General features: G+C 44.4%; 59 protein-coding genes, 2 tRNA genes and 1 riboswitch (2 of these 62 only partly in view). Of the genes, 12 read left to right on the top strand and 49 right to left on the bottom strand.

Going from position 1 to position 115,343, the window contains the following annotated elements:
- From HXT39_RS01215 to HXT39_RS01175, 9 genes are all read right to left on the bottom strand, one after another.
- Positions 1-590, bottom strand: partial view of a peptide deformylase gene (locus tag HXT39_RS01215; protein ID WP_004127356.1) — the 5' portion only. The gene continues 64 nt to the left of window position 1, outside the view; the window shows 590 of its 654 coding nt (coding positions 1-590); its start codon is at positions 588-590; its stop codon lies beyond the left edge, outside the window.
- Between the two features lie 177 nt (positions 591-767).
- A complete protein-coding gene (gene glmM / locus HXT39_RS01210; RefSeq protein ID WP_103013820.1) occupies positions 768-2,180 on the bottom strand; it encodes a phosphoglucosamine mutase in 1,413 nt (470 codons plus the stop codon).
- 460 nt (positions 2,181-2,640) lie between these two features.
- Entirely contained in the window at positions 2,641-5,256 is a 2,616-nt protein-coding gene (gene pepN / locus HXT39_RS01205; RefSeq protein ID WP_102703228.1) for an aminopeptidase N, read from the bottom strand.
- 96 nt (positions 5,257-5,352) lie between these two features.
- Entirely contained in the window at positions 5,353-7,380 is a 2,028-nt protein-coding gene (locus HXT39_RS01200; protein WP_102703229.1) for a ribonuclease J, read from the bottom strand.
- A gap of 154 nt (positions 7,381-7,534) precedes the next feature.
- Complete coding sequence (locus tag HXT39_RS01195) at positions 7,535-8,929, bottom strand: MFS transporter (protein ID WP_102703230.1); 1,395 nt, start codon at positions 8,927-8,929, stop codon at positions 7,535-7,537.
- Positions 8,930-8,990: 61 nt separating this feature from the next.
- Complete coding sequence (locus tag HXT39_RS01190) at positions 8,991-9,677, bottom strand: GNAT family N-acetyltransferase (RefSeq protein ID WP_102703231.1); 687 nt, start codon at positions 9,675-9,677, stop codon at positions 8,991-8,993.
- A gap of 181 nt (positions 9,678-9,858) precedes the next feature.
- Positions 9,859-14,064, bottom strand: coding sequence for an ATP-dependent DNA helicase (locus HXT39_RS01185; RefSeq protein ID WP_103013819.1), 4,206 nt, complete (start codon positions 14,062-14,064; stop codon positions 9,859-9,861).
- A 2-nt stretch (positions 14,065-14,066) separates the two neighbouring features.
- The gene (locus HXT39_RS01180) at positions 14,067-18,674 is read right to left on the bottom strand and encodes a PD-(D/E)XK nuclease family protein (RefSeq protein WP_103013818.1); all 4,608 of its coding nucleotides are present in this window, start codon (positions 18,672-18,674) and stop codon (positions 14,067-14,069) included.
- A 43-nt stretch (positions 18,675-18,717) separates the two neighbouring features.
- Positions 18,718-19,515, bottom strand: coding sequence for a hypothetical protein (locus tag HXT39_RS01175; RefSeq protein WP_102703235.1), 798 nt, complete (start codon positions 19,513-19,515; stop codon positions 18,718-18,720).
- Between the two features lie 296 nt (positions 19,516-19,811).
- Positions 19,812-19,921, top strand: a riboswitch (TPP riboswitch).
- Between HXT39_RS01175 and thiM the strand changes: the two genes are divergently transcribed.
- Positions 19,911-21,488 (top strand): hydroxyethylthiazole kinase, encoded by a 1,578-nt coding sequence (gene thiM, locus HXT39_RS01170; RefSeq protein ID WP_103013817.1) that lies wholly within the window; start codon positions 19,911-19,913, stop codon positions 21,486-21,488. Its footprint overlaps the riboswitch before it by 11 nt.
- Before the next feature lie 94 nt (positions 21,489-21,582).
- On the opposite strand, the gene thiD is transcribed toward thiM, so the two are convergent.
- From thiD to HXT39_RS01150, 4 genes are all read right to left on the bottom strand, one after another.
- Positions 21,583-22,536, bottom strand: a complete 954-nt coding sequence (thiD, locus tag HXT39_RS01165; RefSeq protein WP_103013816.1) for a bifunctional hydroxymethylpyrimidine kinase/phosphomethylpyrimidine kinase — start codon at positions 22,534-22,536, stop codon at positions 21,583-21,585.
- Between the two features lie 486 nt (positions 22,537-23,022).
- Entirely contained in the window at positions 23,023-32,709 is a 9,687-nt protein-coding gene (locus HXT39_RS01160) for a hypothetical protein (RefSeq protein WP_103013815.1), read from the bottom strand.
- A 111-nt stretch (positions 32,710-32,820) separates the two neighbouring features.
- Entirely contained in the window at positions 32,821-33,981 is a 1,161-nt protein-coding gene (locus HXT39_RS01155) for a class C sortase (RefSeq protein WP_082915501.1), read from the bottom strand.
- Between the two features lie 700 nt (positions 33,982-34,681).
- On the bottom strand, positions 34,682-36,409 hold the full coding sequence (locus HXT39_RS01150) for a SpaH/EbpB family LPXTG-anchored major pilin (RefSeq protein ID WP_233186338.1): 1,728 nt from the start codon (positions 36,407-36,409) through the stop codon (positions 34,682-34,684).
- Between the two features lie 396 nt (positions 36,410-36,805).
- Here HXT39_RS01150 and HXT39_RS01145 point away from each other — a divergent pair, with 396 nt between their 5' ends.
- Complete coding sequence (locus HXT39_RS01145) at positions 36,806-36,949, top strand: hypothetical protein (RefSeq protein ID WP_158245251.1); 144 nt, start codon at positions 36,806-36,808, stop codon at positions 36,947-36,949.
- Between the two features lie 231 nt (positions 36,950-37,180).
- On the opposite strand, the gene HXT39_RS01140 is transcribed toward HXT39_RS01145, so the two are convergent.
- From HXT39_RS01140 to rpoB, 5 genes are all read right to left on the bottom strand, one after another.
- Positions 37,181-37,534, bottom strand: a complete 354-nt coding sequence (locus tag HXT39_RS01140) for a helix-turn-helix domain-containing protein (protein ID WP_199172872.1) — start codon at positions 37,532-37,534, stop codon at positions 37,181-37,183.
- A 158-nt stretch (positions 37,535-37,692) separates the two neighbouring features.
- Positions 37,693-38,049, bottom strand: coding sequence for a type II toxin-antitoxin system RelE/ParE family toxin (locus tag HXT39_RS01135; RefSeq protein WP_004109288.1), 357 nt, complete (start codon positions 38,047-38,049; stop codon positions 37,693-37,695).
- 232 nt (positions 38,050-38,281) lie between these two features.
- Positions 38,282-39,364: an ORF6N domain-containing protein gene (locus tag HXT39_RS01130; RefSeq protein ID WP_103013813.1), complete on the bottom strand. Its 1,083-nt coding sequence runs from the start codon at positions 39,362-39,364 to the stop codon at positions 38,282-38,284.
- 668 nt (positions 39,365-40,032) lie between these two features.
- A complete protein-coding gene (locus HXT39_RS01125) occupies positions 40,033-44,052 on the bottom strand; it encodes a DNA-directed RNA polymerase subunit beta' (RefSeq protein ID WP_103013812.1) in 4,020 nt (1,339 codons plus the stop codon).
- Positions 44,053-44,122: 70 nt separating this feature from the next.
- On the bottom strand, positions 44,123-47,671 hold the full coding sequence (rpoB, locus tag HXT39_RS01120; protein ID WP_199172876.1) for a DNA-directed RNA polymerase subunit beta: 3,549 nt from the start codon (positions 47,669-47,671) through the stop codon (positions 44,123-44,125).
- An 871-nt stretch (positions 47,672-48,542) separates the two neighbouring features.
- Here rpoB and HXT39_RS01115 point away from each other — a divergent pair.
- The 3 genes from HXT39_RS01115 (at position 48,543) to HXT39_RS01105 (ending at position 51,197) form a co-directional block, all read left to right on the top strand.
- A complete protein-coding gene (locus HXT39_RS01115) occupies positions 48,543-49,244 on the top strand; it encodes a tRNA (cytidine(34)-2'-O)-methyltransferase (protein WP_004109264.1) in 702 nt (233 codons plus the stop codon).
- A 33-nt stretch (positions 49,245-49,277) separates the two neighbouring features.
- The gene (locus HXT39_RS01110) at positions 49,278-50,273 is read left to right on the top strand and encodes an A/G-specific adenine glycosylase (protein ID WP_103013911.1); all 996 of its coding nucleotides are present in this window, start codon (positions 49,278-49,280) and stop codon (positions 50,271-50,273) included.
- 114 nt (positions 50,274-50,387) lie between these two features.
- Complete coding sequence (locus HXT39_RS01105) at positions 50,388-51,197, top strand: hypothetical protein (RefSeq protein ID WP_219705480.1); 810 nt, start codon at positions 50,388-50,390, stop codon at positions 51,195-51,197.
- Positions 51,198-51,456: 259 nt separating this feature from the next.
- On the opposite strand, the gene HXT39_RS01100 is transcribed toward HXT39_RS01105, so the two are convergent.
- The 4 genes from HXT39_RS01100 to HXT39_RS01085 form a co-directional block, all read right to left on the bottom strand.
- Entirely contained in the window at positions 51,457-52,821 is a 1,365-nt protein-coding gene (locus tag HXT39_RS01100; protein ID WP_103013910.1) for a PFL family protein, read from the bottom strand.
- Positions 52,822-52,859: 38 nt separating this feature from the next.
- The gene (locus HXT39_RS01095; protein ID WP_102155642.1) at positions 52,860-53,198 is read right to left on the bottom strand and encodes an ACT domain-containing protein; all 339 of its coding nucleotides are present in this window, start codon (positions 53,196-53,198) and stop codon (positions 52,860-52,862) included.
- Between the two features lie 131 nt (positions 53,199-53,329).
- Positions 53,330-54,343, bottom strand: a complete 1,014-nt coding sequence (locus HXT39_RS01090) for a ribose-phosphate diphosphokinase (protein ID WP_012914450.1) — start codon at positions 54,341-54,343, stop codon at positions 53,330-53,332.
- Positions 54,344-54,460: 117 nt separating this feature from the next.
- Positions 54,461-55,537, bottom strand: a complete 1,077-nt coding sequence (locus HXT39_RS01085) for a DMT family transporter (protein ID WP_012914451.1) — start codon at positions 55,535-55,537, stop codon at positions 54,461-54,463.
- A gap of 248 nt (positions 55,538-55,785) precedes the next feature.
- On the opposite strand from HXT39_RS01085, the gene rfbB reads away from it, so the two are divergent.
- Positions 55,786-56,877: a dTDP-glucose 4,6-dehydratase gene (gene rfbB, locus HXT39_RS01080; RefSeq protein ID WP_102155639.1), complete on the top strand. Its 1,092-nt coding sequence runs from the start codon at positions 55,786-55,788 to the stop codon at positions 56,875-56,877.
- A 133-nt stretch (positions 56,878-57,010) separates the two neighbouring features.
- Here the strand turns inward: rfbB and HXT39_RS01075 are convergent.
- From HXT39_RS01075 to HXT39_RS01025, 11 genes are all read right to left on the bottom strand, one after another.
- Positions 57,011-57,095, bottom strand: a tRNA-Ser gene (locus tag HXT39_RS01075).
- Between the two features lie 278 nt (positions 57,096-57,373).
- Entirely contained in the window at positions 57,374-58,603 is a 1,230-nt protein-coding gene (glf, locus tag HXT39_RS01070) for a UDP-galactopyranose mutase (protein ID WP_103013909.1), read from the bottom strand.
- A gap of 98 nt (positions 58,604-58,701) precedes the next feature.
- A complete protein-coding gene (locus tag HXT39_RS01065) occupies positions 58,702-59,670 on the bottom strand; it encodes a glycosyltransferase family 2 protein (protein ID WP_064621478.1) in 969 nt (322 codons plus the stop codon).
- A complete protein-coding gene (locus HXT39_RS01060; protein ID WP_102155637.1) occupies positions 59,670-61,409 on the bottom strand; it encodes a glycosyltransferase in 1,740 nt (579 codons plus the stop codon). The genes HXT39_RS01065 and HXT39_RS01060 overlap by 1 nt, the downstream gene beginning before the upstream one ends.
- Before the next feature lie 57 nt (positions 61,410-61,466).
- Positions 61,467-62,723, bottom strand: coding sequence for an ABC transporter ATP-binding protein (locus HXT39_RS01055; protein ID WP_102155635.1), 1,257 nt, complete (start codon positions 62,721-62,723; stop codon positions 61,467-61,469).
- Positions 62,723-63,568: an ABC transporter permease gene (locus tag HXT39_RS01050; protein ID WP_004109231.1), complete on the bottom strand. Its 846-nt coding sequence runs from the start codon at positions 63,566-63,568 to the stop codon at positions 62,723-62,725. The genes HXT39_RS01055 and HXT39_RS01050 overlap by 1 nt, the downstream gene beginning before the upstream one ends.
- A gap of 23 nt (positions 63,569-63,591) precedes the next feature.
- Positions 63,592-64,842: an acyltransferase family protein gene (locus HXT39_RS01045; protein ID WP_103013908.1), complete on the bottom strand. Its 1,251-nt coding sequence runs from the start codon at positions 64,840-64,842 to the stop codon at positions 63,592-63,594.
- 82 nt (positions 64,843-64,924) lie between these two features.
- A complete protein-coding gene (locus HXT39_RS01040; RefSeq protein WP_103013907.1) occupies positions 64,925-67,228 on the bottom strand; it encodes a hypothetical protein in 2,304 nt (767 codons plus the stop codon).
- A gap of 84 nt (positions 67,229-67,312) precedes the next feature.
- Positions 67,313-68,467 carry a LicD family protein gene (locus HXT39_RS01035; RefSeq protein ID WP_033888482.1) on the bottom strand — a complete coding sequence of 385 codons (1,155 nt, stop codon included), beginning with the start codon at positions 68,465-68,467 and terminating at the stop codon, positions 67,313-67,315.
- Positions 68,468-68,567: 100 nt separating this feature from the next.
- Entirely contained in the window at positions 68,568-69,506 is a 939-nt protein-coding gene (locus HXT39_RS01030; RefSeq protein ID WP_103013906.1) for a DMT family transporter, read from the bottom strand.
- Between the two features lie 3 nt (positions 69,507-69,509).
- On the bottom strand, positions 69,510-71,369 hold the full coding sequence (locus HXT39_RS01025) for a phosphotransferase (protein ID WP_103013905.1): 1,860 nt from the start codon (positions 71,367-71,369) through the stop codon (positions 69,510-69,512).
- A gap of 405 nt (positions 71,370-71,774) precedes the next feature.
- Between HXT39_RS01025 and HXT39_RS01020 the strand changes: the two genes are divergently transcribed.
- Together HXT39_RS01020 and HXT39_RS01015 are read left to right on the top strand one after the other, a co-directional pair.
- Positions 71,775-72,707, top strand: a complete 933-nt coding sequence (locus HXT39_RS01020) for a glycosyltransferase family 2 protein (protein WP_103013904.1) — start codon at positions 71,775-71,777, stop codon at positions 72,705-72,707.
- A gap of 93 nt (positions 72,708-72,800) precedes the next feature.
- Complete coding sequence (locus HXT39_RS01015) at positions 72,801-74,897, top strand: hypothetical protein (protein WP_233186356.1); 2,097 nt, start codon at positions 72,801-72,803, stop codon at positions 74,895-74,897.
- Here the strand turns inward: HXT39_RS01015 and HXT39_RS01010 are convergent.
- The 3 genes from HXT39_RS01010 to HXT39_RS01000 all read right to left on the bottom strand — a co-directional run bounded on the left by HXT39_RS01010 (position 74,883) and on the right by HXT39_RS01000 (position 77,548).
- The gene (locus tag HXT39_RS01010; RefSeq protein WP_369827467.1) at positions 74,883-76,733 is read right to left on the bottom strand and encodes a GH25 family lysozyme; all 1,851 of its coding nucleotides are present in this window, start codon (positions 76,731-76,733) and stop codon (positions 74,883-74,885) included. The two genes, HXT39_RS01015 and HXT39_RS01010, sit on opposite strands and share 15 nt — an antisense overlap.
- A 138-nt stretch (positions 76,734-76,871) precedes the next feature.
- A tRNA-Gly gene (locus tag HXT39_RS01005) sits at positions 76,872-76,945 on the bottom strand.
- 120 nt (positions 76,946-77,065) lie between these two features.
- Positions 77,066-77,548: a holo-ACP synthase gene (locus tag HXT39_RS01000; RefSeq protein ID WP_004109204.1), complete on the bottom strand. Its 483-nt coding sequence runs from the start codon at positions 77,546-77,548 to the stop codon at positions 77,066-77,068.
- Positions 77,549-78,118: 570 nt separating this feature from the next.
- On the opposite strand from HXT39_RS01000, the gene HXT39_RS00995 reads away from it, so the two are divergent.
- Positions 78,119-87,280 (top strand): Rib/alpha-like domain-containing protein, encoded by a 9,162-nt coding sequence (locus HXT39_RS00995; RefSeq protein ID WP_103013901.1) that lies wholly within the window; start codon positions 78,119-78,121, stop codon positions 87,278-87,280.
- A 533-nt stretch (positions 87,281-87,813) separates the two neighbouring features.
- On the opposite strand, the gene HXT39_RS00990 is transcribed toward HXT39_RS00995, so the two are convergent.
- The 3 genes from HXT39_RS00990 to HXT39_RS00980 form a co-directional block, all read right to left on the bottom strand.
- Positions 87,814-97,392: a type I polyketide synthase gene (locus tag HXT39_RS00990; RefSeq protein WP_103013900.1), complete on the bottom strand. Its 9,579-nt coding sequence runs from the start codon at positions 97,390-97,392 to the stop codon at positions 87,814-87,816.
- Between the two features lie 127 nt (positions 97,393-97,519).
- Positions 97,520-99,166, bottom strand: a complete 1,647-nt coding sequence (locus tag HXT39_RS00985; protein WP_102703251.1) for an acyl-CoA carboxylase subunit beta — start codon at positions 99,164-99,166, stop codon at positions 97,520-97,522.
- Positions 99,163-101,076: a biotin carboxylase N-terminal domain-containing protein gene (locus HXT39_RS00980; protein ID WP_004109191.1), complete on the bottom strand. Its 1,914-nt coding sequence runs from the start codon at positions 101,074-101,076 to the stop codon at positions 99,163-99,165. The genes HXT39_RS00985 and HXT39_RS00980 overlap by 4 nt, the downstream gene beginning before the upstream one ends.
- A gap of 205 nt (positions 101,077-101,281) precedes the next feature.
- Here HXT39_RS00980 and HXT39_RS00975 point away from each other — a divergent pair, with 205 nt between their 5' ends.
- Complete coding sequence (locus HXT39_RS00975) at positions 101,282-101,932, top strand: biotin transporter BioY (protein ID WP_004109189.1); 651 nt, start codon at positions 101,282-101,284, stop codon at positions 101,930-101,932.
- A gap of 132 nt (positions 101,933-102,064) precedes the next feature.
- Here HXT39_RS00975 and HXT39_RS00970 read toward each other — a convergent pair whose 3' ends face one another.
- A complete protein-coding gene (locus HXT39_RS00970) occupies positions 102,065-102,955 on the bottom strand; it encodes a biotin--[acetyl-CoA-carboxylase] ligase (protein ID WP_103013899.1) in 891 nt (296 codons plus the stop codon).
- 102 nt (positions 102,956-103,057) lie between these two features.
- Between HXT39_RS00970 and HXT39_RS00965 the strand changes: the two genes are divergently transcribed.
- On the top strand, positions 103,058-105,088 hold the full coding sequence (locus tag HXT39_RS00965; RefSeq protein ID WP_102703253.1) for a DUF6020 family protein: 2,031 nt from the start codon (positions 103,058-103,060) through the stop codon (positions 105,086-105,088).
- A 15-nt stretch (positions 105,089-105,103) separates the two neighbouring features.
- The gene (locus HXT39_RS00960; protein ID WP_004109186.1) at positions 105,104-106,465 is read left to right on the top strand and encodes a PucR family transcriptional regulator; all 1,362 of its coding nucleotides are present in this window, start codon (positions 105,104-105,106) and stop codon (positions 106,463-106,465) included.
- Positions 106,466-106,947: 482 nt separating this feature from the next.
- Here the strand turns inward: HXT39_RS00960 and HXT39_RS00955 are convergent, their stop codons facing one another.
- The 9 genes from HXT39_RS00955 to HXT39_RS00915 all read right to left on the bottom strand — a co-directional run.
- Positions 106,948-107,514 carry a peptidase gene (locus HXT39_RS00955; RefSeq protein ID WP_102703254.1) on the bottom strand — a complete coding sequence of 189 codons (567 nt, stop codon included), beginning with the start codon at positions 107,512-107,514 and terminating at the stop codon, positions 106,948-106,950.
- A gap of 600 nt (positions 107,515-108,114) precedes the next feature.
- Positions 108,115-108,810, bottom strand: a complete 696-nt coding sequence (gene rplA, locus HXT39_RS00950; RefSeq protein ID WP_004106273.1) for a 50S ribosomal protein L1 — start codon at positions 108,808-108,810, stop codon at positions 108,115-108,117.
- Between the two features lie 14 nt (positions 108,811-108,824).
- Complete coding sequence (gene rplK / locus HXT39_RS00945; RefSeq protein ID WP_004118588.1) at positions 108,825-109,256, bottom strand: 50S ribosomal protein L11; 432 nt, start codon at positions 109,254-109,256, stop codon at positions 108,825-108,827.
- A 415-nt stretch (positions 109,257-109,671) separates the two neighbouring features.
- On the bottom strand, positions 109,672-109,800 hold the full coding sequence (locus tag HXT39_RS00940; RefSeq protein WP_004109178.1) for a hypothetical protein: 129 nt from the start codon (positions 109,798-109,800) through the stop codon (positions 109,672-109,674).
- A 182-nt stretch (positions 109,801-109,982) separates the two neighbouring features.
- Positions 109,983-110,444 carry a Panacea domain-containing protein gene (locus HXT39_RS00935; RefSeq protein WP_102703255.1) on the bottom strand — a complete coding sequence of 154 codons (462 nt, stop codon included), beginning with the start codon at positions 110,442-110,444 and terminating at the stop codon, positions 109,983-109,985.
- A gap of 94 nt (positions 110,445-110,538) precedes the next feature.
- Positions 110,539-111,558: an ORF6N domain-containing protein gene (locus HXT39_RS00930; protein ID WP_012914476.1), complete on the bottom strand. Its 1,020-nt coding sequence runs from the start codon at positions 111,556-111,558 to the stop codon at positions 110,539-110,541.
- 346 nt (positions 111,559-111,904) lie between these two features.
- Entirely contained in the window at positions 111,905-113,272 is a 1,368-nt protein-coding gene (locus tag HXT39_RS00925) for an ATP-binding protein (protein WP_033888488.1), read from the bottom strand.
- Between the two features lie 186 nt (positions 113,273-113,458).
- Positions 113,459-114,478 (bottom strand): class C sortase, encoded by a 1,020-nt coding sequence (locus HXT39_RS00920; RefSeq protein WP_102703256.1) that lies wholly within the window; start codon positions 114,476-114,478, stop codon positions 113,459-113,461.
- Between the two features lie 152 nt (positions 114,479-114,630).
- On the bottom strand, positions 114,631-115,343 hold the 3' portion of the coding sequence (locus HXT39_RS00915; protein ID WP_103013898.1) for a SpaH/EbpB family LPXTG-anchored major pilin. The gene runs 1,129 nt beyond the window's last position; the window shows 713 of its 1,842 coding nt (coding positions 1,130-1,842); its start codon lies off the right edge, out of view; its stop codon occupies positions 114,631-114,633.

Below are 115,343 nucleotides of genomic sequence, written 5' to 3'. Positions count from 1 at the left end.
TCAAGATTTTCGTCGGTAGAAAGCGAACGCATTTCCGCACGATCAATATAAAGTTCGCCGCGAAGATGATCAGTTTCGTGCTGGAAAATACGCGCAGGCCAACCGTGCAAACGCTCGGAATGTTGTTTGCCGTCCTCATCTTGCCAAGTTGCCTGAACGTCAAGCCAACGCTGACGAACAGCCTGGTAGCCGGAAACACTTAAGCAGCCTTCGTAAAAACTGCGAGTTTGCGTACCAATAGGCTCATAATGCGGGTTAATAATCGCTCTAAACGGAAGCTCTGCAATGTCTCGAGGATCGTCTTCATCGTCACGAACATGATCTTCAATAACGGCAATCGCAAGACCTAAACCAATCTGTGGAGCAGCCAAACCTACGCCTGGAGCCTCCAGCATTGTGCTGTGCATAAGAGAAATAAGTTTTGTGAGTGTAGCACGTGTAAGCTGGCCATCATATGCCACAGTGCGCTGGCGAAGAACAGGCTCACCTGCTTGCACAATCGGCAAAATGCCGTCTTCTGTAGCGGAATCAAGCAAGCGCTCAACAGCGCGACTGAGCTTAGTATCAACACTTGCGTGATGCGTAAACATAGGACTCCTTTTCACCGTTTTAAGTAACGCGCACAGTAACGCGAAAACATACAAAATCTACATGCTGCGAGCAGAATTTGAAAGCCGCACTAAAGATATAAGTGTATCAAAATTATTTGCGCACTGCTAGAGCCGACTGAAATGTAAGCAAATAGCAGGCGCAAAAAATAAGTAAGCTTATAGCTTCAGATTATCGACCACAACTTGAGCAAGACGAGCGCAAACCTCATCTGCCTGAGTTTGAGTTGCAGCCTCGCACATAACGCGCACAAGCGGCTCTGTGCCACTAGGACGCAAAAGCACGCGACCTGTATCTCCAAGAAGCTTCGATTCTTTCTCAACAGCTGCAAGCACAGCTGCGTTAGTTTTCGAAGCCATTTTATCTACATTTGGCACATTTACAAGAGCTTGCGGAAGCTGCGGGAAGTCTGCAGCCATTTGCGAAAGTTTCTTGCCTGAACGAACAACTTCACGGCACAAAGTCAAAGCAGTAAGCGTACCGTCACCGGTTGTTGCAAATTCGCGATTAATAACGTGACCAGACTGCTCGCCGCCGAGTGAATAATCGTGCTTAAGCATTTCTTCCAAAACGTAGCGATCGCCGACGTTTGTTTGAACGGTTGCAATACCCATATCTTTAAGAGCAAGCTTTAAGCCGAGATTGCTCATTACGGTTACAACAAGCGTATCCTGATTAAGCTTACCTTCAGCCTGCTTTGCGCGCGCAAGAATGCCCATAATCTGATCGCCATTAACCATATTGCCGTTCTCGTCAACAGCTAAGCAGCGGTCGGCGTCACCATCGAAGGCAACACCCAAATCAGCCTTTGAAGCTTTAACCATAGCTTGTAACTGCTCAGGATGAGTCGAGCCTGCGTGATCATTAATATTGTAACCGTCAGGAGATGCGTTAATAACCACAACTTCTGCACCAGCGCGACGAAGAGCTTCAGGAGCAACAACAGAAGTAGCACCATTCGCGCAATCTGCTACAACACGCAAGCCTGCAAGAGGCTTTGGACGCGTAGTAGAACCATTGCTTAAAGGCACAACAGCAGAAACCAAGTGATCAATATAAAGATTTGTTGCGGTAGTAGTGTCGTGGCTGACTCGACCAACACCAGCTCCTGTTGGACGCTCCCAATCTTGACCAAGAACAGCCTCAATCTCATCTTCCTTGCTATCTGGAAGCTTAAAACCACCACGCGCAAAGAATTTAATGCCGTTATCTGGCATAGGATTATGCGAGGCGGAAATAACAGCACCCATTTCAACGTTTAGCACGGATGTTAAGAATGCAACTCCAGGAGTTGGGATAATTCCGGCATCGATAACATCAAAACCACCGGCGCTCATGCCTGCAGCGAGCGCAGAAGCTAGAAAATCGCCAGAAACGCGCGTATCTCTGCCAATAAGCGCGCGGCGACGAGCGTGAGAGGAAGGCTCGCTTTCATTAGAACTAGATGCAACCGGCGCGTGCTTATCCCCTAAAACGCGCACTGCAGCATCACCCAAATCTAACGCAAGTTGCGCTGTTAAATCTCGGTTCGCCAATCCACGCACACCGTCAGTACCAAACATTCTTGGCATAATAAAGCCTCTTTCACAAAAATCACTTCATCCTACGCGCAAGCAAACAACATCGCATACTAGCGCGTCACACACTGTTTGCCATCTTACTCGTAACATTACATAACGCGCTAGCGCAAAGAAGCTTTGCAGTAATGCTCTGCTGAAGTTGATTGCTTATTACTTAGGAGAACACTAACATTCGTGCTAATGCATACACCACACAAGAAACTCCTACAACACACCAACACACAGCTTTGTTTAGTGACTTTAGTTGCAGGAATACCAGTGTGGTAGAGATTTGAGATTTTTCGCACTGAGCGCGGACGCTCGCGCGGGTAACGCGCTTGCTACGAAACTCGCGTTGGAAGTCCACTGGACTTCCAACTTAAGCGAGTTTCCGCTCCGAGTTGCTTTCGCGCGCACAATGCTGCGCGAAAGCAGGTCGTCGCGCAAAACTCGCGCCACATTAATTAAGGCACTAGCGCAAGGAAGCGTTGTAATGCTGTACCTTAAGCGTGCGGCGAGAAGAATCGAGACCTCCGAGCACCATGCGACGCAAAGCCTGATCCGCATCAGCATGAGCCTCAAGCCACTTTTCACCGTGCTTAACCAGCTCCTCAACCGGCGCATACACAGGATACAAGCCTTCGATCAGAGCTTCAGCCATGTGGAAGGTGCGGTTCTTCCAAATCCACTCAACTTCAGCAAAGTAGCGCTCAACATAAGGCTTAACCAAATCGCCTTTAGCAGTGCTTGCAAAGCCAGCAACCACAGCGCCCATTTGCATATTCGTCAAATCGAGATTACGCAAAGCCTGTTCAAAAGCCCAATCCTTAGCTTCTGCAGTTGAGCGAGCTGCACGAGCTTGGTAAGCGTATTCGCGATTCTCAGTCGTGTCGCGCTTTTGAAGTTCCGCATCAATTCCAGCTTCGTCCAAAGCGTTCACACCTGCGAGCGCAATAAGAACGCTCCAGCGTAAGTCGTTGTCGATTTCCAAACCTTCTAAGCGCACGGAACCGTCGAGCAATCCGTTAGCTACGCGCACAAACTCAGCATCTCCAACTTCGCCATATCCAAGATAAGCCTTAACAAGTTGGAATTGCTCGTCGGAACCTGCAGAAGCTGCCAAAGCCAACTGCCACAATTCGTGAGCAACATGCTTTGCGACTTCTGCTTGACGCTCTGGAACCACGTAGTGGCTTGCAGTTACTTTCACTTGACCAAGAGCATAGCGGAAAGTAGTTGATTCACGCTCGGTTGCCAAAGCTTTAAGGCTGAGTTCCACGAAGCGTTCTGCTGGGAATTCTGCGTCGCGAGTCATATCCCACAATGCGAGCCAAATAAGCGAGCGAGTCAAAGAATCCTTGAAACGATACAAGTTTTCTGCAGCAAACTCAAGCGACTTTTCGTCAAAACGTAGCTTTGTGTAAGTCAAGTCGTCGTCGTTTACAAGGATAAGTGCTGGCATTTTTTCGCCGCACGCTTCAACAACTTCCGTCACTTCGCCGTCAACGTCAAGTTCGATTCGCTTTGTGCGCTTAATTTCGCCAGTTGCTTCGTCTACATTGTAGAATCCGACAGCCAAACGGTGTGCGCGCAGAACAGGATGCTCAACTGGTGCGCTCTGACGCAAACGCAAGGAAGCAATAGTGCCGTCACCTGCTTCTTCTACTTCGGTAGAAATCGTGTTAATTCCAGCTTTTTCAAGCCACTGAGCACTCCAAGCTTTCAAATCGCGGCCGCTTGTAAGCTCTAACTCGTGCAACAAATCAGCCAAAGTTGCGTTGCTGTATGCATGCTTACTCAAATAGTTGTGGATTCCTTCAAAGAACTTTTCGCGACCAACGTACGCTACGAGCTGCTTCAAAACGGAAGCGCCCTTTGCGTAAGTGATGCCGTCGAAGTTGACTGAAGTGTCATTCAAATCGTTGATTGGAGCCACGATTGGGTGCGTTGTTGGGAGCTGATCTTGATTAAGCGCCCAGCTTTTTTCGCCGGAATTGAAAGTGCTCCAAGCGTCGTGCCATTCAGTTGCTTCAGCGGTGGCAAGAGTAGAAGTGAATTCTGCGAAGGATTCGTTAAGCCACAAATCATTCCACCACTTCATGGTCACGTAGTCGCCGAACCACATGTGCGCAAGCTCATGTAAAACTGTTACAACGCGGCGCTCAGCATAAGCGTCCGTAACTTTGGATTCAAACACGTATTGGTCGCGAATCGTAACCATACCAATGTTTTCCATAGCTCCAGCGTTATATTCTGGCACATAAATCTGATCGTACTTTGCGTACGGATACGGCACTCCCCAAGTCTTAGCGTAGAAAGCAAAACCTTTCTTCGTAATATCGAACAAGTAGTCAACGTCTTTTGCAAAAGCGTCTTTAAGTGCCTGACGGCAGTACATTGCCATTGGAACTACGCGACCGTCTTCATTGTTGTAAGTTGTGTGCCACTGCGCGTAAGGGCCTGCGCAGATAGCAGTTAAGTAGGAGCTCATCTTTGGAGTTGACTCGAATACCCAACGCTTCATGCCTTCTACAGCGCCATTTTCCAAAGTGCCTGCTTCAGTTTCGCGGCCTTCCAACGCGGTTTCGCTTTTAACTGGCATATTGGAAGTCACAATCCAACTTTCTGGAGCGTCCACCGTAAAGTCAAAAACAGCCTTTAAATCCGGCTGATCAAACACAGCATAAACGCGGCGAGCATCCGGCACTTCGAACTGAGTATACAAATAAACGTTTCCGTCGGAAGGATCCACGCTTCTGTGCAAACCTTCGCCCGTGTTGGAATACTGGCAGTTTGCTACAACTTCTACGGTATTATGCTCAAGCAAATTTGCAAGCTCAATTCGACTGTCTGCAAAAACTTTAGAAACGTCAAGAGCGGTACCGTTTAACACCACAGATTCTACGCTGTTTGCAATTAAATCGAGGAAGCTTGCGCTACCAGCTTTAGCATCGAACTCAATCTTCGTGCGCGAAGTAAAATCGCGTCCGCCTTTTCCTAAATCGAGCGCAACATCGTAGTGAATTGGCATTTGGATAGCGTCGAAACGCTCTTGAGCTTCTACGCGAGTCAGATTTGCTCCTGGCATATTTTGTACCTTCCTTATATTTTTCTTATTTTTGATTATATTTACGATTATTTTTAGCTATTTACAAATAATTGCGAATATTTTCTTTATTTTTGATTATTCTTGATTATTTTTTGCAATATCCGCAACTACCGGCACGAGCATAGGCTTCCTGCGCAAAGCGCGAGCAACCCAACTACCCAAAGTTCGTCGCATAATCTGCTGCAACTTATGAGTATCGTGCTCACCGCGCATCATCGCATCCTGCAACTGTTCAACAATTTGATGACGAACCTTCTCAAAATCAGCCTCGTCTTCAGCAACAGCATTCAAGAAAATCTTTGGACCAGAAACAACGTCAGCGTGCTCTGTATCAACTACAACAAAGCTCGATACGAAACCTTCCGTGCCCAAAATTCTGCGCTTTTCAAGCTCTTCATCTGTAAGCTCACCAACAGAATCACCATCAACATACACGTAACCGCATGGTACAGAACCAACAACTGCAGCATTGCCATGATACAAATCCACAACATCGCCGTCTTCAGCAAGCACAACGTTATTTGGTTCAACGCCAGTTTTTACTGCAATCAATCCGTTTGCAACCAAGTGACGATGCTCACCATGAATTGGCATGGCGCACTTTGGCTTCACAATGTTGTACAAGTACAGCAACTCGCCTTCATTGCAATGACCAGACACGTGAATTGCAGCGTTATCTTTGTTGATTACACGCGCACCCAACTGCACAAGCTTGTTAATAACCTTATAAACTTCGTGCTCATTTCCTGGAATAAGCGAACTTGCAAGAATAACAGTGTCGAACTCATTAACAGTAATATCTCGGTGATTGCCATCTGCAATACGCCCGAGTGCAGCCATAGGCTCGCCTTGTGAACCAGTGCACATGTATACGAGCTTGTCGTCTTGAACATCCTTGGCCTGCTTTAAGTCCACAACCGTGTTTTCAGGAATATGCAAGTAGCCTAAATCCGCAGCAATTGACATATTGCGAACCATCGAACGGCCAACGAACACAACTTTTCTGCCAAACTTGTGAGCTGCGTCAACCACTTGCTGCACGCGATGCACGTGGCTTGAGAAACTAGCAACAATAATCTTGCGCGTAGCTTCAGCAAAAGCGCGATCCAAAGCCGGACCAATCGAAGTTTCAGGCTTTACAAATCCTGGAACTTCAGCATTAGTGGAATCAGCCATAAGCAAATCTATGCCCTGCTCACCTAAGCGACCAAACTCAACTAAATCAGTAATACGATGGTCAAGAGGAAGCTGATCGAGCTTAATATCGCCAGTATCAATCAAAGTTCCAGCAGGCGTTTTAACACAAACAGCAAGCGCGTCCGGAATCGAGTGCGTCACCGTAATAAACTCAAGATTAAACGGACCTACTTTCATCTTATCGCGGCCTTCAACGCGAGTAAGTTTCGGCTCAATATGATGCTCCTGGCACTTTGCTTCAACAAAAGCCAAAGTAAGCTTAGAACCAATTAACGGAATGTCAGGACGCATTTTAAGAAGGTAAGGCACACCACCGATATGATCTTCGTGACCGTGCGTTAAAACCAATGCCTCAACTTTGTCTAAACGATCCTGAATGTAGTGAAAATCTGGGAGAATCAAATCAACGCCTGGCTGCTCTTCTTCTGGGAATAGCACACCGCAATCGATAAGCAAAATATGACCGTTATATTCAATTACGTTCATATTGCGGCCGATTTCACCCAAACCGCCAAGCGGTACGATTCGCATTGATCCTTTACGATACTTTGGCGGCGCAATAAGAGCACCTTCTCTTTGATCGTTAACTACAGGAGGAAGAACATTTCCTGTTCTACGAGTTGATGACTTTGCATTTTCTGTTTTAGTTTCTTTGTTGAATTTAGCTTTTTTAGTTGATTTAGTTTTAGCAGTTTTTACATCTTTAGTAGATACTGATTTAGTTGAAGTATCAGCAGACATTTTTTTATTCACTTTTTTCACCGACTGTCGAATTTGCTTAGACGACGCAGAAGATTCTTGGTTATTAAGAGAACGCATATTATCAGCGTCAGATTGCAACGCATCGCGTACTACTTCAGCAAGAATTTCCTCAGTACGTTCATCATATTCTATTTTCATATTCATCTCACTACATCTTGCGATATTGCGCACTTCTTTCTAGTGTACCGTTAGGACTCAACTCAGCTTTTGTCACTGAAGCGGCAGAAACTTTACGCAGCTGTAAAATTTCGGTCGGATTAAAGCGAGAAAACGGCAGAAACTTTACACACGTGCGCAGTTAATGTCGCTTTTTAAGCACCATTACAATAAACCAGCCAAGCGTGGCGATAGGTATAGCTGCCATTGTTGAGATCCATGGAACCATCATTCCGGCATGCGAATTCCACGAGTCGATTGCAGCTCCAGCAGCCATCGAGCCTAAAGAACAGCCAACAGCAGACGCAGTTGGTAGCCATGAAAGACCTTCCGTAAGCGATTCTTCAGGAACAGTTGCTTTCACAATAAGATTTCCAGTAGCAAAAATTGGCGAAACGCATAAGCCAGAAAGCACTTCAAAAACGCTCATAAACATAAGTCTGTCAATATTAAGACTCATAAGCATAAATCCGACAGTTAGAACAGTCAAAAATACAATCAGATGTGACCAATCAGAACCACGGAATTTATGCGATCCAAAAATAATCGCTCCCACAAGCGAACCACATGCAAACAATGCCAACTGCATACCAATGAAATGATCAAGCCCCTGAGCTTTCATTGCAGCTGTTACAGACACGTCAAATGCACTAAAACTCATATTAAATACAACAAACATGAGCACAAGCGGGATAATGCCGCGGTAAAGCAGCACGTTTTTACCGCGCTTTTTTGAGCGATGATTATGCAATTGCTTAAGACTAAATTTGTCTACAAATGAGCGTTTCGCTTCTTGCTTTTGAGATGCCACATAATCTTTGGAAATTTCATCTTCTTTTTGAGAAGCGATTAATACATCAACATCTTCAGCTGCAGCAGTTGGAACTTCCACTACTTTGAGCACAGCAGGTTGAGTATTTTTTAGAGAAAAGAACCAAGCTCCGCCCAATCCACTTGCAAATACTGGCACGAATAATTGCGAAACAGGGTGCACAGAAGTTGCTAACCACGCGGCTAAAATAGGTCCTAATATAAACACAATTTCATCGATACCAGATTCCAACGCATAAGCAACGTTTAATAAAGAATCGTCATCTTCTGCACGCAATGTATAAGCCCAACGAGTACGCACCAACGCGCCAAAAGCAAACTGAGTTACACCCATCACAATTGCTAACACAAAAAGCAAAACAAGAGGAACCTTAAATAAAGCTGCAAATGCAAAAGAAATCATAGCGATTACTTGTGCACTTAGCGCAATAACTCCAACTTTACGCTGACCAAAACGGTCAAAAAGCTTAGCATACACAGGAGTTACCGCAGCTTGTGCAAGCACATACGACGCAGACATTGCTCCAGCAATAGTCCAGTTGTTATACAAATGGTTTAATGCAAGAACAATCCCCAACGCAATCATAGACATTGGCAAACGCGCAATCGCGCCTGCTACACAAAACGCTTTAGCTCCATTAAATGAAAATAATCTAGAATATTGAGAAAATACCGATGCTTTCTTAGTTGCCGTTTGGGACGACATATATTTCTTTGCTCCTTTTTGTCAAGCAAGTCACGCAACGTTATACATTTGCATATTTTTATTAACGCGTTTTAGAACGAGCATTTGCTTGCTTTGAACGAACTCTCGGCTCACCTGAGTAAATATACAAGTCATCCACCAAAGATTTCACGTTCTTAGCTTCATAAGGATGATCCGAGCGCATAAAAGAAGCATCTCTTCTAAGCCCGTGATAATCATAAAAGCTTACGTCACACGCTGAATCAGTATGCAAATAGTAACGATTTACTCCGTTATTTCTTAGCATATGCATTGTTCGCTTCCACAAGCCTCCACCAACACCATGCCCACGAGCATCTGGAGAAACAAGGAAAAGCTCCAATTCCGCTTGAGTTAAATTATTGATATGAGATTTCGCTTCAAGTTTAGTTTCCAACGCGCGCATGCCGTACGCTTCTTCTAAAGCGAGAGCATAGTTTTTGTCACAATTTTCTTTCATTGTGGCTTCTTGCTCGCGAAGCATTCTCCCTACTTCTGGAAATAAAACAGGTGCGTCAAAAACTCGCGCCAAAAGCAGACCCATAAACTTACCATCTATTTCAGCAATAGTACCATGCGTTGAAGGTTCTAAGTAATGCAACACACATCTTCGAGAAAGACTTAACGAAGCATCTTTCCCAACTTTTTGCGCAATACCCCAAGTACGTTCATATTCTTTAACCATTGCATCAATATCACTGAGTTTTACAGAACGAAATTCAACAGTCATGATTCTTCCTTACTTCATACTCAAATCGATGTTGTGCGTATGCCCGCCCACACACACTGCACGAGGAATCTGCACGTTTTCGAAGTGATGCACGATGCGTTTCAATCGCGGCGCAAAATACGTTACAGCAAACAAAAATTGCAGCAAATAAATTGCGACAAAATGATTGCAATAGCAACATTTATGCGTCATCATCATCGAGGGAGATTAACGTGTCAGAGTGTAACTCGGCAAGGATCTCATCTTTCGTTTTTTGCTCGGCATGAATTTCCCGTTCACATTCATCCGATATGTTCACATAATAAAGGGTGGCATCGATAGCATCAAGCGGAACCTTAGTCATAAGAGACAAAAGCAGACGATACCAGTCAAGCTGGCCAAGTTTAAGCGCAATATCTTGTGGTTTGGTTGGTTTTCTTCCGGTTTTCCAATCGACTATCGTGTACAATTTGCTTGGATCTTCTGGATTTAAACCACCTGCAAATATTGCGTCGATTTTGCCATTAATAATTTGATCGCCTAATTCTGGAACATGAGCTACAATCGGCTGCTCTGCTGCTATAGGACGGCGATGCGCCCATTTTGATGTTATTAAACGCTGCTTCCATATCAACAATTTGCGCTCCGAAGATTTTGCATTTTGCGAAATATTCTCGCAAGTTTCAGCAACGTTCTCAACAGCATTCTCATCAACGTTTTCATCAACGTCATACTGAATAGGATTTTTATTCACGCAACAAGCTTTTACAAACTGTTCAGCCCAAGCATGAAAACGCGTTCCCAAATCAGAAGCAGGCGAAGAAACGCTAGGAATAGGGCGAATAATTGCCATCCATTCCTTCCGCAAACGCTTAGCATCCGCATCATTAAAATCTTCATTCGCGCGCGAATAATCATTACGAAACATAGCGCGCCTTTGCACAGCAGTCACATTGACATTTTCAACATTAGAAAGCTGCTCTGCTCTGTTTTTTAACTCTTGAATGTTGTGATACCAATCAATTTTCGGCATTAAATCTGCATCTTGTAGCAAAGCTTGAGCTTTGTAAAGCAAAGAATTATCTTTTGAAATACCAGAAATTTGATTACTCATTTTTGAATTTACAACGTCTTGTGCAGATTTTTGCAATACACTACGTATAGCTTCACTAGATGCACTCGGCCAAGATAATTGTTTCTCATTATCTTCAGTTGGAATAGTGCTTTCCTCGCTAAATAATTGCGCAAGTTGCGAAGCTGACTCCCCTACAACATAACCTACTTGATTTGAAGAATCTGAAACCTTAGCTGTGACCTGAACCGGAGATTCTTCAGATCCGCGCATTGAATCATACATTTCCTGCCAAAAAACAGAAGGTTTTTTAACTCTAGAAGTTGAAATATTTGAAGATTCATCTACAGAAGAAGCTGCACTATTGGCAAAATTTTCTTTATTCTCAACAACGCTCATAGCATTAGACTGGCTGCAAGTGAGCAATGCTGCGAATTTAGCACGCGTCAAAGCAACATACATAAGGTGACGCTCGTCAATATGCAAAGCGCGCCCACGCTCTTCGACTTGTGAAAGAGGCAATGTGCCAGTTTTCATCACAGCGTCATACACTTTGCTAGCTTCTGAAGGAATCGCTTCTACTGGAGCCTGCTCATGCTCATGGAATTTTTCTGCCAAATCAAACATTTCTCTAGCTCTTGATCCATAAACTTCTGCGTCGATATCGTCTACAGTTAACATATTTTTCAAAGATTTTTGAGGTTCCATGCTAGTTTCAAGATCAACATCGTGAGGGAATCTTGGCAATATGTTTGCATCCACTCTCATAGAAACAGGCACTTTTGAAGCAACTTCGAGCGTTGCGTATGCCCTTTCCCTGTACACGCCACTTTGTTGCGTTGCTATTACGCGCAAATTATCGCCTTGATTACTTGGGAACGCGCCTTCATTAAGCCCAACTATCGCTACAGCAGGCCATTCCAAACCTTTCGATTGGTGAATAGTCATTAATACGACATCCGCAGCCTCATCCACCGAAGAAGGTTGATCGTTAATTTTGTCTATATTGAAAATCCAAGACATAAACCCATGCAAAGTAGGAGTTGTAAAATCGCTCATTTCTTGCAAATACGCGTCTGCTAGTAAACAAATAGAATCGACAGTAGAATGCATATCGTCAAGAAGCGTTGCATTAGAGGAAGTATCATTCATAAGCGCACGAGATAGCGCAACGTCAATATCAACGTTAAGCGTTTCTACAGCAACGCGCATAATATCTTGCAAAGAGCCAGATTGAGCACGTTGTATTGCATGAATCATTTGCCCTATTCTTAACACTGCTACATAAGCTTTAGAGCTTAAATTATTTTTTAGCTCAAAAAGCAAATTATTGTTATTGTTGTCGTTATTTTTTGCTTCTTCGCTTAGTTGCGTTTCGTATGCTTCAAGCAAAACATCCGCCACAAAAACTCCACCATGAATACTATTGGTTTGCGAAGCTTGAGATTGCTGTTCTCGAACAACTTGCGACCACTTAGAGCGAGGAGTTTCAGCGTTTACTAAACCTGCTTGCACTAAAGCACGAAACACATATTCGATATTCTTTGATGTTGCAATATTAGCTATAGCAGCCAAATCGTCAGTATTAAGCGCAAAACGAGGAGTTGCAAGCAATCTCATCAAAGCTTGAGTATTTGTGTGATCTGCAACAACAGAAAGAAGAGCTAAAACATCTCGAATTTCTGGTTTTTCAAGCAATGCAGAATACCCAACAGTAAGAGTGCGTAAACCTGCTTTTTGTAATGCTTCTTCATATAACGGAATATTATTTTTGCTACGGAAAAGAACTGCAACTCGAGCAGATGCAGAATTAGTATCGTCGTTTTCAGATAGCGCATTATGTTTTACATATTTTACAAAACGCACAACGGCTTCTACTTCTTGATATTGCGTAGGCATATTTAACACACTAAAAGTACCTTTTGGTGCATTATCTAAGTATTGCAAGTTTTTCACTTCTACTTCTGTAGCAAGTGAACTACTATGGCGAAGCGCAGGCACTCGCAAAGGTTTCGTAATAGAATTTGCAGCTTTTAAAATAAACTGCGAATTGCGTCGCGTTCTAGTAAGAGAAAACTCACTTGACTGGTCGATATTTAGTGCTTGCTCAAGCTTTCTGAAAGCTCCGGAACTAGCACCTCTAAACGAGTAAATAGCTTGGAACGGATCACCTACTGCAGCAATATGCGTTTGTTGAGTAGTTAAAAAGTCTTGATTTTCGCTAGTTTTCGCAGCAACACTAGCTTCTTCCACACCGCTAGTTTTTTTATGAAACAGCGTTGCAATCAGCATTGCTTGAGTTGTAGAAGTATCTTGATATTCATCAAGCAAAACTTGGCTGTATTGGCGGCGATACTGTTCTGCAATAGAAGGAAAATGCGTCACCAAACGGTATGCAGCAATAGTAAAATCGCTAAATTGCGCCATATTTGCGCGCTGCTTTGCTGCGTCAAAAGCCAAAACTAATTCAAGTAATACATTGCGCTTCTCAGCAGCTTCAAGCAAGTTATTACAAGATTCATAACACTTATTTTTTAATGTAATATTCAGGTATTCTACGTATTCTTTTCCGTAATTTTCGCACTTTTCGAAATATTTTTCATCTGAATCGTTTTTTCCGCGACGCAATTTAATAGAGCTAGGCTTTTTTGCAATTATTTCAGTAGTTTCAGCACAATTAATTGCTTTTTGCAAATGCTCAATCCAAGCGTTATTCCACTTCTGAATTTCTAAAACAGCTTTAGACGTGCTATCTATAGACTCTCCCCTGCTATTTATGCCAATCATCGAGCATGAAATATCTGCTGCGAGCGCAAGCACGTCGTCAATAAGCGCATCAAAACTATACCAAGACAGCACTTCCGCATGATTAGTAACATAATCGTTTACTAGCGGTTTTATTAATTCGCGCGCACCTGCATCGCTTAAAGGTTGCGTATTTTGATCAAATCCAACAAGCAAACCATATTGGCGCACAATTGACTGGAAAAAAGCATCGTATGTCATTACTTCTGGCTTCAAAAAGCCACTTGAAGATGCGGAATTTGCATTATTGATAAGCTTATTTATTTCGCTACTATGCTGACTTACAGCTTGAGCAACTCTTGCAAGCAGCTCAGAAGCTGCTTTATTAGTAAAAGTCAAACCCAAAATACTTTCAGGAGCAACTCCGCGCTCAATAAGGTCGATAACTCGACGAGTCATCGTATACGTTTTGCCGCTTCCAGCTCCTGCAACAATAATCATGTTCTTATTTGTTGGCGCTTGAATTGCTGCAGCTTGCTCCGCACTATCGGTGTTCTTGCGAGTAAATTGCTTATTTGTTTTATCAATCATAACTACAACACCTCATATACAGTGTCTATACAACCTGCGCATGCTGGGCATACTTGTTTTCCGTTGCAATACTTCAAGTGTTCAGAAGTTGGGTGCGCAATAATCTTATGCGAACGAACTGCCGCAGCAGCATAGCAAACGCGCGAAATCATAGTAAGAGACCATTTTGCACTTTGGTTTAATGATGTAAACGACTGCCAAGCGCTTTCGCTTACATTTTCTGGACAATTCTTCGCAATATCGTCAAGATGCGGACAATCTAACAATCTTGCCATATTTTTGAATCCAACTCGTAACTCAAGCGGATTATTATTGAAAGCATTTTTTACGCAAAGCGGCGGCTGATACACGTTTTCAGCAACGTTATGATCTTGAGCAGGATAATCGTTCTTAGCAACGTGAAATAGAATACTTCGCGAAATAATCGGCGCATTCGACGCATCAATAAGCGGATTCTCATCAGAAAAAAGTAAAGCAAGCTGGTAACAAACTAGCTGCAAATCGTTAAAAACTCCGCTTGCTGTTAAAGGCTTTCCTGTTTTGTAGTCCAGTAAGCGAATATGCTCGGAACCATCTGAATTGATGCGCTTTTCCATGCGATCAATTCGACCGTGAATATGTACTTGCATATCTTCACTTGCGCCATCCGGCCATCCTCCAACTAAAGCACCCATCAATTCGTAGCAATCATGCGTAGTAACGGTTTGCAAATTTGCATTCTTAAAAGTATTGTTCAATACGCGAGCAATATCATTAAATCCAAAATGCGCGCTTGTTTGCAATTCGCAATACGCTTGTTGCAATCTACCTATGCTACTTTCTAAAGATTTTTCGCTTTTTGTAAGAGATTCTAATATGCCGTTTTCTGACTTTTTTGAGTTAAGCGCATATGTTGATTGATCGTAAGAAGTGACAAAATATTGCGCAATTGCATGTAACGCACGTTTAATATTCTTCTCACGCGCAAGAGCCGAATAATGCTCCTTACTATCTCGAATATCTGCAAGTTCAGGCGCAATACTTAGGTAATACTTTTCCATAAGATTTGCGATTGCGTTACTGCGGCGCACAAGCGGAGAGTAGGGAGAATAGTCGGCTGAATTATTCGCAACTTCGGCTGAATTATTCGCTGTTTCAGTTTCATCAACTTCAGTTTCAGGCATATCGTAATGCTGATTTTCGCTTGCCCATCTTGCAGTTTCGTGAATGAGCGTGCCAAAATACGTTGCTGCACTGCCGGGTTGAGGACCTAAAAGCTGACGATTTAGCAATCCGCACACAGGGCATGCCCACAAACTATCTACAGCTGAAGGAGACAAGCTTACAACAGAACTAGCTTTTTTAGCAGAGCCAGCTTTTTCATTGTTTTTTTCATTGTCTTTTTCAACAGAAGATTTTTTATCAACATAGTCATCGATATCGCTCATAAAATCCCACTCAAAAGGATCAGCGCAAAATACTCCATTTTCTTTAAGTAATTGCAACGTTTGAGCAGCGTCAATAATCGCATTTCTAGACTTACTATTCTCACTATTGGAACTATTTGCAATATCGGGACTACTTGCATTACCTGCATTATCTGCACTACATGCACTATTGCCAAACTCTTCTTTCATAGAAGAAGCACGCAAAATTTGCGAACGAGCAGCACACACTAGTCCACGAGCATCCATATCTAAACCAGCAAAAGGTGTAGTAAATTCCGTAAAAGGCGTGCGCGAATTTTCATTATTGTAGTATCTTTCAGGCAAATAATAATAAAGAAAGTCGCTTGGCACAGCACTATCGCTATATTGCGCGCTTATATATAAACGCTCTGTTGCGCGCGTAATAGCTAACAAAAAACTGCGCTGTTCCGAAGCAAAAACTGCAGATTTATCATTATTCGAAAGAAGTGACGCATTCACAGTCAATTTAGAAGCAGAAATCTTAGAATGCAAAATAATATTCGCTAAACTTTCTGCGCCAAACATAGTGCTACGAGAAGCAAGATTTGGCCACACACGTTGTTGCAAAGTAGGCATCCACACAAGATTCCAATGTTTTCCAACAGAACCAGCAGGAGTAGTAAGCGTTACAGCATCTGGAACAGGTGCTACTTTAGCAAGAGAATCAGCTTCAATTTCCATGCCACGAACTTGAGCTATAAAATCTGCAATACTTACAACATTTTCTTGTCTAAAAGTATCGTCAAACGTATTCATTGAAGAAATATCAGAAGAAACATATGAAGAAACATAATCAAAAAGACGCATTGCAGCATCCAAGCGATCATTAGCTCGATAACCTTCCGAATTATGCTGTAAAGACATACGCTGCCAACGCTCAGCAACATGACAAATATTCCAAGCCTCACCAAGAGCGTATTGAGCATTACTCAAATCAGGATTATTGTGCATACGAGAAGCGAGAATTTGCACGTTTTTCCACAGTTTTACAAAAGCTGCAACGTGCGGATTTCGAGGAGCCATATTCTGCAATATTTGCAATACAGTAGAATCATCATCTATAGAACGTGCAACATCTGCTACACAAAGCAAATAGCACGCATCGAGAGATAATGGCATAAGATCATTTGAACTGCCATCAATACGACTATTATCAACCAAAATTTGAGATTCAACGTACGCTTTGCTTTGCGCATCATGAAGCGAATTTTGCAACAAATCCCAGTTATGAACAAGATTTTGCAAAGGAGCATTAGACTCAAAGTTCTTGTTCTTTTCACCATTTTGCTCAATTAAAACAGCCGAAAGAGAAGAAAGAGAACGCATAAGCGAATCTACAGAATATAACTTCGCAGGTATTTCAACGTCTAAATCACCGTAAAATCCAGAATCACTTTTAGTAATCGCGGAAAGCGGACTATCCATAATATTCTGAACTCGCAAACGCACCCACGAAGCCAAATTTTGCAAACTTCTACCATGTTTTACTTGCTCAACAATTCCAGAAAAACCGTGCTGCGCAAATTGAGCAAGTTCAATAAGCGCAAATAAACCTTGCACAAACGGCTCATCTTTTAATGGGCGAGTCACTGACGAGTATCGCACAGGAACCCCAGAAGCGCGAAGCTGCTCGCCAAAAAGACGAACAGTAGAATTGTCGTGCGCAATTAACGCCATATCGCTCCACTTGCGCTTATTATTTACGTGAGATTGCTTCATTTGCCAAATAACAGCATCTAATTCCTCGCGCTGTGAACGATATAACGCTGTAAAAACAGTGTCGTCTGAATTGAGATGAGAATTTTGGAGGGTTTCTATAGGCTCAATCGGTAAGGAGCCTACAAATTTTGGCATTTTCCAAGGGCGATTTGGGAGCGCAACATCTGTTTTATATTGCGAAGTAAGCGAAAGAGAAACGCGTGAAGCGAGCAATTCACGCATCGAAGGTGCTTGAGTATGATTTGCAAAAGTTAGATCTGCAGAATAATTTTTAGAAGAATCGGCAGAATCGTCGGAAGAATTTTCGCAAGAATCAGCAAGACCCGTATATTCTAAAGTTTGCTCAGCAGCATTCAACTCATCCAAAGCTGCAGAAATTGCATAATCCGGGTACGCTCCTCTAAACGATTGCACAGATTCATCCGGATTCGCAAGCAAAACTAAACGCGTGCCAATCTTCGACAAAGTCTCAATAAAACTCAAACCAGCCAAAGTAATATCTTGATAATCATCGACTACAAGAAGAGCTGGAATTTCAGAAGAATTTACTAAACCATGCTCTCCTAATTCGCGCGCAGATTTTGCACCCTCAACCAACAGTTGCGAAGCGTCAAGTCGGAAAGAAGACTTATAAGTGTCGGCAATTATTTTTCGATATTCAGCACGCAAAGCAAACGCCAAACGCCATTGAGTTAATCTACGTTTAATAAGCACAGACGTTTGTAAAATATCACTATTATTGGCGTAAGATTGCTCGTCACTAAGAGCGCGAAGAACTGAATTTTCGCTTTCAAAATCGCTAATACCAAGCTCATCTAAACGAGCGAGCATATCGCGCAATTGATGCATAAAAGCGTTGTTAATATCGAATCTATCTGCCAAAAATTCTGGAGACGAAGAAGCTGCTTGAGCAACCGGAGTTGCGGAAGGCGCAGAAGGCACTGAAGCGGCGGAAACTGCGCAAGTTAATGGAACAACCCATTGAGACGTTTCAAAATAATCCTTAAAAAGCGCACATATATTGCAATCACCATTATCTCCACGCATAACATGCTCAATGTGTGCGCGCAAAACTTTACGAAGCAAAGAATCCTGCTCAGCACCATTTAGCAGCTTAGGCGAAGGATTATTCTTTAACTTACAGCAAGCAGAAATGATAGTAAAAGCCAAAGAAGCCAAAGTGCCAACTGGACGAGACTGCTTACTTACACCAATTTGGCGAATAATAATATTGTCAATTTTTGAAGCAAGAACACGATTTTGCACAGCCATCGCAGTAACATTATGCGACCAACGCTTATAGCCGGAAATTGCTGCGCGCACAGCAAACTGCGTTTTACCAGTATTCGGCGCACCATACACAAGCAACGCATTAGTCACATTGCCAGAAGAATTGCGTAACGTACCGTCAAATAATGCTTGTAATGCAGTATCCTCACTCATACGTTTAATTCTAGCAATTAGGCAATAGTGGCGCGCAACAATACTATTCTTTTAATATTGCACGAGCGCGAGCATCCTTAAGCGCAAGAAATACACTGCCGACACCAATAAAAATAAGAGTAAACACAATTAACAAATACGCAACTCCAACGCCCAAAGTAGTGGCATTAAAAGTTTGCGGTGCGAAGCCGAACCAGCCAGCAGGAGCACCATAATTGAGGAAATTATAAGGCGCGCGCATTGCATGAACACCCCAACGAACACCAGCAAACTCGCTAAGCATAGCAGCATAAGCAACATAAGCAAGAGGCGGAACAGTAGAAACATACAAATGTGCGCGAGTAGAGCGGAAACGATAATCAAAAAGCACAAAATCAGCGATTGCAAGAAGCGGCGCAACTGCGTGAACGCAAAGGCTGCTGCATCCGTTATTCATGTAAGCGCCAACGAAACCAAGCTTATTGGTAGGTGCTAAGAAACACAGGTACAAAGTGAATGTGACAGCAATTGAGATAGTCATCATGAATTTGAAAATGTACCAAGCGTTGGATTTTGAGTCGAACCATGCGCAAGATGCTGCGGAATCTTGCTGCGCTGCTGAATCTACAGAATTACGAGCACGCATAAACGCAGCTGTATCAAGCAAAAGCGATCCAGCAAGAGCTACGCAAATCATCAGGTTAGAAAGATTCGTAAAATAAGTAAAGGTCATCAAGCCTTCCCACGAAGCAGCCATACCATAAACAGATGCGATGATTGCAATCGTGCGTATTGCTGTGCGCGTCGCGTATTCGCGCGCTGTGAGCGGAGTCTTTTGTTCTAGCATGGAATCGTTTGCCATGTTATCTCGCTTTCGTAACTTCTATAATCTACTTATTGTTTACTTATATTTATGTTTACCATACTTATGGTTACACAGTTGCAAGCGAAAATATGTAGAAGAAGTTGCAAAAATGCGGCGCGATTTTTGTAGATTCCTGCAAGTGCTGCGAAACGTCGAGAATTTTCCAGCAAATGCTCCACGAAACTACCAACCAGAGACACGAACGCAGAACACAAACTGCACCAGTGTCCCAAAACAAGCAAAATCAGACACTCACGCAGAAGAAAGTAAGTCACGAACAAAAGATATAGTCGAAGGATGGTTCGGAGTGCGCATTTGCCGCAAAATCGCGGGCGGCGCTGAGATTACATCCGTAAAACCTGATCTAGATAGTGCTAGCGAAGGGAAACATTATGACAACATGCAACACTGAAAAAACAACTAACTGCAACGAAGCAAACGAATACTGCACAAGCTCAACAACGCAAGTCGACACATGCTTCTCTGTACGCGCACGCCGCCACATGTTTCTTAACGACGTGCGTCAATGCATCGAACGCGTGCGCACACAGCAGCCACTCACCCATTGCATCACGAACGTAATCGTGCAAGACATTACAGCCAACGCACTACTCGCTGCAGGAGCGTCGCCGATCATGGTAACCGACCCAGAAGAAGCGCATGCACTTGCGCAAATTGCCACAGGCGTGCTCATAAACGTTGGCACATTCCATCAGCCAGAAACTTCCGAATACATGCGCGCAGCTGTTGAAGGATGCGAAAAAGCCGATACTCCGTGGGTGCTTGACCCGGTTGGAATCGGCGTTCCAGCACTTGCTCCACGCGCGCGCTTTATACACGAAATTATTAAGCACCACCCTACCGTAATTCGCGCAAATGCTTCCGAAATAATGGCACTTGCAGGCAAAGAAAGCAACGGCAAAGGTGTGGATTCTCACGATAACGTGAACGATGCTCTTCAAGCCGCGCGCGAATTAGCAAAAAAGTACGGCTCAGTAGTGGCAATTTCTGGCGAAAAAGACGCGATTTACGCTCACGGTTGCTTAGCTCGCGTAACCGGCGGACATAAAACTATGACTAAAGTAGTTGGAACCGGTTGCGCTTTGGGAGCGTTGGTTGCAGCATACGTTGGCGCAAACCCAGAACGTCCGCTCGCAGCAACTGTTGCAGCACACGTGCACGCAGCAGCGGCTGGAACTTGGGCAGCTCGTCAAACCACAGCTCCCGGCACTTTCCGCACACTGTGGATGGATGCGCTTTCAACTCTTAGCGTAAACGACATGTTTAGTTTGACAAATATTGAGTTTACGGTGGAGCCTGTTGATTGGACACTGTATTTGGTAACGGATCCGCGCATGGGAAATCGCCCGGAAGAAGAAGTTGCAGTAGAGTCAGTTGAAGGCGGAGTTACAGTTGTGCAATTGCGCGATAAGTATTCCGACGACGCTGAAATTTCAGCAAAGGCGAAGAAGTTGCGTCATGCGCTTATTGATTCTGAGCACGGCGATGTGCCTGTATTCATAGACGATCATGTTGATTGCGCAGCTCAGCTTGGTTTCAACTTGCACGTTGGGCAAAAGGATACGCCGTTTGTTGAGGCGCGAAAAGCGATGCCGGCAGAGTGGATGGTTGGGCTTTCTTGCGCTCGACCGGATTTGATGGAGAAAGCTTACCGCGAGTGCAAAGAAAATGACGTTCCGCTGCCGGATGTGATTGGCATTGGTGCAGCTTTTGAAACGCATACGAAAGCGCACGACGTGCCGCCGCTGGGAGTTGACGGAGTGAACGAAGTGGCGAAAGTTGCGCACTCTATGGGCGTAAAAACGTTGGCAATTGGCGGAATTCACGAGAACACAGTGTTCCCTATTCGAGGTCTTGAGCTTGACGGAGTTTGCACAGTGTCGGCGCTTATGTGCGCTGAGGATGCTGGGAAAGTTGCGCGCGAGCTTAAAAGCGTGATTACTGAGTAAATCGGACGCTCCGAGTTGCTTTCGCGCGCACTGTGCTGCGCTCAAGCATGTCGTCGCGCCAACGCGAGACAACGCTCGCACTATAAGCGCGCGCTCACGCAGTTTGCCGCAAGATTCGTACGGAGTGGTTTACAGGTCCATGACCGCGCTCGCCGCCGCGCCCAACATGTAATTCACTTCCAGCCGCAATCGCCTCTCGAAGCCACGCCGTTGACCATTCAAGTGCGCAAAGTACAGTATCGTGATCGCTCAAATTCTTTTCCTCGCGCAAAGCAAGCCCAATTTTCGTAGCAAGCGCAGAAGAAAGCGAGCAACCAGTTCCGTGAGTTGTGCTTGTTTCAACTCGTTCGCTTGGTACGTGCCGCGCGTCACCATCCGGGAAAACCGCAGTATTTCCAACGTCTTCGCTAGTTAAGTGCCCACCTTTTACGATTACAACAACACTGTTTTTTGCAGCCAACTTGCGCGCCTGGTTGCAAGCTTCCTCAAAGTTTTCCGCAACGCGCGATTCGCACAAAGCCGCCAATTCCGGCACGTTTGGCGTCACTACATCAACGCAGCTTATAAAGTTTCGCATCGCATTTTCAGCACTCGCCTCAAGCAAGCGCTTCCCGGAAGTTGATATCATCACCGGGTCTAGAACACTTACAGGAACCGGGTTATCACACATCCAGTCTCGCATTGCTTCAATATATTCTGTGCATCCAAGCATGCCGATTTTTAGTGCGTCAACTGTAACGTCGTCGTACACGCATGAAAGTTGAGTGCGGAAAAAGCTTACTGGCGGCGTGAATACTTCGCGCACTTCGCACGTGTTTTGCGCAACCAAATTAGTTGGTATGCACATGCCATAACCGCCTGCCGCCATAATTGACTTGAGATCTGCCTGTATTCCGGCTCCACCTGTTGGGTCTGTGCCAGCTATGCTTAGCACGCGCGGAATGATTGGGTCTGATTGCTGCATAGGCGATTGCGAAAGCTGTATAGGCGATTGCGCGGACGATTGCGCATGCTGCAAGTCATGCTGTTTGCTTGATACTAGCGTCATACTTTTATTATATTGCGTCGCAGGCGAATATAGTTTCATGAGAAAGTATAGTTTATATTACATTTTGTTTAACGTGGCGCGAGTTTCGGGGGATCTCTCTCCTCGCACGTCCCGTCCTTCGTGCGCTCTGGCTGCTAAAAGAGTTTAGTGTGTTCGCCTATCTTTAAAGAATGTAGCTTCTCAGTCCTCTTTTAGTGCTCGTAGAGAAATCCCCCAAACTCTGCGTGCTTAATGTTTAATAACCGTGCCTTATCGCAGAGATTTTTCGATTTTTCTTCTTCACTCGGTGAATCAGCAGCCTGCGGCTCTGACGTTCACCTCGTTCAGTGCGAAAAATCTCAAATCTCTACCACACTAATATCCACGCGACTGAATAACGCGCAATTAAGATGTATATAACCTATTGCGTCGCAGGCAAATATGTTTCGCGGGTGAGTTTGGACTTACGCAAACGCTATAAGTCCAAACTCATACGCATTTTACGCGTCAGCGTCGAAGCCACTTGAACTTGAACTTTGACTTGAGTTTGAAGAACGGCTTGCCGCTTCGAAGCACTTCTGCAGAAGCGTCGCAATGCTTGCTGTCAGTGAGTGCGCCGAATCCGTGACCACTAAGAACCGACCCAAGCCATCCGCGCCTACCGAACGCGCCGGATGCCAAGAACAACGCCAACAGCACGCCAAATATGAAGCTGAACCATATTGCAGCTTGACCGCCGCTGTGAGGCAGAGCAACCGGACGAACCAAGTAACCAAAGCTGAAGTATCCGACTAAGTGGCCTCTGTTACCGTTATCACCAAAGCCGTCGCTTTCATTGCTGGACTTATCTTTTGCACGTCCGTACAAAGCGTACTCAACTCCGTCACCGTCAGTCTTTAACTTCTTGAACGCCGCAGTATCCACGGAGCCATCTTTGCCCATTATTGACTTACAGCTGTCAAAATCAGTTGCGCCGCCAGCCTTCTTGACTTTGCATGCAACCAGGCTAAAGTTGCTGAGATCACCGAAACTGTCGTAATCGTCGTGGACATCCGCAAACAGAGTCTTTCCACTCTCCTTGCTTTGAGACTTCGAAACTTTTCCGTCCTTGTATTCTACAGGATTACCCTTAACCGTGAGCTTAGCGTAGTCCTTCTCCTCCATCGTTACAACGTAAGGATTATTAGCATCCGCGTGACCACTGAGAAGCGATCCTGCAGTTGCAGCAAAAGTTGGCTTAACGTTATCAACAGGCACCAGGTACACAGGCATTACGAATTCGTAGTTGGCATCGTTATTCCAGCCGCCTTCTTTGCCTCGCGTTTTATGAGTATCTCCAACCCAGCTATCGCCATATGTCATAATAACCGACAAACCATTATCTGGATTCTTAAGAACCTTATGACCAATTAAGTCAGATCCAATACTGCCAGACCTACCCCATGCGCCAATATTAGCGAAGTCGGTAAGCGAAAGACCAGTATTACTACTTTCAGACGTTACGCCAGAGCTATTAGGAATAGAATATCCACCGCCGGTACCACCCTTTGAAATCATATCTATGACGTTTACATACCAAGTTTCTTCAGTAGTACCACCATTGTCGTTATCAGCGCCGTTAGCAGCAGAAGCAGCACCAGACCTATGGTCTTCAGACGGATTATACGTATAGAAGTGCGTATTCCAATCAAAGCTGAAGCCGTTTCGACCTTTCTCACCATCAACCTTATCGCTACCTCTTACTTCTGGCAGCAAGGATGGCTGACAATCAGCAAACGCCCATTGACTTCCATCAACATAGTTTCCACACTCGTTTGCTGGGTGCAAAGTACTGTTACGCTTAAGCTTCAACGCATATTGCAAATCATTAAGCGTAAAGTTGCGCTTAGTTGAAGCATTATACAGATACAGAAGAGACTTCTTATCTTTCGAAAGAACGAATCCTGGATCATACGAACGCCCAGCTACGCGCAGAGCCTTACTATTATCTTTAGTTTCTTCGAAGCTGGTAGGCGCATCAGCTAAGTAGTCTGCAGCACCCTTACTATCGCCACCATGCTCACTATCTACGTTTTCAGGCGCGCGCAATCGCACAAATCGCGTAATCTTATTTTCTCGCGGATTTGGCACAAGCACGCGACTTCTCCAGCCTCGAGTCATAACAGCTACGTCTTGTATATTCCCTACTTGGCGGCCACTATAGGTAGGCGGATTCAAAGGCTTATGCTCATCGTCCATAGCACTATAGTCATACTTCCTAAAAGTCACCATAGTTTTACCAGGCTCAAGCCTTGGATCCTCATTCGTAACGATTTCGCTATCGTTTTGAAGCCAAATTCCCTTCTTTGGTTCGCCCGCAAAGTTGTTTTCACTGTGCAAATCCATTCGTATTGCGCGCTCCTCGTGACCGCTTAGCAGCATTGGGTGTATTTGCACTATTTGACGCTTCATAGTAACACCGAAGTACACACAGTCGGACGGCTTCTTCAAACCAGACCAGTTGTCTGCGCTCCAGTAATCCGGACGGCATACTTCGCTAGGCTTTTCTTTTGCGTAAGCCATTGGCAGCACGTCAAGAGTATCTTCTGAACTAGCGTCGTCTTTGTAAGAGTTTTTACCTTTTGCAGTGCGACCTTTTGCAGCACGCGTATTTCCGCTGTTTCTGCTATTTCCGCCGCTTCGATTACTTCCACCGCTTCTTGCAGTCTTATTTCCGTCTCTATTAAGCGAATCATCGGAAAGATCTTCAGGGCTTCTAACACCAGGCATATACGTCCATGGACCAACTTCAAGACGACTGCGTGCTCGAACCACGCTTCCTGGAGCTAAGAAACCACTAGGGAATGTTATAACAGCATTACCATCATTATCGTGATTAAGCGTTACTTCATTCGGCTTGAAAGTACCAGCGCATACACTCCACGATCCATTCCAGCATACGGAAATTGTTTTACCAATGCTGGTTTCCAAGTTAGTCTCATTTGAGTTTGCAGCAGAGCCAAAAAGACCATTACTAGTAACAGGTTTCTCAAGCTCTGAAGCAGGGTGATAGTAAACTACCATTCTTTTAGCTCCATAGCCTGATTTAACGACAACTTTATAATCGCGGTTTTGTGAAGAACCATCTTTGCTGAGCCAGTCATCATACTTTGCAAATTCATTGCTTTTACCATCGTACGCAACAACAGATGGTTTCACCATGTCTGTCCACGTAGCCTTAAAGCATCCAACAACAGTTTTTGCACTTTGCTTTCCAGCACTATCCGTAGTTTCAGCATACATTGTAAATACAGTTTGCTTATTTACACTTGGATTTTCTAAATCTGTGCTTCTGTATTTTTCAACAAACCTTCTAAGCAAATGTTTATTTGTAACGCCGTTACTAACAAACTTCACCATCGGACTAGAAGTTTTACCACTAGAATCCTGAATATTATTCGCTTGAATATACACATTCAGATTATTAACCAGCACTTTACTGTTTATACTATTCGGGCACAAAGTGACGTATTGCTTATTAAATATACCGCCATGTTTCCACTCTCTTGTGCATTTGCCAGATTCGTAAGCATTGAAATCATCGTCTAGTTTTAGTGCTGCAGGTAAATTAATCGTTGCATTATCAGCCTCATACCAAGCTTTATTACCTGCATAAATTTTCTTATCAAGAGTAATAACATCATCATCAACTGTATTGCAGTTATTCACATCGCCGTTAATCATGCATTTTCCGTGAATATCCCATGGCTTACCGTCCCACTCCTGATAACTCTTCGCACTAATCGTCGGCTTCTCATTATCAACCGGCATAAACCACACGTTTATCACGTTCGTTGTGTTATCTGGCGTCTTACTAGGCTCACGAAGCAGAAGATCGTTCGTAACCTGACCATTATTCACATAAAGTTGCGCATGCATGAATGGCCTGTTATTTGCGTATCCCTCAGGCTTCGAAGTACCTTCACCGTACGCGTCGTAGTCGTTCATAGTGTCAACATCAATATTCTTAGTTATAATGTCGCCAATATTTTCGCCGTCTGCTTGACCGTTCAAATCTTCACCGCCAGGCATCAGGAAGTCCTTGTGAATAGCATATTCACTAACATATTTATCTTCACCAGCATGCTGGCTACCCTTATTTTCAATAAGCTTATCTGTAATATGTACTTCACTTCCGTTTTTCATATTTACAGAAGCATTGTAAGAGAATGAAGAAGAATCCATAATAAATTCTTTAGGCGTGTACTTCACTAAATTAAGCTTATTTCGCCACTGACACTTACCTTCTTGCGCAACACCGTTATGAGCAGCAATAGACGCAGCGCATGTATTGTCACGCACAGCGTAACCTAATCCACCAGCAACAGCCATAGGGTACGAACCATTCCATGCATCAAATTGCTTATTATCCGCCGCACTCATAGGAGTTAGCGAAGGCTGCGGCTTACTTTCCTCTTGCGTATTTATGTTCGGCGTACCTTTTACAAGCTTTAGCACATCCTGAAGGTTTAACGCCTTACCATTGCCGCCCTTACGGTATGAGTTTATGTTCCACTTGTACACAAAGTATTGCGTGCCAAACTTCTGATTTCCATGCAAGCCGTTTTGCGGCCCGTCAAATCCAGGATCGTTTCGCCCGTCAACACTTTTCTTGTTGTTGTCTACTAATCCCCACGTATAGTCCTTGCGCATATCAACGAAGCGCGTCACCTTATGCTCAATCGGGTTAAGCGTAGTCTCGTCATCAGCTTCCAACTTTTGGAAAGAAAGAGTCTTTATAGCGTACAGCATTTCGTTAAGTTTATGTTTCTCATCTAGCTTGCCAATACCAGTAACGCCATCTAAGCACAGCTTCCACTGCTGATCCGTCTTCGACTCGCATGAATATTGAGGCTTATCGTCACCATAAGCATACTTTGCTTGAGTAGTTTTCGGCTTAAAGCCACTGTCGTACTGGTCGTAAGTATCGTACTTCTTTTGCCCTTTAACGCCAATTTCTTCCTTGCGGTAACCGAAAATTCGCTCGTTACGCTTATCGTGTCTCATCCAAGAAAGCATTGCCACGATTTCGTTATTATTAAGCTCAAACGGGTTCACTTGCACTAAGCCGTTTGGCCACGCAATATCGAGCGGAAGCGGGTCAGATTCTTCGTAATCCTGAAGATTGCCTGGCTCCATAAGCTTCCAAAGTTTATCTTGACGCCAATCTGGATTATTTTCCGGCACAGAGTAAGTGTCTACGTAAATTCTCGAACCAATTTCTGCAAAGTATTCCGGAATCGTAATATTTCCAGTTACAGGATCAAAAGTTATTTCGCACCTGTCGCCGCCGTTAGCAGTGCAACCCTTGATATGATCTCCAAGCTTTGCTGTAAGAATGCGCTTACTAAATTCTTTACGCCAATCATCGTTACTTTTCGCAGTTTTTTTAGCAGAACGATCTTCTCCTTCAGCATCTCGATCCTGACCCTTAGATTCTTCTGACTTAGCATCTTCAGAATCCTTGACGTTCTTAGAGTCCTTGCTATCGTTACTGACTTTATTATCTTTGCTTGCGCTACCGTTTTCTGCAGTATTAGCAGAATCACTCTGCTTGTTACCATCACTTACTTCAGGTTTTTGTACTTCAGATTTCTGAGTATTCGCATTCTTAGAAGAATCACCTTCGTTTAGCACAGCAAATCTTACTTTACTGCGCTTTCCAGGAGCATTGCGCTTTTTAGAATTCTTCTTAGAACTATTCTTAGCTGTCTTATTCTTAGAATTCTTCTTAGTATCCTTCTTGGTTGCTTTTGAAATCTTCAAGGAAGCAGGCTTGTTGCTAGTTTGAGGCTTATTAGCTTGCTCATCCTGCTGATTTTGGGTAGAGTTCTCCCTTGGTTTGGCATTATCAGTTTTTTCGCTATCAGCTTTAGCTTTATTGTCAACTTTCGCCTTACCGTCAGCCGCCTTACCGTCAGCCGACTTGCCGTCAGCTGCCTTGTCATCAACTGCATCTCTGTCCTCTAAAGCAGCTCTATCCTCAGCAGCTCTAGACCCATCCGGGCTTGCAGCATCATTATTGTGATTAAAAGTATTAACCTGATGCCAAAGATCAGTCTTCTTATTACCGTCTCGCTGAATAACAATGCCGTAGCAACTGCCATCATTTGGACACAGCTTATCGTAGTTATGATCCTTCCTAGGCTTTTCCTTACCGCGCGCCCAAATCCTAACCATAATCGAGCGCACGCGCTTATCTTCATCCCAAGGATTCACTCGCCCAACATAATGTCCATTCGGCTTCTTATCCCACCAAACGTTTGGCAAACCATAGCCAGGAGATACAATAATCAGCTTAATTTTCTTTATTACGGAATTACCTGCAGCATCCCAACCATGGAATATCAAATCATGCACACCGTGATTTCTATTCTGATCGCCCACTAATACTGTAGGAGAACCATCATCTTTAGAATTTTTGCTGTTAGTAACCCAGCCAACTTGATCCGTCTTACTATCAGATTCACCATTTTTATGAATGAATTGATCGTAGCTTATTGTAGTAAAATCGCCGCAACCGCGAGTATCGCAATCATTCTTTTTGTCACGCGGAGTGGTAATCATATCGAAATCATTGCGCACAACAACTTTTTTACTATCAAAGAATCTCTTATTTTTATCGTTAGTAAAGTAGTCGGTAGCTTCCTGCGGCTTTACGCCAAGCAAAATCCTCTTATCGTCATGACCTTTAACCCAGAACTTAATTTTGCTATTAACAGGAATCTTCAAACCATCAGCTGGAGCATCAACAGGATTTCCATTATTCACGCTCACTTTTACATCCAACGTTGGCTTCTCGTAATCAACATACGGGAATACAACAGGTATAACAGTAGTCGAGTTATCCCAGAACGTAATCTTTACGTACTTTACAAACACGTAATTTGGCAAAACTTTAGGATTCTTGCCATCTTGCAGCTGAGCACTATACTTGTTGCGCATCCAAGTTCTGTAAATACGCTTGATTTTAGCCAAGACTTTGTCTTGCAAGTCTTTCTTTACAGGATCTCCAGGCTTCAACTCCTTACCGTCATCGCCCGTCTTAGGAGCATCTTTTACAAACCAAACATTACGCTTAGTAGCATTTTGCGCTTTAGGCCAGCATTCAGGCATGCTGTCTTCACGATCCTCACCCATAGCTGCACGATCGTTGTTTGCAGCGGAATTATCGTCACTATCTATGGATCTAAATGAAATAGAAGACCTAGACTGACCGTTAATTTTATCCTTGTATTCGTCAAGAATCTTAGAATGACCGCAAGGATTTACAACGCTAACAATAGGCACTTTAGCAGCAACGCTTAAATCAGCATCCTGAAGAGTGTTCGAGCGAGACTCATCACCCCACTTATTCGTCCACTCAGCTTTATAAACAGCAAGATTCTTAAGCGGAGTATTAGAATCTCCATCCGGATTATTAGTCAAATAGTTAGCATCAAGCGGATAATCGTTTGTCTTAGAGCCCTTCTTCTGCTTTATGGAACCATACCTATGCCTTGAACCATACTCATCTTTATTAACAGGCGGGAACAAGTTAGGATCGAAAGCCATTACCTGCCTATACAAATCAGAACGTTTGCCAACAAAATTCACAAACCCAGCATTATTATCACGATTATCAATAATAAGAGGATTAGGAAGCGGCTGATCGTAAGAATAATACTTAGGAGTCTTGTTATTTTCGTCATATTCCTCAGTTTGCAAAGGCTTAAACACGTCTGCTTGCGTAATAACCCTATACCACAAATCCTGAGTTTCACTCATATGATACGTTCTATCGTTATATCTAAGCTCAAGCTTATGCCTACCAGGCTCTGAATCCTTCGTATTATGGTCGTTCATACCAGGATTACGGAACCACTGATTACCTCGAGCATAGCCGTTATTCGGGGAATAATAATCAGGCAATAAGCGTATATCTTGGTTCTCGTTCATAAGATATGAAGTTCCCAAAGGCTGATTTACTATTCCAAGCAACACACTAGAGAATGAAATATGCCTGTGCTCAAGATAATTACCACTGTCACTGTTGTACGGACCCAAACCAGTACCCTTAAGGAAGTGGTATCTAGGAGCCTGAATATCCATAATTCGCGGCGCACCATACCACTGCTGATGCATTACAGTGTACATGTAGAAGTTAGCGTCACGACCAAAATTAGTCATGGAATATTTACTGGCTTTAGTAACACCAAACGGGTCAGTAGCACCATAAAAACCTTTGCTCTGTCTCTTACCATAGTAAGATCCTGCAGCGTAGAAGAATGAAAAGTTTTCGCAACCCGTGCCATCACCCACGTTATTAGAAGAGCAATATGAGTTGTTTTTAGTCGTAGAAGTTGTAGTAGTGAAGTGAATCTTATACGTATAAGCAATCTCGCCAGACTTAATATTGTTCACAAAACTAAATACGCGCTGCGTGTCATCTTTTATAGATCTATAAAGATTTTGCACGAGAGCAACATAAGCAGGACTATAGCCTCTGTTATAGCTTCCTTCAACTTTAGGAACAACTTTAAGATCGCCTTCATCCAAAGCACCATAGCTACTGGATCTAATGCAGTCCAAACCTTGACCATCACGGCACCAACCAATAGCGTCAGAACTACCCAAATCCTCAGTTGTTACAGCATCCGGAAGGATCCTAGAATAATTGCCATTCTTACTGTCGTCAGTGCCGCGCATCTTATTCCAAGCTGCGACTAAGTCATCTCCAGAATCAAAATCGTTACCGTCAGTTTTAATGCTGCATAAACCGTTAGGATTATCCCACGAGAATGAGCAGGTTTCGCGAGGAGGATTATTATTGCCTTGATTCTTCTTATACAAAGCAGTAGCTTCCCTGCCACTGTAAAGAACACGCTGAATATACTGCCTTCCGCCTTCGCTACCCTTGTCTAGAATCTGACCTTTTGGAATCGTAAAGTAATCAAGAGCAGCACCAGCGCCTTGAGTGCGGCCGCCAGCGTTAAAAATAATATCCCACACGAAGCCGCCACCGGAAAGCTTAGGGGTGCGCTTTACAAACACGAAATCTGCAGTGTCATCTATAGGCAAGTTAATTCTGTCGACGCCGGAACCCTTATGGTTAAAGGCCATGTTGCGTAAACGGCCCATAATAAAAGTGCCCTTAGGATACGGAGTGAAGTAAGTTGCGCCGTAATGATCCGTGCCAGAAGGATCTTCAGGTACAGAACCGTTTTCGTAGTGGCCGCGAGGTCTCGTTGCTGCACTAGCAAATTGGTCGCTAGATTCCAAGTTGTATCCAAGGCTATTAACATCCAAATCGTGACCGTTCGTAGCGCGCAAACCAGCACCATCGCCGTCAGTAGTAATGCATGCGCCTAAAGCGTAATCCTTGTTACATCCAGGGCGATACACTTCGTAAGATTCACGAGCTGAGTAATTCTTAGCGTCGCGGTTTTGCGCTTTTGCTCTTTCTTCTTCTGCAGCGCGCTCAAAAAGTGACTTCGGTTGAGATCCGAATGGAGAACCAAATGGAGAATCAAATTGAGAGTCAAACGGAGAAGCAAACGGAGAAGCAAACGGCACGCCTGCGCCAGAGCCTGCAGAAGGATTAAAAGATCGAGAGAGTAGATTCCCTGAATCTACAGATCCTTGTGAATTGTCGAAACTCTGTAACGCAGAAGACTGAGATGATGCAGATAAGCCTGGATTAGAGTCTGGATTATTAGAATTAGAGTTAGAATCAGACTTTGGATCAGACTTTGGATCAGACTTTGTGGAATTATTTGCGGAATTATTTGCGGAATTATTTGCGGAATTATTAGCGGAATTATTAGCGGAATTATTAGCACTATCCAAAGCAACTGCGGTTTCAGCAGTAATGCAAATAGGTAGCAACATTGCTACCGAAAGAGAACAAACAAGAACAGTTTTAAGAGCAGAGGCAAAAGAGCTACTGAACGCACGATATGCAAAAACAGACTCGCGTTTAGATGAGCGTTTATTCACGCAATTAGCTATACGATCATCCAAACGATTAGACACACGACTAGCTAAACGCTCAGCCGCGCTCTTAGCCACACGGTACATATTCTGAGTCGTACGTTTAGCTACACGAGTTGCGCATTGAGTCAATTGACCTATACGAACAAGAACGTTTAGCATAATCGTCCAAATACTCTTCATTGTTTCCACCTGTTTTGCATTGTTTTAAACTGCTTTGCGTCGCCCCCACGGCACCACAAGTTTGTTATTAAGTTTTTCTATTAAGTTTTGTTATTGCCTATAAGCAATCGCTCATAAACCAAGGATGCTTATAAGCCAGTCGAAAGTCTTTTCGCCGTGACTGCCCCTCTTACGTTTCTTACGCGAGCTAGACTTTTTGACCTTCGGCCTCTTTTTTGACTGATTCGCAATCGCCCTAGCTTCCTCACGCGCAAGATCTTCTCTGCGTACAGTACTATCTTTCGCGCTACTTAACTCTCTATCTTCTTCGCTACTTGCAGCACTACTTGACTCGCTATCCTTCGCACTATCTTTCGCGCTATCTTTCGCACTATCTTCTTCGTCTTCCTTCTTTTTCTTCTTAACCGGCAGACCAGCCCACCAAACGTAGCCGCCCACAACGCACAAGCTACCAAAGCAGCCCAAAACCCACCACGGGAATCGCGGAACATCCGGCTTCTTGCCACGAAGCGCCTTATCCGCCGCAGGCGTTGGCACAACTCGCTCACCAGTCACCAAAATGCGCTGCGTGTTAATGCCGAGCGGCGTGCAAGTAATAAGTGTCACCAAATCCTTGCCAGGAACAGCTGCAATCTTCTTCGTCTCATCAGGGTTCACAACGATTTTGTCAACTACCTTGTAGGTGAGAATCTCGTCGAAAACCTCAATTGTAAAAGTGTCACCTTTTCCAACTTCGTCCAGCCTTGTGAACATTTCCGCACTTGCCAAACCGCGATGCCCCGTAATCACAGAGCGCGCGCCCTTGCCGCCAACCGGAAGCGAAGTTCCACGCAAATGACCAAGACCTTTCAGAAGAGTGGCATCTTCTGTGCCGTGATACACAGGCAAATCAAGATCAATTTTTTTGATTCGCAAACGAGCCATCAACCCGTCGTCGTTCACTTTCAACTGATCCCAATAATCCTGACTCGCATCGGAAGTAACTCCGTGAGAAGTCGGTATGTTAGTATTTGCTTCGTAAATAGCACCCGACGAAAGCTGACTGTTATACTCACGAGCGCGGCGGAGCTGCTCATGCGGAGCAGGAACAGCATGAGTTATAAGCTTCGCGTACTCAGCAGCAACTTCCGACATGTGGTATTGGCTTAGCCACATGGCGGCGTGCGGATAAATAAGCGACGCAAACGACGCAAGCAACAGCAAAGCAGGGACTATGCAGGACTTAGAGAAGTGCCAGTTTTTGGCGTTGTTGCGCGAGTTTATTTTCGATATTCTTTGGTATCGTCTATGAGTTTTGGCTGATGTTCTTGTTCTTTGGGCTTGACGAGACTGGAAAATTTGTGTTTGCGCAAGCTCCCGTCCTTCGTCGCTTTGGCTGTTAAAGGCTTTACTGTCTGCTTTGTTCTTAAAAGAACGTAGCTTCCTCAGTCCTCTTTTATTGCTGAACACAATTTTTCCAGCCTCTCAACATACTAAACAACAACACAAAACTCATAGACTCGTGCAAAAGTTACGCAACTGCGTGGTTTACTAAGTGCAACTAGAGTCGCACAATTAAGCTGCGGATGGGTTGATGGTGAGTGTGTTTGATGTGATGTGCGCAGTAGCAATGACGCTAGTGTTCTTTAAGCAATAAATACTCAACGTCCGCAGAGCATTAATGCTAAAGTTCGCTAATCAATAAATAATCGACGTTTGCAAAGCATTGGCGCAAAGCTACAGAAGCAACTTCAGCAGAGCAAAACTGCAAAGCTACAAAACCACTTTTCGCAGAAGCATTGGCGCAAAGCTTCGGAAACATTTGCCGGAGAATTTCCGGCGTTTGCGCTCCAACCTGACTGCGCAACTAATCCGCTCAAACCGGTTGCATAGCTTGTTTCGAAACCAAACTATGCAACCGGTTTGAGCAGATCAGCTGAACAATCATCCAAGCCACTCAGCCAACTAAGTCACTCAGCCAGCCGATTGAGTTTTACTCCTGTTCCTGCTCCTTGCGACGCTTCATCACAATGTAGAAGAGCGTGCCAGCGATGCCAACAATGCCGCAAACCGTCAAAATCACCAAGCCGCGAGCACCAGTCATAGGCAAGTTGCCAAGAATCTTGTCGAGAGAAGTAGACTTCTTGTTGTTAATCTTCAATGTGTTAGCTGAATTGTCAGCACCAGCAGTGAGATTCACACAATGAAGCTTGTTATCAAGTTCAAATCCATCTGGAGCCTTAGTTTCAACTGCGCAATAAACGTGCGAAACATTAGCACCATTACCAACGAAGAAGGAGTCAGAAGCTTTACCTTTATCATCAGTTGCAGTCATTGTACGAACATGTCCGCCGGTCTTTACTAAATCACTTCCAGCAGCGTCAACTATCTTACCTTTAAGGTCATCTACAGTTTTACCTGGAGCAGCTTCATAGACATTAAAGATTGCACCCTGCAAAGGTTTACCATTGTCCTTATTGTCGTTATCACTCAATCCAACCTTATCAATGGTGAGCTTAGCGAAATTAGTGGTATCTCCACCTTCGTGAGGATGATTTGGGTCTTCATCACATGGTTTTTGCTTAGTTGGAATACAGCCTGGAGTTTTACCTCCCTCGCCGGTTGCAACTCCATCCACATCAGTGTTTATGTAGTTCTTAATATTTCCAGGAGCAATAACTGTTGTTACAACTGTTGCTGTAAGTTTACCGCCAACTTTGGCAGAAGCCTTAGTTAAACCAGTTGTAGTTAGCTTAACGCGAATCCACTTGACGTTCTTGAGGTTCTCAGATTTAGCTAAGTTTACCTTATCTGGATTATTACCAATTGAAGAATATCCTTCAACTTCATAATCCGTCGTCTCTAAAGTATCAGAGGCGTTGCCATCTTTATCAGTAACCTTCACATTCTTAACACTGCTATAGTTCAAGAAGTCTGTGTTAATCGGGTCAGTGAAGGAAACATTTGTATAGGTTTTGCCACCATCTTTAATAGCGGTGAGCGGGATGGAAATATCCCAACCCATAGTCGTCGTAGTGCCATCAATGAATGGCTTGTTTGGAGCAGTCTGAGCTTTCTTCTCTACCTTGCTGGTGCTAACGTCGTTTTTTGGATAAATCTTTAAATTGTAAATCCAAGTATGAGTCTGCGTATCTGGAAGAGGAACCGTTACAAGGAATGGGTTAACTTGCTTAGTAACCTTAATAGGTTTCCCATCTTTCTTAGGCGCACTATTAGCCAAGTCTTCTTCTACCAAGTACAAGCCGTACGTAGCACCAAGATTGAATGTTGTAGAACCATCTGTACCAGTCTCTTGTTCTACAACGTCAGCTTTTGCTTCAGAAGCCTTCAATCCTGCATCTTGCAAAGCCTTAGCAGCAGTCTTATTCTCAACATTTAAATCTTTGATAGCTGTCCAACCAGTTGTCTTGGACAAATCAATCTTGTTGCCATTAGTATCAACAATTGGAGTAATCTTGAACTTCACGCCTGAAATTGGTTTTTGTGCATCTGGAATTTTCTGCTCTTTACCATTATTCCTAACAGAACCCTCAGGACCTTCATACTTGTAAATGGTAATAGAGGTAGCCTGACCAGATTTAATATTCGCGGTATTTTCACCTTGAGTAGGAGTATTAGAAGCCGACTCACCACCAGCCCACGCTATGGATCCAGCGATGCAGCAGGTACCGAGCGTGCAGGAGGCAGCTACGAGTGCCACGGCGCGTTTTAACTTTGAAGTCTGTAGACGCATATTTCCTCTCTTCAATAAGTAAACTAATCGTCTTACATCTTTATTTAGGCTCAACAGCAGGTTACAAGCTAAACAAAAGGTTATGACATACTGACAATTATGTCGTTATGACATACTGACAATTGCATTGACGACAGCATCAGTGCAAACACACAGATGCGAACGCAGAAATACAACTGCAAACTTTCATCATTTAGCTATTCTTCGCAAATTGTGCGATAACGCTCAACCGTGAGTACATATAATATTAATCGATATTTAGACGAAAAATGAGATGTAGTATAACACAGTCAAATGTTTATGTTTCTGAGCATCTACCCCCCCCCCCGGTACAAAAATCGTTGAAAAACAACGGATTTGGGGGTGACAAATAACCAGCTCTTTTTGTTTTTTGCGTTTTTTATTTTTTCTCAAAACCCAAACCATCGGCGTGTCGCATTGCCCTTGCTTGAAGCTGCATTGCGTGCTTCAAGCAAGCTCAATGCGGTAGCGCTTGCTGAGGGTTGAAAGCACGGTGTGCTTTCAACGCAAGCGAGGTCTACCTTCGTCTCGATTGACGAAGGCAGGACAGGTTCGTGTGGCTGTGCTTTAGAAATTATGTTGTGCTTTACGCACAACCGCGCGCACGATTGTGCTTTCTTTATATTCCTAACGAAAAGTCAACCTGTCGGAATTTCCAACAAGTTCGTTTGGAAAGTACAAGGCAAGTTGAGCGCTAAATCGCAGCGCTAAAACACGTCAACGCGCATTCGGCACAAACTCAATCCTGCAAGTCGCATTCAAAGCATTTGCAATACGATTCAAAAGCGCAATAGTCGGATTCCTCGAACCATTTTCCAACCTGCTAATATCCGACTGACTTATACCCGTCTTCTCCGACAGCTCAGCCTGAGTCAAACCAGCCCTTTTTCTCGCCATCACAAGCGACATAGTCAAGTCTCTTTCCGGCTGAAGCGCATCATACTCTTTCTTGAACTCGGGATCCTTCATAAGCTCGTCCGTGAGTTCATGCAAATCATTCATTCGCGTTTCCTGCACTGCACGCGCTCCCTGCACTGCGCACGTTCGCAGCAACTCTTGCTTTCTCTTCATTACTCGTGTTCCCCGCACTACGTGCATTTCCTGCACTGCGCACGTTCGCAGCAACTCTTGCTTTCTCTTCATTACTCGCGTTCCTCGCACTACGCACGTTCCCTGCAACTCTTGCTTTTCCTGCACTACGCACGTTCCCTGCAACTCTTGCTTTTCCATCACAAGCCCATCTTTCTATTAAAATATTCAGCCCTTCTCTGCATAGCGACCAATATTTCACTACGCGGAGTTTTCTGCTGCTTTTTAACGAATCCGTTGGTAGCAACAATGATCTTATCCGCATCAAAAAAGTATAAAATACGCACTATGTTGCTACCTAAAATAGTGCGAAGCTCAAAAATATGGTTGCCAACATGCTTACTAAGCGGCTCCCTCGCATCGTTTCCCAACATCTCCAAGCGATGCAAATCAGAAACCACCTTCGCGCGCAACTTGACATCTAAACTTTTAATAAACTCGCGTACTGGCTTATCACCATCCTTATCACTGTAAAAAATCACATCAAACAATTCCACAACCCCCTGCTTATGTTATATATAGCATAATCGCTTGTATACATCTTGTCAAAACAAGCAACCAGCAACCCTAACGCAGAAACAGTACTGCGCCAGTGTCCCAAAACAAGCAAAATCAGACACTAACGCAGAAAACACGCGCTCTCTAATTTGCAGTAATTAAAAAGACGATAGATTTTCGCTTCTACCGCCTTTTAAAGTTCATACAACTTCCTACTTTGCTCTTTGTGTATTAAATTTTCAAATTCTTATTGTTTAACATTCCAGCAAACATTGTATGATACATATCCTTAGATGATTCTTCTATTTGAGTAATACTTGATATTTTATTTCCCGCATCCTTTGATGATGCTCCACAAAGATAAAAGACTTCATTTTCTGTCCCAAAATCTAGTGCAATATATCTATCGTGGTATTTTTTATCGGATACCTTCAGATTCAGGTCTATATTAGGATAATCTTTTCTAAAATCATCTAAAATATTTTTTGTAAGCATATCTTTATTTCTTACATTATCGCTAAAAACTATGATTTGTATGTTATCTCTTGCAGCCCTTAAAAGTTCCAAAGTTTTAAGCCCTATATAGTTATCTATAACATAAATGCTTTTCTTTGCTGACTTATATATTTTTGTATAGGCAACATCTGCTTCTATCTTATCTCCATTCAGCAAAAGAAAATGCTTGTAGGTGTTACTATCTATAAAATTATCCATTACCTTTTTCAAATCTTCTTTTGTTGCCAAAGTGCTAATTTTATCGTTTATATTTGCTATTTCTTTTGAATGCTGCATTATATCATTTGTATTTTGGCTTGTTTGCAATAACAGTTGCGTCATTTCTTTTGAACTAAGAAAGTCTCTATTTTCAACAATGAAGTCTTTCATCTGCTTGAACATTCGTATTAAAGCCTTGCTCTGTTTAACTGCCAGTTCTCCCCTTAATACAGTCATAAGCATATAGATGCCCTGTTCTGTGAAAACATATGGCTTGTATTTAATGTTACTGCCTCTGCCTTGCGCTTTGTTCAAGGTCGCAAAATGCGACCTTGAACGTTCATATACTTGCCCATCGTTCAAGGTGCCAAAACGGTACCTTGAAAGTTCATATACTTCTTCACCGGTTAATTGAAACATAAAATCGTCATCAAATTTTTCAATATTCCTTTTAACCTGTTCGTTAAATCTTTTTGTAGAGTATCCATAAATTTCAGCTAAATCCGAATCAAGCATAACTTTTTGATTTCTTATATAGTGAATCTTACTTTTAATCGTAGTTTCATCTATTATCACAATCTCTTTCTTCTCTTCTGCCATAATGCCCCCAACATTATCTAAATATCTTTCCCAATACGCCACGTACTGCGTAACTTTTACTGCGTAACTTTTTTAAATCAACTGCGCCAGCAACAAATAAACAACATCGTGCGTAGATTTATTAGTTTTTGAGCTGAATTAATAGGTAGGATGCATCTATGCTCTATTTCAGCGTCTCTTATCATACGTATCATTTCGTTGTTAGTTTTAGGCATACTACTGAAGTTATTTGAGAATACGATGAATAGACAATAAATTTATAACATTGTGGTTAAAAGGTGTTGTAGTACGATTCATGTGTTACTCATGCAGTAAGCCGACTGCGCCAGTGTCCGAAAGTAGGCAAAATCAGACACGCACGCAGAAACAGTACTGCACTAGTGTCCCAAAACAAGCAAAATCAGACACGCACGCAGTTAATGCTCGCGCAGATTGCGCGCTCGCTTGCGAAACTCGCGTTGAAAGCACACTGTGCTTTCAACTTAAGCGAGTTTCCGCTCCGAATTGCTTTCGCGCGCTACGCTCTATGCGCGAAAGCAGGTCGTCACGCTGCCCAGTAACGAAAAAACGGCATTATACGTTATTAACGCAGAAAGCATACTGTGCCAGTAACAAAATGGGGCTTCAAGCCCGAAAGCTTGAAGCCCCATTTTTATATCAGACTAGCGTCACTCAGCTTCGTCGCCGTAATCACCCTGACCACCCTGATCATCAAGGTAATCATCTGGATTAAAGTCGTCGCCGAGCTTCATGTCGCCAAAATCAATGTTGGAGAAGTCAACATCGCCCATATCGCTCTCACCGAAGTTCGAAGGCGTGCTATCTGCACCACCCAAACCAAAGTTCGGATAAATAGAGTCACGCACCTGAGGATCCGGCTCCACGTTAGCGTTGCGGTAACGCGCCAAACCGGTACCAGCTGGGATGAGCTTACCGATAATCACGTTCTCCTTCAAGCCCTTGAGGTCATCTTCCTTCTGGCTTAAGGCGGCCTCAGTAAGCACGCGCGTAGTCTCCTGGAACGATGCTGCAGAAAGCCAAGAATCCGTAGCCAAAGAAGCCTTGGTAATACCCATAAGCTCTGGTCGACCAGCAGCAGGCTTGCCACCGTTCTTAACGGCAGCCAAGTTTGCCTCACGGAACTTTGCCTGATCCACAAGCTCACCTGGAAGAAGATCCGTATCGCCAGAATCGATCACCGTAATACGGCGAAGCATCTGGTGCACAATAACTTCAATGTGCTTGTCGTGAATATCAACGCCCTGAGAACGGTAAACGTTGTGAACTTCTTCCACAATATTCACCTGAGCTGCGCGCGGACCAAGGATTCGCAAAATCTTCTTAGGATCCACAGAACCCTCAATCAGCTGCGTACCAACGTCAACATGCTCGCCATCCTTTACCAGCATTGGCGCACGACGCGTCACAGGGTAAACGATTGGCTCAACCGTAGTGTCGTCTGGAGTCAAAGTCACCTGACGACCATGGTCAGTATCCTCAACCTTCACAACGCCTGGGAACTCAGCGATTGGAGCCTCACCCTTAGGAGTACGAGCCTCGAAAAGCTCCGTAACACGAGGAAGACCCTGAGTAATATCAGAAGCCGAAGCGACGCCACCAGAGTGGAAGGAACGAAGCGTAAGCTGCGTACCAGGCTCACCAATGGACTGTGCTGCAACAATACCAACAGCCTCGCCAACATCCACGAGTCGGCTCGTAGCCAAGGACCATCCGTAGCACTTTGCGCAAACGCCGCGCTTAGATTCGCAAGTAAGCACAGAACGCGCCTTAACTTCCTCAACGCCGTGCGCAACCAAATCGCGCAAAACGTCCATAGAAAGCGCATCTCCGCACTTTGCCAAAACTGTAGTGCCGTCAGCAGGATCGAGCACGTCTGCAGCAAGCAAGCGCGAGTATGGACCGCCATCAGCAGCCTTAACAAGCGTCAAATTGCCGTTTTCGTCGCGATCAGCAATCTTCATCATAAGACCGCGCTTAGTGCCACAATCTTCTTCGCGAACGATTACTTCCTGCGAAACGTCCACAAGACGACGAGTCAAGTAGCCAGATTCTGCCGTACGAAGTGCGGTATCTGCCAGGCCCTTACGAGCGCCGTGCTGGGAGATGAAGTACTCCAACACAGACAAGCCGTCGCGGTAGTTTGACTTAACAGGTCGAGGAATAATCTCGCCCTTAGGGTTTGCCACGAGGCCTCGCATACCAGCAATCTGGCGAATCTGCATCCAGTTACCACGTGCGCCTGACTGAACCATGATGTTCACGTTGTTGTCGTCGTGGAAGTTTTCGCGCATTGCGTCTGCAACCTTGTCGGTGCATTCAGTCCACAAGTTAATCAACTCTTGACGACGTTCTTCGTCGGTAAGAAGACCCATATCGTACTGGGAGTTGATTTTTGCAGCCTGATCCTCGTAATCTTGCGCGATTTGTTCGCGATTTGGAGGAAGCACAATGTCGGAGAATGCCATCGTTACGCCAGACCAAGGAGCGCGAGTAAAGCCGAGATCCTTCAAAGCGTCGAGTGTTGCTGCAACTTGAGCTGTAGAATAGCGGGTTGCAATTTCGTCGACGATCTTAGAAAGTACGCCCTTTGGCACCTGCTCGTTTACGAACGGATAGTCGACTGGCAAAGTTCCGTTGAACAAAATGCGTCCGCAAGAAGTTGCAAACAGTACAGTTCCGTCCTTAAAACGCTCTTCGCGCACAACGTCCGGGCTGCCTGGCTCAGGGTCGACAACCTTAAGCTCAGCAGGCTCCCAATTCTTTGGCAATACGAAGTCTGCAGGAACTCGAATCAGCACCTTAGCTTGCATGTCAATCTCATGCTTGTCGAGAGCCATTTCAGCTTCAGCAAGCGAGGAGAAAATACGACCCTGACCCTTTGCTCCGTCAATTACGGTAGACAAGTAGTAAAGACCCAGAATCATATCCTGAGAAGGCATTGTAACGGTGTGACCGTCTGCTGGCTTCAAGATATTGTCGGAAGCCATCATCAAAGTGCGTGCTTCGGCTTGAGCTTCTGCAGAAAGCGGAAGATGCACTGCCATCTGGTCACCATCGAAGTCTGCGTTGAATGCTGCGCAGGCAAGTGGTGGCAGGTGGATTGCTTTACCTTCAACCAAAATTGGCTCAAATGCTTGAATACCCAAGCGGTGAAGTGTAGGTGCGCGGTTAAGAAGCACAGGATGCTCGGAAATAACTTCCTCCAAGACGCCCCAAACTTCGGAGTCGCCGCGGTCAACCAAACGCTTTGCGCTCTTCATATTCTGAGCGAAGCCCTGATCTACCAAACGCTTAATAACGAACGGCTTAAACAGCTCCAATGCCATTGGCTTTGGCAAACCGCACTGATGCATGCGAAGGCTTGGACCAACGACGATTACGGAACGGCCGGAGTAATCAACACGCTTACCGAGCAAGTTCTGACGGAATCGACCTTGCTTACCCTTAAGCATGTCGGAAAGCGACTTTAATGGTCGGTTGGATGCGCCGGTTACTGGGCGTCCGCGGCGACCGTTGTCGAAGAGCGAATCGACTGCTTCCTGAAGCATGCGCTTTTCGTTATTAAGCATGATTTCAGGAGCGCCGAGCTCAATAAGTCGCTTCAAACGGTTGTTACGGTTGATTACGCGACGGTACAAATCGTTCAAATCGGAAGTTGCAAAACGACCACCATCGAGCTGAACCATTGGTCGCAAATCTGGTGGGATTACTGGAATTACGTCCAAAACCATAGCTTCTGGCTTGTTTCCAGTAGTCAAGAATGCGTTTACAACCTTCAGTCGCTTCAAAGCGCGAGCCTTGCGCTGACCGGTTCCGTTGTCGATTTCTGCGCGAAGCTCCTCTGCGGCAGACTTCAAATCGAAGTCCTGCAAACGCTTCTTAATAGCTTCAGCACCCATGCAGCCTTCGAAGTAGTCACCGTAGCGATCTTCCATCTCGCGCCACAAGTCAACGTCGCCTTCCATGTCTCCGGCACGCAAGCCCTTGAAGCGGTCGAACACGGCATTCAAACGCTGAATCTGCTCGTCGTAACGGGTGCGAATAGCAGACATTTCGCGTTCTGCACTAGCGCGCAGCTTAGATTTTGCAGCACCTTTGCTTTCGCCAGATTCTTCCAGCTCGTGCAAGTCTTCTTCAACTTTCTTTGCGCGCGCTTCAATTTCGTTATCGCGGCGCTTGCGAAGGTTGCCGATTTCGGTATCGAATTCGTCTTGCAAATCTGGAAGATCTTGATGACGCTGTTCTTCGTCGACTTTCGTAACCATGTAGGCTGCGAAGTAGATTACTTTTTCAAGATCCTTAGGTGCAATGTCGAGCAAGTAGCCCAAACGGCTTGGCACACCCTTGAAGAACCAAATGTGCGTTACCGGAGCTGCAAGCTCAATATGACCCATGCGTTCGCGGCGAACGCGGCTGCGGGTAACTTCCACGCCGCATCGCTCGCACACGATTCCCTTAAAGCGCACGCGCTTATACTTACCACACGCGCACTCCCAATCGCGAGTTGGACCGAAAATCTGCTCACCGAACAGACCGTCCTTCTCTGGCTTTAGGGTACGGTAATTAATGGTTTCTGGCTTCTTTACTTCGCCGTGGCTCCAGCTACGGATATCTTCGGCGGTGGCCAGTCCAATCCTCAGTTTGTCAAATGCGTTGACGTCCAGCACTCTTATCGTCCTGTCTCATGAAATTGTTTTCTAATGTTTCTTAATTTCTTAAAGTGTGTTCGTTACCGAATCACTGGTATTCAGGTTCAACAGCAATCTGATCTTCCTTGGCGGACGAATCTGGTCGAGCGCCAATATTGAAGCCAAGATCGTCGGAAGATGAAACTGGGTCGTCCTCTTCATCCTTCATGTCGATTGCAACGCCTTCAGCGTTCAACACTTCAACATTAAGGGAAAGCGACTGCATTTCCTTAAGCAACACCTTGAAGGATTCAGGAATGCCAGCTGGTGGCAGGTTATCGCCCTTGACGATAGCACCATACACGCGCACGCGACCGTCGACGTCATCAGACTTCGTAGTCATCATTTCGTGCAATGTGTAAGCAGCACCATAAGCCTCGAGCGCCCACACTTCCATTTCGCCGAAGCGCTGACCGCCGAACTGAGCCTTACCACCCAACGGCTGCTGGGTAATCATGGAGTAAGGACCAGTGGAACGTGCATGAATCTTATCATCAACCAAGTGATGCAGCTTCAAAATGTACATGTAGCCCACAGAAATTGGCTTCGGGAATGGCTCACCAGTACGACCGTCGAATAAGGTTGCCTTACCGTCGGAGCCAACAAGCTTGTCACCATCGCGATTTGCGAGTGTTGTAGAAAGCAAGCCCTTCAAAGTTTCTGGGCGCACGCCGTCGAATACTGGTGTTGCAACTGGAGTGCATGGATTGCCATGCTCAGCACCTTGCGGCACGTACTTCTTCCAAGCTGCTTCCAAGTCTGGATCCAAGTTAATATCCCAGCCAGCGTGAGCAATCCAACCCAAGTGAAGCTCGAGCACCTGACCCAAGTTCATTCGAGAAGGCACACCCAACGGGTTAAGCATGATGTCAACTGGAGTACCATCAGCCAAGAATGGCATATCTTCTTCTGGCAAAATGCGGGAAATAACACCCTTGTTGCCGTGACGACCGGAAAGCTTATCGCCTTGCGTAATCTTACGATGCTGAGCAATGTAAACGCGAATCATTTGGTTCACGCCGTTTGGAAGCTCGTCACCGTCGTCTTCAGCGTCTTCACGAGTGATTTCCTTAACTGCAATCACAGTACCAGTCTCACCGTGTGGCACGCGCAAAGAAGTATCGCGCACTTCGCGGCTCTTTTCACCGAAGATTGCACGAAGCAAACGCTCTTCTGGAGTAAGCTCGGTTTCGCCCTTAGGAGTTACCTTACCAACCAAAATATCGCCGGCTTCGACTTCAGCGCCGATGCGAATAATGCCGCGCTCGTCAAGATTTGCAATCGCATCTTCACCAACGTTTGGCAAGTCACGAGTAATCTCTTCGGAACCAAGCTTGGTTTCACGAGCGTCGATTTCGTATTCTTCAATGTGAATAGAAGAAAGCGTATCGTCTTGCACAAGACGCTGGGAAATAATCACAGCATCCTCGTAGTTGTAACCGTTCCAAGGCATGAATGCAACGAGCAAGTTCTTACCCAATGCAAGTTCGCCCTTTTCGGTTGCAGGACCGTCTGCCAAAACAGTACCAGCTTCAACACGCTCGCCATCTTTAATAAGCGGCACTTGGTTGTAGCAAGTAGTCTGGTTAGAACGCTGGAACTTTGAAAGCTTGTAGCTGGACTGAGTTCCATCGTCGTTCATAACGCGAATAATATCTGCAGAAACGTAAGTTACTACGCCCGGCTTTTCAGCCAAGATTACGTCGCCAGAATCAACTGCTGCACGCCATTCAGAACCGGTACCAACAAGTGGTCGCTCCGACTTAATAAGCGGCACAGCCTGACGCTGCATGTTCGTACCCATCAATGCACGGTGACCTTCATCGTGCTCCAAGAATGGAATCAAGGAAGCACCAAGGGAAACCATCTGACGTGGGGAAACATCCATGTAATCTACAGTGCTTACAGGCACATCGACTGCTTCTTCTTCGTCCACGCGAGCAAGTGCTTGAGTGCCAACGAAGTTGCCGTTTTCGTCGAGTTCCTGGTTTGCTTGAGCAATAACGTGCTCGGCTTCGCGGTCTGCAGTCATGTATTCAACTTCGTTAGTTACGTGACCATTCACAACCTTGCGGTATGGGGTTTCGATGAAGCCGAATGGGTTGATGCGTCCGAAGGTTGCCAAAGAACCGATAAGACCGATGTTTGGACCTTCTGGGGATTCGATTGGGCACATACGTCCGAAGTGGGATGGGTGCACGTCTCGAACTTCCATAGAAGCGCGATCGCGAGAAAGACCACCAGGACCAAGTGCGGAAAGACGACGCTTGTTCGTAACTCCTGCCAAAGGATTGTTTTGATCCATAAACTGGCTGAGCTGGGAAGTTCCGAAGAATTCCTTAATAGTTGCGTTTACTGGACGAATGTTAATCAAGGACTGAGGAGTAATTGCCTCTGCATCCTGAGTTGTCATACGTTCGCGCACAACGCGCTCCATGCGGCTTAAGCCGGTACGAAGCTGATTCTGCACAAGCTCGCCAACCTGACGAATACGACGGTTGCCGAAATGATCGATATCGTCAACGTCAACGCGCAACTGCACGTCTTGACCGTCGCGCTTACCTGGGAAGGTTTTTTCGCCGGAATGCAACGTTACCAAGTACTTAATAGTTGCGATAATATCTTCGCGGTTCAAGCTACGATCGCTGTAATCTGCTTCAATACCGAGCTTGCGGTTGATCTTATAGCGACCAACGCGAGCCAAATCGTAACGCTTTGTGTTGAAGTAGAAGGAATCGAGAAGGTTGCGACCAGCTTCTGGAGTTGCAGTATCTGCAGGGCGAATCTTACGGTACAAATCGGTAAGTGCATCGTCTTGCGTTTCGATAGGCTCTTTTGCGAGCGCATCCAAAACAAGTGGGTATCCTTGGAAAGCATCGGCAATTTCGTCTTTCGTCATGCCAATAGCCATAAGGAATACGATTGCAGACTGCTTACGCTTGCGGTCAACGCGAACGCCTAAAACGTCACGCTTGTCGATCTCAAATTCCAGCCATGCACCGCGGCTTGGAATAATCTTCGCACCGAAAACATCCTTGTCGGAAGTGCGATCCTGCGTGCGATCAAAATACACGCCTGGAGAGCGCACAAGCTGCGAAACAATTACTCGCTCGGTGCCGCCAATAATAAAAGTACCGTGTGGAGTTTGAAGTGGGAAATCACCCATGAAAACAGTTTGGCTCTTAATTTCACCAGTTTCGCCGTTTTCAAACTCAGCATTCACATAAAGTGGAGCAGAATAGGTGTAATCCTTTTCCTTGCACTCGAGCACAGTGTGGCGTGGCTCTTCAAAGTATGGATCAGAGAATGTGAGACTCATTGTCTCAGCAAAGTTCTCAATTGGGGAAATCTCCTGGAAGACTTCATCGAGACCAGAAACATGAGGCACGGTGTGAGTTCCGTTTGCTTCATCTTCTGCAACGCGCTTCTTCCAGCGTTCAGAGCCGATCAACCAATCAAAGCTGTCGGTTTGCACGCCGAGGAGGTATGGCACATCAATAGGCTCACAAATGGAGCCAAAATTCACACGATCTGACGCTTTATGCAACTTAATATCATGTTCGTCAGCACGTGCGATGACTTTCGTGGTGCTCGTCATAGCTTGTTCAGCAGCCAATGGACGTTCCTTTATCACTCGCTAGTTAACTATTTAATCTTTGAAAAACTAAAGAAAATCGCGGCAAACGAAACTGCCAAATAAGCAAGTTGCGATGCGCGGGCGCCTTCTTCGGTTCCATGAGCATGCCCGCTATATGACACACCTTACACAGAACCTCTACTTTACCAAAAACTAAAGACTTCCTTATTAATAAAAAAAGTCCGCTCTAGCGCTTGCAATTTCTGGGATGCTTAATATTCTCTACTTCAGTGGAACGAATATTCGTGTGGTGAGATTTGAGATTTTTCGCACTGAGCGAGGCGAACGTCAGAGCCGCAGGCTGCTGATTCGCCAAGCGAAGAAGAAAAATCGAAAAATCTCTGCGATAAGGCACGGTTATTAACGATTAAACACGCAGAGTTTGGGGGATTTCTTTACGAGCACTAAAAGAGGACTGCGCATTGACTTGCCGGAGCGCTTAAAGCCGTAGTGCGCAGAGGCACTTCAATGCGGAAACTCGCTAAAGTTGGAAGTCCAGTGGACTTCCAACGCGAGTTTCGCAAGCGAGCGTAATAAAACGCGAGCGTATCGTTAAAAAACGTTTAAGAATAAAGCGCACGAAAGAACGCTCACGCGCACAGCGCGCTCGCTACTGAGCTTGCGTTGAAAGCACACCGTGCTTTCAACTTGAGCAAGCTCACGCTCCGAGTTGCTTTCGCGCGCACAATGCTGCGCTCAAGCAGGTCGTAGCACATGCGAGGAGAGAAATCCCCCAAAACTCGCGCCACGGCAAACGATACAAGTTGCGAGTAAACTAAATACGTTACGATTACGAAGTTACGTAAAGATACTTAAAAAGCTAAGGAATAGCATGAATAACAGCGAGAATACGCAAGAAGCAGCAGCCAAAACCAAAAAGCAAACCGAAGCACAAACCGAAGCACACAAAGCAGCAGCAAGCCGCGTAGAGCAAATGTACGAGTACGGCTACCGCAAATCAAATTATGGCCCAGACGAGCTTGTAACCGATGCTCACGGAAATCCAATTAGCGTTATGGACGCAATGCTCAGTGCCGACGATGCCGCGCGCGCAGAAACGCACACTCCTCACCTTTGCTTCTACTCCCCTCGTATTCCAGGAAATACAGGTTCCGCAATTCGACTTTGCGCTGTAACTGGCACTATTTTGCATTTGGTTGAGCCGCTTGGTTTTAATTTGCACGATACTAAATTACGTCGCGCAGGCTTGGATTATCACGATATGGCTCACGTTGTTTTGCACCCGAATTTTGAGAATTTAGTTGAGTCAATGCCAAATTCGCGAATTATTGCGTTTACTGCGAATGCTACGAAACTTTACACTGAAATTGAATATAAGCCGAACGATATTCTGCTTTTTGGACCAGAACCAGGAGATATTCCTGATCCAATGGATGTTATGGCAGGCCCGCACGTGGCAGAGCAGGTGCGTCTTCCTATGCGCCCGTCACTTCGTAGTTTGAATCTTACAAATTGCGCTTCTATTGCAGTGTATGAAGCGTGGAGGCAACTCGGTTTTACAGGCGGAAAGTAATCACAAAAGTATACGACGTTTACATAATTAAGCATGCAACAAGATTCACAATCTCTCCCCGAAGAACATCTCACCGAAGAAACTTCTCAGCCATTGCGCGAATTGGCAACACTTACGCGCGATAATGTTGCACTTTTTTGGCATAGTTGCGCACGCGATTTGCCTTGGAGGTTTGGGCACACTACCCCTTGGGGTGTGCTTGTGTGTGAAGTAATGAGCCAGCAAACGCAAATGAGCCGTGTTGTACCCTATTGGCTCACTTGGATGCAAACTTGGCCAGATGCACAATCACTAGCTCACGCTACGAGTGCTGAAATTATTACAGCTTGGGGTCGCCTCGGCTACCCTCGACGCGCGTTACGTTTACAATCTTGTGCTCAAGTTGTAGCAACAAGATATCGCAATAAGCTGCCATGCACCTATGAAGAACTTATTGCCTTGCCAGGTGTAGGCGATTACACAGCAAGTGCAATACTCAGCTTTGCTTATGGCAAGCACATTGCGGTGATTGATACAAATATTCGCCGCGTACTTATGCGCGCTTTTACTGGAACTGAATCGCATGGTGGCAGCACAACGCAATCTGACCGCGAGCTTGCTGCCGCAGTATTGCCAGAAGATAATCATGTTACTACTGCCACTGCTAACGCTACTAACACCACCAACACTACCTGCACTTCATCCGTTTGGAATCAGGCAATTATGGAAATTGGTGCTACCATTTGCACAGCACGATCTCCGCAATGCACTGCATGTCCTTTGCAAACATGGTGCCGTTTCAAAGCTGCTGGATTTCCAGGTCTTGGCCGCCATACCCGCCCCCAGCAGCATTTTGCCGGCACTAATCGGCAAGTGCGCGGCATTATTTTGCAGGCATTGCGTGAAGCACATAAAAAACAGCAGGTATTGCAACGTTGCGAGATCAACAATTTATGGTCGAATCAAACACAACTTGGCGAATGCATTGCTTCGCTCGATCATGACAGTCTTATCACTATATTGCCAGATGGCACTTTAACATTACCTTAAGTAACTAACTCATTACGTTGCTTTTGTAACTCTTTAATTAACAGCTTAATTACTTTGTATGAGAGTCTACCTTGTGTAGTGAGTACAGTTCATCTCATCGACTTATGTATTACAATGGTAAATATGTCAATGCCAACTACGTCACCACGTGAGCCGCATCGCAATGCGAGTGCAACATCGGTTCGCAACCCGATGCGCAAACCCGTGCGTAAGACCGTACGTAACATGAGCGCAGCAAAACGAAGAATGTATCGTCGTCGCAGAATTGTTGTCGGTATTGCTTTGTTGCTTTTGATTATGTTGGCAATATTTTGTGTTATTAGCTTGAGCAAGGGTATTGCCGCTATTAGTAAAGCGATTGCTGGTCATGAAGTTACCATTGTTCGTCATTCAGTGCCAGACCCCCGTCCTGTTGGATTAACACCTCATTGCACTGATAAAGATATTCGTCTTGAGCTTTCTACTAAGTCACAAACTGTTCCTATGGGCGGTAGTGTTGAGTTGACAGAACGATTTGTGCACGAAGGAAACTCTTCTTGCCTTATTGACGCATCGGATATGAATGCTGTTCTAACTATTAATAGTAGTGAAGAAGTTACGCAAGGTAAGCAAGAAACTAAAGATAATAAAAAGAAAGATAATAAAGACAACAAAGACTTTAAAGACGCAAGTAAGAGCGTTGACTACTTATCACATGCAGTATGGCGTTCTGATAGTTGTGACACTGCATTAAAGCCGCTGCTTATGGCGAAGGGTGATCATTTCGAAAAGAAAATCACTTGGAATACCAATACTACCGTCGGAAAAGGCTGTGTTGCAGATGACGATTTACCGAAGGTGGATCGCGGCACATACGTTGCGCGGCTTGAGCATAAGCGCGTGCCAGGGCTTCACAGCGAGCCAGTGATCATTAATGTGCAGTAGGATTTATGCGTGCGACGACCTGCCGAAGCGCTGCGCTCGTTTTTGTGGACTTATGTGGGGTGTAAGTCCCCAATTGCGCGCATGTTCTCCGGCATTTGCGCTGACGACTGCACCAGTAACGAAAAAACGGTGACGCTCGCGCGGGTAACGCGCTCGCTACGAAACTCGCGTTGGAAGTCCCCCGGACTTCCAACTTAAGCGAGTTTCCGCTTTGAAGGAGCTTGAAATCCTGTGATTTCAAGCTCGGTCAAAGCGCACGCTAATTCTTGAAGCTGTGTACTGGAGCAGGAATACGTCCACCGCGAGTTACGAAAGCTTCGCAGCTTGTTTGGTTTACTGGCATAATCGGCGCATATCCCATTAATCCGCCGAAGTTCGCCATTTCGCCTACACCTTTTCCAATTACTGGAATAATTCGCACAGCGGTAGTTTTTTGATTAATCATGCCGATTGCAGATTCATCCGCAATCATGCCAGAAATCGTTGCAGCGGAAGTGTTTCCAGGAATTGCAATCATGTCAAGACCGACTGAGCAAACGCAAGTCATTGCTTCAAGCTTTTCAATAGTCAAGCAGCCAGACTTCGCAGCAGCAATCATATTTGCATCTTCCGAAACGGGTATAAACGCTCCAGAAAGACCGCCAACATAGCTACTTGCCATAATGCCGCCCTTCTTAACTTGATCGTTCAGCATAGCGAGCGCTGCAGTTGTGCCGGGAGCACCAACCTGATCCAAACCGATTTTCTCAAGCACTTCGCCAACAGAATCGCCAACTGCAGGAGTTGGAGCAAGCGACAAGTCTATAATTCCAAACGGCACACCAAGCCTGCGAGAAGCCTCTTGCGCAACCAACTGACCTACGCGAGTAATTTTAAACGCAGTGCGTTTAATAGTTTCGCACAGAAAAGCAAAGTCTTTTCCTCTAGCAGCATCGAGTGCACTCGAAACAACGCCAGGACCAGACACGCCAACATTGATCACAGCATCGCCTTCAGTTACACCATGGAAGCCGCCTGCCATGAACGGATTGTCGTCCGGAGCATTGCAAAAAGCCACGAATTTAACGCAACCGTAAGAATCGTTTCCAGCTGTAGCTTCAGCAATCTTTTTAATCGTACGTCCGAGCAGCTCTACGCAATCCATGTCTATACCGGTTCGTGTTGAGCCAACATTCACAGACGAGCACACAATTTCCGTCTCGCTTAAGGCTTGCGGAAGCGACTCAATAAGCATGCGGTCTGCTGCAGTCATCGACTTTGCAGGAAGCGCAGAATACCCACCAATTAAATCAACTCCAACAGTGTGTGCTGCTCTGTCTAATGCGTGCGCAATTTGCACAAAATCTTCAGACTTTTTACAAGATGACGCTCCAACAAGCGAAATCGGAGTTACAGTAATTCGCTTGTTTACAATTGGAATTCCGTAGTCGCGCGAAATATCGTTACCGGTTTTTACTAAATCTTTCGCAAGACGTGTGATTTTTGCTTCAACTTTACAACAAACGTCCTGCACGTTTTCGCAAGCGCAATCTAGTAGGTTGATTCCCATGGTGATTGTGCGAACGTCGAGCTGTTCTTGCTCAATCATCGAATTAGTTTCGCTTACTTCCATCAGGTTGAGCATTATGTACTTCCTTACGTTTACTTAGATTGCTGCGGATTTTAGATTCTGTGCATTGCAGTGAAAATATTGCTACGCTGGCAGCGAATACGCACGCCAATTTCGTCTCCTAGCGTTTCTAATCCTGCAGCAAAATTGCCAAATTCGCAATCAACAGTAGACACGTCAACAATCATCATCATGTTGAAGAATCCGTCGACAATTGTTTGAGAAATATTCAAAATATTTACATTATGCTCGGCAGCATGTGAAGTAACTTTTGCAATAATACCAACGGTATCGCAGCCGACAACGGTAATAATCGCCCTGAAAGCATCAGATTGCAACGCTTCTTGCGATTCATTATTCTCTGCAACTGCTGTTGTGTTATTGGCGACCATATTTGCCTCCTGCCGTTTTGAACCCGCATGTTAATGCATAAAGTTTATGCATTAACGCAAATTATGCGGTTATTTGTTTCAATTTTACACATCATACGTTTTTATGCGCTTTATGCGCTTTTATACATTTTTTATGCGTAAATATTATGCTGCTTCATATCTTCCGGAAGTGCATTGCGAAGCGACACAAGCGATCCAGAGCGGAACACGGAACGAATGCCAGCAGCAAGAAGCGGCGCAATCGAAAGAACCGTCATATTATCAAGACGCTTCTCTTCAGGCACAGGAACTGTATCCGTCACAATAATCTCGCGAACTCCAGCAGCTTTCAAACGCTCAACAGCAGGTCCAGAAAGCAAAGCATGCGTTGCAACCAAAGTAACAGATTTTGCTCCAGCCTCACGCAAAGTACGTACAGCTTCGCAAATAGTGCCAGCAGTATCGATCATATCGTCTACAACAATGCAATCGCGTCCTTTAATCTCACCAATGATGCCGTGAGCTTCAGCATGGTTAGGGCGCGTAATATCGCGCGTTTTATGAATAAAAGCAAGAGGTAAATCTCCGAGTTTTGCAGCCCATTGCTCAGAGACTTTGATGCGACCAGCATCAGGAGACACAATAGTTGCATTATCGAGCTTCATAGAGTTTCGCACATAATCAATAAGCACAGGCATCGCAGTCAAATGGTCAACAGGCCCGTCAAAGAAACCCTGCTCCTGAGTTGCGTGCATGTCAACAGTCAAAATGCGCGTGGCACCAGCAGCGCGGAATAAGTCAAACATGAGTCGAGCAGTAATAGGCTCACGTCCCTGATGCTTCTTATCTTGGCGAGAATATCCAAAGAACGGTGCAACCACGTTAATACTGCGAGCAGATGCGCGTCGCAAAGAATCGACCATAAGCAGCTGTTCCATAATCCAATTGTTAATAGGATTCGTGTGTGCCTGAAGCACAAACACATCCGAACCACGAACAGGCTGAGTAAAGCGCACATACATTTCGCCATTCGCAAAATCGTAGGCAGTAGTCTCAAGCACATCAATACCAAGATACTGTGCAGTCTCATTAGCAAGTTCTGGGTATGCGCGACCCGTAACTAACATCATCTGCTTTTTTGGATTGCCTTCAAGAATTGTTGACATAATTGCCTTCCCGTTTGCAAACTGGTGTTGCGCGACATAGTCGCTTTCTATTTTAGCAGCTTGTGCGCCTCGTACGACACAACAAGCGTTTTATTTTAGCGCGTTACTTTAAAATCATTAAGAACTACGCTTGCAAAGCAAAATCATCATTACGAAAATAAGCCCGAATCCCACAAAATCTGCCCATGAAAAAACAGCTCCAGTAAACATAACAGCAGTAATTGCAGCAGTAACAGGCTCGCTAGCTCCAAGCAAAGTGCCACGAACAGAGCCTACTCGCATAATGCCCTCTAAGAACAGCCAATATGCTCCAAAAGTTCCAGCAATAACAGTAAAAGTAAAAAGCAGCATAGCGCGCAAATCTAATGCAGGCATCGTTTCCCACGGTCGCACAAACGGGAGCATAATACAACCAGAAATAATAAACGTAATGCCATTAACAGTCAGATTTCCCCATTTTGCAATCAATTTCACAGGCATAATAGCAAGCGCCGCTGTAGACGCAGCATCTGCAAGACCCCAAAGCAAACCCATAACAGGCAAAGACAGTGAAGAAAGATTACCACCTGTAGCCATTAAAGCAGTTCCTGCAAAAGCTAGCACAACTCCAATAGTTTCGCGCATAGTTGGCACGCGGCGCGTGTGCAAGCATGCGTAAACCAGCACGAACAGAAGATTAAGGCTCTGAAGCACAGTTGCAGTGCCGGAATTAGTCCAGTCGATTGTGCACAAGTACGAAACTTGCGTAAGAAGCACGCAAACTACGCCTGTAACCGCCATCGAAATCCACGTGCGACCAGTTTTCACAGCACCACTTAACTGCTTAGGAGTGCAAGCTGCAGCAGTAATGACAAATAACATGCCAGCAGCAATTTGACGAACGCAAGCGATTTGCAAAGGAGATACGCGATACGTCGACATGAGGATTTTCGAAACTGTTGCGTTTGCACCCCAAAATGCGCCACCTAAAAGAGTTAAAAATATTCCTACAAGAATAGCGTTTGTAGAATGATTTAACGCTGGATTAGGTTTATTTGGAGTACCTTCGATTGCTTTTGTTGCAGATTTTGATGTGTCAAAAGTCTTTGAACCTGTTGATTGCAATTTTGAAGATTGTTGCTTTTTTGTTGAAGAGGAATCAATATTTGATGAATCCAAATCATGCGCACTGCTACGCCAAGAAAACTTAACCATTATTAGATTCACCTCGCATCCCCAAAACAAGCAAACATGCAGTAATTATTGCACATCTACTCAACTAATTTGCTGGTAAACAACACTTTAGAAAAACATACTCTACTTGCACACACGAAAGAAATGTATAGTATTAAAAAATTACAATTCAAAACGCGCGCATTAAACAATAAAATCAACGAAATAAACCAAAATAACAACGTGACTTAAGCCATAAACCAACGCACTAGTCATATGAAGGCGGAAACATGCACAACTACGCATCAAACAGTAATATTTTTCAACCACACCACATTTTAGTTACTGGCGGCGCAGGTTTTATTGGATCTAATTTTGTGCATTACATAGCTAAATATCATGTAACGGTTGCTGTTACGGTACTTGATTTGCTTACTTACGCTGGGAATATGGCAAATCTTTACGACTTACCTCAAGATTTTGCAAACAACCGATACGCTTTTATTCGCGGAGATATTCGAGACGAAAATATAGTTGATCAGCTATTAGATCCGCATAATCCAATTAAAACTGCAGAAGGAACAACACTTCCTGCTATAGACGCAATCGTAAATTTTGCTGCAGAATCACACAACGATAATGCAATCGAGTTTTCTGACCCGTTTATAAGCACAAATATTTTAGGAACGCATACACTCATTAAATTCGCACACAAATATAATATTCGCTTCCATCAAGTAAGCACCGATGAAATTTACGGAGATTTTCCTATTGACAGCGTGCTTAAATTCGACGAGTCAAGTCCATATTGTCCATCTAGTCCATATTCTGCAAGCAAAGCTGCAGGCGATCTCTTGGTAAAAGCATGGTGTAGAACTTACGGTTTGCGCGCAACTATTTCGAATAGCAGCAATAATTACGGGCCACGACAGCATATTGAAAAGTTTATTCCTCGCCAAATTACAAACATTATGTGCAATATGCCAGCAAAATTGTACGGCGTAGGAGATTCGATACGCGATTGGATCCACGTTGAAGATAATTGCGACGCAATATGGCATGTTCTAACGCGTGGAACAATCGGTGAAACATATAATATTGGCGCTAACTGTGAAATTAACAACATAAATATTTTGCGGATTTTGATGCAACTCATGGGCGTGCCAGAATCAAATATAACGTATGTAAATCCCAGAATAGGCGAGGATAGGCGTTACGCACTAGATACTACGAAAATTCGAACACAATTAAAATGGGAGCCTAAACACGATAATTTGAAGCAAGAATTGCAAGAAACAATATCATGGTACGACTCTCACGCCGATTTATGGAAGCCTATTAAAGCGCAAGTCGAGCAGCATTACGCTGAATTAGGGCACTGAATTTGGGTGACGAAATTGCGCTCGACGACCTGCCTGAGTGATTAGAGTGTAACATGCGCGACGTCGGGTAAGCGGCAATCGGGTTTTCGGCATGAAAAAAGGGCTTCTAGCGATTGGCTAGAAACCCTAGGAGCGGAGAATACGAGATTCGAACTCGTGAGGCTGTTACACCAACACGCTTTCCAAGCGTGCGCCATAGACCACTAGGCGAATTCTCCAAACTGCTAACTTAGCAATCAAACTGCTTGCCAAGCAAACAACTTAAATAGAATACCACGAATCGCGGATATTGCAAACTCGCGCGCGCCGACAACCTTTTTGGGGGCACTCGCGCAGATTGCGTTCTGCATTAGGGTCGAATTTTGCTTGTTTTGGGACACTCGCGCAGTCAGCAAACTGCATCCGTGTCCCTGATTGCCGTTTTAGCGCGCGCTCAGGTTACATGCTTTCAGGTTACGCGCGCGGCGGCTAATCGCAAGAACGCCCACCAAACCACCTAAGCCAGCAACGGCACCACTTGAGATTCGTAAGCGCGCAAAGCCATGTCGATTACGTTGTGCATATCGTAATAGCTGTAAGTTCCCAAGCGACCGCCGAAAACTGTGCGAGACTCAGCCGCAGCAAGCTCCGCATAGCGCGCGTACAAGGCTTTATCTGCATCAGTATTCACAGGATAGTAAGGCTCATCGTCGCGAGTTGCAGCGCGAGAATACTCCTGCCACACTACAGTTTCCCCAGCTTTCACGCTTTTTCCAGGCACAAAATCAGCCTCGCCACTAGCCTCTCCGCCAACTTCTTCACGCTCTGGATTAAAGTTCTTAAACTCAATCGCGCGCGTAAATGGCACATCAGCATCCGAATAGTTCATAACTGGGCAGCCAAAATGGTCGCTCTCCTCGTAACGCACTTCCTTAAAGTCTACAGTGCGCCACTTCAACTCGCCGAGCGCGTAGTCAAAATACCTATCAACCGGACCGGTATAAACAACCGGCACTCCAGCTTCCGCCAGCGCGCGCTTATTAAACGGCTGAGATTCGTCGAAGAAGTCTACACCAAGCGAAACGTGAATACGCGGATCGTCAATCATGCGCTGCATCCAAGCCGTGTAGCCGTCCGTAGGCAAGCCTTCCCAAGTGTCCTTAAAGTAGCGATTATTATAGTTAAATCTCACAGGCAAGCGCTTAATAATTCCAGCAGGAAGCTCGGAAGGATCCGTCTGCCACTGCTTTGCCGTGTAGTTTTTAATAAACGCTTCATAAAGCGGACGACCAATTAAGCTAATGCCCTTATCGTTCAAATTTTGCGGATCTTTGCCAGCCAACTCCCCCGCTTGGCTTGCAATCAAAGCCTTTGCTTCCTCTGGCGTGTAGTGCGCGTGGAAGAACTGGTTAATTGTACCCAAGTTGATTGGCAGCGGATACACTTCGCCGTCGTGCGTTGCGTACACGCGATGTACGTAGTTAGTAAACGACGTAAAACGATTCACATAATCCCACACGCGCTTGTTGCTTGTGTGGAAAAGATGCGCTCCGTACTTGTGAATTTCGATTCCTGTGCGCTCGTCAAAATACGAGTAAGCGTTTCCACCGATGTGATTTCGAACGTCAATAATTTCAACGCGAGCGCCCGTATGCTCCACTGCTTGCTGAGCTACAGTTAAGCCGAACAATCCTGCTCCAACAACTACTAAATCTGGGTAAGTTGCTGATTTTGCTTTTTCGTACATTTTATTCCTTTATAAGATACGTCTATTTTGAAATTATGCTTTATATATTCCCGTTATTAAGCTATTCCAGTTATTAACCTAGCATTTCGCTTGTTGCGCTACTTATTTTTAGGAAAATCAACTTTTGGATTAAATCTAATCGCTTTTAGCATTTGACCAATCATTTTGCGGCGCAACTTTCTCTCAACATGCCCTCTTCGCATTTGACGAACTACATTTGCGCAGAAAAGCAAGTATTTTGCTTTACCTTCGTGATGCAAACGGTAAGATGCTTGATTACGCACGCCGTATGCGAATTTCCAAGCATTCTTTTTGTCAATCATTGTAAAGTTCACACCCTTGTTTGCTCCCATGTCATGCATAATTACACTATCGAGAACCTGCACGCCCGGGCATACACGCGTAATACGAAGTGTATATTCGGCATCATCGAACCAAATAAAGTATTCTTTAAATGGCAATCCGTACTTTTCTATAACCCAACGAGGAATAAGCACCGACACAAACGAACAGCTTGTAACCATAACGAGATTGTTAAATCCTTTAGCAATAAGCCTTCCCCAATCCCACGTTGGTACTGGATTGTTCATTTCGCAAATCGATCCGTCCACGAACTTCACCATTGAGCAAGCATACGGAACATCCGCACCAAGCTCACCTACGGCAGCATTAAATCCATCTAGAAGCTTTTCCAAAGCTTGTGGCTGAGGATAGCCATCGTCGTCAAAAATCCACACGAAATCTGCGCCAAGCTCGTACCCTTTACGCATACCAGCACTAAAACCGCCTGCACCGCCAACGTTTTCTGGCAAATTTACAACAGTAAGATTTACTCGATTCTCCAAATGACCATTCGCAAAATCGCGAGTGTACTCTTCCAAATATTTATCCGTGCCATCAGTTGAAGCATTGTTGACAATGATTAGTTGATTTGGAAGTCGCGTTTGAGATTCTAACGAAGCCAATACGGTTTTTAGTTTCTCTAACCTGTTAAAAGTTACTACAACAGCCGCAACATTAACGCTATCTTTTGATTTATTAGCATCCACTACTTGAGCATTTGACATTACTTGCTCCATTCTTCAAATAACTTAGTAAATAACGTTTCTGCAGATTCGAGTTTTGCAAAATTGCGCAATTTTTCAACTTCTTCTTTTAACAATAATGAACGATATGAATCATTCTCCATAATCTTAAACAATTCCTTTACAGACGCTTTAACAAAACTAGAAGTCATTCTTGGCAATAACGCACTTTTTGCTATAACAGTTTTTTGCGATCCAACATCCGATGAAATTACTGGAACTCCATTAGAAAGCGCTTCAATAGTTGTAAGCGTAATACCCTCGTTTACAGAGCTAATAAGTAGCACGTCCGCATCATCATACGTTTTTTGAGCTGGAATTTTCATAGATCTGCGCTCAATAACGTTTTCAAGACCATACCTAGATATAAGTTCTGAAACATATGTGTCTAATTCGCCATCTCCATGCAAAATGAAGTGGAATTTTCCTGGATATTTTTTGTTTAAAGCTTTTGCAACAAGAACAAACGCTTCTGGACGTTTTTGTCTTGCAATCCTTCCAACAAAAGCAACATTCAGAACATTTTTATTTTTTCTCGGCGATACGCAATCGTTTCCAATTCCAGCAGTAAGACCAATAAGTGGAGCGTCAACAATCTTGGAAGATTCAATACCATGCACATCATGCAACCAATTTTCAAGTTGTGGAGAAATAACATGGTGCAAATCAATCCACTTATCGTGTGTTACAGCTTCATGCGGATATCCTCCACAATTTATGTATTCAACAATATGCAGCGAATCAATAATATGTGTTTCTGGGGAGAATTGTTTAGCCCACCAAATATGGTCGTAAAGCCATTGGCAATGGTGTATTGCTATTGCTTTAATGTCAAATTGCTCAAACAAAGATCTTAAAAGTGGAACATCCGCCCAATATTCTCTAATTGGTGGAGTAAGTGGTAATACAAGAGCATCATCACAGAAATCTTTCGTAATCCACGGCTGGTGACCGTCTCTATCTGTGATAACAATTGGCACAAAACCAGCTTTTTTGGCAAGTTTTATTGTTTCTACAGCCCATCTTTCTGCACCACCAGCTTGCAGCCAATGCAAACCTATAATAATAGCTTTTTTAGCTCCTTCAACTCTTTTAGCAGGAGAAACACAGTCCAATCTAGCATCTTTTATATTTGATAAATCCCAATTTTCTTGTTTTGCAATTTCTCTTTGGTGAGCATTTGCAACATAATCAAACTTCTTTTTATTCCAAGGACAATACGCTTCAACAAGTTTCTTCGAATCACACTCGCGTTTTTTGCGCATTACTTCCCTAACAACATCAAACATAGAAGGTGCGTGTAATTCACACTCTTTGTAAATGTGCTGCTTTAACGTATCAGAAGCCCAGTGAGACATCACATCATCGTCGGTTGCATCATCTGGTGTCAGCAACAAATACCTAACGCCATTATCTTTAAACAGTTTGCCTTCATTCCAAAATTCTTTTGTGTATTCGCTATTAGTTTTAACAGTTGATTGTGCACTAAAAGTTGCGATTGGTTTCAATCCTTCGTTTTTTGTACAAGCACCGTCAAAAACTGAGAAATCAGCTAAACGAGGATACTGCCATTTTTGACCCATGTAAACTTGATATTGCAAAGTTCTAGACGGTGCAGTTAATGAATGATAGTTTATAGCGCCCACAATAAGCCTGCGTTGACGCTCGCTTAAAGAGTCTATATAAGTTTTTGCATTAACATCTAGATTAAAGAAATTCATTACTAAAACACCCTTATTTTTAGCCTTTAGCACATATAAAACCAGCAATAAATAAAGCTAGCATTTATAATGCTTTAAGCAAGTAAAAGTCATTGCATTGTCATTTAAGAGCGCATACTCACGGTTTTGACTATCTCTTACAGCAAACATGCACGAATTACTGTCGTTAGTAAACGCAACCATATCTGTTAATTCAGGATCAGTTTTGCTTCTAGTACGAAGAGAGGCAACAAGCTTAAATTCGCCATTATTTAAGATTTTAAGAGGCACTTCAAATTCAACTTTTTGTCTTCCTGTTCCTTCGAGCTCAATTTTATCTGCTCCAGAATCATACGTGATTCCTCCACGTTTTATGTCGTGCATTGCTACAGCTATAAAATATTTCCCAGGCTCATTGAATTCATATTCAATAGCAAAACGGAATTTTTCTTTACAATTAAGCAACTGCTTACTCAAAGGAACAATGCGCATAAATGGCACTCGCTCATTCAAGCCAACAGCATAACTATCTTCACTTTCTCCGCCATTTTGGCTAGAAAGATTTTCTAGAGTATAACGATTTGCAACATCGTCTTTATCTCCGTTAACAATCACTTCGCCATTCTTAATAAGAATAGCTTTATTGCAATAACGCTTTACTGCGTTCATATCGTGCGTAACGAGAATAACTGTTTTACTTACGTCTTTTTTAACCTTTGCAAAATATTCATCGCATTTTCTTTGAAAAGCTTCATCTCCAACTGCAAGAACTTCATCAAGTACTAGAATATCTCCCTGAGCTTGAATTGCAACTGAAAATGCAAGACGCACTTGCATACCAGAAGAGTAGTTTTTAAGTTTTTGATCCATAAACTCTTCAAGTTCTGCAAAATGCACTATATCGTCATACATGTTTTCAATTTGCGAGCGCGTAAAACCTAATAGTGCTCCATTTAAAAACACGTTTTCGCGACCGGTTAGTTCTGGGTTGAAGCCTACGCCAAGCTCAATGAATGGCACGAGTTTTCCGTTGACGTGTATGCGTCCGGAGTCTGGTACGTAGATTCCAGAGATGAGTTTGAGTAGGGTTGATTTGCCGCTTCCGTTGCGTCCTACGATGCCGAAGAAGTCGCCTTTGCGTACTTCAAAGTTGATATCACGCAGAACGTGCTGTTCTTTGTAGCCTTTGATACCACGCGTCCAATTAATAAACGCCTGTTTCAAACCGCTTGCTTGCTCAGTTGGTAGCTTAAAGTATTTGCCTACGTGTTCTACTGAAAGTACGACTGGTTGCAACTCTTCTTTTTCAGTATTTGTCAACTCAATCTCGCTCATTACATCACCTCAGCAAACTTACGATTGCACTTGCGGAACACTGCGACGCCGAGCACACACAAGATTACGGTTAATACTACCGGAACCATCATCAGCAAAGGAGACCCTACTAAATTCCACACAGTAGGCTGAGTAAGAGGTGCTACAAGATTGTGGCGCAAATCTTGAATACATTGTGCAATAGGGTTAAGTAACTGCACTTTTGCAATAACCGTTCCCCATCTTCCTAAAGAATTATTACCAATCACCATGCTTAGAGGGTAAATGATTGGCATTGCGTAAAACAGTACTTGTTGCGCCACGTCCCACAAGTGCGCAATGTCGCGAAAATACACGTACATAGTTGCTAGCAGCAGCGTTACGCCTAATGCTAATGCGTACAACTGTATACAATTCAAAGGAACTAATAGCACCCACCACGTAAATTGCACGCCTGAGCAGATGGCAAAAATGATTACTACCACAAGATTTATTGCAAAACTGATTAACGCGCCAACAGTTGCCGAAACCACCACAATATAGTTAGGAAAATGGATTTTACGCAGCAAATCTCCACGGTCTACCACCGCACGTAAACCAATCGAAGTAGCCTCGCCAAAGAACTGCCATGCGCTAATGCCAAGCAAAAGCACAACTGGATAGGTGGGCGTGCCATCCGACATTCGCAAAAACTTTGCAAACACTGCATACATTACGCAAAACAGCATAAGCGGTCGCAAAACCGACCACGCAACTCCCAAGAAAGACCCTTGGTAGCGCAATTTGAAATCAGTTTTCACCAGCTCTTTAAGAACCACCCACGAATAGTGGTATCTTGCGCGCAACTTATCTACAATGTTTTTCACAAGATATATAGTTTACCAGTTACTTACTCCATTTTGGATTGCGAATCCGTTTTGTGCACAGAACATACGCAATTGGCGACATGCTCCAAAGTTAGCGCAATTCGGTTGGAAATTGGTTTGATAACGAGATCTATTACAACTGCAACAACTGAAAGTGCTGCGTACGTACAAATTAAAGTAATTGCGTAAAGTAGCACTATGAGTGCGCTTGAGGAAGTTGTAGGAAGCATCCACGCCACGAACGTCCACAACGCTATGAAAATAAACATGTGCTCGTGAAGAAGGTACACTCCGAAAGTTGCTTTGGAAACGCGCAAAATTACAGTTCTTGCTAGTCCTTTAATTCGCAGCATATTTATTCGGTGTACGAGAATGAAAATACACATTGCAATAATCATTGGCAGTATTCCAATGCCGCCATGGATCTGCTGATCCCACGTAAGAACTCGCACAAACTTATTCCCGGATGAAGCAACATAGTCGAAAGCGAGCATAAGAACAGTAGATATTGCTACGCACGCACAAAGTCGCTTCGTAGTAAGTTTTTTTATTCCGCTACCGTACTGCGCAATAAAAGCTCCGGCTAAATATCCAAAAATTGCGTAAATAATATCGTTCCAAGTATAATTTTTGCCAAAATATAGCGGAATAAGTGAGATTGACGCAAGAAGTACCAGCAGCATAGCATGATTGCGCTGAGTCATGTGACTTATAAGAATGTTGATAAAAGGCATGAACATGAGCATGATTAAGTACGCGCTCATGAACCAATAGCTTCGGTAAGTAAATGGCGTCACATTCCATAACAGCGTGTAGACAAGTTCTTTTCCGTGAAGTAAGTTGCTCAAATTTTCCGGAAGTAAGCCAAAGCAGTCTGCTACGAAGGTTACTGCCAGCACGATAATGCAGTAGAAGAACATTTGCGCCCACGCTGCAAAAACGCGTCGGTAGCGGAAGGTTTTGCGACATAAAAAGTAGCCGGAAATAATAAAGAAGGTTGAGACACCAACTTGACCGTATTGTACGACTAAGAATTTAAGTGCTGAACGCAAGCCTGGAGCCGGCAAAAGTTCCATATTGAAACTGTGCTCGCGAATGTTCAAATGTATGATCATGTGGCAGGCCACAATCATAAGCATTGCAATAATTCGCAAGACTTCAACTTGCAGGTCTTTTTGCGTGCCATTTTGCAGGTCTTTGCTCGATTGTAATACCGCTTGAGCTTGTGCAGAAGACGCTACTTTTTGCGCTGATTGTTTCTGTTCTACTACCATATTTTCTTCTTCAAAATTTTTTTATTCAAATTATCTGAATTGTAATTTACTAATAGTAACCAAATTGCAACTGATTCGTCTGTTACGTAAGTGGCGAGAACCAGGATTCGATACTTCTGTATATACTCGGCCTAGTGCCTTGAAGGTCTGAGTATCGTCCGTTGGCAAGGAGGTTTAAGGAACACAAGCCCACGCTGGAAATCACCAGAATAATCAAAACTTTGTGCATTAACTTAAAGTTGGCTTTAGAAGGCGACTCCTCGCCTGTTTCGTTGACGCAACCAGAAGGAACGTCAACCATGTGCGCGCAAGACGAGACTTTGTCTACAAGACTTGCAATCACCATAATTGCACACAACGCTAGCAGCCAGCCAAAATCACTAAAGTACCTGCTGGAAATTCCTACTACTTCCGCATCTAATACCATAAGCAGTATCGACAATGTTAAGCCGAGCGTAAAGAATCCAGCAAGCTGCTTTTTGCGTAATTGTTGCTTTACTACCGGGTACAGTACTACGGCTGCGCATACAGGAGAGTAAGCGAGTAGGCCGCCAAAGAATGGCTCCATAATGATTTGCCCGTGGAACATTGACGGCAGCACGGATTGTTCCATAAACGGAAAAACTGGCGTAATAGTAATAGGCTGGAACAGGTACATCCATACTCCCCATGGGATTCGCGCCCAAGAGTAGGAGCGGTGAACCATGTCAAAACCGGTGAGATTGTAGGTTGCACCAAAATCGAGTGGAGAACCGAAACGCGCGTAGTTGTACCAGCAGGCGGCTAAGCCTATAAGAATCATTGGTGCGATTACGCATATAGTATTGATTACGCTGCTTCGTTTGAAGGCAAAAAATAGACGGTACTTTACGATTTCTTCCTTAAAAATTACGAAAGCAAACAGTGACGCCAGAATAAATTGCGGTCTACACCATAGGTTTAGTGCAATACATACTGCTCCCAGAATGAGTAGCGACTTCCGTAAGTACGGGGTTTCAGAAAGAGCATCTTGAGTAGTTCGCGCTTGTAGCCACAATCCCAGTCCTAAGCAGGTGAAACACAATGATGACAGCATAGGAAGCGAGTAGATTTGCGGCAGATACACCTGAATTAGCACTCCGCTGGACATGAGCATAACGAGATGCGACAGCACAAGGAAGCCGAAGGATCGCTTTGGGAAGAAGCGTCGAAGTAATTGCACCATAAGATAGATAGAAGCAATTGCGAAAGCGACAGCAAAGAAGGCGACGGCGTAATCTGTACGCAAATCGTGGCCGGTAAGTACTTTGAACGGCACAAAAAGTAACAGTGCAGGAAGTGCGCCGAAGTAAGTAAAGTAGTGGCTTCCGTGGAACGCATAATCCCAGTAAGTTGGTTGACCAGTTTTTATCGACATGGCGTAGCGCGCGCCTGCATCGTAAGGGTTGCTCATATTCGGCAGCCAGTCAGGAACCGGCAGATCCAAGTACAGGTGACCTTTGAGCAGACTGTTGGCGAGGTGATTGTACTGGTTGGCGTCACATATAAAGCCGCCGTTATTACACACACCAGCTGTAAACATGTGTTGAGTACCAGTAACTTTCGTTACTCCAATAAGTATTGCGCACTGCACTAGCATTAACGCAACAAGCCACAACTGCTGCTTGCGCACACGCAAATCAAGTGCTTCTTTATAAATGCGCGAACGCGGAGCCAACGCGTATATCGCGTAAGCAATCAGCAACAACATCACGACACGAATAAGTGAAATATGTAACGGTCTACGCTGGTTCAACGCAAGATTAGCAATTGTAAAAGAATCGCCTTTCTGAAGCTTCGTGCTCAAACGCAAGCCCGCAACTTTATCAACCGCATGCACGCGCACATACTTCGTATCGTTCACATTCGACGTAACTGGCTGAGACGCAACTTGAATATAGGAAGTACTATTGCCGCCATCCAACACATACACAGCAATATCGAGTGTGCGAGTGTGAGGCGAGCGCGTATCGACGTAAATGTTATTTATTTGAGAAGGCTGAGCGTAATGCAATTGTATGTATTGATCGTTTTTGCCGGTAACTGTATACACGTCGCCGTGACGCGTCAAACCTGCACCGGTTGAAACTCTCTGAACAGGAGTTGGCTTGAATCCTGACGATTCGATTGCCGGAAAGTTGAACCATACAAGTTCCAGCAGAAGCACAATAATAAGCGGCATAATTAGCGATATGCGTCGTAAAACAGAACGCGTAGCGCGAGCACAATCGCGACTGCACTGTATCGCACTGCTTATTGCACCACTTATTGTGCTACTTACTGCACTACCCGCCATCGTTACGTTTCTTTCTGCCGCCACATCATTTACAGCAGTCGCATTACCGTTACTATTGCTCGTATCGCCCATATGCACACCTGTTAATTCCTTCGTACTATTGCCATTCTTAACGTTACTGTTTTGTAGAGTTACCGTTTTGTAGCGTTACATAACTCACTCAAGTCTGCCACAATCGATCGCATACGGATTTGAACGAATATCCTGCTCGATTACATCGTCAGCATGGCTGCTATGCAACGATTCACAGTCGACATGACGGAAGTGCGTAATAATATCCGACGGCAGCTGATAAATATCACCATACACGCGTTCCAAAATATCTTCCGATAACTGCGGTATAGCAACAGAAAAATCTTCAAAAGTTGCCATTTTTACTGGAAACATTTCGGCACATCGTGCAATATACAAATTCTCAGCATCAACATTATCCAAACCGTACACCACGTTGCGCGCGCAAGACTTACTCACCACAAGCCCCTGGTTTACAGCCTTCTTTTGGAAACTCTGAAAAATCTGTTCAATCTCCGCAGTATATTCGCCGCCCTGCTCAACATAACCGCGGTCAAGCCATGTGTTGAAAAAAGTCTGCGAACGCAACTCTTGCTGCAAATCCTTACGCAAAGACACAAAACTCTGCTGCTGTTCAGGCGTCAAATCAGGCGCGTAATCGTAGAAGAAAATATCCAAAAAACAAGGATTACTATTATTCGCGTAACGGAACCGCAACTGACGGCAGCACACGTACGGATCGTACACGAGCACCGCACGGTAGCGCGCGCACAACGCGGCATCCTCGCGCAACATCGTTAGCAGCTTATCAATATCCTCTCGCATCATACCCAAGTCAACATCGTCATCCCAAGGTATAAACCCACGATGACGCACGCAACCGAGCAGCGTACCAAAATCAGCCCAATACTGAAGATTATGCTGCTGCGCAATCTGCGCAAACTCGCTCAGCAGCGACGCGCAACCACGTTGTATAACGCGCATAGAACCTGTAGCTTTCGGCAAACTAAGGAAGAAACGCTTATGTGCATCCACGCTACTTTCGCCATCTTTCCTATAGTTTGACCAAGCCATAATCGAAGACTGCTCACGATTCGTCAAAATCTCCGCACGCAACGACTTCTCAACGTTATACTGCCCAACCTCAAGATGAGCGCAGCGAGCGTCGACACATTCTTGCAATCGAGAAATTTGCGTTTGAATAGCACTCAGCTGCTCGCGCACTTCCACAATAGAGCGTTTTGACGAAGGGAGTCTGCCTATTATCCAACTCACTATGCGACGTAACTGCGAAACCATAAGTTCATTACTCCCTCATTATTTAAAAACATACTTGCTATAGCGTACTGCTATAAACTGTTGCCACAATGCAATACAGGTTTATCATACTCCGTTGCGATTATTTTTCGGAAGCCACCACTACCGTCCCCGCAATTATCACCACGCAACAAACCCACGCAATAAGCGGCGGAATCGTTTGAGAAAGTAACGCTGCTGCAATCATGCTCCACGCCGCGTACGTAATATTTCCAGCCATAGCGCGCGTCGCACCAACCTGAGCAATACCGCGGTAGTAGCACAAGTAGGAAGCAGCACCAAGTAACGCTATAAATATAGCTAACGCAATAAAGCCGGCTGATTGCATAATCTTTACGCTAAAAACCGGCAGTATCGTACACAACGGCACAATGAGTAAGGCGTACGACAGTGCGGAAACAGTTTCGCGCACGTGCAGCATTACTTCGTCGTCCACGCTTTGCTTTCTGGTAGCCCACGCGCAAGCAACGGCTTCACTTCCCCAACCAATAACACTGAAAATAGCCGCAATCAAACCTAAGACTATGCTGCCCGGAGAGAAGACAGTTGCGGTTGAAGATTCCGCGCAAGAACAGTAGCCAAGCACTCCTACCGCAATAAGCGTTACAGCAAAAGCACAATATTTCAACGCACTTAAGCGTTCGCGCAACACAATAGAAGAAAGTACTATGCCAAAAGCCGGGTACAGTGCGGAAATCGCAGCAGCGTAACCGGCACCAATATTGCTTGCCGCAATAGCGTAACCGGTCATACCAATTGGGCCTCCAAGAAGCGAACTCAACACAATAGGCACAATCAATTTCGTACGTTTGCAAAGAGCAACAGTTTCGCGCAACTTTGAACGACAAGCCATATAAATCCACAATATTACAGCACACACAACATCGTGAACGCAAGCGCCCACAACGCCCACATACCATACTGCAGAAGGTGTTAAACCATGAACAGATAACGCAACCAATACCGCAAGCAAAGCAGTATCAAGTCCCCAAAACAGTCCGCTTATTAAGGAATATTTCATAAATCACACCTTTACTACAGAGCCTGCAGACCCGTCACAACCAGCAGATTCAGAGGATTCAGCGGATACGGCACCATATTCGCTCGAAGCGCGGTCGACATAACGTTTCGCATAACGGTAATACAAATAACGACAGTCACCTACAGGCTCCCCCTCAGCCTCTTTTACCAACGACCACAAATACCAACACCACCCCGCAAAACCAACGTACGCCATGCAATGACGACGCTCAGCACAAGTAGGATTGCGCTCAAAATACTCCGCTAGAACCGCGTCAAATTCCTGCTCATTAAGCGCGTCAGACACGCACAACGTACCCAAATCCTGCGCATAATCCGACATCCCCGCATACTCCCAATCAATCAGATGGTAGCGTCCAGCAACATCCACAAGCACATTCGCACCCAATATATCGTTGTGCGCCAAGCAAATTTTTTGACAAGCATCTTTACTCACGCACTCATGCAAACAATCAACCTTATGAAGCAAAGCGTCAGCACCCTCAGGCAACGCAACACGGCGAGCGCGCAAATCGCGCAAATAACGCTGAGATTCCTCATAAAAATCGAAGCATCTACTCACCGTAGCACCACTGTTGTGAAGCTTACGAATCAGACACATACCTTCGCGCAAATCGCAAGAATCGTGAAAATCAGCGGTACGACAACCTTTCAAAAAATGCGAAATTTTCCAGCCGTATTTCGGATCATCCGCAACCAACGTACCGTCCAAACCAAGGCGCTGCGCCGCACGCAAAGCCTCATCCTCAGCCTGGCGATTCACCAACACATCCGTGCCAACCCCCGGATGACGGTACACATACTCGTTAGAACCAACCATAAAATGGCAAGAAAGATTCGTCAAACCATTTTTCAACGGGTAAACGTCGCGAATATCCGACTTTTTGCAACCAAGCACCTTAACGATGCGGTCAAAAACTTCACTGTCAACATTTTCCAAAAACAGCGGATCAAACTCGCGAAGCTCATCTAACGAATCGAACTCGTGAATAATCGGCGCATCGTAGCGGCGCATGCGCATATCAAGCTCGTCTAAATGCTCAATCAAAATGTCTTCCCACAACTTGCCAGCAGTCTGCGGCAAATCATATTCCGCACGCAAAATTCGCACAAACTTAGCCGAAAATTCGCTGTCAAAATACACGTGACCAATCATGTACCACGCATCACTGCCACCAATAGTTACCGAAGTAATGCGATCGTGCGCACCTACACTCATACACCACTCTTTAGTGCGGCCCCGCTGATATTGCGCAGAATAGTAAGCCTTCCACACGTATGGTTCAAAAGGATTTTCGTCGAAATAATTGTCAGAAGAACAAATATACGTGTTACTTAAAAGGTGAGCAACAGCCATGATTGAACTGTTGTTGTTGCGCTCACGATATTCCTTATTTGGCACGATTTTTACGCAAAAATCGCCTTTAGTAAACTTGTCTTCCAAATAGAAGAAACGTTCCTGCTTGTATCCAACTACTACGCTAATATCGTTAATTCCTGCCGCTTGTAATTGACGAATTTGTCGTTCAATAAGCACTTCGCCGCGCACAGTGAGTAAACCTTTTGGCAATTCGTAAGAAATCGGGGAAAAGCGGGAGGAAAGGCCAGCTGCCATAATCACCGCATTGTGGACGCGATGCGGTTCGAGTGCGGTAAGACCTTTTGATGTAACTTCACCATTAACAACAAACCCATGCTGAATAGCATCGCGTAACGCACTATTTACTGTGCCTAATGAAAGCTTCGTATGCTCAGCTATAGTACGTTGATTACTTCCTGGCAAACGTTGCAATGCTGATATTACAGCAAATTCGTTATGAGTTAATGCTGAATATGCTTCCATAACAGTGTCTCCATGCACTAGCCGAGGTGCATAATGATGGCTCTATACATTTTGTTGCATTAGTATAGTATGCACAAAGGTGTTCAAAAATAATTATTATTAGTTTATTTTGAACATTTGACACTGTTTGCAGCATACACTTTTATACGTATTGCATGGCACCATAACTATTCTTAATACTCACATTCATTACATAACTTGAAAAAATTACATAACACTTGCCACGCAGTATAGCAGACTATATGCGCAAGTACTACGCACAGTACTGCACACTGCCACATAAACGCAAATAGATTGTTGCACTACAATCCACAACAATAGGTAAGATAACAGTGATATGCACATAGTATAAGAACATTACTGCTCATTCCATGCGCACCATTCGCCATTATGAAGGGACATATTATGACTTCTGTCGCAGTGCTGCTGCCGTGCTATAACGAGGCAATCACCATTGAAAAAGTTGTTAAAGACTTTAAGGCGGCACTTCCAGAAGCAACAATATACGTGTACGACAACAACTCAACGGACAATACTGCAAAAATAGCCAAAGAAGCAGGTGCTGTGGTTCGTAAAGAGCCAAGACAAGGCAAAGGCAATGTGATTCGTGCAATGTTCCAAGACATAGACGCAGATGTTTACGTAATGGCAGACGGCGACGACACATATCCTGCTGAAGCGGCACCAGATATGGTTGCAAAAATCGTTGAAGGCTACGACATGGTTATTGGCGACCGTCTAAGTTCTACGTATTTCCAAGAGAATAAGCGACCATTCCACAATTTTGGAAATCGTTTAGTTAGAGGCGCAATTAACACGCTTTTCCACGCAAAAGTAACTGATATTATGACAGGCTACCGTGCTTTTTCTTTTTCATTCGTAAAGACTTATCCTGTACTTTCGCGCGGATTTGAAGTTGAAACAGAAATGACAATTCATTCGCTTAACAACAATATAAAACTGTACGAAATGCCAATTCAGTATCGTGACCGCCCAGAAGGATCAGTTAGCAAGCTAGACACAGTTGGAGACGGTATTCGAGTGCTTTCAACCATTTTTCACATGATTCGCGAATACAAACCAATGCCTTTCTTTGGAACACTTGGCGTAATAATAACACTGTGCGGAGTAGGAGCATGCATGCTTCCATTCATAGAATTTTGGCGCACACACCTAGTAACACGCTTCCCTACTCTAATTGGTGCTGTAATGCTAATTATTACAGGATTACTATTCTTTATTTCCGGAATTATTCTTGAGATTTTAGCCAAAAATGAGCGCAAACGTTTTATAGAACAAGTAAACCTTTTTGATTACATAAAAAGAAATAGAAAGTAGCAACCTGTGCGAGCCGTCATAAAAAACAATCTTAAACTAAAAACTTATTTGCCATATATAGTGTGCTTTGTTATAAGCGGACTAATAACACTAATGTTTTTTAGTAACTTATTTCAAGCATCCGAATTAGGATTTAAAACACAAAGCATAAATTTAAGCACAGTAAAAGAAGTAAAAGCTGAACAAGCAGAAGACTCTACAAACGCAAGCCGTGATGAAATATATGCAAAATACAAAAATGACGGCGTACATATATCTAAAAATGGCGCAGATGTAGAATTCACAAACTTAAACACGTACAGCAAAACATTAGAGATTTCGCTACAACAAACAAAACCAGTTTATTACGTAACTGGAAGCGTAGAATTAGAAGACTTTGGTGTAGCTCCTGGATACGCTTTAGCTAGCCAATTTAAAATAACAACAGGAAAATTTAATACGACTAAAGTACGTTTAGAAAGTCACGGAAAACTAAACAAAATAAAATTACACTTTAATGAAACGCCAAACGGAATCGTTGTTAAAAATATAACAATTAATCCAAAATACAAGTTGCACATAAACTATGGAAAATGGGCTATATTATTCGTTTTTGGATCCGCGATTATAACTATACGTAAGAAAAAATGGCACAAAATAGCCTATATTCAAGGAGATCGAGCTCAAACCATAATTTTTTGGGCTTTGTGCGCAATAGTAACCGGATTCTCACTGTATATTTGGCTCCGATTAAACACTTATAATCGAATACGCGTTCCACTCTCCTACGATAAATACGATTTTATAGACGGAAACCCATATACAGAGCAGTTAAAAGCCTGGAAACAAGGATCGCTATCTTTGCTACAAGACCCACCAAATGGCTTATTGCATTCAACAAACCCATTTAGCATTGGCAAAAGAATGCAATTAGTGCGCGAGGGAACTCCTGCAATATGGGATGTTGTGCTGCATAATGGCAAATATTATTGCTACTTTGGAATAGTACCGTTTATTTTAACTTATTTGCCGTTTAACGCTTTGTTCCCAGCTTGGATGCCGAGCGCAATAATGGTCACAACATTATTTGCAGCAATTACAATACCAGCATTATTTGCATTGTGGAAAGAAATAATAACATTCTTTGAAATACGAATAAACTACTGCTCAATGCTGCTTATAGGAGCAGCCTTACCATTTGGATGCCTTGTTTTTTATCTGCAAGCATCTGCATCGATTTACTACATTCCTATGGTAAGCGCTATATTTTTCGGAACATTATTTGTTTACGCATCACTGAAAGCCGTAAGGCTTAAGACTAAATTTACTCAGTATGCATTATTTGCTTTAGCTGGATTAAGCTTAGCTTTGCAATGCGGTTGTAGACCAAATTCTTGCATTTCCACAGTTGCGTTTATAGCTCCACTGTTTATTGCTTTACTGCTTAACAACTCCAGAAGCGTAGTAAATAAAGTATCTGCAGCTTTAAGCTTCCTAACTCCTGCAATAGCTGGGTTTGCCGGAATCTTAGTATATAACTACTTGCGTTTTGGTTCATTCTTTAACTTTGGTAACGAAGAACAATTAACAAATTTTGACTTGCGATTTAATCGTATAGCATTTGACCCTCTAAAAATCAAAGACTTGTTAATAAACTTCTTTATAAAGCCACCAAGCATAGATACGGAATTCCCGTATATTACAATAACCAGCTCAAACATTTCGGATTATGGAAATAGTTTCTTTAATCACATGACATTTGGTCTGCTATCAATGCCACTTATTTGGGGCATTTTCTTAATAAGACGCAAGTACATGCAAAAAATCGAATACATAATGTGCTTAAGCGGAATAACATTCTCGATTATGTTAATCTACGTAAACTACTGCTTAGGCGGCAGCCTTTACCGTTATTATTGCGATTCAATAATAATTCTTATGATTATTGCATCTATTGGTTTTGCTAGAAGAAATTGCTCAGCTAATCAAGATGCGCAGTTGCAATTAGATAAAGAAAATGCATGCAACAATATCGAATTGAATAGGAACCAAATGTCTACTCAAACTCTAATCGTTGCATGCACTACATTAACGATAGTATTAGGATTCTTGCTTGTATTTGCAAATCACACAGAAGCTGCGAATGAAATACAATACACAAATCCAGATGCTTTTATTGCATGGAGCCAAATGCTATCAGTGGGCTTCTAACACAACATTCTGGCACTTTTGATGCCATAAGCCATTGCCATCATTGTGTTCATCTTCAATAGGCGCGCCGAGCTTCTTAAAGTCACCGCGCGCATAATAATCCTTGCGAAGATTGAACATGATAACGAACTTCTTATCCTTACCATGCGTCCAAACATCACCATTCTGGCAACGCTGACGCCACCAGCCAGCACCCATATTCTCCTCATCAGCAACAGGAGCACCAAGCCAACCAGCACCACGATGCCTATAGTAAGAATCACGAAGAGCAAACATGATAACAAACTTCTTATCCTTACCATGCGTCCAAACATCACCATTCTGGCAACACTGACGCCACCAGCCGCCGCCCATGTTTTCCTCTTCGGCAACAGGAGCGCCAAGCCAAGCAGCACCGCGATGTCCTTGGTAAGAGTCGCGTAACTCAAACTGAATCACGTACTTAATGTCTCTGCCATGCGTCCAGACGTCGCCGTGCTTGCAGTGCTGACGCCACCAGCCGCCACCCATGTTTTCCTCGTCGGAAATAGGCGAGCCAAGTCGCGAATAGCTTCCGTGCTTGTAGTAGGAGTCGCGCAATTCGTACTGGATTACGTACTTCTTATCTCGGCCTTGCGTAAACACATCGCCGTGCTGGCAACGCTGACGCCACCAGCCAGCACCCATATTCTCCTCATCAGCAACAGGAGCACCAAGACGACCAGGGCCGCCATGAGCATAATATGAATCGCGAAGCTCGTACTGGAGCACAAACTTCTTGTCTCCATTAGTCCATACTTCACGACGACCAGAACTCTTTACAGTCCAGCTACCATAGTTGCGCGTTTCTCCAGAAGGCTTAGAAGAATTAGGCTTAGTAATAGTGCTACCAAACTCAGAAACACCATTGATTTCGCCGCCACCAGCCATGCCGAATGCGTTCAAATCGACGCGACCATCAATTCCGTCAACGCTGCCGTCGGAAGTGTACTGCCATCCGCGCAATGCTGTAGAAATAGGGAAGCCTACGCGAGAACCGTAGCTAGCAACCCAGCTTGTACGCTCGTGAATATACTGAGAATTTAATGGTCCTCTCAAATAATTTGCATAAGAGTAAACGCCGAGCTTATGGTAGCCTGCAGAAACTAACTGATTCCACCAGGAAGCAACAATATCCTGGTAAACGTATGGTGATGTTGGTGGTTTATGACCACTCCAGCTCCACTTTTCCAAATCGTAATAAACAGGATACGTTAAATCTTGAGGACTTACTCCAGCACCCTGCAAAAGATTTACAATGTCGGCACCTTCAGCAGCACCATCTTCAGCTTTTTCAGCATAGGAATACATGTAAATGCCGAATGGAATACCAAGACGCTTGCATTCGCTAATATTGCGCAAAGCTTGCTTGTCATATCCATTATCCCAGCCATAGCTAATACGAATAATCGCACCATCTACTCCAGAAGCTTTTACAGCATCCCAATCAATTTCTTTTTGATGCTCAGAAACATCAATAACCGCCTTAGCGTTATTAACGAACACATCATCATTTCCATCAATAAAAGCCGTAGTGCCATCAGCATCACTCCAATGCGCACCATACTCATTATCAATAAACGAGCTTTGATACACAGTGCCAGAATGTGATTGAATAATAGGCTTAACAACACTTTTGGTATGCACATTGGTATGCACATTAGCACGCACATGTTCAATCGATGAAGATTTTTGCGGCGCAACGACATTCATAGTGAAAGCAGTAGCAGCCGACACTAATCCAGCTAATACACGTACGATAATCTGTCCCACGAGTCCTCCAGACATGTTTTTTACGTGTCTCTCCGCTATTACCATAGCAATAGCACCCTAATAGCAAGCATAAATTCAATGAAAATGTGAAAATAATATGCAAAACATGTGATTTTCACAAAAAACTGAAATAAATAAACCATTAAAAAGAAAATTGCAAAACGTAAAGCAAAAATAAAAAAATGGAGCGGACGACGGGAATCGGACCCGCGTAATCAGTTTGGAAGACTGAGACTCTACCATTGAGCTACGTCCGCAATTACGCACCATATTTGCACGAAATATTCACGCACAAATATCGACTCGTTCAAGTATACAGATGCTTGTGACATCGACACAAGTGCACAAAACATATTTTTCTTATAATGTAGCTTTTCTTATAAGACTTCAAGCATTACAACAGCTGATGCAAAAGCTGAATTATCGTCTAATAATCCGTCATGACTAAGCGAAATATGCCAACGAATATTATCTATGTGCTCACTACTATCTACACACTCGCTGGACGCACTGAAAAGCGATTTTACAAGTTGCGAATGCACATCTGAGCTGAGAATAATGCGTGGGCAACCATGGGAATCGTTAAGAATCTCAATACTCGCCCATGGCATGTTATCCAGAGTATATGGATAAGGGTTATTTATTGTGCATAACGCCTCGGACCACGCTTTAATCACAGCTTCTTTGCCAGCCCAGCGTGCTGCAATATGTAAAGCTCTCTCATCATTCTTCACTTGCGCACGAAGATCACATTGTCGAAGCTCTCGCACAGAAAACAGCGCACGCCAACCATTGCCATCCTGCATCTGCTCAGCAAACTGCGCAACGTTTACCAAGTCGTGCCCTATTCCTGCAATCATACGCACCTACTTTTAACACACATACCTACTTTTTTATGTTCTACGCAAAAATACTATATAAAATCTTGTATAAAATATATTTAAATCAACAATCACTTACGCGCTTTTACTGCAGTAACAAACGCCGAAAAAGTCACCGGCAAATGTTTTCCAAAACTACAAAACCGCAACAAACACCAGAAAATTACGCACGCGACAAATTGCTTAAGCATGTGCACAAGAAACGCTACAAGCGTGATTAATTCATATACGAATAAATTACTATAAAACGATAAACTTTTAGATAATTTTAAATAATTCGTCGTTATGACAATATTTTATACATAGAGCACCCCCCCCCGGCAGGAAATTTTACAGTTATGGAATACTTAACAATAAAAAAATTACGACAAAATAGCAAAAATACGATATAATATTATGCAGCATGTGTATAAGCGTACTTATTGTCTACCGTTGCTTTATGTAAACACAGAATTAGTATTTGAAGAAGAACTAGACACACGTTTATATACGACGCACATTAGGGAACGCTAAATTAAAAAGCACAAGAATAAAGGATTACAGATTATTATGGCAAATAACACTCGCAAAAAGCACGCACACGAGCAAGTTGAGAGCTCGTTTAAAAACGTTGATTCATCTTCTGCGTATGCAACCATGCGAAAGGTGTCATTGAGCACACTTGCCACAGTTCTTACTGCAGCCACTTGCTTGGGCGGTCAGCCAATCCTCGCATCCTCTAATATTCTTCTTCCTCCAACTACAGCGGCTTTTGCGCAAGAAGTGCGTAACGCAGACCCTACTCCTTGGCTACATACGCCAAACATTCTTGAGTTCCAAAGGTATCGCTTTGCTAACAGCAATGGAACAATCGGTCAAATAGGATCCGACGGTTTGGGTGATTACAGTAATGTTACTAAAAAGTCGGATATGTATGCACACCTTGAAGAAAACAACGGTGCTAAGTATTTAGTCTTCGATGTGTTCTTTAACAACGACGGTAAAGATATGACTGGCGCTTCCAAACAACAACAGTATGTTTGGCAAATTCCTTTTGCAGTTGCTGACTTAAATAATGGTTATTACAATGGAGACACATTAAGTGATTTAAGCTTTGATTTTTATAAACGAAATGGCACTAGTCCACAAACAACAAACGCTGTTCTTTCACGCGATTTTTCATTATTCACTAAAGAAAATAGCCAGTCAAAAAATCTTAATGATCCCTCGAAAGATGATCAGCACCTTGGAAACTCTTTATACAAAATAACCTTAGGCATAAGAGGAGGAAACAGCAACAAGCAAGATTTGAGTGATACTTTCCACAATAATGCAGGCGACGGGGTTATTAGCAATGCTACAACATTGAGAGGCGTATATAGCGGCAAGAGCTACGGCATCGGCTTAAGAACTACAAACGTCGACTATGCAGTACACATGCATTGCAAAGTAAAGTTACGTCAAGGAGTCACTCTTGACGACATCCAAGATGCTTATACATGGGCAAATACAAGTACTTATGGTAGAACGACTAACTCAGCATACACCTTTATTTCTGGTCGCGAGCGCTGGACTGAACAAAATCTTAAGCGCACAAAAAGCGATAGAATCCCTCCAAAGCTGTATTTTAATGACAAAGAAATTAGCGATTCAAACAACAGCATTACCGTGTATCAGGGCGATAGTCCTACAATCAAATTCGGAACATCCGACGACAGTGGAAAAGTAACGAAATTCTCTGTAAGCGGTTTCCCAGACTTTGCTAAAAATGGCAATGTTGACGAGAAAAACGATAATGGCATTGATGCTAGCGAAAGCAAACCTTATACAAAGGTTATTAATAAGACTACATTTATACACAAAGATAAAAGTGGCAATCCTGTAAACTCCGACTACGAGGTTACTATCTCTGCAACCGACGCTTCTGGAAACAAAGTAGAAAAGAAAGTTACAGTACATCTTAAAAATCTGAACCAGAAGTACAAAGAACCAACTGCTACACCAATTACTGTTGATTGGGGGCATAAGCTTACTGAAAACGACTTGAAGCCTCACGTTACTGGGATTGAAGGCGGAGGGCAACTCGTCTTTAATCCATTCCCTCCAACCAACATTCCACAAGAGTACTTTAACGGAAAGGAAACTCTTACCACAAACGCGTCTGCAAAAGTTGTGTACTCAGATAACTCGTATCACGTTGTTACGATTCCTGTAAACATTAAAAAGCCACTTTCTTTACAACATAAGCTTAATGGAAATACCGTTAATGCTACTGTTGGCGACCCTCTTACTAAAACAGGGAACAAGGTTGACGCTAAGCAATATCTTGGCAATCTTGACGACGCTACTAAGAAGAACATCAAGAGTGCAGAGTGGGTTAATGGCGAGCCTTCCACAGACGTTGCAGGAAAGAGAACTTACACTGCTAAAGTCACGTTTAATGATGGCAGCACAGCGGAAGAAAAGGTTACTTTCACGGTTCGCCCTCAAAAGCCTAAGATTGAAACTGATTTGACTGGTGTTGCAGGCGTAAAGGGCAAGGAAGTTGTAGTTAATGCAGGCCCTGGCACAGCTGGAAGCACTGTAACTCTTAAGGATAACGGTAAGAATACAATCGGCACGGGAACCGTTGGAGCTGATGGCAAAGTTACAATTAAGGTTGATGGCGGCATTCCTGCTGGAAATGTAACTGCCGTAACGTCTACAAATCCTGCAGATCCAACTAAGGAGCAGTCGGTTCAGTCGCCAGTAAGCGAACCTAAGAATGCTACTAAAGACGACAAAGCTCCAACGCTTACTGCCGATAAAACCAATATTGAAGTCGAAGTTGGCAAAGATTTAACTATCAACCTTACAGCAAAAGACAATTTGAAAGTTGATAGAATCGACACATCAACAGCTACGATGACTCTGTTTAAAAATGACCAAACAAAGCTGTTTAGTAACCTGACTCGCGCTGGATCAAAGTACGATTCTAAGAACACAGACAAAGAGAAGAAACTTACTTATACATTCTCTGGCTTTAAGACTGAAGAAATTGGCACATACGACTTAACATTTAAGGCATTCGATTCTGCAGGAAACGAGTCAACGCCTGTAACTGTAAAGGTAACAGTTAAGAAGAAAGAAGATCTTCAGACTAGGCCTATTACTGTTAACTTGGGTCAAACGCTAGACGAAAAATGGGCAAAGAAAACTATAGCCAACCACAGGAGCTTACCAAAAGGGACTAAGTTCGCATGGAGCACTGAAACTGGCGGAACTCCAAACACTTCCACCGTTGGCAAGGAAAAGCCTGGAAAAGTTGTTGTAACTATTCCTACTAACGACCCAAATAATCCACAAGTTGAAACTGTTGACGTTAAGGTAACTGTTAAGGATAGCGAAAGTCCTAAAGTTACGATTCAGCAAAAAGGCGAAGGTGGCACATATAACACCATTAATGGTGAATATCCTGATGGGCCAAAACACGCACAAGTATTCACTATCACTACATACCGCGGTGATAAGAACGATATTAAGATTACTGCAACCGACAACAGCGGAAACGTTACAACTCTTGCTTTAACGCCTAAAACTCCAGGCGAGACAGAAAAAGATCCTACTGGAACTGGCACAACTGCAGATCCTAAGACTTTAACGCTTGATGGCACTACTCCACTCAACACTGAGCCTGGCGAGTATAAGCGTACTATCACGGCGGTGGATCCTTCGGGCAACACTACAAACGTGGCTGTGAAGTTTATTGTTAAGCCGCAATCAGATAAGTACAGCAAAGTCACAGGCACGCCTGTTACGTACAACATGAGTAGCGGCACGACGCATCCAGATCCTAAGAGCGGCATTAATGCAGATGATCTAAAGAATCTACCTAGTGACGCTACCTACTCTTGGACTACGGAGCCAGATTGGAATAAGACTGGCGAACAAAACGCTAAAGTCCGCATAACATTTAAGGACGGATCAACTAAAGACGTTACTACAACTGTTACTGTTAAAGACAATATCGCGCCTGTTATTAACACACCTAGTACCAATAAGGCAAAGAGAGCAGACACTGAGAAAACAGCTGAGTACTACCAGTTCAAGGTGCATAATGGCAAACCGTTCAGCATTGATATCAACGCTTATGACAACAGCGGAAAGATTAAGAGTGCAACAATAGCAACATTCCCAGGTCATGACGGAAAAATCACTATTGACAATCAAAACGGGAATTCTGCAGAAAAGCCTGCGACTATTCATATTAAAGGCACTGCTCAGCGAGATGCGAATATAACCAATTCGTCAGACAATAAGTGGTCTCGTGAACTTGTTGTTACAGACGAAGCTGGCAACGAGTCTAAGCTAAAGGTTCAGATTTCCGTATACACGGATGCTGAAGAGCATACTGCTACAGCTAAGCAAGTTGATAATCCTAAGGATAACAACGCAATTACCAACGCGATCACAATAACAAAATATGATAATCCAAATACGCCAATCGATAAGACTGGTATAACATTTGAAGTTGGAAAAATTCCTACAGATGATGGAAATTACACTGTTCCTGTAACTGTTAAATATCCAGATGGATCTTCAAGCAAAGTTGAAGTGCCTATTGTCGTTAATAGGGAGTCCAACAACTATGACCCTGTTGGTAAAACTATTACAGTTCCATGGAATTCAAAAGAAGATCTTTCCAATAAGATTAAGTCGTTTGATAATGGCGGCGGCTTGACGTGGAATGGCACATCTGGAAACGATAAACTCAAGTCAGTAGAAATCGTCAACACAAAAGACGTTCCAAGCACCGATAAGCCTGGCGAAAGCCAAGTGCAGGTTAAGGTTACGTATTCGGATGGCTCTAGTGACGTTGCAACAGTAACTGTTAAAGTTTTGGATCCACAAAACAAGGATTACACGCCAGAAGGCCAAACTATTAAGGTTGACTACAGTAAGACGAAGAACACTACCATAGAGGATAGTGTAAAGAAGAATGGCATTAAGCTAAAGAAGAATGGCGCTGACACGACTTTGCCTACTGACGCAACAGTGACCATTGACAGCAATAGCACTATTCCAGATGGCACTCAGCCTGGCGATTTTACTGTTCCTGTAACAATCACCTATGGCGATGGTTCAACGGATCACGCAACGGTAACCGTTAAGGTTGGCGAGCCTCAGAATAAGAAGTATGAGCCAAATAAGCCTGATGAAATCAACGTTGGTTATGGTAAAACCAAACCTTCTGACAGTGACATCATTGCTAAAGTCAAGTTTGAAGATGACAAGCAACCTCCAACTGGTACAAAAATTACAGTTGACGATGGTCAAACACCTATCGACACTACTACTCCTGGAACCGTAAACGTTAAGGTTACTGTTACCTACCCTGACGGTTCTGAGGATCACGTGGAAGTTCCTGTAACAGTTGGCAATCCAGATAACGTGACTCATAAGGCTTCTGCAACGCCTATAGAGTTGAAGCGCAATAAAGACAATACAAATAAGCCAAATGAAGATGACATTAAAAAGCATGTCACAACTGGAGTTGCTGAAACTGAGAAGCAGCCAACCATTACTGTAGACACGGATAAGATTCCAGATACAAACAAGACTGGTACAACTAATGTTCCTGTAACTATTAAGTATGAAGACGGCACTACCACAACCGTACAGGTTCCTGTTGTTGTAACGGATACAAACGCAGACGAATACACTCCGAACGTTGACCCTGTGGAAGAGCCGTTTGGCACCAGCAGAGACGATACCAAGGAAGCTGTTAAGAAGGCTGTAACTGTTCCTGATTTTAATCCACAGAAGGAAGGCGATGAGCCAAAAGTCACTATCACCAGCAAAGATGAGGATATTCCAGACGGCACAAAGCCTGGTACTTATCATGTAAATGTAGATGTTGAGTACCCTGACAAAACTGTTGATAAAGTTACTGTTGATGTGACTATTAAGAACAAGCAGTCGGATACTTTCGAGCCAAAAGCAAAGCCTGTTGTTAAGCCGTATGGCACGAAGGTTACATCTGATGATGTAACTAAGAATGTAACTGTTCCTGATTGGTCAAAAGATTCAAAGGAACAACCAAAGATTGAGTTGAACGAGCCTAACACAAAGCTTCCAGATGGTAAGACTCCTGGAAACTCTACTGTTAAGGTTAAAGTCACCTACCCAGATGGCACAACTGACACTGTTGACGTGCCAGTAACTATTAGCAATAAGCAGTCTGAACTTTACCCACCTAAGGCAGATAATCTTGAAAAAGATAATGGTCAAAAGCCTTCGGACGACGAAATTATCGGCAAAGTAAGTGTTCCTACCTGGCCAACGAACGAAACAAATAAGCCAACTTACTCTATTGCTGAGGGAGATAAGTCTAAGATCCCTAATGGAGATAAGGCTGGCAAGTTTGAAGTGCCTGTAACAGTTACGTATCCGGATGGATCAACAATCGTGATTAACGTGCCTGTAACTATTAAGGCTCCAACTGCTACAGCTAAAGTTGTGACTGTGCCAAAGGGCGTGGAACCTAAACCAGAAGACAGCATTGCCAATAAGGATAAGTTCCCTGAGGGTACGCAGTTCGAGTGGAAGAAAGACAACGGCAAGGAAACTGGCAAACCAGATACTTCTTCGGAAGGAAACAAGTCAGGCATTGTTGTTGTAACAGTTCCAGGTCAAGCTCCTGTGGAAGTGCCAGTAACTGTGAACGTTGTTGACCCAAGTGCTCCACAAATCAATGTGCCGCAAGGTAAGGATTTGCCAAAGCCTGAAGATGTAATTAATGGTTCCACTGATAAGACCAAGTACCCAGAAGGAACTAAGTTCGAGTGGAGTAAGGAAGATACACCAGATACCAAGAATCCCGGCACGAAGAATGGCAAGATTATTGTTACTATTCCAGGCCAGGCTCCTGTGAAAGTGCCTGTAACAGTGAACGTTTTGCCAAAGCCAGAAGCGAATGTTGTGAACGTTCCACTAAATGGCACACTGCCAGAAGCTAAGGATGTTATTAAGGATTCTACCGATAAGAATAAGTTCCCTAATGGCACTACGTTCGAGTGGGAAGATAGTGGCAAACCAACTACAGATACCGTTGGAGAAAAGACAGGCGGTAAAGTAAAAGTCACCATTCCAGGCGTAAATGGCAAGTCTGGTTATACGATTGATGTTCCTGTAACTGTGAACGTAAATCCTGCGCCTATAGCGAAGGAAACCTCCGTTGCTCAGAACAGCGATCCAGATCCTAAGAACAGCATTAAAGACAACGATAAGTTGCCAGAAGGAACCACATTTGAGTGGAAGAAAGATGCTGCTCCAAAGACAGACAAGCCAGGCAATACTACTGGCACTGTGATTGTAAAGATTCCAGGACAAGAGCCTCAAGAAGTGCCTGTAAAAATTACTGTTACAGCATCTCCTGAAGGAAAAGACGTAACTGTGCTGCAAAAGACTGACGGCAAGGACAACACTCCTCAGCCAAAGGATGTTATTAAGAATAATAGCGATTTGCCTGAGAATGCCAAGACTTCTTGGAAGAAGAAGCCTGATACGTCAAAGACTGGCAACCAGACAGGAATTGTGACTGTTACAGTGCCAGGCGAGCCAGATGTTGACATTCAAGTCAACGTGCTCGTTGTTCCAAATCCAAAAGACAAGACAGTAAGCGTGCCAGTAAACGCCAAGCCAAAGGCAGAAGATAGCATTGCAAACAATGGTGACTTCCCACAAGGCACTACTTTCGACTGGAAGAAGGATGGCGAGCCAAAGACAGACAAGCCAGGCACCACTAACGGCACTGTGCTCGTCAATATTCCAGGCGTAAAAGACCCAGTAGAAGTGCAAGTAACAGTAAACGTGACCAACAAGCCATTTATCAACGATGGCAATGCTGAAAACACGCCAACTAAGCCTGATAAGACCACTATTACTGGTAAAACTCAGCCAGGAAACACCGTAACTGTCAAAGACAATGGCGGTAATACTGTTGGTACTGGAACTGCCAACGAAAACGGAAACTTCACTATCGAAATCGATAAGAAGGAGCCTGGTACAAATCTCAAGCTCGTTCCAAACAAGGGTGGAGTTGATGGTGATGCAACTACTGTAATCGTCACGGCTAAACCACAAAAGCCAACGATTACGGTACCAACCGACAACCAGAAGAACTACGGAAACGTAACTGTAACTCCGCCAACTGGCGACACAACGGTTGTAAAGATTGAAATCAATGCTAAGCCAAATTCAATCAATGGTCCAGAACAGCCAGTTCGCACAATTATTGCTAAGAAGGATAACGATGGTAAGTGGAAGATTGACGGAGACGCTCCAGATGGCGTAACTGTTGATCCAAAGACTGGCGTTGTTACTATTCCAGCAAAGAATTTGGAGGATGGCAGCACTATTACTGCAGTATCTAAGAACAAGACAGATAAACCATCTGATCCTGCTACTGCTGTGACTGGCTTTAAGACTCCACAGATTAGCGAGCAAACGCTAAAAGACAATCCAGATGATTCTACTAAACAAATCATCACTGGAAAGACTCTTCCGGGCGCAACAGTAACTGTTACCGACAAAGATGGAAAGCAAATCGGAACAGGCGTTGCAGATAAGAATGGCAACTTCACTATTGCTATCGACAAGCAAAAGCCTGGTGCCATCGTCACCCTCACACCAACCAACGGTAAGGGTGATGGTGCAAAGACAGGCGATAGCGTAAATATTACTGTCAGCGGAAATATAACTAAGCCAAAGATTGACACTCCAGCCGAGGGTGGCGCTAGCGTGACGCCTGATCTCACGGATACGCGTGTGAACAAGGTTGTAGTTACTTACACTCCAGAAGGCAGTGAAACAACCGCAACGATTACTGTTGTTGCTGAAGGCGACAAGCATGAGTGGAAGATTGACGGAGACGCTCCAGAAGGCGTAACCGTTAATCCGCAAACTGGCGTTGTTACGATTCCAGCAAACAAGATTAAGCGCGGTAGCACTATTACTGCGCAATCAGAAGACAGTAGCGATAAGACTGGCAAGAGCAAGTCAGAAGTGGTAACTGCTAAAGTTGGCGAAAAGGAGCAGCCTGCACCAGAACCAGAACCAACACCAACGCCTGCGGGTGAGCCGACTATACTCACGCCACAAGATGGTGTTGAGCAAGGTTCCGCAACTGTTACCCCACCAGCAGATGCTGATACTCTAGAAATCACGTATACTCCAGAAGGCGATACAACGACTCCTGTAACAATTACCGTGAAGAAAGATAAGAATGGTAACTGGACTATTGACGGTAACACTCCAACCGGCGTGACTGTTGATCCTAAGACTGGTAAAGTCACCATCCCTGCAACCCAAATCAAGGATGGTAGTACGATTACCGCGCAAGCCAAGAAGAATGGTCAACCATCCAACACGGCAAACGGTAAAGTCGGAAACAACCCAACCAAGAAACCAGAACCAACACCTGCACCGACCCCTGCTCCAACCCCAGAACATGAATCTGGTTCTCATGATTCTGATGAACACACTGGCAACAGTGAAAACAACAGGAATAAGAGCAATAACACTCAGTTACAAGCTCCTAAGTCTCCTGCACGTCACTCCTCCGGCCAGGTTGCGCAATCAAAGTTAACCAATACAGGCTCTGCAATTGCTGCAGCAGGCGCTGTTGCTGCACTCGCAGCCGCAATAGGTGCTGCACTCGCAGTCATTATTCGCAGGAAGAAGCGCGACTAAACGTTGGTGTTGCAACAAATATTAAAATTGAATAAATAATATACATATGCTCCGTGATAAAAGGGTTCGCGAAATTTACGACAACTCTTCAACCACGGAGCATTGTTATATCTGTAAAGCTATAGAACTGTAGGCTACAGAGGTATAAGCTACAGAGATATAGGTGCGACAAATAGATGCCGTTAAATGATCTGGGTACTGATAGCGGGTACTGGTAGCGAAATAGCATACCACTGCGATAATGACAGCGTACTACTGGCATTAGGTAATATCAGGCGACATACGCAATGCTACACGTACTAAATATGGCATACTGAACTACAGAGCTACTTACGTGATTGTTAACGCAACTCCAATCGCCTTACATTTTCCCGGCAAATGTGGTCAAATAAAGCCAGAGCGAAAACAAATGCCGTGGAATAACACAGCAAATGTTTCCACATAACGCCAAAACGACTACAAACGCCGGAGAAAATTCCCCGGCGTTTGTAAGTCAAAACCAGCTAAAGCAGCAGCTTGGCAGTAGCAGCAACTCAGCAGTAGTATCCGTTCGCGTTAAGGCGAGCTTCAGGATTAAGCAGCATCGCCTTTTCTGCTTCGTGATCGTCGTAGCGAGTGCCATCCGGAAGGCGCGTGCCATCCTTCAGCAAGTGACGATTCTCAACAGGCTCGAACAGTACAGATCGACCCATCATGCCTTCCTCAAATCGCCTCTGACCCGCAGCCAAACGCGCATTCGCCTTGGTACGCCAATTCTTAAGCACATTAACACCTGCGCTAGCAGCTACAGCAGCCTCAAAAGCACCAGGATGAACCAATGCCACAAATCCGCTAACATGACCGAAGCCGAGCGAAGTTGCGAGAGCAGCCTTCACTGCACAAGAACCTGCACCATCGCCAATGCGCATCGACTCACGCAACCAAACCATGTGGTCGTCGCGCGCAAGCTTAGGATCCACGCAGTCAAGTGATGCGTTTCCAGGGATTACGCCACTTCTAAACAGTTGAGTCAAACCGTTGATTTGGAAGATGCACGCGCCGCCCTTTGCATGTCCAGTCAGCGTCTTTTGGCTGATTACGAACAGCGGATTTCCGTCCGTGCGTCCGATTGCGTGCGCAAGAGTATTGTGCAGCTCAGATTCGTTCGGATCGTTTGCATTCGTAGACGTATCATGCTTAGAAACCACAGCAATATCGTCCGGAGTAACGCCGAGAGCTGCCAAATCACGCACGAGCTTAGACTTAGCTCCACCCATGCCCGCAGCCAAAGCACCCAAGCCCGGAGCAGGAATAGAAGTGTGAATGCCATCAGCGTAGGAGTGAATGAAACCAACCACACCAGCAACAGGCAAGCCAAGCTTCAAAGCAATATCGCCGCGCGTAACCAAAATCGTACCGCCGCCTTGTGCTTCAAGGAAGCCTCCACGTCTGCGATCGTTTGCGCGAGAGAAGAATCGTGGATTGATGCCCTTCGCATACATTTCTTCGCTATTGGCAGTTGCGTTCATATTGCCGAAGCCAACTACGGATTCCACGCCGATATCGTCAATTGCGCCAGTTACTACGAAATCAGCTTTGCCGAGAGCAATCTTGTCGACGCCTTCTTCGAGCGAAACCGCCGCAGTTGCGCATGCCGACACCGGCTGAACCATATTTCCGTAGCCGCCGATATAGGTTTGCATTACGTGAGCTGCAACAACGTTTGGAAGCGCCTCTTGCAATACGTCCGTAGGAATTTCGTGGTTAAGGAAGCGATCCAAATACAGTTTTCGCATTGAACTCATGCCGCCGAAACCGGTTCCTTGCGTGGAAGCAACCATTGACGGATGCACAGATTGCAAAATCTCCGAAGGCGTGAAACCAGCAGAAATATAAGCGTCTACAGTTGTGACAATATTCCACAGCGCAATCGTGTCAACACTTCCAACCATTGAAGCTGGAATACCCCACTTCAGCGGATCGAAGCCCTTAGGGAATTGTCCACCGACGGTTCTGGTCATTGCAGCCCTACGCGGCACGCGAATCATAGAACCTGCCTTGCGCGTAACAGTCCATTCGCCAGATTCTGCATCGCGAGCAATCTCAGTATGCGATTCGTCAAGTGCCACGTATTCGCGCGCAATTGTTTCTGTTGGAACGCTGAAACTCACGTCGTGATCGAGGAAGATTTCTGCTTCTTCTTCGTTTGCTCCATCCTTGTAATCGCCGCCCATACCGGTTTCGAATGGTCGAATACCGGAACGTGCTACTACTTCATCGCGATATTTCTCTGCAATATCTTCTTCTGGAACAAGCGTGCCGTCCGCATCATACCAGCCTGGCTTTGGCGAATCCTGCCAAGTAAGCAAGCCCATATTCCAAGCCAATTCCAGTACTGCTCCTGCAGAAAGCTCCACGGAACCGTCTTCACGAATTCCAAGTTCTGCTTCGAAACGAGTACGTCCGGAACCCCATGGTCCAAGCTCGCCAACGGAGACGATCACAATTTCGTCTTCTGGACGCGCTGTTACGTTCTTCCAATCAGCCAAGTTGACTCGCGGCTGAGTTGGCACGTAAGGAGTTGGAAGTGCTTTGTTGGTTGATTTAGCAGAAGATTCTGCAGCTTCTTCTACAGCTTCCACCGCTTCTTCCGCAACTTCAGCACGCTTCTGATCTTCCAACGCTTCTGCACGAAGCGCGTTCAAATCAAGAGGCTCCTTGCCTAATCCGCCCGTAAAATCAACATCCAAAGGCGCAATTGCTGCCTGCTCTCGCGCTTCCTTCGTGCACAAATCGAGCAAACGATCTGCCATTTCTTGCGTAGAGTAGGTAGTTAATCCGTGACGCTCAACTACAGCCACAAGCGGATCATTTCCGCCCATTAAGCCGGTTCCACGCACCCATCCAATCTTAGGATGCGCGAAAGTCACGCGATCCGACCACACGCTTTCCGCATGCGCACGGTTCACAATCGCGTCGAAAGCACTCTTGACTTCGCCGTAAGCACCGTCGCCGCCGAACATACCTCGGTTTGGAGAGCCAGGTAACACAACGTGCATACGATGTTGTACATCTGTATCTGCTCCAATCTGCGCAAATCCAGCGATTGCACGCTCCACTCCCCACAGCATTAAGCGCGATTGCGATTCAAAAAGCGAACCAGAATCAGACAAAGTACCGTGAACTGGAGGAGCTGCAAACGGGAAGAACATGCTCGGCTCATAAGCAGGCTTCAAAATAGTAGTAGTTGCGCCACTTACTTTCTTTGAAACCGTGCCAACCCACTTTACAAGCGCATCGACATCGCGATAACTAGACAAGTTTGCTGGCACAAGCCACAACTTTGCGCCCATTTGAGCGTTTTCGCGATACGCTTTCTTCGCCCAAGACTTAACGCTCGGCTTGAAACTGTGCGAAGTTGCAATAACCGTAGCTCCACCCTTAAGCAAACCCGTTACTACGCGAGCAGCAATCGAGTTAGGAGCAACGCCTGTAACTACTGCAACTTCTCCTGCAAAACGAGTTGCTTGAGCAGTATCGGCGTTGTTTTGTGCAAGTTTAGTGCGAGAATCGCGAGCAATACCATTAAATATTGTTGCAAGATTGTTTAATTCGCGAGATTTAGAAAGACTTGCAAACCACTCAGCTTCCGAAGCTACTGCTTCCCCGGCACCGAGGAAACTACCAAAATCATTTAAGATTTCAGAAACTTCATTTACCTGAATATCAACATTCTTTCCGGCATACTTGTAGTACAAGCGAGCAACGTCTTCGCGAGCCGAAGCCCAGCGGTCGTCGAAAAGAATCGCTTTTCGCTCATCAAATCGAGGAGCCACTTGCTTTGGCCAATCCGCACCTAATTCTGCTTCAACAGCAGCTACAACAGCAGCATTTTCGTCACTTTCAGTTTCTGCTTTAGGAGCTTCAACACCAAGCTTTGCTAGCACAAACTTAGCAGTTGCAGCAAGTACGCCGTCTGCGCCAACAACTTGCTGCGCAAAAGCGTCAAGAGCTGCAGAATCAACAACAGCACCACCGGCTGCGCCAGCAGCGCCAGGCCGAGAAACGCTAACGCCGTGAGCTTGTGCAACTTGCGCAATTGCTGCGTCGATTAAAGCGTCAGCTGCAGCAGTATTCTTTGCAGGATCAGTTGAAAGTTGCGCAAGATTTTCACCGCGCACGCTAGCACCTTCACGCGTTTGCAAAACCAAAGCCGCAAGCACGTGCGCACGCCAGCCTTCGCCAAGCTGCCAGACTTCCGAAATACGCTTGTCAATTTGCGCTGGCTTCACACCTGCTGCACCGAAAAGTGCACGCAAACGTTCGCGCACAATATCGGAAAGCACTGCACCAAAAGCCTTATAGCGCGGAGCAACCGAATCAACTAACTTTTTAAGCGCACTCATTGGAGCTTCTGCAGCACCGTCCACGCTAGCCACGCCAAGCTCGGAACTAATATCCATAAGAAGCTGGTTTCTGCGCGAAGATACGCCGTTTGTAAGCGTATCAGTTGTGTCAGTGTCGCCGATTTGGTCAAGACGGATTTTTGCACTATACGCAATCAGCATTGAGATTGCGTCGGATGCTTTGAATGGCAAGTCTGCTACAGGTCCGCTTGCTGCTGCGTTAGCAACTTGAGCAGAAGGAGCAGCCGCAGGAGCAGCAGAGACAACATTTGCGGCAGGAGCTGCAGGAGCAGCAGCTGCATCAGCAGTGCTACTTACTTCTTGACTATCTTCCTCAGTAAACACTTCAGGCACAAGCGAATCCGTGTCAGTCATATAAACGCGACCTTCGTCACGACCAACGTTGTAAACAGTCACTTTTTCGCCACTAAACTCCGGCAAAGCAAGAGTTTTAGCGCCAAGATTTGCCAAAGTTGGCGCGTTTCCTAAACCAACTTCAACGTACTCTTCAACGCCAAGACCGCCGCGAGCGCGATCGGCAAACATAAGAGCCTGCGTTTCAATCCAACGAACTGGAGAAGCGAACTGCCATGAAAGAAGCTCCGTAAGAAGCAATCTACCGAGCTTCTGCTCATCCTCTGCATAAGATTTCCACGTAGTTTCATCTTCCAAAGCTGCTTCAATGCGCTCAGATGGCACAACATCCAAAATCTTTTGTGCAAATTCTCGCGTAAGCTCAAACGGGCAAGCCACGAGGTTTGGAATGTAACGGTCTACAAGCACAGAGTAATCAATATGCTTCGGCAGCAGCGAATCGAGCTTGTCGCGGAATTCCGGCACACCCTTTCGAAGAATTCGAGAGTGGAACGGCACGTCAATTCCTGGAACAAACATGAATGGAGGCTTACCACCATACTCCTTAGCGCGCTTAGAAGCGTCTGCAGCCAATGCCTTCAAGCCTTTAATAGTTCCAGCAATTGCGTACTGCTGACCTGCCAAGTTGTAGTTTACAATTTGCAAGAATTCGCCAGTAGCCTTGGAAATGCCATTAACGTAAGCGTTCACACCTTCGTCTGACACTCCAAACTGGTTTGGTCGAAGCGCACCCATGCGGTAGTTCGAGCGACCTTGCGCATCGCGTTCAATCAAGTGATGCATTGTAGATCCGCGGTGGAACACCAATTCAAGCACAGTTTCGAGTGGAATAATTTGCGCGAAGGAGCTCAAAGCATTGTATTCTCCAAGCGAGTGTCCTGCAAAGTAAGCAGGCCAAATATCGCATCCTGCTTCACGCAAACGCGCGGTTTGCGCAAAGGCAACTGTTGCGAGCGCAACTTGCGTAAATTGTGTTAAATTAAGCAATCCTTCAGGATGATGATAAGTTACGCCGTGAGCAGTAAGCTCCTTTGGATTATCGCGCACGACTGCGAGGATTGAGAATCCAAGCTTTTCGCGAGTAAGCTTGTCTGCTCGCTCCCAAGTATCGCGCACAGCAGGCGACTTTGCGCGCTCATCCAGCGACATTCCTTGTTTTTGGATACCCTGACCTGGGTATACGAATGCTGCACGTGGAGCGCGAGTAAGCGCGCTTGCTTTAGACACGATTTGCCCATCAACTCTGCACGTAACTTCCAAAGCAAGTCCGCCGCGACGAACTTTTCCAACGCGCTCAACTGTGATTTCTACTTCGTCATCAAGTTGAACCATGCCGTACATGTTGTATGACCAGCCAATGAGCTCGTAGCGAGCACCTTTTTCATCAACTGCTTGAGCCACATGTTGAGCTGTTGCAGAAAGCCACATACCGTGTACCAAAGGAGCAGAAAGACCGGAAATTGCAGCACCTCGCTTAGAAGTGTGAATTGGGTTGAAATCTCCAGAAGTACGCGCAAAAGCGGTCATATCGTGAGGAGCGCGAACGACTACTCTGCGCAAAGCTCTGCGAGGCGTGTCTTCAATTTCATATCCGTGCAATCCTGCAGCTTCGCCATATTGCGCAGCTGGAGCAGGAAGCGCATTGCTGAAGCTTCGTCCACGAATAGCAAAACGCTCAGTTTCGTGAGCAAGTCGCGTGCCGTCAGCTGCAGTATGCACTACGTGAATAGTTACCACGCGTCCAGAAGCGGATTCTGCATACGGCTCAGCCCAGCCTAGTAAATTAATTCGCTTGTCGACATACTTTTTAAAGGCTTCAGCATCGACGTCAAGCTCTACTAAATGATCTAGGTGAACAGCGTTAAGCAGACCCTCAATAATCGGGTAACCATCAACCATTACGGAACCCAAAGCCGAGTAAATAGTTGGCCAAGCAGGGCCTACTAACGCGTCTGGCACAATGCGAGAAGCAAGCAATCCATCTGGAAGTCTTCCAGCAGTAGCAGACTCGTGGTCAATTCCAAGATTTCTCGAGAAAGTATAGGAAGAATGAACCAATCCAAATGGGAAATCTCTATAACCTTCTGCAAGCAAATCTTCCGGCAATTTTGCCAAACTGCCATCTTCTTTTACTGTTTCAACCTTAGGCATAGCATCAAGCACATCGCCAGTAATCGCTGTATTTCCAATACCTGCGGTTGCTGCAAGCATTTCGTACACGTGCTTTGGCAAGCGCTCGCGGTCAACTACTGGTATGCTTCCAGCTTGACTTGCATCAACAGTTAGCGGAATTACAATATCTCGTACCGCGTGCTTGCGTTTTAGCGAGTTTGCAGCGTTTTTTGTAGAGTGTTTAGCAGCATTCTGTGCTTCCTGATTTTCTTGATCATCCCAGAATGTATCTAGCTTAATATCTAAATCAAGCGAAATTACGTCATTATTACTAGAAGTTACTGTAATTACGTAATTTTCGTCTCCTAAAGACGTTCCGTAAGCAGGGTTTGCAGTTACATGACCAACCCAAGAAATATTCGGGCATGCGCGCACGTAAGCTTCAACGTTTTTAGCATCAGCAATCTGACTAAAAGCAGATTTTGAAGACTTGCTTGCAGCATTTTCCTTATTTTCTGCTTCTACTCCAGTTTCCGAGCCAAATTCTGCACGATTGAGCATAGCTGCTTCAAAACGTCCCAGAATATCGGCAATCGGCTCATCCATAGTCGTAATTCCAGCCACGGAAATCGGTCCTGGAATTACGCGCACAGCGTCTGCTGAGTAACGCGAATCTTCCGACTGCCAAAGCTGATCTTGACCCCACCAACGCAACAAATCGTTGTCAATAACTGGCACGAATGGCATTGGCTTAGGATATTCGCGCACCAAAGTTGGGAACCAAGCGGCATCCATCGGCACAACGTTCATCTCGCGAGCTTGAGGCAACGCGTCAATCAGCGTATATAAAGCAGCTTGAGGGTGCTTAGAAACTTCTTCGATAGAAGGCAGAATAGAAGTAAATTCGCCTGAATCTTGATTAATTAAACGCGCTTCAATACGCTGCAACAAATGCATGTAGCGATCTACGTAAGTCGGATCCACCCAAGGGTATGCCAAATCTAGGAAACGTTGAGCAAATTGTGCGTAAGTCATGCTTTCTACGTCACCAAAATATGGTTTTGCAGTAGAGTTAAGTGCTTCGATTACTTCATCGCGACGCGCTTCAAGCTCTTCAGGATGTTTCATCATATGAACGAGCAACCGACCGCAGCGAGCAGAAGCGTTTTCTAACTCGTAAATATCTGCGTGCAAATGGCTTAAACCACTCGTCACACCGCCAATCACTTTGCCAGAAGGCACCCAACGCTCACCCAAAGGTGCGAACGGATCCTCATCAAAACCTTCAATGCTGGAAGATTTCGGCATCGCAATACCCGGAGTTTCCACAAGCATACGCTTTACTTCAGGGCTTGTATGCGCTTCTTTTGCTGTCATTGCAGCTGTGCCAATCATTACAGCATCAACTGGCATATTTGGTAAACCGTATTCATTCGCCCATTCGCCAGAAATGTAGTCTGCAGCACGCTCAGGAGTGCCAATACCGCCACCTGCAACAAGCACCAAATTTTCGCACTCACGCACTTGCGCGTAAGTTGTCATAAGCAAATCATCAAGAGATTCCCACGAATGGTGACCGCCTGCAGCACCGCCCTCAACCTGCACAATAATCGTTGCTGGAGCAACAGCTTTAGCAATTCGCACAACTTGACGAATTTGATCAACTGTTCCAGGCTTAAATGTTACGTAAGGGAATCCATCAGCTTGCAAGGATGCTACTAATTCCTTGGCTTCGTCAAGTTCTGGAATGCCTGCAGAAATAACTACACCATCAATAGGAGCTCCCGACTGCCTCTTTTTTGGCACGATTCGCTTCGAACCAAATTGCAAATTCCACAGGTAGCGATCCATAAACATGGCGTTAAATTCAATAGTTGCGCCTTCACGAAGCTGATTTTCAAGCGACTTCATATGACGATCAAAAACTTCTGCAGTTACTTGACCGCCGCCAGCAAGCTCAGCCCAGTAGCCTGCATTTGCTGCTGCAGCAACGATTTCCGGCTCTACTGTCGTTGGTGTCATTCCTGCAAGAAGCACAGGAGCTTTGCCTGTAAGCTTGCTAAATTTGGTAAGTACTTTGCGTCCTGCAGGCGTGTTGATTACTCGAGGCGCAAAATCAGCCCAGCAGCCCGTACGCTCTGGCTCAGAAGCAGAGTCAGCTGTCGAAAGCTCTGCACGCGAGCGCAAGGTAGCAGCCTCTACTATTCCAGCGCCGGTTCCTTGCACAAGTACTCCAGTAAGCTTTCCGAGAACTTCGCTAGGACCCATGTCTAAAATCCAAAGCGAGCGCGCGTCGTTTTGCTCCAAAACTTCGCCAATTTGCGTAGCCCAATCAACAGGAGTTACAAGCACTGCATCAGCCAATTCGCGAGCAACTGTAGTGTTCAAACCAGCCTCATTTGCCCACTCTACTACCTGCTCAACTGCAGATTGAAGCATTGGCGAATGGAATGGAACTGTAACATCCAAATATTCAGCAACTGGCGCAAATACAGCTCCACCGCGAACTTTCATTTCGCGCAATTTTTTCGAACGCTTTGTTTCTTTTTGCGCTTCGTTTGCAACAGCTTCCATATCTTCCGGGTATCCTGCAATAACCACGTGATTGTAAGCGTTTTTAACAGCAATTGACACTTCACCGCGCGTGCGCTCTACGCGGGAAATTAACGCTTCTGCCTGCTTTTTAGTAACTCCTTTAAGTGACAGCATTGGTGTGTGCTCGCCGTCACCAGTAATTTCAAGCATTCGAGATTCACGATCTCCTGCAGCTCCAATTAAGTAGGCAATTGCAAGTAATTCTTCGATTTGCGCGCGAGCTTTTTGCCAAGACTTTGCTTTTATGCGAGCTTTTACCATTTCTGCTGCGATTACGCCTTGAGAATGACCCAAAACTGCGCACGGCTTGTTTACTTCAAAGTTGTATCCAAGATTTGTTAAGTCGCGCACTGCACCGAATTGTGCAAGCGTAATTCCAGGCACACTAAGAAGCGCGTTTGCAGCGTTAATATGCTTATTTTCTAGCGCGTCAAACACGTTTATGTCGCCGCCTGCATTTGCTAAAAGCTCAGAATAAATTGGCGATAGCAAAGCTTTTGCGCCTGCTTCGTACTCATGAAGTTCTGCGTTTAATTCTTCGTCTGAACCAAGCTCGCGCAAAGCTTCAACCCACGGAGTCGACTGACCTGCAAACACGAGTGCGTGCGGATTATTAGCGAGTTGGTCGAAAAAGTATGTTGTCATGATGTTTCCTTCTCGTTGATTTGGATAAGTTTTATAAATTCTGTAAGTTTTGTAAGGTTTATAAGTTTTGTAAGTTCTATAGTTTTTAGTTATAAGTTTGATAACCCCTATAATTTTTATAAATCACTTACATTGGCTGATTCCCGTGATGCTTTCCAGTTCTGGAAACTCGCTTTTTACTTCGCAAAAGCTTCAATGAGCCGGCAATCATATCGCGAGTCTGCTCCGGGTCAATCATTGCGTCAATCTGACCAGTTTCCAACGAAAGATTTGCGTTCACAGTAGTCGCCTCATACTCGTCAACCAGCTGCTTTCTAAGAGCTGCAACGTCTTGCCCACGCTCTTTAGCTTTTTGCAAATCCTTGCGGTGAATAATATTTACGGCACCTTGCGCACCCAAAACTGCAATCTGGCTGGTTGGCCACGCGTAATTTACGTCCGCACCCATCGACTTGGAACCCATAACGATATAAGCTCCACCGAAAGCTTTGCGCAAAATCACCGTAACCAGCGGAACTTGCGCGTTCGCGTACGCATAAATCACTTTCGCACCTCGGCGAATAATTCCTGCGTGCTCTTGATCTGAACCAGGCTTATAACCAGGAGTATCTACTAGAGTCACCACAGGCAAATTAAACGCGTCGCACAATCGCACAAATCGCGCGACTTTTTCGGAAGAATTTACATCCAAAATACCAGCGTTCACCTTCGGCTGATTTGCTACGATTCCAACAGGATGACCCTCAATGCAAGCAAAACCAACCACTGCAGAAGCAGCATACAATTCCTGCACTTGCACGAACTCACCGTAGTCAACTATTCTGCGAATCACGTCAAGCACATCGTAAGGCTGACGGTCGTTATCCGGCACAATATTCACCAACTCGCGCGCAGTTTCGCGATCCGCGCGCGTTGCAGCGTAGGCAAAAGTTGGAGGCTCTACCTCACAGCTAGATGGCAAATAAGCCAAAACTGTGCGCGCGTAGTCGATTGCGTCAGCTTCATCCTCTCCCAAATAGTGAGCGACACCGGAAGTTGCGTTATGCACAAGACCGCCGCCCAAATCGTCCATGCTAATAGCCTCGCCGGTTGCAGCTTTAACAACATCCGGACCAGTTACGAACATATTTGAGTGCTCGCGAGTCATAATAATCAAATCTGTCAATGCAGGGCAATAAACTGCACCACCAGCGCAAGGACCTAGAATAATTGAGATTTGCGGAATCAAGCCGCTCGCTTCGCAAGTTTTTTTGAAGATACGCCCGTATTGCATAAGCGCGCTCACGCCTTCTTGAATGCGAGCGCCGCCGGAATCAATTACGGCAACAACTGGCACGCGAAGTTCAACAGCCATATCTAAAAGATGGCAGATTTTCTCGCCCTCAGCTTTGCCTAAAGTTCCACCGCGCACAGAAAAGTCTTGTGCGTAAACTGCAACTTTTCTGCCATAAACTTCGCCAAAGCCGGTGATTACAGCGCATCCGGCAACGTCGTTATTTATGTCACCGCCGTTAAAACGTCCGATTTCCACGAATGAGCCGGTGTCAAAAAGCAAGTCAAGACGCTCGCGAGCAGTGCTTTTACCTTTTGCGTGCTGACGCTCTAAAGCTTTTTGTTCTGCGTCACGAGCAAGTTGTGCTGCGTGCTGAACTGCAGCTTTCCCGCGACGAGGCTGCAAGTTTGTATCGTCAGCAGAGCTATTAACAGAAGAGTTATTAACTGTTTTCGCTGAAGTTTCAGAGATTTCAGACTTTTCTTTTGCTAAAGTACTCATTTCTGCTCTCCTTCCGGCTTTTCAGAAGACTTTTCAGAAGATTCAGAAGACTTATCTGCGCTCTTATCCGCGCTTTTATCTCCAGCAAGATCAATCGTCACAAGCTTTGCACCCGATTCCACGCCGTCACCAGGACCCACAAAAATTCCAGTAACAGTACCAGCTGCAGGAGCGTAAACGTAATTTTCCATTTTCATAGACTCAAGCACCACAAGCAAATCACCCTTGGCAACCTGCTGACCTTCAGCCACATTCACGCGCGTAATAACAGCTTGCATAGGTGCTGCGATTACGCCAGGAATCTGCTTTTGTTCTTCAGATTTGTGAGTACTTCCGCGAAGCGAACGTCCACGCAAAGGCTGCGAAGCTCTAGAAACGCTACGAACTCGCGCAGAGCCGGTCAAATTGTCAACAATATCTTGCGGAATCGTAAGCTTTACGCGCTTATTATCAACCTCAATAATGAAGGATTCCATTGCAGGCTGCTTATTTTCGGATTCATCCGCAGACTTTCCAGAAACAAGCGAAGCCGGCTGACCGCCCAAAGAAGCTGCAGGAACGCGGTTCAAATACTTGCGTTCCATCCACTTAGTAGACACATCAAAACTGTGATTTTCCGCAGTAAACTCAGGGTCGTTAAAAATCTGCTCAAAAAGTTTCGCAGGAGTTGGCACGCCCTCAATACAAAGTTCCTTCAAAGCGCGACGCACGCGAGCAACAGCAGTTTCGCGACTTTGCGCAGTAATAATAAGCTTGCCCATCATCGAATCGAATTTTGGCGAAATATTATCGCCAACTTCAACGCCAAAATCGACGCGAATACCAGGACCGGAAGGCCACTTTATTTTCGTCAAAGTGCCGGAACTTGGAGTCAAATTCGTAGCAGGATCTTCCGAAGTAATGCGAAGCTCGAAGCTGTGTCCGCGAGGCTCTGGATCCTTAATCAACTCGCCGCCGTCAGCAATATTGAGCTGTTCTCGCACTAAATCAAGTCCACTAACTTCCTCACTAACCGTGTGCTCAACTTGCAATCGCGGATTAACTTCCAAGAAGTAGACTTTATGCTGAGAAGTCACCATATATTCGCACGTGCCAAGACCAACGTAGTCAACAGCTTCAAATAGGTTACGAGAATATCGGTAAAGCTGATCTTTTTCATCGTCAGTCAAGAACGGTGCAGGAGCTTCCTCAACCAGCTTTTGGTTTCGGCGCTGCACCGAGCAATCGCGCGTGGAATATACGGTGAAATTTCCGTGAGCGTCGCGGCCGCACTGTGTTTCAACGTGGCGAGCCTTGTCAATAAAACGCTCAATAAAATATTCGTCTAAGTCGCCGCCCTGCAAAGCGTCGTGATTCATGTAAAAGCCGCGCAACTCGTCGTCGTTACGAACGACTGTAATGCCGCGTCCGCCGCCGCCATCCGTGCGCTTCATCATCACTGGATAGCCGTGAGTTTGCGCAAAAGTTAAAAGTTCTCGAATATCTTTCACAGGCTCCGAAATTCCTGGAACTGGCGGCACTTTCGCGCGAACAGCCACGCGGCGAGCCGTAATCTTATCTCCCAAATCAATAAGCGCTTCCGGGCGCGGACCAATCCAAATAACCCCAGCATCGTTGACCTTCTTAGCAAAAGACGCAACTTCCGAAAGGAAACCATAGCCAGGGTGCACAGCATCCGTGCCGCTTCTTTTAATAATGTCAAGAATCGCATCTTCGTTTAAATAAGTATCGCGATATGTGTCTCCGGAAAGTGCGTACGCTTCGTCTGCCATTTCTACAAACTGCGCGTTGCGATCAGTCGGTGCGTAAATAGCAACGGTAGAAATGCCCATTTCGTGAGCCGTGCGAATAACTCGCAAGGCAATTTCACCGCGGTTTGCGATGAGGATTTTTTTGATATTCGTAACCATACGTTACAAGATATTAGAAAAGTTGCGTTTACGGATGAGTCGACATACACAAAAGCTAGAGCAAAATTTTGTACACTTCTCCAATGCACATGATTTTTATAACACGTAATGTGATTAGCGAAACGGAAAACAACCGGCAAAACCGTTTAATTGACAACCTATTAGCTGCAAACGGCAAACCGGAAATAACCAAAAGAAGGTTTTCATGACTAACATAAATCAAAATAATGCAACAACAGCATCAGCAAATTCAAACGTTGCGAATAAGTTGAAAGTAGCTGCAGCATGGCTTGCAAAGCCAGCGCTTCTCACTGTGCTTTTGGCTCTTTCTACTATGGCAGGCGCAATTTATCTTCCTATTACTCCTGTGCCTATTACGTTGCAAACTCTTGTTTTGTGCATTATTGGTTTAACGTTGAGCTGGCGCGAAGGCGTAGCTTCTGTGGTTATGTATCTTGCTGTTGGCGCAGCAGGTTTGCCTGTGTTTGCTGGCTTTAAGGGCGGCTGGGCTGTTTTTGTTGGCCCTACTGCAGGATTCTTAGCCGGTTTCATTTTTGGCGTTGCTGCAACCGCAGCTTTGAAGCGCGTATTTGACGTAGCTCTTGACGCAATGATGCCAGAAAACTCCTTCAAGAAGACTTTCGCACGCTTCTGCACTTACTCTGTAGCTTCTATAATCGGCACGATCGTGATTTACGCATTCGGCATTTTCGGCCAAAGCTACCTAACTGGCATGCCACTTTCAACTGCCGCCGCAACCTTGATTATCTTCATGATTGGCGATTTGATTAAGGCTTTTGTTGCGAGCGCAGCTTGCTCTGGCTTGTACAACGCACTTAACAAAAAGCGCGCGTAACAACTAAACCTAAATGCTCTAAACGGGAACATTTGTCGGAAAATTTCCGGCAAATGTTTCCACAAAACACAAAAACGACAACAAACGCCGGGAATTTTCCCGGCGTTTGTTGTCGCTCGCTTTCTTTAAATCTCACTCTTCATACGAAACGGCCTGCACATCGCCGCTTTTTACCACAATCTCCTCGCCAGATGCCTCACGAATCGTAAGCGACGCATCTTCTCCAAGCCGCACAGCAGTTCCTGTCACCACGCTTCCGTCAACTGGATGCACGTTAACTTCGCGCCCAAGAGTCCAACACACACCATTTACTTCTTGAAGCAAATCTGCAGCGTTGCTTGGATAATCGCGCATAAAATCACCAAGTCTAGAACGCAATCCAGTAACGATTTTCGCAGCAATCGTATCACGCAATTCTTTAGCTTCCGGCAAATCAGTCATATGCATTTGCAGCGAAGTTGCCATTTTAATTGGCAGCACTTCTTTAGGCACACACAAGTTCAATCCGATTCCAAAAATTACTCCAACAACATCATCTTTGCTTGGATCAGCTACAATTTCTGTTAATATTCCGCCTTCTTTACAATCGTGCAAAAACACGTCGTTAGGCCATTTAAGTTTTATCGCGCAAGCATCACCGTGCATCGGCGAGCTTCCGCACTCTTTAAACGTTTCTAGAAGTGCGTCACGCGCTGCAAGCCCTGCAATAATAGGCAGCCACCCATTGTGACTTGCGTCCATAACAATTGACTTCGGCAGCAACGTTACGAATGAAACTAAAAAGCTTTCTCCCGCACGGCTTACCCACGCACGCCCTAATCGTCCTCTTCCTGCTGTTTGCTCGTCTGCCACAATCGCAACTATTGCTGGCTTTCCGTCATCTCGCGCGATTATTTCGCCTTTTTGTATCATTTCTCGCGCAATATTTTGCGTAGAATCTGTAATTGCGAAATATTTTACCAGATCTGCTACTTCTGAGGTCTGCGGCATCAATGCCACACTTTGCGAAGAAAAAATAGTCATATGTATAATTTACATCAGATTATATTTTTGCGCGCGTCATTGCATGTTTTGCGCGCAATAGCAAACAAAATAGCTAGGCATCAATTAAGCAGGTGTTAACACATGGAGCGCATACGTCGCAAAACGCAGTACGAAAAGCCGCGCAAATTGCGTGCAGTTGTAGCACGTTTTTTAGATTACACTCTTGCTGCTTTGTTATGCTTTGTACTTGCTTTTTGCACTAGCTTGGGACCAATTTTCCGCAGTCAAGATATTAAAGTTCATTTAGGATCAATCGCTGATTTTTCGTTGGTTAATGCTTTTATTTTCGTTGCTGCCTTCATAATATACGCATTAATACTGACTGCGCTTATTTACTACGGTAAAAATAAAAAGTTTTTGCCTAAATATCAACGTTTTACGAAATTAATAAAGTCAATTGCGTTAAGAAAAAATAGCGAAAATAAAAAACAGTCAAAATTACAAAAATTTACTACTAAACACACTATTTTCCGCAATATTTCGCATTTTCTTTTAAAATTTGCAAAACTATTTTTTAATTGCGCTAAATGGTTCATTAACCACTCCACTCGCAACAGAAGAAACCTACTTCTTACTTTTTTCGTGGGCTGGATTTGGGTTCCAGCTACGTTACTTGCCGCATACGGTGCAGATATATGCTCGCAAATTCGCGAGTACAGTTGGACTTGGAATAAAATTACAGGCTTAGATCAGCCTTATATCGGCTTCTTTAGCTTTGTCCCAATGGATATTTACCCAACTGCGCACTACTTGTGGCCAACTTATCCAACTTATTTAACAGATCAGCACAACATTGTTCTAACTGTTATTTATGGCGCAACAACAGCAGTCTCCAGATACTTTACCGACTCAAACGACGCTGGAATTGCACTTCTTGCCTTTGCACAATTTGTATTTGCAGCATGGTGCGTTTCTGCAACAGCACACCGCTTCTTAAACAAACCTTGGCTTGATGCAGAATCTAGCTCAACAAATTGCAGCACAACAACTTTTGCAAGATTCGTTATTCTGCTTATGTTTTTACTTAATCCGCTTGTGTTGTGCTCAACTATTGCGCTTACAAAATCTCCGCTTTTTGCATTCGCTTTTGTTTGGTGGTTTGGTATAAATTACGAGTTAACTAATTGCTATCATGCGAAGGACACTAAAAATACACTTAGCACAAAGCCAAATGCGCAAAAGCCTAGACTTCACACTGTTTTGGAATTAATTGTTTCAGTGTGCGTAATGCTTATTGCTGCAAAATACGCTTGGTATATTCTGGTTGTTCAATTCGTGCTTTTGATTATTTTTGAGCGCAAACGCTGGCGTTTGTGGGTTTGCGGAATTTTGCTTCCAATCGTTGTGATTCACGGCTCGTTAATTATGCTTATTTCGAGCGGTGCTATTATTAGCGGCGATCCTATTGAGAGTCGCGGCATTCAGTTACAACAAATTGCACGTATAGCTAAGCTCGATCCGCATAGCATACCGCGTAGTGCAAAGCGCATTATTGCACCAATTTTTAATCTGGATCAAACTGCAGAAGCATACAAACCTTATGACGCAGACCCTGTGAAATCTTCCGGATTGCAGTCTAAAAAAGTGAGTTATCGTTGGCGATACGTTACTAAAGATAATATTCGTAAATTAGATTTCGCTTGGTGGCAAATGATTACGCATAGTCCACTCGTTGCAACTGACGCTTTTCTTGCGAAGACTTACGGATACTTTGATATTTTTGACCGCCCGTATGTTGGGCCAGAATATTACATAGACACTGACAGCATACACAAATCTGATTGGATTAAATATTGGAATCCTAAGTGGCGAACTAAATTTGCAGAAGATATTAGCACGTTTAGTGATATTCCTGTTTTAAGTTGGCCAATTCACGGAAATACTTTCGTTATTTTTACACTACTTATTGGTGTTGCAGAAATTATTCTTCGCCGTTGGCGCACATTGTTATGGCACATTCCACTTGCCTTGCTGGTTGGAGTTATGATTCTTGCTCCAGCTAATAATTTTGAGCGACACATGCTACCGTTAGCTTTTGTTTTCTGCTTTGTAGCACTTACTTTTTGGCGAGATACTTTTACTCAATCGCGCTATAATAGTAGAGAATGTTAGGATCAAAGGCATAAGATGGACGAGAAGAATACACCTCAGTTTGCGCAAGATAGCAGCGCTGCTTCTTCTGTTATGTCCGAAGAAAATTATGAAGATAAACTTGCAGGAAACAGCTTACTTAGTAACGATTTTCTTTCGATACTAGCAAGCGTACAGGCAGCAGAAAAGCACGCGGAGGATTCTAATATTGCCAATTCTCTTGAAAATCAACAGTTAAACAAAACGCAAGTAAACGCTGTATCAAATGATCAAGAAAGCTCTTCTACAGCAAAGCAATCTAAAGCAGAGCAAGAAAACGAAGAAAAGCACAAACACCACTTGTGGCATCGTCTTTCATCAAATCAAAGTCGTTCGAGTCATTCAAGTCAATCTTCTGAAAATACTAAAGGTAATAATTCACCGAGTTTTACTCCATTGCCCAGCGCGCAAAAATCAACTAGCTCGGAACCGCTTAGAATTTTCGACAATCGTGATGGCCAAGTTTTTGACGCGGCGATGCGCTTGCAATTACACTCGATTATTGCCACGTGTTTAATGAATGGTATTGCAGACGCTCGTATTGACGCTTTCATGCATTTACTTCAATGGTCAGATTCGCCAAAAGTTATTGTTATTGCAGGAACTTTCGGCACTGCAATTAAGCCAGATGACGGACCAAATCGCAAGCCAGCACCAGATATTCCACCTGATAACACTGACACTTTGCGTCGAAATATTTGGCCACAGCTTGGTAGTTGCAATGCGTATGATGCAATAGTTGAGCGCACACAAAGTAGTGCTTTGCAGCGCATTACGGGAGCTTGGCAAAAAACGCAAGCACTGATATCAGCATCTACGAAAAATTCTTCTACTTTTGCAGCGCCTTCTCATATTATTCTGCTTGCTGTGCGCGAAAATCCTAGCGATCAGGCTTTAGAGAAGCTGTGCAAAGTTTTTGAGAATTCTCATAAGACGATTTGTGTTAGCAGCATGGTTGAGGGCGTTGAGCAAATTTCTTCCGCTCTTACTGCTACTCTTGCCGCGATTGCTGTTGCTCCAGCAGTAAAGCATTTGCCGCAAATCATTCACACGGATGATTTGCTTCCAGAACGAGCGCTCATTGGCGATGCCACAGCTTTTGATACTCTTTACAACAAGGTGTATCAAAGTTTGGCTCCTTACAATCATGACGATCCGACTCTGGAAACTATTGACATGTTCTTGCGCTTTGGTGGAGCTCTTGACCAAACAGCACACGAACTTAATGTGCATCCAAATACTGTTCGTTACCGTTTACGTAAAGTTGCGCAAACTACAGGATGGGATGCTACGGATCCGCGCGCCGCTTATGTACTGCAAACAGCTATAACAATTGGCAGAATTCGTGATTCGCACTAAAACGAAGTGCACGACAATAAAGACGCGCGGCCTAAACTACTCGCGCGCGTGATGTTTAGACCGGATTTTCTTGCGTAGGCGACCTAAACTACTCACCGCTGAGTCGTTTTGGTCACATCGCAACAACAAGCAGTACTCACACCACAGCAAACAGACACATACGAAGAAAGGGCTTGGAGACTGATGCCCCTAGTAGCACCAAACCCAAGCCCTTTAACAAAACCGACTCGTTTCCCTAACAAACAAGCCAGCCAAACACTCAACAGTCACGCCATCGAAAACCAGCGCACAACACTACCGTGAAGAAAGAGATTTGGCAAAACAGTAGAATCATGCAAAAGCCCGAAAGCAAACCCGCCACAAAAACACTAAACAGCATTCGCAGCACGTTGAGTGAAAGATTTAACAAGTGAGCGCACCATACTCACATACGGCACGCTCACAAATCATTAAACAATCAGCACACTTAATGTGCTAACAGCTTAGTGACGGATCTTGCGAAGAGCAGCACCCATGCCAGCAAGCACGGAAGCAGCAACAGCAGCCAAAGCTACAGCAGCACCGGTCTTAGCCAATGGAGCAGCAGCCTTCTTACCAGCCTTCTTACCAGCCTTCTTATCAGACTCCTTTACAGCGGCCGTATCATCAACATTCTGACCATGACGCTTGAGGTAGTCAGCGACAGCTTTGCACTCGAGAGAATCTTCACCGTAAAGCTTCACACACTTCTTGTAATCCGTGTCCATATTGCCAAATGGAGTATGCTCATACTTATCTTTCTCGTCAGCCGCAACCTTAGCAGCCTTCTCAGCATTCAAACGATCAGCAAGAGCACCAGGGTCCTCAGTCTCATATTGCCAATTATCATCCTTCTCATCCTGAGCAGCAGGCTTATTCTCTGCAGGCTTATTCTCTGCAGGCTTATTCGCTGCAGGAGGGTTCTGTGCACCAGCACCTGGTTCTTCTGCCATTGCTGGGGCGGCGAAAGCCAAGCCGGAAACGAGGGTGGCGCCAGCAGCGAGTGCGGCGATAGCCTTCTTATTCAACATAATATTTTCCTTTCTTCTTCTCCTTCACGCCAAACGCGCGAAGAAAAAATTAACATTCACAACTTAAGTTTTGTGAATAACTACCAGCGCAGAATATCCAGCCGGAAGCTGTTATTAACATACCCCCCCCCGTTCGAAAAAGTCAAGAGCAGACGCACAACTCATTAACAGAAAACATTTATATTTTTACGGAAATATTTCAGTCAAACTATTTTTAAAAGTAAAAAATACAGTATTACGCATTATTTTTCGTAAAAATGTCAATTTCAAGGTTTTTAAAGATTTTTCTCAGAAAACTCTCAGAAAACTCCTGAATACTCCCCCAACCAGCCGCAAAACCGTTGCAATATAGCCACTCTTGCGCGACACGCCGCGCACGACCACGCGCCCTCAACCTCTCCAGTCACCTATTCATTACCAACACAGTTTGCGTACTGCACCAGCAACGCTAATCGCAATTACTCGTTACTAACGCAGAAACGCAGTAACAAAAAACGCTGAAAACATGACTCAAAAGAGCACATTTTCAGCGTTTATAAGTTTTAAACTTAATTTACTACGTACCAGCCATGCTTTCGCATAAGCTACGCAAGCAATAAATCAGGCAGCAATGCTGGCGATATCAACTGGAACACCAGGAGCCATCGTAGAAGTCACAGTTACCTTAGTAATGTAACGACCTTTGATGGTGCTTGGCTTCAAGCGGCGGATTTCGTCTGCGACAGCCTTGAAGTTCTCTTCAAGAGCCTTAGCATCGAAGGAGAGCTTGCCGAAGAGGAAGGACAGGTTGCCCTGGCGATCCACGCGGAACTCAATCTTACCGCCCTTAATGTCAGCAACAGCCTTGGCTACATCCATAGTCACGGTGCCAGTCTTTGGGTTTGGCATCAAGCTACGAGGACCGAGAACACGACCCAAGCGGCCAACCTTACCCATCATGTCTGGGGTTGCAACAACTGCATCGAAGTCAAGGAAGCCACCGGCAACCTTTTCGATCAATTCGTCATCACCAACGATGTCGGCGCCAGCTTCCTGAGCCTCAGTAGCCTTTGGGCCACGAGCAAACACCAAAACCTTAGCGGTTTTACCGGTGCCGTTTGGCAAGTTCACAACGCCACGAACCAACTGATCAGCCTTGCGAGGATCCACATTAAGGCGCATAACAGCCTCAACGGACTCGTCGAAAGCGTGCTTTGGCATGCTCTGCAACAAAGCAATTGCTTCAGCTGGGGTGTACAGGTTATTGCGGTCGATCTTCTCAGCCGCTTCACGATACTTCTTAGAACGCTTAGCCATTTCTACACTCCCTTTCAGTCGGTAACGGTAATACCCATCGAGCGAGCGGTGCCCGCGATGATCTTCATACCGGCCTCGACGTCACGTGCGGAGAGGTCAGGCATCTTAATTTCGGCGATTTCGCGCACCTGAGCCTTGGTCACAGAACCAACCTTGTGAGTCAATGGATTCTCGGTGCCCTTCTGAATGCCAGCAGCCTTAAGCAACAAAGCAGCGGCTGGTGGGGTCTTCAAAATGAAGGTGAAGGAACGATCTTCATAAACGGTGATCTCTACTGGGACAATCTGCCCCATCTTGTCCTTCGTCTGGTCGTTATAGGCCTTGCAGAAGTCCATGATGTTCACGCCGTGGGAGCCTAATGCTGGACCCAGTGGTGGGGCTGGATTTGCCTTACCAGCCTGAATCTCGAGCTTAATAAGCGCGGAGACTTTCTTTTTCGGAGCCATAATATGGTTCTTCTTTCTTGTACAAGCGGTTCAAACGGTTGTTGCAAACGCTGATATAGTCGCTTCTTACAGAAGTAAAGCACTTACGAAACGTTGCTATAAAGCTGTTTTGCAGCTTCCTCCCGCATCTTGTATTGCTGTGCTGTGCTAGCGGATTCCTCCTCCAGTCACAAGCCTTCCTATTATGCCACATCTTCGCGACACGCTGCATTACGAAATCTGCAACTATTTTTACGCAGCTACTTTTGCGCAACTATCTTTGCGCAGCTATCTCAGTAGACAATTCGTTAAGTATAGCGTTTCTAGTCCACGCACTCACAGTCATTTTTCTGCGCTTTGCATCGGCTTCGATTAAATGCCAAACGGTATCACTTAACCTAACAGTACGCGGTTTCAACGGCTGAGTTTCATCTTCCTAAGCTCTTCCAGCAAACTCTGTAATAGTGGCACCAGGAAAATTATCTTCTGCCTCCTCAGCCCACTTATCAACAATATCGTCAGTAATAACGAACCCATTTTCCGCAGTATACGTATTCTTACTCATCTCGCATCCCTTATCTCTTGTAAAAATCCCTTTGTAAGACGATTCGCATGAATTATAAGTATTGCGTTGTTTTCAAGCTACCATATCATGCTTTACTTCTATGCTCTTAATACAAACTCCACAAATCTCGAGCAACGCTATAACTAACTCAGAGCAAATAAGAGAACAAGAGAATATCACATTTACTTAAGCAAATTATGAACTGAATAGTACTCTTTCAAAGAATCCTTAGTAATTTTTTGAACGCATATTGCCGAACCATTAGCACCATCATAAGCATTCTTCCATGGATCCTCACGATGTGTCATAGCACTCAAATCACTACCAGAACACTCAGCAAACTTTTTGCACACTTTTTCCACAAGAAGCTTTTGACCATCTGTTAAAGAATCATCATTCAACTTATCAATGCTAGGAAGCACAAACTCCCCTTTACGAATCAAAAACTTACCGCGATGCAATGCGAATAATTCTGGGCAAACAGGACCATTTCTCCATGCCTGAAAATCCTCGTTAAATAATGGATATCCAGTAGTAGCCAAAGAATACGCTTGCGAATAGTAAGCTAACTTCTGAAGCTTCATAGTAGTAATAGTTCCAGCAATATCAAGGATGTACGATGCCACGTTAAAGATTGTTGTCATACGCACCTCCCTTTGCGCAACTACATTTGCGCAACAGCAAAAGTTGGAAGTCTACTTCCAAGTTGAGCGCAAAACACTAGAACATTATAAAATGTTAAAACTCTAACTCAGGATTCTTTAACAACTCATCAAACATCGCATGATACAAGCGCAAATTCAAAGACTCTATTCGCGTAATAGTCGAAATTTTGCCGCCAGCATCTTTCGACGAAGCGCCACAAACGTAAACAGCCTCATCATCCGTTCCATAATCTATAACCACATACCTATCGTGATACTTTCTGCCAGCAGTCTTAAACTTCAAATCAACACCAGGACAATCGCTTACAAAATCACCCAACATGCTTTCCGTAAGCATATTCTTGCTCCTAGCGTTATCACTAAAAACTACGATTTCAACCCCTTCACCAGCAAACCGTAATAGTTCCAATGTTTTAAGACCAATATAATTATCAACAACGTAAATGCTTTTCTTAGCTGATTTATATATTTTGCAATACGCAAGATCCGCTTCTATTTTATTGCCGTCCATAAGAAGAAAATGTTTATACGAATCTGGATTAATAAAATTATCCATTACCTTATTAAAATCTTCCTTCGTTGCCATTTGAGATTTTATTTCCGCTATATCATTAGTATTCTGATTCGTTTGAATCGCAAGCTTAGCTAATTCCTTCGCGCCAATAAAATCCTTATTTTCAACAATATAATCCTTCATTTGCTTAAAGGTTCTAATAAGCGCTTTCGACTGAATTATGGCAAGTTCGCCTCTTAACACAGTCATGAGCATATAAATACCTTGCTCCGTAAAAGCATATGGAAGCTTTCTGCGACCACCCCAACTTGATGTAGAATTTTTCGACATCAAGTTTTTGAACTCATCAGCAGTTAGCTGAAACATAAAGTCATCATCAAACTTTTCTATGTTATTTTTTACCTGCTCGTTGAATCTTGCCGTAGTATACCCATATATTTCAGCAAGCTCAAAATCAAGCATGACTTTTTGATTACGAATGTTGTAGATTTTCTCTTTTATTGTTTCAGCGTCTATTATCATTCCAACAGACGCGTTTTTAGAGTCAGCGATAATTAGATTTTTATTCCCCTCTACCATAAGATCACTCCTAAAAAATGTGCGTAAAACCTAGCGCTGTACAACAAAAACTACATTTCTAACACAAAACCCATGAATCGCAAGCAATCAGGGTTATTCCCAAAAATCAATCACAAGCCATAAAACATCTAACAACTAGCAAAACTAGCATGCATCAGCGCATAAATATAATTCTATAAGATTCCACAAATAAAAAGCAACAAAAAAATCGGTTTTAATACAAACGCACAGCACATTTATGTAGTGCGCTTGTACCTGATTTACGGCATGTCATGCCAAATCAGCCAAACGGCTAAGCCGTGAGGAATAAGTGCACTACATAGCAGCGCAAAGGCAGGTCGGAACGCTACACCAATCCACACATATAAAGTGGTAATATTACGAGATTCAAATCTTTTCTAACGCTAAGCTGTTTAGGAGCAAATACATAACTAGTTCCAATTCTTTTTGAAAACTTGTTCTTAAATTTATCAAGAGAAACTGTTTTAAACACATTCCCAGATTTAACTTCAATAGGAGATATACGCATTTTGCCAGCAGAATCCTGAAAAGCTTTAGAAATCAAAAAATCTATTTCCATAGTATTTTCCGAATTTTCTTTGTCTCTATTTGAATAGAAGAATAGGCGATGTCCAGATGCTATTAGCTGTTGCGCAACAACGTTTTCAACTAGCATTCCTTCATTAATTGAGATTTTTCCAAATAAAATTTCTTTATACAGATCATTAGACGCAATACTACTATCTGAAAGTATCATAGAAGTCAACAAACCGGTATCAGCCATATAACATTTTACTAACGCATCATCTGCATTAAGATTCAATCCCACATTTGGATCTGTAGATTTGTAGCAATTATTTGTAATACTCGCATCCGAAAGCCAAAAAAACGCATCCTTATAGTCACGCATACGAGCATTCTTACCTAAGGAAGTAATCCTATATCTTTTTTCATGTCTGGAAAGCTGTGCTGGTATTCCATCAAACACAGACATAACTTTCATTTCATAACCTTTTGCAAACTTTGCAGCATCCTGCCTATAGAGCGAAAGAATACGACGCTTAACCCTATCTACTCGAGCAAAATCTCTCGAATCAACATATTCATTTACAGACTGCGGCATGCCACCAACTAGCATATATTCTCTAAAAAGTCGCATCGCTTTTTTATGTAAAACATCTGGCAAAGGATTTAACTCATCAAATGAATCTTTAATAACTTTCGATAGATTTTCTTCTCCAAAAGCCCACAAAAATTCTTCAAAATCAAGAGGATACATGCGTTCTTCTTGTTCTTCAGATGGAATCAATATTGTTTCAACATTGTGTTTAATAGACAATAACGAGCCAGTCTCTATATAGTCGTATCTGCCATCTGCAACTAGTTGTTTTACAAATTCTCTAGCCTGTGGGAAAAATTGCACTTCGTCAAAAACCATTACCGATTCACGGTTATAAAGTTTCACACCATATAGTGCAGATATGTATGTAAAGAAAGTGCTTAAATCTGAACGATAATCTTCAAATAGCCGAAGCGCATCTTTTGATGCTTGCGAAAAATCAATAAGAATATAAGACTTGTATTCGTTTCTTGCAAACTCTTCAACTATAGTACTTTTCCCAACTCTTCGAGCACCTGTTACTAAAAGCGCTGTTGAACCGCGATCAGCATTCTTCCAATCGAGCATTTTTTGATAAAATTTTCGCCTTAACATATAACACCACTCTTAATTACCACAAAACCGTTGAAAATACTATTGTTTTATAGTATATATTTCACGAAAATCAATGTCAATTTATGCTAAATTTTCACGAAATCAGGGGTAAATATATGCCGAATTTTCACGAAAATCAAGGTGTTATTTCTCTAAATCTTCGCGACACGCTGCATTACAGCAATTCTAAGCAGTTATATGTTTGGCATGAGCAAGTGAAGCAGCACGGCGGTGGCGCTTGCGAACCGCGGCAATAATCATCGTCGTAAGAATCACAGCGCAACCAATAAGCGCGAGCACAAACATCGTCATCCAAAGCGGCCACTGCAACTTATCGCCCGGCGCGGAAACAGGATCCGGCAGCACGCGATAGCCTGTCACCAGCAATCTCTGCGTATTAACACCATACGGCGTACACGTAAGCAGCGTCGCCAGATCACGCCCATTCTCGCGTTGAAGCAACCTAATATCATGCGGATCGACCACGCTAATGCGGAATACCCTGTAACGCAGCGTCTCCCCCTGCACGTCAAAGTAGAAGAAATCACCCTTCTTCAACTCCACTAAATCATCAAACATGGTCGCATTTGGCAAACCCGTATGCGCCGTCACAACAGCGTGACGCGTTTTACCCCCAACCGGCAAATCTGTGCCATACAAGTGTCCAGCGCCATACGCCAAAACCTCCTGCGAACTACCGTGGTAAATCGGCAGCTTAACGCCAATCTTCGGGATTTTCACAATACCCATAATCCCCATCGGCTCATCCAGCTGCTTCGCATACTCCTTATACTCCGGCGTCTTCATATAATCCGTCGTGCCATCGTACGGATCAGCCGTAATAATCGACTTGTGGCGCGCATTATAACGACGAGCCGCGTTCAAAATCTTCTCTCTAGCGCTCGCAGTCTGCTTACGACTCAGCCGATCATAAGCTACAGAAATCTCCTTCGACACCTTGTTATTCCACAACGTTGACGCAATCGGGTACGTGAAGCACAGAATCGCTGCAAGCGCGAGAACGATTGGCTCTAAAATACGGCGGAGTTTGGATTTGGGTTTTTTAGCGGGTTTTGTTGCAGTTGCGGAGGCTGCGGTTTGCGTTGCTGTGGAGGCTGGTGTTGTTTCGGTTGCAGAAGCGACGGGTTTTGCTTTGAGTTGCTTGAAGAAAGCATATACTTTAACAACAGCGTCGTTTAATTTCATGCTTCTTCCTTGTAACGTTTATACACGTAAATTTTGTTTCAAATTACGCGTGAAAACACACGTTTTTAGAGCAAGTGAGTCTAGGATTTAGTTCAGTAAACCCTAGACTCACACTTTGCTATTAGACTACAAGACCAGCTTTAGAAAGCGGATCAAGCGTTCTGCTGCTGTTCCTCTTCTTTGCGATTGCGCATGTAGAGGAACACGCTTGCTGCAATCAAGCCCATGCCAGCAAGCGCAAACAGAATCACGCCAGCAGCACCAGTTGCAGGAAGATTGAACCAGAACTTGTTACCGCCTTTTTCACCATGCAATGGAATGTTAGGGAATTTCAAAGTATCAGGATTATCGTTGGTAGTTGTATCCTTAACAGTTATTTCCTTAACCACAGGAGACAAAGCAAATCCTTCAGGAGCCTTAACCTCAACAACGTACAGCGTTGAACCAGCTTCAGCCTTGTAAGGATTAGAGAATTTACCGCCTTCAACAGTAGTTTCATCAAATGCAGAAGCGGCCTTGCAAGGACTATCTTTCGCATCTACTGCTGTATTTTCCTTAAGAGACTTGGTGCACAAATCTGCTTTACCTTTGTCGGTAAATATCTTGAATTCAGCACCAGAAAGCTTTTTACTCTCATCTTCAGAATTGTACTTATCAACCTGCAAATAACCAAACTTGACTGTAGGCTTACTGCCATCAACATTAGGAATTATAGGATTCGGTGCAGTAGTACCCTCATCATGAGCTGGGAAGAAGCCAGACTTATTAGTAATAGTCTTATCTGTAGTAGAATCCTTGAAGGCTTTACTTATGTCAAACGCAAGCTCAACCTCAACTTGAGGAGCCTCAGATCCAGCAGCAACGT

This window comes from Gardnerella sp. DNF01159 (assembly GCF_049244215.1).
GTDB lineage: Bacteria > Actinomycetota > Actinomycetes > Actinomycetales > Bifidobacteriaceae > Bifidobacterium > Bifidobacterium swidsinskii.
Note: the sequence above shows the minus strand (reverse complement) of the source record. Positions and strands in the feature narration are given on the sequence as shown.

Bases quoted from the DNA above. Each gene is read 5' to 3' on its own strand.
- glmM (WP_103013820.1), bottom strand. From the start codon at position 2,180: ATGCCAAGAATGTTTGGTACTGACGGTGTGCGTGGATTGGCGAACCGA.
- pepN (WP_102703228.1), bottom strand. From the start codon at position 5,256: ATGCCAGGAGCAAATCTGACTCGCGTAGAAGCTCAAGAGCGTTTCGAC.
- HXT39_RS01200 (WP_102703229.1), bottom strand. From the start codon at position 7,380: ATGAATATGAAAATAGAATATGATGAACGTACTGAGGAAATTCTTGCT.
- HXT39_RS01195 (WP_102703230.1), bottom strand. From the start codon at position 8,929: ATGTCGTCCCAAACGGCAACTAAGAAAGCATCGGTATTTTCTCAATAT.
- HXT39_RS01190 (WP_102703231.1), bottom strand. From the start codon at position 9,677: ATGACTGTTGAATTTCGTTCTGTAAAACTCAGTGATATTGATGCAATG.
- HXT39_RS01185 (WP_103013819.1), bottom strand. From the start codon at position 14,064: ATGATTGATAAAACAAATAAGCAATTTACTCGCAAGAACACCGATAGT.
- HXT39_RS01180 (WP_103013818.1), bottom strand. From the start codon at position 18,674: ATGAGTGAGGATACTGCATTACAAGCATTATTTGACGGTACGTTACGC.
- HXT39_RS01175 (WP_102703235.1), bottom strand. From the start codon at position 19,515: ATGGCAAACGATTCCATGCTAGAACAAAAGACTCCGCTCACAGCGCGC.
- thiM (WP_103013817.1), top strand. From the start codon at position 19,911: ATGACAACATGCAACACTGAAAAAACAACTAACTGCAACGAAGCAAAC.
- thiD (WP_103013816.1), bottom strand. From the start codon at position 22,536: ATGACGCTAGTATCAAGCAAACAGCATGACTTGCAGCATGCGCAATCG.
- HXT39_RS01160 (WP_103013815.1), bottom strand. From the start codon at position 32,709: ATGAAGAGTATTTGGACGATTATGCTAAACGTTCTTGTTCGTATAGGT.
- HXT39_RS01140 (WP_199172872.1), bottom strand. From the start codon at position 37,534: ATGAAGAGAAAGCAAGAGTTGCTGCGAACGTGCGCAGTGCAGGGAGCG.
- HXT39_RS01130 (WP_103013813.1), bottom strand. From the start codon at position 39,364: ATGGCAGAAGAGAAGAAAGAGATTGTGATAATAGATGAAACTACGATT.
- rpoB (WP_199172876.1), bottom strand. From the start codon at position 47,671: ATGACGAGCACCACGAAAGTCATCGCACGTGCTGACGAACATGATATT.
- HXT39_RS01115 (WP_004109264.1), top strand. From the start codon at position 48,543: ATGAATAACAGCGAGAATACGCAAGAAGCAGCAGCCAAAACCAAAAAG.
- HXT39_RS01110 (WP_103013911.1), top strand. From the start codon at position 49,278: ATGCAACAAGATTCACAATCTCTCCCCGAAGAACATCTCACCGAAGAA.
- HXT39_RS01105 (WP_219705480.1), top strand. From the start codon at position 50,388: ATGGTAAATATGTCAATGCCAACTACGTCACCACGTGAGCCGCATCGC.
- HXT39_RS01100 (WP_103013910.1), bottom strand. From the start codon at position 52,821: ATGCTCAACCTGATGGAAGTAAGCGAAACTAATTCGATGATTGAGCAA.
- HXT39_RS01095 (WP_102155642.1), bottom strand. From the start codon at position 53,198: ATGGTCGCCAATAACACAACAGCAGTTGCAGAGAATAATGAATCGCAA.
- HXT39_RS01090 (WP_012914450.1), bottom strand. From the start codon at position 54,343: ATGTCAACAATTCTTGAAGGCAATCCAAAAAAGCAGATGATGTTAGTT.
- HXT39_RS01085 (WP_012914451.1), bottom strand. From the start codon at position 55,537: ATGGTTAAGTTTTCTTGGCGTAGCAGTGCGCATGATTTGGATTCATCA.
- rfbB (WP_102155639.1), top strand. From the start codon at position 55,786: ATGCACAACTACGCATCAAACAGTAATATTTTTCAACCACACCACATT.
- glf (WP_103013909.1), bottom strand. From the start codon at position 58,603: ATGTACGAAAAAGCAAAATCAGCAACTTACCCAGATTTAGTAGTTGTT.
- HXT39_RS01065 (WP_064621478.1), bottom strand. From the start codon at position 59,670: ATGTCAAATGCTCAAGTAGTGGATGCTAATAAATCAAAAGATAGCGTT.
- HXT39_RS01060 (WP_102155637.1), bottom strand. From the start codon at position 61,409: ATGAATTTCTTTAATCTAGATGTTAATGCAAAAACTTATATAGACTCT.
- HXT39_RS01055 (WP_102155635.1), bottom strand. From the start codon at position 62,723: ATGAGCGAGATTGAGTTGACAAATACTGAAAAAGAAGAGTTGCAACCA.
- HXT39_RS01045 (WP_103013908.1), bottom strand. From the start codon at position 64,842: ATGGTAGTAGAACAGAAACAATCAGCGCAAAAAGTAGCGTCTTCTGCA.
- HXT39_RS01040 (WP_103013907.1), bottom strand. From the start codon at position 67,228: ATGGGCGATACGAGCAATAGTAACGGTAATGCGACTGCTGTAAATGAT.
- HXT39_RS01035 (WP_033888482.1), bottom strand. From the start codon at position 68,467: ATGGTTTCGCAGTTACGTCGCATAGTGAGTTGGATAATAGGCAGACTC.
- HXT39_RS01030 (WP_103013906.1), bottom strand. From the start codon at position 69,506: ATGAAATATTCCTTAATAAGCGGACTGTTTTGGGGACTTGATACTGCT.
- HXT39_RS01025 (WP_103013905.1), bottom strand. From the start codon at position 71,369: ATGGAAGCATATTCAGCATTAACTCATAACGAATTTGCTGTAATATCA.
- HXT39_RS01020 (WP_103013904.1), top strand. From the start codon at position 71,775: ATGACTTCTGTCGCAGTGCTGCTGCCGTGCTATAACGAGGCAATCACC.
- HXT39_RS01015 (WP_233186356.1), top strand. From the start codon at position 72,801: ATGTTTTTTAGTAACTTATTTCAAGCATCCGAATTAGGATTTAAAACA.
- HXT39_RS01010 (WP_369827467.1), bottom strand. From the start codon at position 76,733: ATGGTAATAGCGGAGAGACACGTAAAAAACATGTCTGGAGGACTCGTG.
- HXT39_RS01000 (WP_004109204.1), bottom strand. From the start codon at position 77,548: ATGATTGCAGGAATAGGGCACGACTTGGTAAACGTTGCGCAGTTTGCT.
- HXT39_RS00995 (WP_103013901.1), top strand. From the start codon at position 78,119: ATGGCAAATAACACTCGCAAAAAGCACGCACACGAGCAAGTTGAGAGC.
- HXT39_RS00990 (WP_103013900.1), bottom strand. From the start codon at position 97,392: ATGACAACATACTTTTTCGACCAACTCGCTAATAATCCGCACGCACTC.
- HXT39_RS00985 (WP_102703251.1), bottom strand. From the start codon at position 99,166: ATGAGTACTTTAGCAAAAGAAAAGTCTGAAATCTCTGAAACTTCAGCG.
- HXT39_RS00980 (WP_004109191.1), bottom strand. From the start codon at position 101,076: ATGGTTACGAATATCAAAAAAATCCTCATCGCAAACCGCGGTGAAATT.
- HXT39_RS00975 (WP_004109189.1), top strand. From the start codon at position 101,282: ATGACTAACATAAATCAAAATAATGCAACAACAGCATCAGCAAATTCA.
- HXT39_RS00970 (WP_103013899.1), bottom strand. From the start codon at position 102,955: ATGACTATTTTTTCTTCGCAAAGTGTGGCATTGATGCCGCAGACCTCA.
- HXT39_RS00965 (WP_102703253.1), top strand. From the start codon at position 103,058: ATGGAGCGCATACGTCGCAAAACGCAGTACGAAAAGCCGCGCAAATTG.
- HXT39_RS00960 (WP_004109186.1), top strand. From the start codon at position 105,104: ATGGACGAGAAGAATACACCTCAGTTTGCGCAAGATAGCAGCGCTGCT.
- HXT39_RS00955 (WP_102703254.1), bottom strand. From the start codon at position 107,514: ATGTTGAATAAGAAGGCTATCGCCGCACTCGCTGCTGGCGCCACCCTC.
- rplA (WP_004106273.1), bottom strand. From the start codon at position 108,810: ATGGCTAAGCGTTCTAAGAAGTATCGTGAAGCGGCTGAGAAGATCGAC.
- rplK (WP_004118588.1), bottom strand. From the start codon at position 109,256: ATGGCTCCGAAAAAGAAAGTCTCCGCGCTTATTAAGCTCGAGATTCAG.
- HXT39_RS00940 (WP_004109178.1), bottom strand. From the start codon at position 109,800: ATGAGTAAGAATACGTATACTGCGGAAAATGGGTTCGTTATTACTGAC.
- HXT39_RS00935 (WP_102703255.1), bottom strand. From the start codon at position 110,444: ATGACAACAATCTTTAACGTGGCATCGTACATCCTTGATATTGCTGGA.
- HXT39_RS00930 (WP_012914476.1), bottom strand. From the start codon at position 111,558: ATGGTAGAGGGGAATAAAAATCTAATTATCGCTGACTCTAAAAACGCG.
- HXT39_RS00925 (WP_033888488.1), bottom strand. From the start codon at position 113,272: ATGTTAAGGCGAAAATTTTATCAAAAAATGCTCGATTGGAAGAATGCT.
- HXT39_RS00920 (WP_102703256.1), bottom strand. From the start codon at position 114,478: ATGAAATTAAACGACGCTGTTGTTAAAGTATATGCTTTCTTCAAGCAA.